Origin of the sequence: Pseudomonas sp. CCI4.2, from assembly GCF_034350045.1 — a bacterium.
Lineage (GTDB): Bacteria > Pseudomonadota > Gammaproteobacteria > Pseudomonadales > Pseudomonadaceae > Aquipseudomonas.
Genome location: NZ_CP133781.1, coordinates 5,394,756 through 5,510,098 on the forward strand (window position 1 = coordinate 5,394,756; position 115,343 = coordinate 5,510,098).

Annotated in this window: 102 protein-coding genes and 2 pseudogenes (1 of these 104 only partly in view); 41 read left to right on the top strand and 63 right to left on the bottom strand. The window is 56.9% G+C overall.

The genetic code is table 11. The annotated features are described in order from the left end of the window. Positions 1-26 precede the first annotated feature (26 nt). Together RHM65_RS24510 and tsaA are read left to right on the top strand one after the other, a co-directional pair. A complete protein-coding gene (locus RHM65_RS24510; protein WP_322168115.1) occupies positions 27-491 on the top strand; it encodes a DUF1456 family protein in 465 nt (154 codons plus the stop codon). 26 nt (positions 492-517) lie between these two features. After that, positions 518-1,219, top strand: coding sequence for a tRNA (N6-threonylcarbamoyladenosine(37)-N6)-methyltransferase TrmO (gene tsaA / locus RHM65_RS24515; protein ID WP_322168114.1), 702 nt, complete (start codon positions 518-520; stop codon positions 1,217-1,219). Positions 1,220-1,314: 95 nt separating this feature from the next. On the opposite strand, the gene fpr is transcribed toward tsaA, so the two are convergent. After that, on the bottom strand, positions 1,315-2,094 hold the full coding sequence (gene fpr, locus RHM65_RS24520) for a ferredoxin-NADP reductase (protein WP_322168113.1): 780 nt from the start codon (positions 2,092-2,094) through the stop codon (positions 1,315-1,317). A 122-nt stretch (positions 2,095-2,216) separates the two neighbouring features. Here fpr and RHM65_RS24525 point away from each other — a divergent pair, with 122 nt between their 5' ends. Further along, positions 2,217-3,143: a LysR family transcriptional regulator gene (locus RHM65_RS24525; RefSeq protein ID WP_322168112.1), complete on the top strand. Its 927-nt coding sequence runs from the start codon at positions 2,217-2,219 to the stop codon at positions 3,141-3,143. A gap of 11 nt (positions 3,144-3,154) precedes the next feature. On the opposite strand, the gene RHM65_RS24530 is transcribed toward RHM65_RS24525, so the two are convergent. Continuing rightward, positions 3,155-3,520 (bottom strand): diacylglycerol kinase, encoded by a 366-nt coding sequence (locus RHM65_RS24530; RefSeq protein WP_322168111.1) that lies wholly within the window; start codon positions 3,518-3,520, stop codon positions 3,155-3,157. Positions 3,521-3,602: 82 nt separating this feature from the next. Next, entirely contained in the window at positions 3,603-4,250 is a 648-nt protein-coding gene (gene erdR, locus RHM65_RS24535) for a response regulator transcription factor ErdR (protein WP_322168110.1), read from the bottom strand. Between the two features lie 223 nt (positions 4,251-4,473). On the opposite strand from erdR, the gene RHM65_RS24540 reads away from it, so the two are divergent. Next, positions 4,474-5,397 (top strand): DMT family transporter, encoded by a 924-nt coding sequence (locus RHM65_RS24540; protein ID WP_322170798.1) that lies wholly within the window; start codon positions 4,474-4,476, stop codon positions 5,395-5,397. 82 nt (positions 5,398-5,479) lie between these two features. Here the strand turns inward: RHM65_RS24540 and RHM65_RS24545 are convergent, their stop codons facing one another. Continuing rightward, positions 5,480-6,190 carry a tRNA-uridine aminocarboxypropyltransferase gene (locus tag RHM65_RS24545; RefSeq protein WP_322168109.1) on the bottom strand — a complete coding sequence of 237 codons (711 nt, stop codon included), beginning with the start codon at positions 6,188-6,190 and terminating at the stop codon, positions 5,480-5,482. Between the two features lie 250 nt (positions 6,191-6,440). Here RHM65_RS24545 and RHM65_RS24550 point away from each other — a divergent pair, with 250 nt between their 5' ends. Together RHM65_RS24550 and RHM65_RS24555 are read left to right on the top strand one after the other, a co-directional pair. Beyond that, positions 6,441-6,851 (top strand): quorum-sensing-regulated virulence factor family protein, encoded by a 411-nt coding sequence (locus tag RHM65_RS24550; RefSeq protein ID WP_322168108.1) that lies wholly within the window; start codon positions 6,441-6,443, stop codon positions 6,849-6,851. A 204-nt stretch (positions 6,852-7,055) separates the two neighbouring features. After that, entirely contained in the window at positions 7,056-8,174 is a 1,119-nt protein-coding gene (locus tag RHM65_RS24555) for a TIGR00730 family Rossman fold protein (RefSeq protein WP_322168107.1), read from the top strand. A gap of 12 nt (positions 8,175-8,186) precedes the next feature. Here the strand turns inward: RHM65_RS24555 and recX are convergent, their stop codons facing one another. From recX to RHM65_RS24570, 3 genes are all read right to left on the bottom strand, one after another. Next, entirely contained in the window at positions 8,187-8,654 is a 468-nt protein-coding gene (gene recX, locus RHM65_RS24560; RefSeq protein WP_322168106.1) for a recombination regulator RecX, read from the bottom strand. 12 nt (positions 8,655-8,666) lie between these two features. Further along, on the bottom strand, positions 8,667-9,725 hold the full coding sequence (gene recA / locus RHM65_RS24565; protein WP_322168105.1) for a recombinase RecA: 1,059 nt from the start codon (positions 9,723-9,725) through the stop codon (positions 8,667-8,669). A 102-nt stretch (positions 9,726-9,827) separates the two neighbouring features. Beyond that, positions 9,828-10,334: a CinA family protein gene (locus RHM65_RS24570; RefSeq protein WP_322168104.1), complete on the bottom strand. Its 507-nt coding sequence runs from the start codon at positions 10,332-10,334 to the stop codon at positions 9,828-9,830. A 570-nt stretch (positions 10,335-10,904) separates the two neighbouring features. Between RHM65_RS24570 and RHM65_RS24575 the strand changes: the two genes are divergently transcribed. The 3 genes from RHM65_RS24575 to fdxA all read left to right on the top strand — a co-directional run bounded on the left by RHM65_RS24575 (position 10,905) and on the right by fdxA (position 14,784). Further along, positions 10,905-11,231 carry a YceK/YidQ family lipoprotein gene (locus RHM65_RS24575; RefSeq protein WP_322168103.1) on the top strand — a complete coding sequence of 109 codons (327 nt, stop codon included), beginning with the start codon at positions 10,905-10,907 and terminating at the stop codon, positions 11,229-11,231. Positions 11,232-11,655: 424 nt separating this feature from the next. Further along, a complete protein-coding gene (gene mutS / locus RHM65_RS24580) occupies positions 11,656-14,223 on the top strand; it encodes a DNA mismatch repair protein MutS (protein WP_322170794.1) in 2,568 nt (855 codons plus the stop codon). Between the two features lie 237 nt (positions 14,224-14,460). Continuing rightward, on the top strand, positions 14,461-14,784 hold the full coding sequence (fdxA, locus tag RHM65_RS24585) for a ferredoxin FdxA (RefSeq protein ID WP_322168102.1): 324 nt from the start codon (positions 14,461-14,463) through the stop codon (positions 14,782-14,784). 550 nt (positions 14,785-15,334) lie between these two features. On the opposite strand, the gene rpoS is transcribed toward fdxA, so the two are convergent. The 8 genes from rpoS to RHM65_RS24625 form a co-directional block, all read right to left on the bottom strand. Further along, positions 15,335-16,339, bottom strand: coding sequence for an RNA polymerase sigma factor RpoS (rpoS, locus tag RHM65_RS24590; protein ID WP_322168101.1), 1,005 nt, complete (start codon positions 16,337-16,339; stop codon positions 15,335-15,337). 106 nt (positions 16,340-16,445) lie between these two features. Next, on the bottom strand, positions 16,446-17,318 hold the full coding sequence (locus RHM65_RS24595) for a peptidoglycan DD-metalloendopeptidase family protein (RefSeq protein WP_322168100.1): 873 nt from the start codon (positions 17,316-17,318) through the stop codon (positions 16,446-16,448). A 187-nt stretch (positions 17,319-17,505) separates the two neighbouring features. Then, positions 17,506-18,141: a protein-L-isoaspartate(D-aspartate) O-methyltransferase gene (locus tag RHM65_RS24600; RefSeq protein WP_322170791.1), complete on the bottom strand. Its 636-nt coding sequence runs from the start codon at positions 18,139-18,141 to the stop codon at positions 17,506-17,508. Between the two features lie 41 nt (positions 18,142-18,182). Next, positions 18,183-18,932 (bottom strand): 5'/3'-nucleotidase SurE, encoded by a 750-nt coding sequence (surE, locus tag RHM65_RS24605; protein WP_322168099.1) that lies wholly within the window; start codon positions 18,930-18,932, stop codon positions 18,183-18,185. Continuing rightward, a complete protein-coding gene (gene truD, locus RHM65_RS24610; RefSeq protein ID WP_322168098.1) occupies positions 18,920-19,978 on the bottom strand; it encodes a tRNA pseudouridine(13) synthase TruD in 1,059 nt (352 codons plus the stop codon). Before truD ends, surE begins: the two co-directional genes overlap by 13 nt. Next, positions 19,975-20,448: a 2-C-methyl-D-erythritol 2,4-cyclodiphosphate synthase gene (gene ispF / locus RHM65_RS24615; RefSeq protein ID WP_322168097.1), complete on the bottom strand. Its 474-nt coding sequence runs from the start codon at positions 20,446-20,448 to the stop codon at positions 19,975-19,977. Before ispF ends, truD begins: the two co-directional genes overlap by 4 nt. A gap of 52 nt (positions 20,449-20,500) precedes the next feature. Then, positions 20,501-21,346: an S-formylglutathione hydrolase gene (gene fghA / locus RHM65_RS24620; RefSeq protein WP_322168096.1), complete on the bottom strand. Its 846-nt coding sequence runs from the start codon at positions 21,344-21,346 to the stop codon at positions 20,501-20,503. A 98-nt stretch (positions 21,347-21,444) separates the two neighbouring features. After that, positions 21,445-22,557, bottom strand: a complete 1,113-nt coding sequence (locus RHM65_RS24625) for an S-(hydroxymethyl)glutathione dehydrogenase/class III alcohol dehydrogenase (protein WP_322168095.1) — start codon at positions 22,555-22,557, stop codon at positions 21,445-21,447. A 105-nt stretch (positions 22,558-22,662) separates the two neighbouring features. Between RHM65_RS24625 and RHM65_RS24630 the strand changes: the two genes are divergently transcribed. Continuing rightward, positions 22,663-23,577 (top strand): LysR substrate-binding domain-containing protein, encoded by a 915-nt coding sequence (locus RHM65_RS24630; protein ID WP_322168094.1) that lies wholly within the window; start codon positions 22,663-22,665, stop codon positions 23,575-23,577. A gap of 1 nt (position 23,578) precedes the next feature. Here RHM65_RS24630 and ispD read toward each other — a convergent pair whose 3' ends face one another. The 23 genes from ispD to rpsB all read right to left on the bottom strand — a co-directional run bounded on the left by ispD (position 23,579) and on the right by rpsB (position 49,706). Then, complete coding sequence (gene ispD / locus RHM65_RS24635) at positions 23,579-24,280, bottom strand: 2-C-methyl-D-erythritol 4-phosphate cytidylyltransferase (RefSeq protein WP_322168093.1); 702 nt, start codon at positions 24,278-24,280, stop codon at positions 23,579-23,581. After that, positions 24,277-24,555, bottom strand: a complete 279-nt coding sequence (gene ftsB, locus RHM65_RS24640) for a cell division protein FtsB (protein ID WP_322168092.1) — start codon at positions 24,553-24,555, stop codon at positions 24,277-24,279. The genes ispD and ftsB overlap by 4 nt, the downstream gene beginning before the upstream one ends. A 159-nt stretch (positions 24,556-24,714) precedes the next feature. Continuing rightward, positions 24,715-26,004, bottom strand: coding sequence for a phosphopyruvate hydratase (gene eno / locus RHM65_RS24645; protein WP_322168091.1), 1,290 nt, complete (start codon positions 26,002-26,004; stop codon positions 24,715-24,717). 167 nt (positions 26,005-26,171) lie between these two features. Then, complete coding sequence (gene kdsA / locus RHM65_RS24650; RefSeq protein ID WP_322184130.1) at positions 26,172-27,017, bottom strand: 3-deoxy-8-phosphooctulonate synthase; 846 nt, start codon at positions 27,015-27,017, stop codon at positions 26,172-26,174. Between the two features lie 17 nt (positions 27,018-27,034). After that, positions 27,035-28,666 (bottom strand): CTP synthase, encoded by a 1,632-nt coding sequence (locus RHM65_RS24655; RefSeq protein WP_322168089.1) that lies wholly within the window; start codon positions 28,664-28,666, stop codon positions 27,035-27,037. A gap of 267 nt (positions 28,667-28,933) precedes the next feature. Continuing rightward, a complete protein-coding gene (gene tilS / locus RHM65_RS24660; RefSeq protein WP_416194760.1) occupies positions 28,934-30,292 on the bottom strand; it encodes a tRNA lysidine(34) synthetase TilS in 1,359 nt (452 codons plus the stop codon). Positions 30,293-30,369: 77 nt separating this feature from the next. After that, the gene (locus RHM65_RS24665) at positions 30,370-31,317 is read right to left on the bottom strand and encodes an acetyl-CoA carboxylase carboxyltransferase subunit alpha (protein ID WP_322168087.1); all 948 of its coding nucleotides are present in this window, start codon (positions 31,315-31,317) and stop codon (positions 30,370-30,372) included. A 136-nt stretch (positions 31,318-31,453) separates the two neighbouring features. Beyond that, positions 31,454-34,981, bottom strand: a complete 3,528-nt coding sequence (dnaE, locus tag RHM65_RS24670) for a DNA polymerase III subunit alpha (protein WP_322168086.1) — start codon at positions 34,979-34,981, stop codon at positions 31,454-31,456. A 66-nt stretch (positions 34,982-35,047) separates the two neighbouring features. Continuing rightward, the gene (gene rnhB / locus RHM65_RS24675) at positions 35,048-35,689 is read right to left on the bottom strand and encodes a ribonuclease HII (protein WP_322168085.1); all 642 of its coding nucleotides are present in this window, start codon (positions 35,687-35,689) and stop codon (positions 35,048-35,050) included. Positions 35,690-35,700: 11 nt separating this feature from the next. Beyond that, on the bottom strand, positions 35,701-36,840 hold the full coding sequence (gene lpxB, locus RHM65_RS24680; protein ID WP_322168084.1) for a lipid-A-disaccharide synthase: 1,140 nt from the start codon (positions 36,838-36,840) through the stop codon (positions 35,701-35,703). Between the two features lie 11 nt (positions 36,841-36,851). Then, positions 36,852-37,628 carry an acyl-ACP--UDP-N-acetylglucosamine O-acyltransferase gene (gene lpxA, locus RHM65_RS24685; protein ID WP_322168083.1) on the bottom strand — a complete coding sequence of 259 codons (777 nt, stop codon included), beginning with the start codon at positions 37,626-37,628 and terminating at the stop codon, positions 36,852-36,854. Beyond that, positions 37,625-38,065, bottom strand: coding sequence for a 3-hydroxyacyl-ACP dehydratase FabZ (gene fabZ, locus RHM65_RS24690; RefSeq protein WP_322168082.1), 441 nt, complete (start codon positions 38,063-38,065; stop codon positions 37,625-37,627). Before fabZ ends, lpxA begins: the two co-directional genes overlap by 4 nt. A gap of 112 nt (positions 38,066-38,177) precedes the next feature. After that, positions 38,178-39,233, bottom strand: a complete 1,056-nt coding sequence (gene lpxD, locus RHM65_RS24695; RefSeq protein WP_322168081.1) for a UDP-3-O-(3-hydroxymyristoyl)glucosamine N-acyltransferase — start codon at positions 39,231-39,233, stop codon at positions 38,178-38,180. 2 nt (positions 39,234-39,235) lie between these two features. Beyond that, positions 39,236-39,739 (bottom strand): OmpH family outer membrane protein, encoded by a 504-nt coding sequence (locus RHM65_RS24700; RefSeq protein WP_322168080.1) that lies wholly within the window; start codon positions 39,737-39,739, stop codon positions 39,236-39,238. 45 nt (positions 39,740-39,784) lie between these two features. Further along, positions 39,785-42,178 carry an outer membrane protein assembly factor BamA gene (gene bamA / locus RHM65_RS24705; protein ID WP_322168079.1) on the bottom strand — a complete coding sequence of 798 codons (2,394 nt, stop codon included), beginning with the start codon at positions 42,176-42,178 and terminating at the stop codon, positions 39,785-39,787. Between the two features lie 74 nt (positions 42,179-42,252). Beyond that, positions 42,253-43,605: a sigma E protease regulator RseP gene (gene rseP, locus RHM65_RS24710; RefSeq protein ID WP_322168078.1), complete on the bottom strand. Its 1,353-nt coding sequence runs from the start codon at positions 43,603-43,605 to the stop codon at positions 42,253-42,255. 35 nt (positions 43,606-43,640) lie between these two features. After that, a complete protein-coding gene (gene ispC, locus RHM65_RS24715; protein WP_322168077.1) occupies positions 43,641-44,831 on the bottom strand; it encodes a 1-deoxy-D-xylulose-5-phosphate reductoisomerase in 1,191 nt (396 codons plus the stop codon). Beyond that, entirely contained in the window at positions 44,828-45,643 is an 816-nt protein-coding gene (locus RHM65_RS24720) for a phosphatidate cytidylyltransferase (RefSeq protein ID WP_322168076.1), read from the bottom strand. Before RHM65_RS24720 ends, ispC begins: the two co-directional genes overlap by 4 nt. Continuing rightward, positions 45,643-46,398, bottom strand: a complete 756-nt coding sequence (gene uppS / locus RHM65_RS24725) for a polyprenyl diphosphate synthase (protein WP_322168075.1) — start codon at positions 46,396-46,398, stop codon at positions 45,643-45,645. The genes RHM65_RS24720 and uppS overlap by 1 nt, the downstream gene beginning before the upstream one ends. A 16-nt stretch (positions 46,399-46,414) precedes the next feature. Then, entirely contained in the window at positions 46,415-46,972 is a 558-nt protein-coding gene (gene frr, locus RHM65_RS24730; RefSeq protein ID WP_322168074.1) for a ribosome recycling factor, read from the bottom strand. Beyond that, positions 46,969-47,712, bottom strand: a complete 744-nt coding sequence (gene pyrH, locus RHM65_RS24735) for a UMP kinase (RefSeq protein ID WP_003440426.1) — start codon at positions 47,710-47,712, stop codon at positions 46,969-46,971. Before pyrH ends, frr begins: the two co-directional genes overlap by 4 nt. A gap of 205 nt (positions 47,713-47,917) precedes the next feature. Further along, positions 47,918-48,781: a translation elongation factor Ts gene (tsf, locus tag RHM65_RS24740; RefSeq protein ID WP_322168073.1), complete on the bottom strand. Its 864-nt coding sequence runs from the start codon at positions 48,779-48,781 to the stop codon at positions 47,918-47,920. 181 nt (positions 48,782-48,962) lie between these two features. Continuing rightward, on the bottom strand, positions 48,963-49,706 hold the full coding sequence (gene rpsB / locus RHM65_RS24745; protein WP_219061233.1) for a 30S ribosomal protein S2: 744 nt from the start codon (positions 49,704-49,706) through the stop codon (positions 48,963-48,965). 334 nt (positions 49,707-50,040) lie between these two features. Here rpsB and map point away from each other — a divergent pair, with 334 nt between their 5' ends. The 3 genes from map to dapC all read left to right on the top strand — a co-directional run bounded on the left by map (position 50,041) and on the right by dapC (position 54,847). Beyond that, a complete protein-coding gene (map, locus tag RHM65_RS24750; protein ID WP_322168072.1) occupies positions 50,041-50,829 on the top strand; it encodes a type I methionyl aminopeptidase in 789 nt (262 codons plus the stop codon). A 57-nt stretch (positions 50,830-50,886) separates the two neighbouring features. Continuing rightward, positions 50,887-53,586: a [protein-PII] uridylyltransferase gene (locus RHM65_RS24755; protein WP_322168071.1), complete on the top strand. Its 2,700-nt coding sequence runs from the start codon at positions 50,887-50,889 to the stop codon at positions 53,584-53,586. Positions 53,587-53,653: 67 nt separating this feature from the next. Then, positions 53,654-54,847, top strand: coding sequence for a succinyldiaminopimelate transaminase (gene dapC / locus RHM65_RS24760; protein WP_322168070.1), 1,194 nt, complete (start codon positions 53,654-53,656; stop codon positions 54,845-54,847). Between the two features lie 149 nt (positions 54,848-54,996). Here dapC and RHM65_RS24765 read toward each other — a convergent pair whose 3' ends face one another. Further along, a complete protein-coding gene (locus RHM65_RS24765) occupies positions 54,997-56,649 on the bottom strand; it encodes a Na+/H+ antiporter (protein WP_322168069.1) in 1,653 nt (550 codons plus the stop codon). A 607-nt stretch (positions 56,650-57,256) separates the two neighbouring features. On the opposite strand from RHM65_RS24765, the gene arnB reads away from it, so the two are divergent. From arnB to RHM65_RS24835, 14 genes and pseudogenes are all read left to right on the top strand, one after another. Then, complete coding sequence (arnB, locus tag RHM65_RS24770) at positions 57,257-58,405, top strand: UDP-4-amino-4-deoxy-L-arabinose aminotransferase (RefSeq protein WP_322168068.1); 1,149 nt, start codon at positions 57,257-57,259, stop codon at positions 58,403-58,405. Then, a complete protein-coding gene (gene arnC, locus RHM65_RS24775; protein ID WP_322168067.1) occupies positions 58,402-59,418 on the top strand; it encodes an undecaprenyl-phosphate 4-deoxy-4-formamido-L-arabinose transferase in 1,017 nt (338 codons plus the stop codon). The genes arnB and arnC overlap by 4 nt, the downstream gene beginning before the upstream one ends. Next, positions 59,415-61,406: a bifunctional UDP-4-amino-4-deoxy-L-arabinose formyltransferase/UDP-glucuronic acid oxidase ArnA gene (gene arnA, locus RHM65_RS24780; RefSeq protein WP_322168066.1), complete on the top strand. Its 1,992-nt coding sequence runs from the start codon at positions 59,415-59,417 to the stop codon at positions 61,404-61,406. Before arnC ends, arnA begins: the two co-directional genes overlap by 4 nt. After that, positions 61,406-62,289, top strand: a pseudogene (arnD, locus tag RHM65_RS24785) (4-deoxy-4-formamido-L-arabinose-phosphoundecaprenol deformylase). The gene arnA and the pseudogene arnD overlap by 1 nt, the downstream one beginning before the upstream one ends. Then, positions 62,286-63,932 (top strand): lipid IV(A) 4-amino-4-deoxy-L-arabinosyltransferase, encoded by a 1,647-nt coding sequence (gene arnT, locus RHM65_RS24790; protein WP_322168064.1) that lies wholly within the window; start codon positions 62,286-62,288, stop codon positions 63,930-63,932. Before arnD ends, arnT begins: the two are co-directional and overlap by 4 nt. Further along, a complete protein-coding gene (gene arnE, locus RHM65_RS24795; protein ID WP_322168063.1) occupies positions 63,929-64,273 on the top strand; it encodes a 4-amino-4-deoxy-L-arabinose-phosphoundecaprenol flippase subunit ArnE in 345 nt (114 codons plus the stop codon). Before arnT ends, arnE begins: the two co-directional genes overlap by 4 nt. Next, entirely contained in the window at positions 64,270-64,698 is a 429-nt protein-coding gene (gene arnF / locus RHM65_RS24800; RefSeq protein ID WP_322184132.1) for a 4-amino-4-deoxy-L-arabinose-phosphoundecaprenol flippase subunit ArnF, read from the top strand. The genes arnE and arnF overlap by 4 nt, the downstream gene beginning before the upstream one ends. Further along, positions 64,695-66,080, top strand: coding sequence for a UDP-glucose/GDP-mannose dehydrogenase family protein (locus RHM65_RS24805; RefSeq protein WP_322168061.1), 1,386 nt, complete (start codon positions 64,695-64,697; stop codon positions 66,078-66,080). The genes arnF and RHM65_RS24805 overlap by 4 nt, the downstream gene beginning before the upstream one ends. Positions 66,081-66,201: 121 nt before the next feature. After that, positions 66,202-67,821 (top strand): ArnT family glycosyltransferase, encoded by a 1,620-nt coding sequence (locus RHM65_RS24810; protein ID WP_322168060.1) that lies wholly within the window; start codon positions 66,202-66,204, stop codon positions 67,819-67,821. Positions 67,822-67,994: 173 nt separating this feature from the next. After that, positions 67,995-68,441 carry a hypothetical protein gene (locus tag RHM65_RS24815; protein ID WP_322168059.1) on the top strand — a complete coding sequence of 149 codons (447 nt, stop codon included), beginning with the start codon at positions 67,995-67,997 and terminating at the stop codon, positions 68,439-68,441. Positions 68,442-68,614: 173 nt separating this feature from the next. Continuing rightward, positions 68,615-68,986 carry an ArsC family reductase gene (locus RHM65_RS24820; protein WP_322168058.1) on the top strand — a complete coding sequence of 124 codons (372 nt, stop codon included), beginning with the start codon at positions 68,615-68,617 and terminating at the stop codon, positions 68,984-68,986. 47 nt (positions 68,987-69,033) lie between these two features. Next, on the top strand, positions 69,034-70,068 hold the full coding sequence (gene dapD / locus RHM65_RS24825; RefSeq protein WP_322168057.1) for a 2,3,4,5-tetrahydropyridine-2,6-dicarboxylate N-succinyltransferase: 1,035 nt from the start codon (positions 69,034-69,036) through the stop codon (positions 70,066-70,068). Positions 70,069-70,135: 67 nt separating this feature from the next. Then, on the top strand, positions 70,136-71,341 hold the full coding sequence (locus tag RHM65_RS24830; protein WP_322168056.1) for a cysteine desulfurase: 1,206 nt from the start codon (positions 70,136-70,138) through the stop codon (positions 71,339-71,341). Further along, positions 71,338-71,751 (top strand): SufE family protein, encoded by a 414-nt coding sequence (locus RHM65_RS24835; RefSeq protein WP_322168055.1) that lies wholly within the window; start codon positions 71,338-71,340, stop codon positions 71,749-71,751. Before RHM65_RS24830 ends, RHM65_RS24835 begins: the two co-directional genes overlap by 4 nt. Here the strand turns inward: RHM65_RS24835 and tcdA are convergent. After that, a complete protein-coding gene (gene tcdA / locus RHM65_RS24840) occupies positions 71,727-72,563 on the bottom strand; it encodes a tRNA cyclic N6-threonylcarbamoyladenosine(37) synthase TcdA (protein WP_322168054.1) in 837 nt (278 codons plus the stop codon). The two genes, RHM65_RS24835 and tcdA, sit on opposite strands and share 25 nt — an antisense overlap. A gap of 274 nt (positions 72,564-72,837) precedes the next feature. On the opposite strand from tcdA, the gene RHM65_RS24845 reads away from it, so the two are divergent. The 7 genes from RHM65_RS24845 (at position 72,838) to RHM65_RS24875 (ending at position 81,849) form a co-directional block, all read left to right on the top strand. Then, positions 72,838-75,426, top strand: a complete 2,589-nt coding sequence (locus RHM65_RS24845; protein ID WP_322168053.1) for a glycosyltransferase — start codon at positions 72,838-72,840, stop codon at positions 75,424-75,426. Between the two features lie 194 nt (positions 75,427-75,620). After that, a complete protein-coding gene (gene dapE / locus RHM65_RS24850) occupies positions 75,621-76,772 on the top strand; it encodes a succinyl-diaminopimelate desuccinylase (RefSeq protein WP_322168052.1) in 1,152 nt (383 codons plus the stop codon). Beyond that, entirely contained in the window at positions 76,772-77,608 is an 837-nt protein-coding gene (locus RHM65_RS24855; RefSeq protein ID WP_322170788.1) for a putative RNA methyltransferase, read from the top strand. The genes dapE and RHM65_RS24855 overlap by 1 nt, the downstream gene beginning before the upstream one ends. A gap of 51 nt (positions 77,609-77,659) precedes the next feature. Beyond that, complete coding sequence (locus RHM65_RS24860; protein ID WP_322168051.1) at positions 77,660-78,037, top strand: hypothetical protein; 378 nt, start codon at positions 77,660-77,662, stop codon at positions 78,035-78,037. Between the two features lie 101 nt (positions 78,038-78,138). Then, entirely contained in the window at positions 78,139-80,634 is a 2,496-nt protein-coding gene (plsB, locus tag RHM65_RS24865) for a glycerol-3-phosphate 1-O-acyltransferase PlsB (protein WP_322168050.1), read from the top strand. A gap of 62 nt (positions 80,635-80,696) precedes the next feature. Beyond that, positions 80,697-81,095 carry a YbaY family lipoprotein gene (locus RHM65_RS24870; protein ID WP_322168049.1) on the top strand — a complete coding sequence of 133 codons (399 nt, stop codon included), beginning with the start codon at positions 80,697-80,699 and terminating at the stop codon, positions 81,093-81,095. A gap of 64 nt (positions 81,096-81,159) precedes the next feature. Further along, positions 81,160-81,849, top strand: a complete 690-nt coding sequence (locus tag RHM65_RS24875) for a DUF4197 domain-containing protein (RefSeq protein WP_322168048.1) — start codon at positions 81,160-81,162, stop codon at positions 81,847-81,849. A 42-nt stretch (positions 81,850-81,891) separates the two neighbouring features. Here the strand turns inward: RHM65_RS24875 and RHM65_RS24880 are convergent. From RHM65_RS24880 to RHM65_RS24890, 3 genes and pseudogenes are all read right to left on the bottom strand, one after another. Further along, a pseudogene (locus tag RHM65_RS24880) lies at positions 81,892-82,449 on the bottom strand (Fic family protein); the annotation flags it as partial. Positions 82,450-82,484: 35 nt separating this feature from the next. Continuing rightward, positions 82,485-85,556, bottom strand: a complete 3,072-nt coding sequence (locus tag RHM65_RS24885; protein ID WP_322168047.1) for an efflux RND transporter permease subunit — start codon at positions 85,554-85,556, stop codon at positions 82,485-82,487. A 6-nt stretch (positions 85,557-85,562) separates the two neighbouring features. Continuing rightward, complete coding sequence (locus RHM65_RS24890) at positions 85,563-86,663, bottom strand: efflux RND transporter periplasmic adaptor subunit (protein WP_322168046.1); 1,101 nt, start codon at positions 86,661-86,663, stop codon at positions 85,563-85,565. A 92-nt stretch (positions 86,664-86,755) separates the two neighbouring features. Here RHM65_RS24890 and RHM65_RS24895 point away from each other — a divergent pair, with 92 nt between their 5' ends. Then, positions 86,756-87,391 (top strand): TetR/AcrR family transcriptional regulator, encoded by a 636-nt coding sequence (locus RHM65_RS24895; protein ID WP_322168045.1) that lies wholly within the window; start codon positions 86,756-86,758, stop codon positions 87,389-87,391. A gap of 148 nt (positions 87,392-87,539) precedes the next feature. On the opposite strand, the gene RHM65_RS24900 is transcribed toward RHM65_RS24895, so the two are convergent. Beyond that, positions 87,540-88,322, bottom strand: a complete 783-nt coding sequence (locus RHM65_RS24900; protein WP_322168044.1) for a class I SAM-dependent methyltransferase — start codon at positions 88,320-88,322, stop codon at positions 87,540-87,542. Positions 88,323-88,418: 96 nt separating this feature from the next. Here RHM65_RS24900 and RHM65_RS24905 point away from each other — a divergent pair, with 96 nt between their 5' ends. After that, the gene (locus RHM65_RS24905; protein WP_322168043.1) at positions 88,419-89,042 is read left to right on the top strand and encodes an energy transducer TonB; all 624 of its coding nucleotides are present in this window, start codon (positions 88,419-88,421) and stop codon (positions 89,040-89,042) included. A gap of 13 nt (positions 89,043-89,055) precedes the next feature. Here RHM65_RS24905 and RHM65_RS24910 read toward each other — a convergent pair whose 3' ends face one another. The 5 genes from RHM65_RS24910 to ppc all read right to left on the bottom strand — a co-directional run bounded on the left by RHM65_RS24910 (position 89,056) and on the right by ppc (position 94,779). Continuing rightward, positions 89,056-89,931: a DUF72 domain-containing protein gene (locus tag RHM65_RS24910; RefSeq protein ID WP_322168042.1), complete on the bottom strand. Its 876-nt coding sequence runs from the start codon at positions 89,929-89,931 to the stop codon at positions 89,056-89,058. Then, entirely contained in the window at positions 89,928-90,239 is a 312-nt protein-coding gene (locus tag RHM65_RS24915; RefSeq protein ID WP_322168041.1) for a hypothetical protein, read from the bottom strand. The genes RHM65_RS24910 and RHM65_RS24915 overlap by 4 nt, the downstream gene beginning before the upstream one ends. 203 nt (positions 90,240-90,442) lie before the next feature. Next, the gene (gene tsaB / locus RHM65_RS24920) at positions 90,443-91,117 is read right to left on the bottom strand and encodes a tRNA (adenosine(37)-N6)-threonylcarbamoyltransferase complex dimerization subunit type 1 TsaB (RefSeq protein WP_322168040.1); all 675 of its coding nucleotides are present in this window, start codon (positions 91,115-91,117) and stop codon (positions 90,443-90,445) included. 93 nt (positions 91,118-91,210) lie between these two features. Beyond that, positions 91,211-91,858 carry an adenylate kinase gene (adk, locus tag RHM65_RS24925; RefSeq protein WP_322168039.1) on the bottom strand — a complete coding sequence of 216 codons (648 nt, stop codon included), beginning with the start codon at positions 91,856-91,858 and terminating at the stop codon, positions 91,211-91,213. A gap of 284 nt (positions 91,859-92,142) precedes the next feature. Further along, positions 92,143-94,779, bottom strand: coding sequence for a phosphoenolpyruvate carboxylase (gene ppc / locus RHM65_RS24930; protein WP_322168038.1), 2,637 nt, complete (start codon positions 94,777-94,779; stop codon positions 92,143-92,145). A 229-nt stretch (positions 94,780-95,008) separates the two neighbouring features. Here ppc and RHM65_RS24935 point away from each other — a divergent pair, with 229 nt between their 5' ends. The 3 genes from RHM65_RS24935 (at position 95,009) to RHM65_RS24945 (ending at position 96,901) form a co-directional block, all read left to right on the top strand. Further along, positions 95,009-95,344: a pilin assembly protein gene (locus RHM65_RS24935; protein WP_322168037.1), complete on the top strand. Its 336-nt coding sequence runs from the start codon at positions 95,009-95,011 to the stop codon at positions 95,342-95,344. Positions 95,345-95,624: 280 nt separating this feature from the next. Next, entirely contained in the window at positions 95,625-96,038 is a 414-nt protein-coding gene (locus tag RHM65_RS24940) for a DUF4398 domain-containing protein (RefSeq protein WP_322168036.1), read from the top strand. 71 nt (positions 96,039-96,109) lie between these two features. Further along, a complete protein-coding gene (locus RHM65_RS24945) occupies positions 96,110-96,901 on the top strand; it encodes an OmpA family protein (protein ID WP_322168035.1) in 792 nt (263 codons plus the stop codon). Positions 96,902-96,959: 58 nt separating this feature from the next. Here RHM65_RS24945 and RHM65_RS24950 read toward each other — a convergent pair whose 3' ends face one another. The 14 genes from RHM65_RS24950 to RHM65_RS25015 form a co-directional block, all read right to left on the bottom strand. Then, entirely contained in the window at positions 96,960-97,289 is a 330-nt protein-coding gene (locus RHM65_RS24950) for a hypothetical protein (protein WP_322168034.1), read from the bottom strand. Next, a complete protein-coding gene (locus tag RHM65_RS24955) occupies positions 97,286-98,194 on the bottom strand; it encodes an alpha/beta hydrolase (RefSeq protein ID WP_322170785.1) in 909 nt (302 codons plus the stop codon). The genes RHM65_RS24950 and RHM65_RS24955 overlap by 4 nt, the downstream gene beginning before the upstream one ends. A 134-nt stretch (positions 98,195-98,328) precedes the next feature. Continuing rightward, entirely contained in the window at positions 98,329-99,606 is a 1,278-nt protein-coding gene (locus RHM65_RS24960; RefSeq protein WP_322168033.1) for a flavohemoglobin expression-modulating QEGLA motif protein, read from the bottom strand. Between the two features lie 44 nt (positions 99,607-99,650). After that, positions 99,651-100,205: a hypothetical protein gene (locus RHM65_RS24965; protein ID WP_322168032.1), complete on the bottom strand. Its 555-nt coding sequence runs from the start codon at positions 100,203-100,205 to the stop codon at positions 99,651-99,653. Positions 100,206-100,207: 2 nt separating this feature from the next. Continuing rightward, positions 100,208-100,927, bottom strand: a complete 720-nt coding sequence (locus RHM65_RS24970; protein WP_322170782.1) for a TetR/AcrR family transcriptional regulator — start codon at positions 100,925-100,927, stop codon at positions 100,208-100,210. 74 nt (positions 100,928-101,001) lie between these two features. Beyond that, positions 101,002-102,504: a lysine--tRNA ligase gene (gene lysS / locus RHM65_RS24975; RefSeq protein ID WP_297840828.1), complete on the bottom strand. Its 1,503-nt coding sequence runs from the start codon at positions 102,502-102,504 to the stop codon at positions 101,002-101,004. A gap of 117 nt (positions 102,505-102,621) precedes the next feature. Further along, positions 102,622-103,717, bottom strand: a protein-coding gene (gene prfB, locus RHM65_RS24980) for a peptide chain release factor 2 (protein ID WP_322168031.1) whose coding sequence is annotated in 2 segments (ribosomal slippage) — positions 102,622-103,644 and positions 103,646-103,717 — 1,095 coding nt in all. Because the reading frame shifts where the segments join, the coding sequence is not laid out codon by codon here. A gap of 369 nt (positions 103,718-104,086) precedes the next feature. Next, on the bottom strand, positions 104,087-105,094 hold the full coding sequence (locus RHM65_RS24985; protein ID WP_322168030.1) for a PleD family two-component system response regulator: 1,008 nt from the start codon (positions 105,092-105,094) through the stop codon (positions 104,087-104,089). A gap of 45 nt (positions 105,095-105,139) precedes the next feature. Further along, positions 105,140-106,150 (bottom strand): chemotaxis response regulator protein-glutamate methylesterase, encoded by a 1,011-nt coding sequence (locus RHM65_RS24990; RefSeq protein ID WP_322168029.1) that lies wholly within the window; start codon positions 106,148-106,150, stop codon positions 105,140-105,142. After that, positions 106,147-108,516: a hybrid sensor histidine kinase/response regulator gene (locus RHM65_RS24995; protein ID WP_322168028.1), complete on the bottom strand. Its 2,370-nt coding sequence runs from the start codon at positions 108,514-108,516 to the stop codon at positions 106,147-106,149. The genes RHM65_RS24990 and RHM65_RS24995 overlap by 4 nt, the downstream gene beginning before the upstream one ends. Next, positions 108,513-109,202, bottom strand: a complete 690-nt coding sequence (locus RHM65_RS25000) for a chemotaxis protein CheW (RefSeq protein ID WP_322168027.1) — start codon at positions 109,200-109,202, stop codon at positions 108,513-108,515. The genes RHM65_RS24995 and RHM65_RS25000 overlap by 4 nt, the downstream gene beginning before the upstream one ends. Continuing rightward, on the bottom strand, positions 109,199-110,476 hold the full coding sequence (locus tag RHM65_RS25005) for a CheR family methyltransferase (RefSeq protein ID WP_322168026.1): 1,278 nt from the start codon (positions 110,474-110,476) through the stop codon (positions 109,199-109,201). Before RHM65_RS25005 ends, RHM65_RS25000 begins: the two co-directional genes overlap by 4 nt. Continuing rightward, positions 110,473-111,006, bottom strand: a complete 534-nt coding sequence (locus RHM65_RS25010) for a chemotaxis protein CheW (protein ID WP_322168025.1) — start codon at positions 111,004-111,006, stop codon at positions 110,473-110,475. The genes RHM65_RS25005 and RHM65_RS25010 overlap by 4 nt, the downstream gene beginning before the upstream one ends. Positions 111,007-111,015: 9 nt before the next feature. Then, a complete protein-coding gene (locus RHM65_RS25015) occupies positions 111,016-112,638 on the bottom strand; it encodes a methyl-accepting chemotaxis protein (protein WP_322168024.1) in 1,623 nt (540 codons plus the stop codon). Between the two features lie 313 nt (positions 112,639-112,951). Between RHM65_RS25015 and RHM65_RS25020 the strand changes: the two genes are divergently transcribed. Both RHM65_RS25020 and RHM65_RS25025 read left to right on the top strand, forming a co-directional pair. Next, positions 112,952-113,866 carry a LysR family transcriptional regulator gene (locus RHM65_RS25020; RefSeq protein WP_322168023.1) on the top strand — a complete coding sequence of 305 codons (915 nt, stop codon included), beginning with the start codon at positions 112,952-112,954 and terminating at the stop codon, positions 113,864-113,866. 141 nt (positions 113,867-114,007) lie between these two features. Then, positions 114,008-115,343, top strand: partial view of a gamma-aminobutyraldehyde dehydrogenase gene (locus RHM65_RS25025; RefSeq protein WP_322168022.1) — the 5' portion only. Its footprint extends 122 nt past the window's final position; only the first 1,336 of its 1,458 coding nucleotides appear in the window; its start codon is at positions 114,008-114,010; its stop codon lies off the right edge, out of view.

Genomic DNA, 115,343 nt, shown 5'->3' on the forward strand with positions numbered 1-115,343 from the left:
CCCCCGTCTTATCAGGACCGAACACCATGATGAACAACGATGTACTGCGTAGCGTTCGCTATATGCTCGATATCAGCGATGGCAAAATCGTCGATATCGTCAAACTCGGCGGCTACGATGTCTCCAAAGCCGACGTGATCGCCTTCATGAAGAAGGACGAGGAAGAAGAAGGTTACCTGGATTGCAGCGATGAAATCATGGCGCACTTTCTGGATGGTCTGGTGGTTTTCAAGCGTGGCAAAGATGACAGCCGCCCACCGCAAAAAATCGAAGTGCCAGTGACCAACAACACAGTTTTGAAAAAGCTGCGAGTCGCGTTCGAGCTGAAAGAAGATGACATGCACGCGATCCTCAAAGCGTCCGAGTTCCCGGTCTCCAAGCCTGAGCTAAGCGCCCTGTTTCGCAAGTTCGGGCATAGCAACTACCGCACCTGTGGCGACCAGCTGCTGCGTAACTTCCTCAAGGGCCTGACCCTGCGCATTCGCGGCTAATCACTGCACAGAGGCCGATGGCGACCATGACTTACACCGTTTCGCCCATCGGCTTCATGCGCTCTTGCTTCAAAGAGAAGTTCGCCATCCCCCGCCAGCCTCAACTGGCACCGGCCGCACGCGGTGTACTGGAACTGATAGCGCCGTTCGATCATGCCGACGCCGTGCAAGGGCTCGAACAAGTCAGCCACGTCTGGCTGCTATTTTTGTTTCATCAAGTGCTGGAAGAAAAGCCTCGCCTGAAAGTCCGGCCGCCACGACTGGGTGGCAACCAATCCATGGGCGTCTTTGCCACGCGGGCAACCCATCGCCCCAACGGCATCGGCCAATCTGTGGTGAAGCTGGACAAGGTCGAGGCTGGAAGGCTGTGGGTCTCGGGCATCGACCTATTGGACGGCACACCGGTAATCGACATCAAACCCTACGTGCCTTACGCCGATGTGATCGACGGTGCATCAAACCGCATCGCCAGTGAAGCGCCCGTCTTGATTGCGGTGGATTGGGCAGACAACGCACTGCTGCAAGCGCAGGAGCACGCCTTACGCTTAAGCGAGCCGTTGATAGAACTGATTGAGCAGTGCCTGGCGCAAGACCCGCGCCCGGCGTATCAGATCCCTACACCCGAGCGTCGCTACGGCGCGCAACTGTGGGATGTGGATGTGCGCTGGCATTATCCGCAGGCGGGACTTATACGTGTGCTTGAAGTCGTACCCGCTGTAGCCCTGTAGGAGCCAACTTGTTGGCGAGGCGTCACCTGCGGCGAGTGAGGTAAACCGTCTCGCGAACAAGTTCGCGCCTACAGAAATGCGTCGTCGGCAGCGATTTATTTCTCGACGAAGGCGCGCTCGATCAAATAATCACCCGGCTCCCGCATCCGCGGAGAGACTTTTAGACCGAAGCCGTTTAGCACTTCACTGGTCTCATCAAGCATGCTCGGGCTGCCACACAACATCGCACGGTCGTCCTGAGGATTGATCGGCGGCAGACCGATATCGCGGAACAACTTGCCGCTGCGCATCAAGTCCGTCAGCCGGCCTTCGTTCTCGAACGGCTCGCGGGTGACGGTTGGGTAATAGATCAGTTTTTCACGCAGCGCTTCACCGAAGAACTCGTTCTGTGGCAAATGCTCGGTGATGAACTCGCGGTAGGCGACTTCATTCACATAGCGCACGCCATGGCAAAGGATGACTTTCTCGAAACGCTCGTAGGTTTCCGGGTCTTGAATCACGCTCATGAACGGCGCGAGGCCCGTGCCGGTGCTGAGCAAGTAAAGGTGCTTGCCCGGCTTGAGATCGTCAAGCACCAGCGTACCCGTAGGTTTTTTGCTGATAATGATCTCGTCGCCTTCCTTCAAGTGCTGCAACTGCGAGGTCAGTGGACCGTCCTGCACTTTGATGCTGAAGAATTCGAGATGCTCTTCCCAGTTCGGGCTGGCAATCGAGTAAGCACGCATGAGCGGGCGCCCGTTTGGCTGCTGCAGACCGATCATGACGAACTGACCGTTCTCGAAGCGCAGACCTGGATCACGGGTGCACTTGAAACTGAAGAGCGTATCGTTCCAGTGATGGACGCTGAGGACGCGCTCGTGGTTCATGTTGCTCATGTGAAGGTGGCTCCTGAAAGTTTCGCTTGCGCCAACGTTGAGCGCCATTGCGCGTCATTCTAGTAGCAAGCACAATATCTGTTAAACGAATTATTAAGATATAGGTTATCGGTTATATAGATATGCGATTTACTCTGCGTCAACTTCAGATTTTCGTCGCCGTCGCCCAGCAGGAAAGCGTCTCGCGGGCTGCCGGTCTTTTAGCGCTGTCGCAGTCCGCCGCCAGCACCTCGATCACTGAGCTGGAACGCCAATCCAGCTGCCAACTGTTCGACCGCGCCGGCAAACGCTTGAGCTTAAATGCTACCGGGCGCCAATTATTGCCCCAAGCGGTTGCGTTGCTTGATCAAGCGAAGGAAATAGAAGACTTGCTCAACGGCAAATCCGGCTTCGGCTCGCTTTCGGTGGGTGCCACGCTGACCATTGGCAACTACCTGGCCACTCTGCTGATTGGCAGCTTCATGCAGCGTCACCCGGAAAGCCAAGTCAAATTGCATGTGCAGAACACTGCGCACATTGTGCAGCAAGTGGCGCAATACGAAATTGATCTAGGTCTTATCGAGGGTGATTGCACACACCCAGACATCGAAGTGCAAAGCTGGGTCGAGGACGAACTGGTGGTGTTCTGCGCCCCGCAGCACCCGTTGGCGAAACGCGGTCACGCAACCCTGAAGGAACTCACTCAAGAGGCCTGGATTCTCCGTGAGCAGGGTTCAGGAACCCGGCTAACGTTCGATCAAGCCATGCGTCATCATCGCAATGCATTAAACGTACGACTGGAGCTGGAGCACACCGAAGCCATCAAACGCGCCGTGGAGTCCGGTTTGGGCATTGGATGCATCTCGCGCTTGGCCCTGCGCGACGCCTTCCGCAGGGGCAGCCTGGTGGCTGTGGAAACCCCTGAGTTGGACTTGACGCGACAGTTTTATTTCATCTGGCACAAACAGAAGTACCAGACCTCCGCCATACGCGAGTTTCTAGACCTGTGCCGGGCGTTCACCGCAGGCGTGCAGCGCAGCGATGAAATCGTCCTACCGAGTATTGCTTAAACCTTCGGCCATCAACCGAGCAGAATCAGCGCCCAGACCAGGCCTATCATGCACAGCGCAATAAATTGCGCTGCGCTGCCCATGTCTTTGGCATTTTTCGACAACGGGTGTAAATCCAGCGAAATGCGGTCGATCGCCGCCTCAATGGCCGAGTTAAGCAACTCGACAATCAGTGCCAACAGACACACCGCGATCAACACCGCCCGCTCGACCCTACTGACGTGAAACACGAACGACAGGGGGATGAGAATGACATTGAGCAGGACTAACTGGCGAAAGGCAGCTTCGCCCTTAAAGGCTGCACGCAAACCATCGAATGAATAACCCGTGGCATTGAGGATGCGTTTCAGACCGGTTTGACCTTTGAAGGGCGACATAGGTAGTTAACTGCTTGAAAAAAGAAGCAAGAGGCTAATTCAACAGAGGTCAAAAAAGCGTGAATAACCAATCCCTTACGGATCAGGTATGCGGGATTGACTCCATTTGCTGCAACAGCAAGGCTGCCTGAGTACGGGTCCGCACATTAAGCTTGCGGAAAATCGCAGTGACATGCGCTTTGATCGTCGCTTCCGACACGCTGAGTTCGTAAGCGATCTGCTTGTTCAACAGACCTTCACACACCATGGTCAGCACGCGAAACTGTTGTGGCGTCAGACTCGCCAATCCGGCGCTGGCCGCTTTGGCTTCGGGGGAGACGCTGATCGCTTCGTTGACCTGAGGCGGCCACCAGACATCACCCGCGAGCACTGTACGCACAGCGTCTTGAATCGTTTCCAGGGAACTGGACTTGGGGATGAAACCACTGGCACCAAACTCACGAGAACGCACAACGATGGAGGCTTCTTCCTGCGCCGACACCATCACCACCGGAATTTGCGGGTATTGCCCACGCAACAGCACCAGCCCGGAAAATCCGTAGGCGCCCGGCATGTTCAAATCCAGCAGCACCAGATCCCAATCACGCTTATCCGCCAGATGGACTTCAAGCTCGGCAATGCTTTCGGCTTCGACCAACTTCACATCCGGGCCGAGACCCAGACTGACAGCCTGGCGCAGTGCGCTGCGAAACAACGGATGGTCATCGGCAATCAGGATTTCGTATGTCATTTATAAATGATCCTGTTTTTAGGTGAGTGCTGAAGAATTCAGCTCTCACGAAGGCATCCATGGATGCCAGCAAACTCACGGCGCCAACTTGGCACGGTTAACGCCAAGCCCAGATAATCGGCGTTCAAGCGGTATTGCGGCGACAAGGATGACGAGCGAAGTCGGGGTGGTCAAGTTCAACGATTTCCGGCAAAGTCTGCGACCCACCGACCTGAGCGCCATCATGCGAAAACAAGCCCTGCGTGCCGACCTTTTAATGCTCCTTACGGCAATGATCTGGGGCTCGGGTTTTGTCGCTCAGAGCGCAGGCATGGAGCATATCGGCCCCTACCTTTTTACTGGTTTGCGCTTTACCCTTGGGTCATTGTGCTTATTGCCGCTCATTTTGCGTGGTCCACGCGCTGCGAAGGCAGCCAAACCAGAACCTTTTATGACGCGTAGCTTATTACTCGGCGGACTGGTCATGGGTCTTGCACTGGCTGCGGGGATTAATCTTCAGCAAGTCGGCCTGCTGTTCACTAGCGTGACCAACGCGGGATTCATTACCGGTCTTTACGTCATTGTAGTTCCGCTTCTGGGATTGCTGATGGGGCATAAGACTGGAATGGGAACGTGGTTGGGTGCAGGCATGGCCGTGGTGGGAATGTTCTTGCTCAGTGTTGGGGACAACTTCAAGGTCGCGGCCGGTGATTGGTTGCAACTGATCGGGGCATTTGTCTGGGGCGGGCATGTGATTTTGGTCAGCGTGTTCGCCAGCCGCCACGACCCTATTCGCCTGGCGTTCCTGCAATTCGTCACCTGCTCCGTCGTCAGCTTGATCCTCGCGCTGATCTTTGAAGACATCCATTTGCAGTCCATCATCGCGGCCGGCCCAGCGTTGCTGTACGGCGGAGTGGTCGCCGTGGGGATCGGCTACACCTTGCAAGTGATTGCGCAAAAAAACGCTATCGCGTCACACGCTGCGATCATTCTTTCCCTGGAAGCGGTTTTTGCCGCGATAGCCGGCGCACTGATGCTCAACGAGTCGTTGCAGTTGAAAGGTTATCTCGGTTGCGCATTGATGCTTACGGGAATGTTAGTGGCTCAGTTGTGGCCAAAAAAACCTGAGTTGTCCGTGAAAATACCGAACCCCAGCCACGGTTCGTGAGTAAAAATATTCTGTAGGAGCGAACTTCGCGAGGCGGCTTAACCGGCATATCCCATAATGCCTCTCGCCAACAAGTTGGCTCCTACAGGAAGTCTTTCAGGTAAGTATGCGCCCCATCTTCCAGATCAATCGGGAGTAGATGCTTTGCCCCCATGTAATGCGCGCTAAAGACATCGAGGTAGGCATCCAATACACCGCCAGCCGCTTGATCCCCAGCCAACTCCAGACATAGCGCCGCTACTTCAGCAGTGCAGAAGTGATCGTCACGGCGGGAACGACGCAGCCGATAGCGAGAAATCTGTTCCGGCTCCAGGCTAAGCACCGGCAGATGGTCCAGATACGGGCTTTTGCGAAACATTTTTCGTGCCTCACTCCAGGTCGCATCGAGCAGGACGAACAGCGGACGCTTGCCCTGTTCAAGCTTCACCTGGGTCACCACCCTTTCCGGTGCAACGAACTCGCCAGGAAATACGATATAAGGCTGCCATTGCGGATCGTTGAGCAGCGCCGGCAATTGGGCATCGACCTCCGTCCGCGACCAGCCAAATGCATGGGTTTCTTCGATGATATCGGCAATCAACCAGCCGGTATTGGTCGGTTTTAATGGCTCAACGTCGTACATCAATAAACACATGGCCGATGTTGCTGCCACTGTCGGGCGCCAGGCACACAGGCAATAACTCGGGATCACCCGACATCCAGGACAACGCGGCGCTCTTGAGCCCCTGGCTATAAAAGGTTTAAGCGCGCGGGCCAGGCGCTGGGCGCGAAGGCGGGAGACGGCATGACTCATAGGGGATTACATCGCCAAATAGAAAACATCGACACCACAGAAACTCGCTGAATAAAAGTTGGCACAGTTTATCAGAGCTGCGTGACGCGCTTTGTCGCCAAGGGAAACTTTGTTTCCGCAGCCATTCATTTATACTGCCGCGCGGCTACCGGCCCGCCCGGCACCTTATTGGTTTATAAGGATCAGACGCCCGGTGAACGCACATTCAAGTCAATGGTCCAAGGACAAGTCACTGAATCAGGAGAGTTTCATGCTTCGCTTTATCGTCCCCACCCTCACACTTTTGCTAATCGTACCCTTTGGCGCCCAAGCGGCATCAAAGCAGGATTACGAACTGAGCAAGATGCTGGAAAAAGTAGCGGCGCAAAGCAGCGTCGGTACGCCTCGGGCGATCAACGAAAACATCCTTGATCAAGGTTACACCGTCGAAGGAAGAGAGCTCATCGACCACTTGAGCGTACTCGAAAGCCATGCCGTAGAGATGCGCGCCAATCCCGACGCCGTTCGCAATCAACTGGGTTCCAGTGTTTGCAACAATGACGGCTTTCGCCAACTCATGGCAAAAGGCGCACTGCTCAAATATGAATTCACTGAATACAAAACCAACCGTGCAGTGGCTACGCATGTATTTAAAGCATCCGACTGCAAAATGAAAAAATAGCCGCGTTTAATCTTCAATCGCAACCCTACATCGGGGCAGGCGCAGCGATACTTATCATCAATGCGCCCTCAGTGATCCGCACTCCTCCCTCACAACACGCATAGGCTTATTGCCGTAATCACTCGTTGCCAGTGTTGTCGATATAAGCACAAGATCAATCAGCATGTGGTCGACAGCTAATGGTTCCGCAAAGGAGAACCTTGAATGCCCTATGAACCTAATGATCTTTTATCGCGACATTTTCAGAGCGATGGCCTTGACCTCGCAAGCAAGGTTGAAGATCAAATCCGTTTGGTCGCTCCCACCAGCCCAAATCTTCCGCTCTACCGCGACATGATATTGACCGTCCTGCGCATGGCTCAGGACGATCGCAACCGTTGGAATGCCAAAATCACGCTGCAAACCATACGCGAATTGGAAAATGCCTTCCGTGTGTTAGAGCAGTTCAAGGGACGTCGCAAGGTCACAGTATTCGGATCAGCTCGGACGCCTGTTGAACATCCACTCTACGCACTGGCGCGAGAACTCGGCGCGCTGTTGGCCCGCTCGGAGCTGATGGTCATCACCGGCGCTGGCGGCGGCATCATGGCAGCAGCCCACGAAGGTGCCGGTCTCGAATACAGCTTGGGATTCAACATCACCCTGCCTTTCGAGCAACACGCCAACCCCACCGTGGAAGGCACTGAAAACCTGCTGCCGTTCCACTTTTTCTTCACCCGCAAACTGTTTTTCGTCAAGGAAGCCGACGCGCTGGTGCTTTGCCCAGGCGGCTTTGGCACACTGGATGAGGCGCTGGAAGTATTGACGTTGATTCAGACGGGCAAGAGCCCTCTGGTGCCCATCGTGCTACTCGATACGCCGGGTGGTAGTTTTTGGCAGGAGGCGCTTAACTTCATCAAAAACCAGCTGGAAGCCAACCGTTATATTTTGCCTAACGACATGAAGTTATTGCGACTGGTGTACAGCGCTGAAGAAGCAGTAGAAGAGATCAATAGCTTCTACACCAACTTTCATTCCACCCGCTGGTTGAAAAACAAGTTCGTCATTCGTATGCATCACCCGCTCAACGAGCAAGCCATTGATCACATACAAGCAACGTATGCGGACTTGTGCCTGAGTGAGAATTTCCACCAGCATACGTATCTTGGGGAAGAGCACGACGAAGCACAGTTCAGTCACCTTGCTCGCCTGGCGTTTTCCTTCACCGGACGAAACAACGGACACCTGCGAGAGCTTGTCGATTACATCAATCTGCCTGAAAGCTGGGCACTCGCCCCCTCGCAAAAGCAAACCCATGCACGCAAGCCTTTGAAGGTCACGTAGCCTGCCCATCGCTTAATCATCTTCATGCCGGCCGCTCAACAAGCGGCCGATCAAATCCAGCGGATAACCTCGGTAGCTTAGAAAGCGGCCTTGCTGTGCACGCTCACGCATGTCCCTTGGCATTTGTCCGGAAAACTTGCGCTCCCAGGTTTCTTGCAGTTTTTCTTTCCAGTCAAAACCACATTCTTTCAACGCTTGTTCGATGTCCGTGCGCTGCAAGCCGCGCTGACTCAGTTCTTCGCGTATACGCAAAGGACCATAACCTGAGCGGGCACGGTAGGAGACGAAGCTTTCCAGATAACGAGATTCGCACAGCAGCCCTTCTTCCGTAAGACGGTCAAGGGCTGGGTCGATTAATTCAGGAGGGGCGCCGCGCTGACGCAACTTGCGCGTCAACTCGACCCGACCATGCTCGCGACGTGCGAGCAGGTCCATTGCAGTACGCCGAATGGCGAGAGGCGTATCAAGTACCGCAGCCATGGACGTTATCTATCAGATATCGACGTCAGCTTCAGCTAAATCGTCAGCAGGCACTCGGGAGCTTACTGCCTTGGTGTCAACGCCCGGAGTCAGCAGTTTGTCACGGATCAGTTTCTCCAGTGTTGCGCCTACTTCCGGGTTGTCTGCCAGGAACTTGGCCGAGTTGGCCTTGCCCTGACCGATCTTGCTGCCTTGATAGCTGTACCATGCACCGGATTTCTCGACGAAACCGTGAAGCACAGCCAGGTCAATGATTTCGCCGTTAAGGTAAATACCCTTACCGTAGAGAATCTGGAACTCTGCCTGACGGAACGGCGGAGCCACTTTGTTTTTCACGACCTTGACGCGGGTTTCACTGCCGACGACTTCATCGCCTTCTTTTACCGCGCCAGTGCGGCGGATATCCAGACGGACAGAAGCGTAGAACTTCAGTGCGTTACCGCCGGTAGTCGTTTCCGGGCTGCCGAACATGACGCCAATTTTCATCCGAATCTGGTTGATGAAAATAACCAGGCAGTTTGCATTTTTGATGTTGCCGGTGATTTTCCGCAATGCCTGAGACATCAAACGTGCCTGCAGACCGACGTGCATGTCACCCATTTCGCCTTCGATTTCGGCTTTAGGCACCAGTGCGGCCACGGAGTCGATCACGATGACGTCAATGGCGTTGGAACGCACCAACATGTCGGTGATTTCCAGCGCTTGTTCACCAGTATCCGGCTGCGAAACCAGCAGATCGTCGACATTGACGCCCAGTTTGCCTGCGTACTCAGGGTCCAATGCGTGTTCGGCATCGACGAATGCGCAGGTAGCGCCCATTTTTTGAGCCTGAGCAATAACCGAAAGCGTCAGCGTGGTTTTGCCCGAAGATTCTGGACCGTAGATTTCAACGATCCGACCTTTGGGCAAGCCACCAATACCCAGCGCGATATCAAGACCCAGCGAACCGGTGGAGATAGCAGGAATCGCCTGGCGGTCATGGTCGCCCATGCGCATTACGGCACCTTTGCCGAATTGACGCTCGATCTGACCCAAGGCCGCAGCCAAGGCTTTCTTCTTGTTCTCGTCCATTGAAGTCCTCTCGTAATCAATAAGGCCTTGCGGCCACATAACTGTATAAGTAGCCAGTATTATTCCACAGGGTTGAGCGCTCGCCTACCCCCGTTTTGGTATTTAACTGGCAGTACGTCGGATCAGCCCTTCTAGCGCGGCCTTGACCGTTTGTCGGCGGACCTCGTCGCGGTCGCCGTCGAATTGGCGACGCTCAGAAATAACCTGGGCTCCCTCACCCCATGCCAGCCATACGGTGCCTACCGGTTTTTCGTCCGACCCACCATCAGGACCCGCCACGCCGCTGACTGCAACCGCAAAACGTGCCTGACTGTTAGCCTGCGCCCCGGAAACCATGGCTTCAACCACCTCGCGACTGACAGCGCCTACAGAGGAAAACAGTTCGGTCGGCACGTTCAATTGGCGCGTTTTCTGGCTATTGGAATAGGTGACATAACCCGCTTCAAACCAAGCCGAACTGCCCGGTATGCGCGTGATAGCCTCGGCGATACCCCCACCGGTACACGACTCGGCGGTGGTCACTTGAGCCTTGAGTACTTGCAGGCGCTTGCCGAGTTCTGCGGCAAGTCGAGTAATTTCATCCACGGCGTTCTCCCACAGGTCTTGCATCAGACAGCACGTCAGGGCGAATACCGTACACGAGCTTTTAGTAGGTGCAAGGGTCGCAACGCGGGTCTCGGACAAACGCTACGAACCTCGCAGGAAAATACTAGCCCGCCAGACATGTCTCTTTTTTGACTCGACGCTTAACCGTTTCGACCGTCGTCTCCTTCGGCCGTTTTTTCGCTTCGTCGATTGAAATGAAACGACCGCTGCCGGAATCCCGACCCCTTTTAGTTTGCATAGTGAACATCCTGTTCATTGTGTTTTGGAAAAATGAGGTACCGCACTGACAGCCTAGCGTGATTCGCCAAATCACCCAGCGTGAAGTCGTAACTGCGCTTTTCCCAGTTGACTCTAGGGAACGGGATACAACTTGGTAAGCATGCGCTCATTGCAAAAGCAGCTGGGCCCAATAGGCTAGTTACATTGATAAGTGTCCACATATGCGGACAAGCAACCTCTGTCACTACCTGTAACTAGTATTTACTTTTCCCGAAGTGGCGAAAAATTGCTTAATGGCGGACCGACTGAGCCAAGGTTAACAGTTCGCGCACAGACAGGAGTGGAGGCTATTTTATGAGGTCATGGATTGCAGGCTGTCTCGTTGCAGCAATCTCGGGTTGCGGCACCCTCAAAACGCTGCACGATGAGGAAGGCGCTGCCGACAACTTAGCGAAGTGGCAGTCAGAGTGCCACTCCATACCCCGTACCTATAGTGGCGCAGCCTATCAGTTCTGCAATTTGAACGGTCCTCCCAGATCCGGTTCGCACTGGGCTGCGTCGCCAATTGTTCTCGACATGGTGATCTCCAGTATCGCCGATACAATGCTTCTCCCCTACACCGGCTACCTGCAGTACCAGCATGGCAACATACGGATTCGCCGCACAAGTATTGGGTTTTGAGGGTTGTTGCCAACGCACGGTGGCACCTATGAAATACACATTCACATCCCTAACTCTCGCCTTGCGATAGTGTTCTACGTCGCGTAATGCAAGACGCCGCGAGTACCAACGGTAGCTGCGAAGACGGCGTCGCCATTTTTTTTCTGGAATCCCCCCTTTGTTGCACGGTGAACATCCTGTTCATAGTGTTTAAAGGAAATGCCGCACTGCCAGCGTAGCCTTATCCGCCTAACCGCCCACGGCAACGTCGTAACCGAGCTTTTCCCTGCCCAATTCTGCGGTAGTCGATGCTGCGTGGTAATCTTGCGCCCATCGCAGCAAGCAGCCGGGCCATAGGGCCTCATCACGCCGATGAGCGCTCGCACGTGCCTTTCCTTGCCTCACACTTTTTAACGAATTCGCCTAAAACCCGATGAATAAAGCCATTACCGACCTCTCCTCGCACACCCCGATGATGCAGCAATACTGGCGGCTGAAAAATCAGCACCCGGACCAGTTGATGTTCTATCGCATGGGGGATTTCTACGAAATCTTCTACGAGGACGCCAAGAAGGCCTCGAAACTGCTGGATATCACCCTGACGGCGCGAGGCCAGTCCGCAGGACAAGCGATTCCCATGTGTGGGATTCCCTATCACGCCGCAGAAGGGTATCTCGCCAAGCTGGTGAAGCTCGGCGAATCCGTGGTGATCTGTGAGCAGATCGGTGATCCCGCCACCAGCAAAGGCCCGGTGGACCGTCAAGTCGTGCGGATCATTACTCCCGGTACGGTCAGTGATGAAGCGTTGCTCGACGAGCGCCGCGACAACCTGATTGCCGCCGTGTTAGGCGATGAACGCCTGTTTGGCCTTGCCGTTTTGGACATCACCAGCGGCAATTTCAGCGTCCTTGAAATCAAGGGCTGGGAAAACCTGCTGGCTGAGTTAGAGCGGGTCAACCCGGTTGAACTGATGATCCCTGACGACTGGCCACAAGGTTTACCGGCAGAAAAGCGTCGCGGCACCCGGCGTCGTGCGCCGTGGGACTTCGAACGCGACTCCGCGTTAAAAGCCCTGTGCCAACAATTTTCTACACAAGACCTGAAAGGCTTCGGCTGCGAGAACCTGACGCTGGCCATCGGTGCCGCCGGTTGCCTGCTCGGTTACGCCAAAGAAACCCAACGCACGGCCCTTCCGCACTTGCGCAGCCTGCGCCATGAGCGTCTGGACGATACCGTGGTGCTTGATGGTGCCACACGACGCAACCTCGAACTGGATACCAACCTGGCGGGCGGCCGCGATAACACGCTGCAATCGGTCGTGGACCGCTGCCAGACCGCCATGGGCAGTCGCTTGCTCACACGTTGGCTGAATCGGCCGCTGCGGGATCTGGAAGTACTGAAGGCCCGACAAAGCTCGATTACCTGCTTGCTTGAACGTTATCGCTTCGAACACCTGCAACCGCAATTGAAAGAAATTGGCGACATCGAACGGATTCTCGCCCGCATCGGGCTGCGCAACGCACGTCCGCGTGATTTGGCACGTCTGCGGGACGCGCTTGCAGCGCTCCCCGAATTGCAGTTGGCGATGATGGAACTGGAAGCGCCGCATATCCAACAACTGGCGCATACCACCAGCACCTACCCTGAATTGGCGGATCTGCTACAACGCGCGGTGATCGATAATCCGCCCGCCGTGATCCGCGATGGCGGCGTGCTGAAAACCGGCTACGACGCTGAGCTAGACGATCTGCAATCGCTCAGCGAGAACGCCGGACAGTTTTTGATTGATCTGGAGACCCGCGAGAAGGCCCGCACCGGCTTGGCCAATTTGAAAGTCGGCTACAACCGGATTCATGGGTATTTCATCGAGCTGCCGAGCAAGCAAGCTGAACAGGCCCCCGCTGACTACATCCGCCGCCAGACCCTCAAGGGTGCTGAACGTTTCATTACCCCAGAGTTGAAGGCATTCGAAGACAAAGCGCTGTCAGCCAAGAGCCGTGCGCTGGCCCGAGAGAAGATGCTTTACGAAGCGCTTCTGGAAGACCTGATAGGCCATCTGGCGCCGTTACAGGACACCGCAGCGGCCTTGGCTGAGCTGGATGTACTCAACAACCTGGCCGAACGTGCGCTTCATCTGGACTTGAACTGCCCGCGCTTCGTTGACGAGCCGTGCATGCGCATCGAGCAGGGTCGGCACCCGGTGGTCGAGCAAGTCCTGACGACCCCCTTCGTCGCCAACGACCTTGCACTCGACGACAACACCCGAATGTTGGTGATCACCGGACCTAACATGGGTGGTAAGTCGACCTACATGCGCCAGACCGCGTTGATTGTGTTGTTGGCGCACATCGGCAGTTTCGTACCGGCCGCCCGTTGCGAGCTGTCCTTGGTCGATCGAATCTTTACTCGCATCGGTTCCAGCGATGATCTCGCTGGCGGACGCTCGACCTTCATGGTGGAGATGAGCGAAACTGCGAATATTCTGCATAACGCCACAGACCGCAGTTTGGTGCTAATGGACGAAGTCGGGCGCGGAACCAGCACTTTCGACGGTCTTTCGTTGGCGTGGGCTGCGGCAGAATGTCTCGCACAACTGCGTGCTTACACATTGTTCGCTACCCACTATTTTGAGCTGACAGTACTGCCGGAAAGCGAGCCGCTGGTTGCCAACGTGCACCTCAATGCAACCGAGCACAACGAACGCATTGTTTTCCTCCACCGGGTACTGCCAGGCCCCGCCAGTCAGAGCTACGGTTTGGCGGTGGCCCAGCTGGCGGGGGTTCCAGCCAAGGTTATCGTGCGTGCAAAGGAGCATTTGCTGCGATTGGAAACCACAAGTCTGCCCCATGAAACACCACGGGCGGCACCCGGAAAACCTGCGATCCCACAGCAAAGCGATATGTTCGCCAGCCTGCCGCACCCGGTTCTGGAAGAGTTGTCGAAAACCAAAATTGATGATTTGACACCCCGCCAGGCGCTAGAGTTGTTGTATTCCTTGCAAACTCGGATCTAACGGGATTCGTTACAAGCTGTTAGAATCCCGCGCGGTTTGGGATGCTGCTGGTTTTAGCCTGACTACGCAGATTGTCCAGGCCGCGTGAGTACGTTGCGAACCAAAGCAGGTCAAGACGCGGTAGTAAATGAACGTCCGCCTGCTGACTGCAAATATTCACACGGCCCGGGAGATTCCCCGACCTTGGCAACCCTGCTGAAAGGGCTCTGCTACCGCCGCCTGAGGAGAGAATTAGAAATGACCTTCGTCGTCACCGACAACTGCATCAAGTGCAAGTACACCGACTGCGTAGAAGTGTGTCCGGTGGACTGCTTCTACGAAGGCCCGAATTTCCTGGTGATCCACCCGGATGAGTGCATAGATTGCGCGCTCTGCGAGCCTGAATGCCCTGCCGTCGCCATTTTCTCGGAAGATGAAGTCCCCGAGGACATGAAGGTATTTATCCAGCTGAACGTAGAGTTAGCGGAAATCTGGCCCAATATCACTGAAAAGAAACAGGGCCTGCCAGGCGCCGAAGACTTTGACGGCGTTAAAGGTAAGCTCAAGGACTTGGAACGCTAAGTTCCGCTGATCGTCAAAAAAGGCCCATTGCGGGCCTTTTTTGTTTTAGCTTTATTGCAGACGAAAAAGGGGCGGTATGACCCGCCCACATTTTTTCCGTAGTCCCTTATATCCTTTTCATCATCCTGATGAATCGCATCCTGCGATGTCCATGACTGTCGTCCTTGACGGTCTGTGTCTGTCCCTCGACACAGTTCCAATAATAGTGATTTAACGGTGGAGAGCAACCCGCCAAATCTTTCAAAACGATACGCAGAAAATCAACCAACAACTAAAAATTTCATACAATCAAACACTTGCGGGTTTTATAGTGCGACAGACGGACAAAGGTACGGTTAAAAACCACGATAACTTACAAAACAAGTAAGCAAAGGCTTACAGCAAAAAGCACTGCTTGACATGAAAACCCACTGTATTAACCACGTCATCTAATAAATAATTAAGAACGATCAGCTAACGATTTTCACACACATACAAACACCCCGAGCCAGTCGAGGTATTTGTACGATTGCATCGGTTAAAGGTAAGCGCGGGAAAAGCGCGAGTTCTGCTATTGGAACAAAGACTCGCTGGACAGACCGTTCTTCTCAAGGATCTCGCGCAAGCGCTTAAGCCCTTCGACCTGAATCTGCCTGACCCTTTCACGCGTCAAACCGATTTCAAGGCCAACATCTTCCAGAGTGCTGCTTTCATGCCCTCGCAGACCGAAACGCCGTACTACAACTTCACGCTGCTTATCAGTCAGCTCGGAAAGCCACTGATCAATGCTCTGTGAAAGATCATCGTCTTGGAGCAGCTCACACGGATCGGTCGGACGGTCATCGGTCAGCGTATCGAGCAGGGTTTTGTCCGAATCGGGCCCTAGGGAAACGTCCACCGAGGAGACCCGTTCATTAAGTCCCAACATGCGCTTGACCTCGCAGACCGGCTTTTCGAGCAGGTTAGCGATTTCTTCAGGAGAGGGTTCGTGGTCGAGTTTCTGAGTCAGTTCGCGAGCGGCGCGCAGGTAAACGTTGAGCTCTTTGACCACATGAATCGGCAACCTGATGGTACGGGTCTGATTCATGATGGCGCGCTCAATGGTCTGACGAATCCACCAGGTCGCGTACGTTGAGAAGCGAAAACCGCGCTCTGGATCAAACTTCTCGACAGCCCGGATCAACCCCAGGTTGCCTTCTTCGATCAGATCGAGCAATGAAAGCCCGCGGTTGACATAACGCCTGGCGATTTTTACCACCAGCCGCAGATTGCTTTCAATCATGCGCTTGCGCCCCGCCGGATCACCGCTTTGCGACAAACGCGCAAAGTGGACTTCCTCCTCAGGCGACAGCAAGGGGGAGAAACCTATTTCATTGAGGTACAACTGAGTAGCGTCGAGTGCACGCGTGTAATCGATGTACTTGTGCTGCTTGAGCGTTGTGGAGTTCTTGGCCCGGGCGCGAACGGGAGGTGCAGCAGCTTCCTCGTTCGACGATGAGTCCAAAACGATGCCAGGCTCCATAAGGAGTACCTCATCATCGATGTCAAACTCCGGCGCTTCTTTATTGAGAGCCATTGTTATAGTCCTTTGGTGAGTTCGACCTCAAGCTCTAGCGACGCCTCATCTTCCTTGGCAACGCTTGAGCCTGTTCCCTCTACGCAAGAAACAGGCTGGTGACCGATCAACGGCGTGGCAGGAATTCCAGAGGATCTACAGGCTTACCTTGGCGGCGAATCTCAAAATGCAGTTTCACCCGGTCAGTCCCAGTTGACCCCATCTCGGCAATTGTCTGCCCGACCTTGACCTGCTCCCCCTCCCGAACCAACAGTCTACGGTTATGACCGTAAGCACTGACGTAGGTATCGTTGTGTTTGATGATCACTAATTCGCCGTAGCCCCGCAAGCCACTCCCGGCGTAAACAACCGAACCATCAGACGCAGCTAAAACAGGCTGTCCCAAATCTCCAGCGATATCAATTCCTTTATTCAAACTACCGTTTGAAGAAAATTTGCCAATCAAAATGCCATTAGTAGGCCACGCCCAACCCGCTGGCGAGCGTCCTACAGACTGAATCGGCGTCGTAGCAGGGGAACTTTCTTTGGCAGGCAAAATCACGGGGACGACGCCAACCGGGCGAGAAAGTACGGTTGTTTTAAATGAACCGGAAGCCGCAGAGCCCGTCGTAGACGTCACCATCTGGGGTGCATGCGCAACGCTGGCTACAACGGGCGCCGAGCTTGAACGGCCGTCAAAGCGTATGGTTTGACCCGGATGGATGGTGTAAGGCGCGGGTATTTGGTTGCGTTCAGCCAACGCTTTCCAATCCCAACCGTATCGAAATGCAATGGAAAACAACGTGTCACTACGCCGAACTACATATTGGCCAGTTGTTACCGCCTGTCGCTGAGGCGCGACTTTGTTTCGATCAAAGACCGGCGCATTGCCCGGCGATCTACTGGAACAGCCGACCAGCAAGAAACCAAGGACAAGGCCAATCACCAGACGCTGAATGCTAGTTGTAGATAGTCGCTGCTGAATGACTGTGAGACTCACCCGTCACTCCTTTACTGGTGACTGAATTAAAGCTGCCTATTGTGCCGTAACAACGGCTGGCAGCTAATACTTAACTGTTTGCAAAACCGTGCTTTACAGCACCAAATGAAGATACTGCATTAACCTGTACGTCGGGCTATAAGACCTGTACCGCGGGTCAGAATTCAGTGAGTGGCTAAACGAGATATCAAGCAAGCGGTCCATTGAGCAACGGCACGAACCTTACCGCGCCAAGTACATGCCGGGAAAAGCCATTTTCCTCACGGATAATCAGCATCAACTGCTGAACCTCTCCAGAGCCGACGGGGATGACCAATCGTCCACCGGGTGCGAGTTGATCAAGCAATGCCTGTGGAACATCGGTAGCGACTGCCGTCACGATAATGCCATTGTAGGGCGCCAACGCAGGCCAACCTTCCCAGCCGTCTCCCCAACGAAACACAACGTTGCGCAAGTTAAGCTCGACCAATCGCTCTTTCGCGCGGTCCTGCAAAACCTTGATGCGCTCCACTGAAAATACCCGTTCGACCAATTGCGACAACACCGCCGTCTGATAGCCTGAGCCGGTGCCAATCTCAAGCACTTTGTCCAACGGACCCGCAGCCAACAGCAGCTCGCTCATGCGCGCCACCATGTAGGGCTGGGAAATGGTCTGGTTATGTCCGATGGGCAACGCGGTGTCTTCATACGCACGGTGCGCCAGCGCTTCATCAACAAACAGATGCCGGGGAGTATTGCGGATCACTTCCAGCACTTGAGCGTTGGAAAGCCCCTCTTCATAGAGGCGTTGAATCAGACGCTCGCGAGTGCGCTGGGAGGTCATGCCGATCCCGCGTCTTAACAGGCTATCTTGCTCTCGCGACATCAGCGCAGTCCCTCTAGCCAGCCATTTAGGCTGGTGAAACCATCCTGATAAGTACGGTCCAGTTGTAATGGGGTAATCGATACATAACCTTGCATGACAGCGTGAAAATCAGTGCCCGGACCTCCGTCTTCGGCGTCCCCAGCCACGGCAATCCAATATCCGACTCGTCCCCGTGGATCGACTACTTTGACCGGTGCCGCAGCGCGGGCGCGATGGCCTAACCGGGTCAATTGAATCCCGCGAATGTGCTCAAGCGGAAGATTCGGAATATTAACGTTCAGTACCGTACGCGGTGGTAAATCGAGCTGTTCATGCGCTTCGACCAGCAGCCGCGCAAAATGCGCCGCGGTTGGCAGGTTATCCACCTGACGCGATAACAACGAAAACGCAAAAGAAGGACGTTCGAGAAAACGCCCTTCCAGGGCGGCCGCCACGGTGCCGGAATACAGCACATCATCACCCAGGTTGGCGCCGAGATTAATCCCGGAAACAACCATGTCCGGTTGATGCTCCAGCAGCCCATTGAGGCCAAGGTGCACACAATCGGTAGGTGTTCCATTTACGCTGATAAAGCCATTGGTCAACGTATGAGGATGCAGCGGACGGTCTAGCGTCAGCGAGCTGCTTGCACCGCTTTTGTCTTGGTCAGGGGCAATGACAACGCACTCGCTATAGTCCGCCAGCGCAGCATGGAGCGCAGCAAGACCGGGCGCACTTACCCCATCATCGTTAGAAATCAGAATACGCATGAGCTGTCCGTTAGCCCCACCGGAACCAGGTCGACGAGTTCGCGCACCAGTACGGTGGCAAAGCATCCGGCCGGCAGGACGAATTCCAGTTGCAGAATGTCAGGCTCAGGATAATGCCACGTCAACCCGCCAATGGGCAGTCGCAGGATACGACGCTCGTGTTCCATGCCCGCTTTGATCAGCCAATCGCGCAAGGCTGGCTCGTCCGCCGCGATTGATTGCTCAAGAGCGCCCGTGACACCGGTGGCTGGCGAATCGCCCTCACCCCACTGCGGCCCGGTCGGGTGCAGGTCGAGAATCGCCAGACGCGGATCGCTGCACTCTGCTTCGCCAGCAGGAAAAAAACTGCGGCTGTCGGTAAACGCCAGTAGATCGCCGACTTGTGCTCGCTGCCAACTGCCGTCAGCCACGCGGGCCGCCAGCACTTTATTAAACAGATAGCTGCGCGCCGTCGACAGCAATCGGGAACGAACCGCGCGCTGTTCCGGCAGTGCCTGGCGAGCCGCGTAGTCTCGCGCCTCACCCACATTGCCGCCATCCCAACCGAAACGCTGGGCGCCGAAGTAATTCGGAACGCCATGAAGGGCGATCAATTCAAGCCGCGCCTGCAACGCCGCCTGGTCGCCCTGCAGCTGGGTCAAACGCAGTGTAAAACCATTTGCGGCATGAGCACCGCGTTGTAACTTGCGCTTATGGCGGCTCATCTTCAGGATTTTCAGCGTATCGTCCTGGGCCGCCGAAAGGTCGGGGTCGGCCTTGCCGGGCAATTGCACGCTGAACCATTGCCGGGTCAACGCTTGGCGATCCTTCAAACCCGCATAGCTGACAGTCCGCAGCGGCACACCGGCAGCACGCGCCAGACGACGTGCCGCTTCTTCAGTATTCAGTCCGCGCTTTTCAACCCACAACCATAAGTGTTCGCCATCACCCGACAGGGGAATATCCAACACTTCGTCGACCTGAAAATCCTCGGCCGTGGCCTTAAGCACCGCAGTACCTAACGCGTCGCCATACGCACGGGGTCCGAGCAATTCGAATTCAGTCATACCGAAAGCAACAAGGCGACGGCGTGAACCGCAATACCTTCTTCACGGCCAACAAAGCCGAGCTTTTCGGTGGTGGTAGCTTTTACGTTCACTTGATCCAACTCAACCTGAAGATCCGCGGCAATCAGCGCACGCATCGATTCAATATGCGGGGCCATTTTCGGCGCCTGGGCCACAATGGTGGCGTCGACATTACCGACTTTCCAGCCCTTGTTTTTGACCAACGCCATCACATGACGCAACAACGCACGGCTGTCCGCGCCCTTGAATTGCGGGTCGGTGTCCGGGAAATGTTTGCCGATATCGCCTAATGCTGCAGCACCGAGCAACGCGTCGCTGAGCGCATGCAACAGCACATCGCCATCGGAATGAGCGAGCAACCCGAAACCGTGCGCGATCCGCACGCCGCCCAAGGTAATGAAATCGCCTTCGGTAAACCGGTGCACATCATAGCCGTGGCCAATACGCATAAAAAAACGCCCCGAAAAAGTCAGGGCGTGATTCTACCTACTTTGTCGGACATTAACCGCTTAGAGCGACCGCATGATGCCGCAGGTGGTCTTCGATGAAGCTCGCGATGAAGAAATAGCTGTGGTCGTAGCCCGGCTGCATGCGCACCGTTAGCGGATGATCTGCGGATTTCGCCGCTTGCACCAATGCTTCAGGCTTGAGCTGATGGGCGAGAAAGTCATCACGATCGCCCTGATCAACGAGGATCGGCAGCTTTTCAGTGGCCTCGGCGATCAACGCACAGGCATCCCATTCGCGCCAGCGGGACCGCTCTTCCCCCAGATAACGGGAAAACGCTTTTTGACCCCACGCGCAATCTATCGGGTTGGTAATCGGCGAAAACGCTGAGACTGACTTATAACGACCCGGATTGCGCAACGCACACACCAGCGCCCCATGCCCACCCATGGAGTGACCGCTAATCCCGCGCACGTCCGAGGCCGGAAAATGCGCCTCGACCAATGCAGGCAGCTCGTTAACCACATAGTCATGCATCCGGTAATGCTTGGCCCACGGCTGCTGGGTTGCGTTCAGGTAGAAGCCCGCACCGAGACCGAAATCCCACGCACCGTCTGGATCGCCAGGTACGTCGGCGCCGCGCGGACTGGTATCCGGCGCCACGATAATCAAACCCAACTCGGCTGCAATTCGTTGCGCGCCGGCCTTGTGCATGAAGTTTTCATCGGTGCAGGTCAGTCCTGACAACCAATAGACCACTGGCAACTTGCCGCCCTGCTCAGCTTGAGGTGGCAGGTAAACGGCAAACACCATGTCGCAACCGAGCACCTCTGAGTGATGCTTGTAGCGTTTATGCCAGCCGCCGAAGCTTTTCTGGCAGGAAAGATTTTCTAGGGACAAGGGGGATTCTCCCAGCGGTAAGCTTCAAGCGATAAGCGGCAAGAGATGATGCGCAGTGCTCTTACTTGAGGCTTATAGCGTGAAGCTTGAAGCTGCTATTAGAAATGTATGACTGTTCGAATGCTTTTACCTTCATGCATCAGGTCAAACGCCTTGTTGATGTCTTCAAGGCCCATGGTGTGGGTGATGAAGGTATCCAGCGGGATTTCGCCGCTCTGCGCCATTTCTACATAGCTTGGCAACTCGGTGCGACCGCGTACGCCGCCAAATGCCGAACCGCGCCACACGCGCCCGGTAACCAATTGGAAGGGACGCGTGGAGATTTCCTGACCGGCACCCGCCACACCGATGATCACCGACTCGCCCCACCCTTTGTGGCAGCACTCAAGCGCTGCGCGCATCAGTTGCACGTTACCGATACATTCGAAGGAGAAATCCACGCCGCCATCAGTGAGGTCAACAATCACTTCCTGGATAGGTCGATCGTAGTCTTTCGGGTTGATGCAGTCGGTGGCCCCCAGTTGTTTGGCAATGTCGAATTTGCCTGGGTTGATGTCGATGGCGATGATCCGGCCGGCCTTAGCTTTTACTGCACCAATGAGTGCCGACAAGCCAATGCCGCCCAAGCCAAAGATTGCCACGGTATCGCCGGGCTTGACCTTGGCGGTGTTGATGACAGCGCCGATCCCGGTGGTGACGCCGCAGCCGAGCAAGCAGACTTTTTCAAGAGGCGCATCTTTGGAGATCTTGGCCACCGATATCTCTGGAAGCACCGTGTATTCAGAGAAAGTCGAGGTGCCCATGTAATGGAAAATCGTCTGCCCTTCGTAGGAAAAGCGCGACGTACTGTCCGGCATCAAGCCTTTGCCCTGGGTGGCGCGAATGGCTTGGCAGAGGTTGGTCTTGCCCGACAAACAGTATTTGCATTGGCGGCATTCAGGGGTGTACAGCGGAATAACGTGATCGCCGACAGCGACCGAGGTCACGCCTTCGCCGACGGCTTCAACGATTGCGCCGCCTTCGTGGCCAAGAATCGATGGAAAGATGCCTTCCGGGTCTGCGCCGGACAGCGTGTAGGCGTCCGTATGGCAAACGCCGGAAGCGACGACCCGAAGCAGCACTTCACCAGCCTTTGGCATCGCGACATCGACTTCAACGATTTCGAGCGGTTTCTTGGCCTCAAAGGCAACGGCGGCACGTGACTTGATCATCAGTTTTTCTCCATCGAGTAAATACAAGCGTTGGAGTGTAATACAGTGCTGTTTGCGGAATAATCCGACCGAAAGCAAAACATTATTGCTGCACAGGGATAATCAATGATCGCCAACCGCTGGGAAGGGCTGGATGAATTCGTCGCCGTCGCCGAATGCGGACAGTTCACTGCCGCCGCTGAGCGTATGGGCGTTTCCTCATCGCACATCAGTCGTCAAATCGTTCGGCTTGAGGAACGGCTGCAAACACGCCTGCTCTACCGCAGTACCCGACGGGTGACCCTGACCGAAGCCGGACAAACTTTTTTACAACATTGCCAACGCTTGCAGGATGGCCGCGAGGAAGCACTGCGAGCGGTCGGCGATTTGGCGAGCGAACCCAAAGGCCTGCTGCGCATGACCTGTGCGGTGGCGTATGGAGAGCGGTTTGTCGCGCCGCTGGTGACTGAATTCATGGGACTCTACCCGCAACTCCGGGTCGACATAGAACTAAGTAATCGCACCCTAGATCTGGTTCACGAAGGACTCGATCTGGCCATTCGCCTAGGTCGACTGCAAGACTCGCGATTGGTTGCCACTCGTTTGGCGCCGCGCCGCATGTACCTGTGCGCATCGCCTTCCTACCTTGAGCGCTACGGGCGACCGCACAGTTTGTCCGAGTTAAGTCGCCACAATTGCCTGATCGGCAGCACCGACAGTTGGTTGCTGCAACAAAACGGGCGGGAGTTTTCGCAACGGGTACAGGGCAACTGGCGCTGCAATAGTGGCCAAGCCGTGCTGGATGCGGCATTACAAGGAATTGGGTTGTGTCAGTTGCCGGACTATTACGTGCTTGAACATTTAAACAGTGGCGCGCTGGTTCCCTTGCTGGATGCGCATCAGCCTCCGAACACGGCCGTCTGGGCGCTGTATCCGCAACAACGGCACCTGTCACCCAAGGTTAGAAAACTGGTAGAACACCTTAAAGCCGGCCTAGCCCTGAGAAAGGAATATTGCGAGCCCGCCAAACTCAGCGTTTAACTCAGAATTTACGGCGCTGGCGCAGCCATTCAAGGTCCTCAGGACGGGTGACCTTGATGTTGTCGGAGCGGCCTTCGATCAATCGGGGGGACTGACCAGACCATTCCATGGCAGACGCTTCATCGGTAATGCTGACCTCCGACACCAGGCTGTCGGCCAAGGCTCGATGCAGGGCGCCAAGGCGGAACATCTGCGGCGTGTAAGCCAGCCAGATAAAACTGCGATCTACCGTTTCTGTGACGCGACCACGGCTGTCGGCGCGTTTCAAGGTATCGCGGGCGGGAACGGCCAGCAGGCCGCCCACCGGATCATCAGCCAATTCGGACAGCAGCTTGTTCAAATCCCCACGCGAAAGGTTCGGGCGCGCAGCATCGTGAACCAACACCCAATCGTCGTCATGGGCACCGTTCGCGTGCAACAGCAGCAATGCATTGAGTACCGAATCTGCCCTTTCCTTTCCGCCCGCCGCGCGCTGAATTCGTGGGTCTGCCGCGCAGGCCAAGGTTGGCCAGTAAGGATCATCCACAGCCAAACTGATCACCAGGCCCAAGAGTTGGGGGTGATCGAGAAAACAAGCGAGGCTGTGTTCAAGAATAGTGAGGCCGCCCAGCTGCAAATACTGCTTGGGACGGTCTGCCGCCATGCGAGCGCCGATACCGGCAGCGGGAATAATTGCCCAGAAGGCAGGCAAAGCGGAAATCATTGGGCCAACTGATAGAGAGTTTCGCCGTCTTTAACCATGCCGAGTTCATGGCGAGCACGTTCTTCAACGGTCTCCATGCCTTTTTTCAGCTCCAACACTTCCGCGTCGAGAATACGGTTACGTTCGAGCAAAGCATCGTTTTCCGCATGCTGATCAGCAATTTGCTGAGACAGACTGGCCACTTGCGCCAAGCTTCCATTACCCACCCACAAGCGGTACTGCAGGCCAGCCAGCAGCAGGAGCAAGATCAGGAACAACCAGTTAGGACTGCGCATTGAATATCAGGTACTCAGTGGAAAAAGACAGCGGTGCCGACACATTAAAGCAGTGAGGGCATCGAACCCGATAGCCGGGTCCGATCACTCATATACGGACAGAATCGTCGGTTAATCGACTTTTCGTATTGTGCCCGTCGTCTTTTTACCATCTCCAGCTCAGCCGCGAAACTCGCTGCGACCGTTGTATACAGCTTTGGCGCCCAATTGCTCTTCGATACGCAGCAATTGGTTGTACTTGGCGATGCGATCGGAACGGCTCAGCGAGCCAGTTTTGATCTGACCCGCTGCAGTACCGACCGCCAGGTCAGCAATGGTCGAATCTTCAGTTTCGCCGGAACGGTGCGAGATGATCGCCGTATACCCTGCTGCTTTAGCCATCTGAATGGCTTCCAGCGTTTCGGTGAGGGTGCCGATCTGGTTGAACTTGATCAGGATCGAGTTGGCGATCTTTTTATCGATGCCTTCTTTCAGGATCTTGGTGTTGGTCACGAACAGGTCGTCGCCCACCAATTGAATTTTTTCGCCGATCTTGTCGGTAAGGACTTTCCAGCCAGCCCAGTCGGACTCGTCCAGACCGTCTTCAATGGAGATGATCGGGTAACGCTCGGTCAAGCCCTTGAGGTAGTCGGCAAAGCCTTCGGAGGTAAACACTTGGCTTTCGCCGGACAAGTTGTATTTGCCGTCTTCGTAGAATTCGCTGGCCGCGCAATCCAATGCGAGAGTCACGTCGGTGCCAAGATTGTAACCGGCGTTAGCCACAGCTTCCGAGATGACTTTCAACGCGTCTTCGTTAGACGCCAGGTTAGGCGCAAAACCGCCTTCATCACCCACCGCAGTGTTCAAGCCACGAGCCTTGAGCACAGCTTTGAGGTGGTGGAAAATTTCGGTGCCCATTCGCAACGCTTCCGAGAACGTCTTGGCGCCAACCGGCTGCACCATGAATTCCTGGATATCGATGTTGTTATCGGCATGCTCGCCACCGTTGATGATGTTCATCATTGGGACGGGCATGGAATAAACACCGGGGGTGCCGTTGAGGTTAGCGATGTGAGCGTACAGCGGCAAGTCCTGATCCTGAGCTGCGGCTTTGGCAGCGGCCAAGGACACAGCGAGGATCGCATTGGCACCCAGACTGCCTTTGTTTTCAGTGCCGTCCAGGGCAATCATGGCGCGATCAAGCGCCTGCTGGTCCACCGGGTCTTTGCCCATCAACAGGGCACGGATCGGACCATTGATATTGGCCACGGCCTTGAGAACACCTTTACCCAAGTAACGGCTCTTGTCGCCATCACGCAGCTCAAGCGCTTCACGCGAGCCAGTGGAAGCACCGGACGGCGCGCACGCACTGCCGATGATGCCGTTATCGAGGAGCACGTCCGCTTCCACGGTGGGATTACCACGGGAGTCGAGAACTTCACGACCTTTGATGTCGACGATTTTTGCCATTGTTGTAAACACTCCAGGATTGACGAAGACGACGCAGCTGAAAATATTGATGGCACCGTCAGTGCGTATGCAGCGGGCAGCTCTGACTGACGATAACCCTCTGACCATCGACCAGAGAAATAGTGTGCGGCACTTTACCGAACGGCACTCTACCGGAGAAGCCGCTGTTAAGCGGTTTCTACCGTCGGAAAACTTTTTACCAGGTCATCCAGTGCTTTCAACTGAGTCAGGAATGGCTCGAGTTTGTCCAGACGCAAAGCGCAGGGACCGTCGCACTTGGCGTTATCCGGATCCGGATGCGCCTCAAGGAATAACCCTGCCAAGCTCTGACTCAAGCCAGCCTTGGCCAGATCGAGCACCTGAGCCCGACGACCACCGGCAGAGTCCGAACGACCGCCCGGCATTTGCAGGGCGTGGGTCACGTCGAAAAACACCGGGTATTGAAACTGCTTCATGATGCCGAAGCCGAGCATGTCCACCACCAGGTTGTTGTACCCGAAGCTGGAGCCACGCTCGCACAGGATCAATTGGTCATTCCCGGCTTCTTCGCACTTGTTCAGGATGTGTTTCATTTCCTGAGGCGCGAGAAACTGGGCTTTCTTGATGTTGATCACCGCGCCGGTCTTGGCCATGGCAACCACAAGATCGGTCTGCCGCGACAAAAATGCAGGCAACTGAATGATGTCGCACATTTCAGCCACCACCGCCGCTTGCTCCGGCTCATGCACGTCGGTAATCAGCGGCACGCCGAAGGTCTTCTTAATTTCCTCGAAAATCCGCATACCCTGTTCCAGACCAGGGCCACGGTAAGAGGTCACGGACGAACGATTGGCCTTGTCGAAGCTTGCCTTGAAGACATACGGAATGCCCAGTTTTTCGGTCGCCCGGACATAGGCCTCACAGACCTGCATCGCCATGTCCCGGGATTCCAGCACGTTCATGCCGCCAAACAACACGAACGGCTTGTCGTTGGCGATCTCGATTGAGCCTACACGGATGATCTTCTGCGACATGCTGTTCATATTCCGGCTTAGGCCTTCTTCTGGTGTTGGGTCAGTGCCGCCTTCACGAAACCGCTGAACAACGGATGGCCGTCGCGCGGTGTCGATGTGAACTCAGGGTGGAACTGGCACGCCACAAACCATGGATGATCCGGCGCTTCGATCACTTCAACCAGCGCACCATCACCAGAACGACCGGAAATTTTCAGACCGGCTTCGATTAGGCTTGGCAGCAGGTTGTTGTTCACTTCGTAACGATGGCGATGACGCTCGACAATGACGTCTTTGGCATAGCAATCGTGGACCAGCGAACCGGGTGCAAGCTGGCAATCCTGTGCGCCCAGGCGCATGGTGCCGCCCAAGTCGGAGGTTTCAGTACGAACTTCAACAGCCCCGGTCGCGTCTTCCCACTCGGTGATCAGACCGACGACCGGGTAGCCGCTGGCGCGATCAAACTCAGTGGAGTTAGCGTCTTTCCAACCCAGCACGTTGCGAGCGAACTCAATAACGGCCACTTGCATGCCTAGGCAGATACCCAGGTACGGCACTTTATTTTCACGAGCGAACTGGACGGCAGTGATCTTGCCTTCAACGCCACGCAGACCGAAGCCGCCGGGCACGAGAATCGCGTCACACCCTTCAAGCAAGGCAGTGCCTTGGTTTTCGATGTCTTCGGAATCGATGTAGCGCAGATTGACCTTGGTGCGATTGGTGATGCCGGCGTGACTCATCGCTTCGATCAGCGATTTGTAAGCGTCGAGCAACTCCATGTATTTGCCAACCATGGCGATGGTGACTTCATGCTCAGGATGGAGCTTGGCATCGACCACTTTTTCCCACTCGGACAAATCGGCACCGCCACACTGCAAGCCGAAACGCTCAACGACGAAATCATCCAGACCCTGGGCGTGCAATACCGCCGGGATCTTGTAGATGGTGTCGACGTCTTCCAGGGAAATAACCGCGCGCTCTTCAACGTTGGTGAACAACGCAATTTTGCGACGTGAGGAAATATCGATAGGGTGATCGGAGCGGCAAATCAGCACATCAGGCTGCAAACCGATGGAACGCAGCTCTTTTACCGAATGCTGGGTAGGCTTGGTTTTGGTTTCACCGGCCGTGGCGATGTAAGGCACCAGCGTCAAGTGAATCAACATGGCGCGTTTGGCACCGACTTCAACGCGCAATTGGCGAATAGCTTCCAGGAACGGTTGCGATTCGATGTCGCCCACAGTCCCACCGATCTCGACCATGGCGACATCAGCATCGCCTGCGCCCTTGATGATCCGGCGCTTGATTTCGTCGGTGATGTGCGGAATCACCTGGATGGTTGCGCCCAGATAATCACCACGGCGCTCTTTGCGCAGGACGTGTTCGTACACACGGCCAGTCGTGAAGTTGTTGTTCTGGGTCATGGTAGTGCGGATAAACCGCTCGTAGTGGCCCAAGTCCAGGTCAGTTTCAGCGCCGTCATGGGTGACGAACACTTCACCGTGCTGGAATGGGCTCATGGTGCCCGGGTCCACGTTGATGTAGGGGTCCAGCTTCAGCATGGTGACCTTAAGTCCCCGCGCCTCCAGGATGGCCGCCAATGAAGCTGCGGCGATGCCTTTCCCCAATGAAGAAACAACACCGCCCGTGACGAAGATGTAGCGCGTCATGAAAAACCCTAGAAGTCTGCGTTAAAGCGGTCAGAGCCGCCGGGGAAAGCGAATGAAGGCCGAAGCCCGCAATTACCAAAAGATCTCACAGTGCACTCCTGAAAATTGCTGCGTTGGGACCGGCAGACTGAAAAAGCCTGCCTGTTGCTCGCTACATTTTTGAGAATCGCCCAGCAAAACAGCCTGGTAATTGGCAACTTCCGTCAATTCAGAAGAATCCACAGAAGCTCTATCAAGAAGGGAGCGTAGTCTACCGGAAACGGCCTTTCAGCTCAAACTTTGGTCGTTCGTCGGTGCGATCCAGTGCAATTGCCAGTCGCCACGGGCTGTGCCGTCCAATCCTGGCAGGTTGGCAACCGCCAATAATTGGTCTGCGTGATACAACAATGGCAAACGAGCTCGTGCAAAAACTGGCAGACCGCTCTCATTCAGCAGTCGTTTCAGATCACGATGCCCTCGATCCGGCAATTGCATGATTTCCCCGCCTTGGCGATAACGCACCTGAAACTCACCTGCTGGAACTTCGCCGCTGAATTCAAGCCAACCATTGCTCGCTAGCGCCAGCATTTGTTTAGAGTCACGCCAGGCTGTTGTCGCAGCCAGTGGCTGTAACCAAGCAGTAGGTAGCCACCAGATTCGGTGTTCGGCGCGATGCAGCTCACCGTCGGCCAACCGCCAAATGGGCTGCGAACCCTCGCGGGCGTCGCGCAAGCTGTCCCAGCCAACCCAATGATCGCTGTCCGGCAGGCGCGTCAGATCCGCGAGCCAGTGTCGTAAGGCGTTGCGCTGACGTGACAGGGAAAGATGCTTGAGCGGCGCCAGGGCCAACGATGGCAACCCGAGCCAAGGGAATGCCGTGGGCGTCTCAGCGCTGGAAAGATCCTGCACCGCCAATTCGTTGAGCAGTCCTTGAGCCTCGGCCAGACGACCGGCAGCCTTCGCCATATTCGCCGACGCTTGAGGCCAGCGATCCACGAGTAACGGCATAACCTGTCGGCGCAGATAATTTCGAGAGAACTCGCTGTCGGCATTGCTTGGGTCTTCCACCCAGCGCAACGAGTGCTCGGCGGCGTAGGCCTCCAGCGCAGACCGCGAGATATTCAGCAGCGGCCGCGACATCAGGCCCTTACCCAACGCGCGCTGTTCAGGCATCGCTGCCAAACCCCGCACCCCTGCTCCACGCAGTAGCCGAAATAACAACGTCTCTGCTTGATCGTCACGGTGCTGGGCAGTGAGCAACACCTCGTCTGATTCCAGCAACTGATTGAACGCCGCGTAACGCGCCTCACGGGCAGCACGCTCGATGCTGGCGCCGGGTTTCACTTCAACTCGAATCACCCGCAGTGGCAGGCCCAGCGCGCTGCATATCGCAGCACAATGTTCCGGCCACTCATCTGCCGCAGCCTGAAGGCCATGATGAATGTGAATTGCGGACAAAGGAGGCAATGTTTCGCGGGTCGCGAGATCAGCCAGGAGATGCAGAAGGACCGTGGAATCCAACCCTCCCGAGAACGCGATGCGCCATGCAGGTGCTCGGAACCATGGGGCTAACGCGCTGAGAAGATGGTCACGTAGATCTAGTTTCAAGGCAAGCAACCCTGAGCCAACTTGTTGGCGATGTAGCATGCCTGACACACCGCATCATGGCTCTCGCCAACAAGTTGCTCCTACAGATTGGATTGGTGAAGACGTTGAGGCTCCAATCAGAGACCGTAGCTCATCAGACGCTCGTAACGACGAGCCAACAGCGCGTCGGTATCAAACGTCTTGAGCATCGCCAACTGGCTGCTCAATTCCTTGCGGATCGAAGCGGCAGCAGTCGCCGGGTCACGATGGGCGCCACCCAAAGGTTCGCCAATGACTTTATCGACAATACCCAGACCTTTCAGACGGTCAGCCGTAATACCCATGGCTTCGGCCGCATCAGGTGCTTTGTCGGCGGTTTTCCACAGAATCGAGGCGCAACCTTCCGGCGAGATGACCGCGTACGTTGAATACTGCAGCATGTTCAATTGATCGCAGACACCAATGGCCAATGCACCGCCAGATCCACCTTCACCAATCACGGTAGCGATGATCGGCGTTTTAAGACGAGCCATCACCCGCAAGTTCCAGGCAATTGCTTCGCTCTGGTTACGCTCTTCGGCATCGATGCCCGGGTAAGCGCCCGGCGTATCGATGAACGTCAGGATCGGCATTTTGAAGCGCTCGGCCATTTCCATCAGACGGCAGGCTTTGCGGTAGCCTTCAGGCCGTGGCATGCCAAAGTTGCGACGAACTTTCTCACGCACTTCGCGGCCTTTCTGGTGGCCGATAATCATTACTGGCTGGTCATCAAGACGCGCAACACCACCGACAATGGCAGCGTCGTCGGAGAAGTGCCGATCACCGTGCAGCTCGTCGAACTCAGTAAAGATGTGCTCGATGTAGTCCAGGGTGTAAGGACGACGTGGATGACGCGCCATGCGCGCGATCTGCCAACTGGTCAAGTTGCCGAAAATGCTTTCGGTGAGCGTATTGCTCTTCTCCTGCAGACGGGAAATTTCGTCGCCGATGTTTAGCGAGTTGTCATTACCGACCAAGCGCAATTCTTCGATCTTGGCTTGAAGGTCAGCGATCGGCTGTTCGAAATCGAGAAAATTCGGGTTCATAGGCATCCGTCTTGGGTCGACGGCCAAGGGGCCGGCCGGTTGATCCGTGTGCGCCATACCTTACGGGAACAGGCGCATCCAGGTCGAGATTAAAAATTATGGTTGAGCGCAGGCCGGATTGACAGGCCCGCACTATTCAACGGTATTGCAGGAAGACGTTCTCACGTCCGAACTGGTCACGCAGCGCTTGAATCAAGCTGTCGGCCGGATCGATTCGCCAGGCCTCGCCAAACTGCAGCAACGCCTTCGCATCCATCCCGGTGTAGTCGAGGGTAATCGGACAGGCTCCACGATGACGCTTGCACAATTCTCCCAGCCATTTGAGCCGATCGCCCTTGAGCGCGTCCGCATGAATTTTCAGGCGCAAGCTTTCAGCAAGATTAGTCCGTGCATCTTCAAGACTCATCACCCGCTTGGCCCGCAAGCGCAGGCCGCCTGAAAAGTCGTCATTGCTGACCTCGCCTTCGACCACCACCATCGCATCGGTCTGCAATAACGATTGTGCGGAATGGAAAGCCTCGGCAAACAGCGACGCTTCAATTCGCCCCGAACGGTCATCAAGGGTAATGAAGCCCATTTTGTCGCCCTTTTTGTTCTTCATGACCCGCAATGCAATGATCAAACCGGCAACGGTTTGCGTGTCGCGGGCAGGCTTCAAATCAATGATGCGTTGACGAGCGAAACGGCGAATTTCGCCTTCGTACTCGTCTATGGGGTGCCCTGTCAGGTACAAGCCCAAGGTTTCTTTTTCACCGCGCAAACGGTCTTTGAGGCTCAACTCCTTGGCCTTGCGATGGTTCGCATAAACGTCGGCATCGGCTTCAACGAACAAACCGCCAAACAGATCCGAGTGCCCGCTGTCGTGACTGCGCGCGGTTTGTTCCGCGGCCTGGATGGCTTCTTCCAGCGCCGCCAATAGCACCGAGCGGTTGCGGTCAAGGTTGGCCTGATAGGTTTTGACGTCTACGTTGTCTTCAAAATACGGCCCCAAGCGATCCAGCGCACCACTGCGGATCAAGCCATCGAGGGTCCGCTTGTTGATACGCTTGAGGTCTACCCGCGCGCAAAAATCGAACAGATCCTTGAATGGCCCGGCTTGACGTGACTCGGTGATCGCTTCCACCGGGCCTTCGCCCACGCCCTTGATAGCGCCCAGCCCGTACAAAATTCGGCCATCATCGCTAACCGTGAATTTGTATTCCGAGGTATTTACGTCCGGGGATTCGAGGCGCAATTTCATGTTGCGCACTTCTTCGATCAAGGTCACAACCTTGTCGGTGTTGTGCATGTCGGCCGACAGCACGGCGGCCATGAACGGCGCCGGGTAGTGGGTTTTCAGCCATGCGGTCTGATACGACACCAGTCCGTACGCGGCCGAGTGAGACTTGTTGAAACCATAACCGGCGAACTTTTCCACCAGGTCGAAAATGTTACCGGCCAGGTCCGCGTCGATGTTGTTGTTCTTACAGCCCTCAATGAAACCACCACGTTGTTTGGCCATCTCTTCGGGCTTTTTCTTACCCATGGCCCGACGCAACATATCGGCGCCGCCAAGGGTATAGCCGGCCATAACCTGGGCGATCTGCATAACCTGTTCTTGATACAGGATGATGCCGTAAGTCGGCGCCAGCACCGGTTTGAGACCTTCGTACTGATAATCAACGTGGGGATACGACAGCTCTGCCCGACCGTGCTTACGGTTGATAAAGTCATCTACCATGCCTGATTGCAGTGGGCCGGGGCGGAACAGCGCTACCAGGGCGATCAAATCTTCCAGGCAGTCGGGCTTGAGCTTTTTGATCAGCTCCTTCATGCCGCGCGACTCAAGCTGGAACACCGCAGTAGTTTCAGCCTTTTGCAGCAATTGGTAAGTCGGCTTGTCGTCCAGCGGGATAAATGCAATATCCAGCGGCGGCTCGTCGACCTTGGCGCGCTCGCGGTTAATCGTTTTCAGCGCCCAATCGATGATGGTCAGAGTCCGCAGACCGAGGAAGTCGAACTTCACCAGCCCTGCAGCCTCGACGTCATCCTTGTCGAATTGGGTCACCAGGCCGTCGCCCAGCTCATCGCAATAGATCGGCGAGAAGTCAGTCAGTTTGGTCGGCGCAATCACCACCCCGCCAGCGTGCTTGCCGACGTTGCGCACGATGCCCTCAAGCTTGCGGGCCATCTCCCAGATTTCAGCGGCCTCTTCATCGATCTTGATGAAGTCGCGCAGGATCTCTTCCTGCTCGTAGGCTTTTTCCAGCGTCATGCCGACTTCGAACGGGATCATTTTCGACAGGCGATCCGCCAAGCCGTAGGACTTGCCCTGCACCCGCGCGACGTCGCGTATCACAGCCTTGGCGGCCATTGAACCGAAGGTAATGATCTGGCTGACCGCGTTGCGCCCGTACTTCTGCGCCACGTACTCAATAACCCGGTCGCGACCGTCCATGCAGAAATCGACGTCGAAGTCGGGCATGGATACCCGTTCCGGGTTCAAGAACCGTTCGAACAGCAGGTCGTATTCCAGCGGGTCGAGGTCTGTAATTTTCTGAACGTAAGCTACCAGCGAACCCGCACCCGACCCACGGCCTGGACCTACCGGGACGCCGTTGCTTTTGGCCCACTGTATGAAGTCCATTACGATCAGAAAGTAACCGGGAAAGCCCATCTGGATAATGATATCCAGCTCGAAGTTCAGCCGGTCAATGTAGACCTGACGCTTGGCGTCGTAATCCTCGGTGGTGTCCTTTGGCATTAATACCGAAAGACGGTCTTCAAGACCATCGAACGACACTTTGCGAAAGTACTCGTCGATGGTCAGGCCATCGGGAATCGGGAAGTTAGGCAGAAAGTGCTGGCCAAGCTTTACGTCGATATTGCAGCGCTTGGCGATTTCAACGGTGTTTGCCAGTGCCTCAGGCAAATCACTGAACAGCTCGCCCATTTCCGCTGCGGTCTTGAGGTATTGCTGATCGCTGTAGTTATGTGAACGACGCGGATCATCAAGCGCCCGGCCTTCGCCAATGCAAACTCGGGTTTCATGGGCCTCGAAGTCTTCCTGCTTGATGAAGCGCACATCGTTGGTGGCCACCAGCGGCGCACCCAGCCGATCAGCCAAGGAGACGGCTGCGTGCAAATGTTCTTCGTCATTGGGCCGGTTGGTGCGCTGCACTTCGACATAAAAACGGTCAGGGAATACCGCCATCCAATCACGCAGCAATTGCTCGGCTTCACCGGGGTTTCCGGCGAGCAAGGCCATGCCAATCTCGCCTTCTTTGGCTGCCGACAGCGCGATCAAGCCTTCACTGGCCTGCGCGACCCATTCACGCTCGATGATCACTTGACCGTTGCGCTGGCCATCGATAAAGCCACGGGAAATCAATTCGGTCAGGTTACGGTAACCCTTGGCATTCATCACCAACAGGCTGATCCGGCTCAGCCCGGCGTCTTCATCCTTGTTGGACAACCACAAATCCGCGCCGCAGATCGGCTTAATACCTGCGCCCATGGCCGCTTTGTAGAATTTGACCAGCGAACACATGTTGTTCTGATCGGTCACAGCCACGGCTGGCATATTCATGCTGCCCAAGGTCTTGACCAAGGGTTTGACCCGGACCAAACCATCGACCAGAGAATATTCAGTGTGCAGGCGTAGATGAACGAAAGAAGCCGGCATGTTGATCCTATAGCGCGAAATACAAAAAAACGAAGGCCGGGATTGTACTGGGCCTTGGTTAAAACATCAGCCCGGCGCGAAGATTGAAAGCGGACTTTGCAGCATCATGGCTTGAGCTTCGTATGCCGCCCGCACGGGAGCAAACGAACGACGATGGATCGGGGTCGGCCCCAAGCGCGCCAGTGCTTCAAGATGAACGGGGGTCGGATAACCTTTGTGAGCACCCATCCCATAGCCAGGATAAATCAGTTCGAATGCTGCCATTTCCCGGTCCCGGCTGACTTTGGCCAGGATCGAAGCTGCTGCGATGGCCGGTACCGATGCGTCGCCCTGAATAACCGAGGCACTGGGCACTGACAATTGTGGACAGCGATTGCCGTCGATCAACGCCAGCTTCGGAATAATAATCAGCCCTTCGACGGCGCGCTTCATCGCCAACATCGTGGCATGGAGAATGTTCAGCTCGTCGATTTCCTCTACTTCTGCCCGGGCGATAAACCAGCACAAGGCTTTTTCACAGATTTCGTCGTAGAGCTTTTCACGGCGAGCTTCGGTGAGTTTTTTCGAATCGTTGAGGCCCAGGATCGGTCTGCGCGGATCAAGAATCACGGCAGCCGTCACTACGGCACCACAGAGCGGACCGCGACCGACTTCGTCGACACCGGCAACCAGTTCTTCGACCAGATTAAAGTCCAAACCCATTTGCATTTATAACCTACTCACTGTGAAGGCGATTGGCCCAGCAACCCGAGCACCGCCTCGGCGGCCTGGTTGGAGGCATCGCGGCGTAAGGTCCGGTGAATTTCATCGAAGCCTGCCGTCTGCACTTCGCCACTTTCAAGCAGCGGCAACAAGGTTTGCGCGAGGGTCTCGGCTGTCGCAGCTTCCTGCAATAACTCCGGGACCAGCAAACGTTGGGCAAGCAAGTTCGGCAACGAGACGTAAGGGCTTTTCACCAAACGCTTGAGTATCCAAAAGGTAATCGGTGCCAGACGATAGGCAACGACCATTGGTCGTTTGTACAGCAGCGCTTCGAGTGTCGCGGTGCCTGAGGCGATCAACACCGCATCGCAGGCAGCGAGTGCAAGGTGCGACTGACCGTCAAGCAGCAGGACGGGAAGGTCGCGTCCTTGCAGCAACGTCTCGATCTGAGCGCGTCGTTGGGGGCTCGCGCAGGGCAGCACAAACCTGATACCAGGGCGCAGAACCATCAGCCGCTCGGCGGCATCGAAAAACAGGCCGCCCAGCTTACCGACTTCACCGCCCCGGCTGCCTGGCATCAGCGCGATCACTACGCCAGCGGGCAGGCCCAAAGTTGCTCGGGCCGCCGCGCGATCAGATTCCAGGGGGATGGTGTCAGCCAATGGATGACCGACAAACCGCACCGGCACGCCCTTCTCTTCGTAGAAACGCGCTTCGAACGGCAGCAGCGTCAGCATCAAATCGCAGCCTTCGCGAATTTTCAATACACGCTTTTGACGCCACGCCCACACTGACGGGCTGACGTAATGCACGGTCTTAATCCCGGCACGACGCAACTTTAGTTCGATGTCGAGGTTGAAGTCCGGGGCGTCGATGCCGATGAACACGTCGGGCTTTTCGCTGATGAGCGTTTGAATGAGCTGCTTACGCTTAGCCAGCAGCTCCCTGAGTCGGCCAAGCACCTCGACCAACCCCATCACCGACAACCGCTCCATCGGGAAGTAGGACACCAGCCCCTCGGCCTCCATCAGCGGACCACCGACGCCGACGAATTCTACATCGGGGTGACGCGCCTTGAGCGCACGCATCAAGCCCGAGCCAAGAATATCGCCGGACGCTTCGCCCGCAACCAGCGCAACACGCAGTGCCTTGGTCATCAACGAATTCATTAGCGGGTTATGCCACGGGTCGACGTTTGGATGGACTCAAGAAATATTGCAACTTCGGGAAACAGTGCAGCGGGCTCGGCCAACTCAGCAATAGCCTGGTCGACTGTCAGGCTTTGGCGATAGACGACCTTGTAGGCTCGGCGTAGCGCGTGAATAGCCTCTTCACTGAACCCACGACGGCGCATGCCTTCGAAGTTCATGCTCCGCGCCTGCGCAGGGTTGCCGAACACTGTAACGAACGCAGGAACATCCTTGCCAATTGCGGTGCCCATGCCGGAAAAGCTGTGGGCGCCAATATGGCAAAACTGATGCACCAGTGTGAAACCGGACAGGATCGCCCAATCGTCAACATGCACATGACCCGCCAATGCAGTGTTGTTGACCAGGATGCAGTGGTTACCAATAACGCTGTCGTGGCCAATGTGCGCGTAGGCCATGATCAGGTTGTGATCACCCAGCGTGGTCTCTGCGCGGTCTTGAATCGTTCCGCGATGGATCGTCACGCCTTCACGAATGACGTTGTGGTCACCAATGACCAGGCGCGTCTCTTCGCCTTTGTATTTAAGATCGGGCGTGTCCTCACCTATCGATGAAAACTGATAGATATGGTTGTGTTTGCCGATCTTCGTAGGGCCTTTGAGAATCACATGCGGCCCAACGATTGTACCCTCGCCAATTTCCACACCAGGTCCGACGATCGACCAAGGGCCGACCTCTACGTCGTCGGCCAGAATGGCCGTCGGATCGATGATTGCGCGAGAGTCAATCAAACTCATAGTTTACGTTCCGCGCAGATGATTTCTGCGGAGCAAACCGGCTTGCCGTCGACCGAAGCCTGGCATTGAAACTTCCAGATCTGACGCTTGCAACTGATGAACGTAGCTTCAAGGATCAACTGATCGCCCGGCAAGACTGGCTGACGGAATCGCAGTTTGTCAGAGCCGACGAAATAATAAAGCGTGCCGTCGGATGGCTTCACATCGAGCATTTTAAAACCGAGGATGCCGGCAGCTTGGGCCATCGCTTCGATGATCAATACGCCCGGCATGATTGGATGCTGGGGAAAGTGACCGTTGAAAAAAGGCTCGTTGATGCTGACATTCTTGTAGGCACGAATGCTTTTGGCCTCGACATTCAACTCGACTACCCGGTCCACCAACAGGAACGGGTAACGGTGAGGCAGGTATTCGCGAATCTCGTTGATGTCCATCATTTCGGGGGGAAGCCTGTAGTAAAGATGAGGAGTGCGCGACTAATGCGCGGCACTCCTCTTGCAAATCAAGGAGGCAGTTTTATCAGCTGTGCACGCTTGATATAAAAAGGTATCAGCCATCAGATGAAGCTTTACCGCCCGAGGTCACTGCCTCAACAACCTTTTCCATATGCTGCAAGCGTCGCGACATGTCATCAAGCTGACGAATGCGCGCCGCACTCTTACGCCATTCCGCAGCGGGCTGCATCGCAGTCCCCGAGGAATAGGCGCCGGGTTCGGTAATCGAACGGGTCACCATGGTCATACCGGTGACGAATACGCCGTCACAGACTTCGATATGCCCAACCATGCCAACACCGCCAGCAATGGTGCAATGCTTGCCAATTTTCGTGCTTCCCGAGATGCCGACGCACGCCGCCATGGCGGTGTGATCGCCAATCTGGACGTTATGCGCGATCTGAATCTGGTTATCCAGCTTCACGCCGTTGCCGATAACCGTATCGGCCAAGGCACCGCGATCAACTGCGGTATTGACGCCAATCTCCACGTCGTCACCGACCAATACACCGCCAACCTGCGCGATCTTCTGCCAAATACCCTTGTCGTTGGCGAAGCCGAAGCCTTCGCCACCGAGTACTGCGCCAGACTGAATCACGACTCGCTTGCCGATGCGTACATCGTGATAAAGCGTCACCCGTGGCGCCAACCAGCCGCCTTCGCCAATTTCGCTACGAACACCGATAAAACAGTGAGCCCCTACTGTGACGTTCGCGGCGATGCGCGCACCGCTTTCGATAACAGCGAATGCACCGATACTAGCGCTGACGTCAACCTGAGCATCAGCGGCAATCACTGCGCACGCATGAACCCCTGGCAACGCCTTGGGTTTGGGGTCGAATAAATGGGAGATCTTTGCGTAGGCCAGATAAGGATCTGGCACCAGCAACGCATCACCTGCAAACCCCTCGGCATCGGCCGGTTTAAGTAACACGGCGGCCGCGTGGCTAACGGCAAGGAATTTACGGTACTGGGGATTGGCCAGGAAACTTACCTGACCAGGGCCAGCCTCTTGCAAAGTGGCTAGCCCAGTGATGTCTTTATCCGCTGCACCACGTAGCGTGGCGCCGAGGAACTCGGCCAATTGGCCGAGTTTGATGGTTACGGTCATGGTTACTTCAGCTGATTCATGCGCTCGATGACTTGGCGAGTCACGTCGTACTGAGGTTTAACATCAATCACAGCACCGCGCTCGAACACCAAGTCAAAGGCACCTTTCTTGATAACTTCTTCTACCGCCTGATCCAGCTTAGGCTTCAATTGCTTGAGCATTTCACGGTCAGCAACTGCTTTAGCTTCGTTCAGTTCCTTGGATTGGAACTGGAAGTCGCGAGCCTTTTGCTTGAATTCGAGTTCAAGACGCTCGCGTTCAGGCTGGGCCATCTTGTCGCCGCCGCTTACCAAGCGATCCTGAATCCCCTTGGCACTGCTTTCAAGGGTCTTCAGCTTGGTCAATTGGGGGCCGAACTTCTTTTCAGCATCCACGGCATATTGCTTTGCAGCGTCTGACTCGAGCAGAGCCATTTGATAATTCAGCACAGCGATTTTCATTTCAGCGAATGCTGGCGTCGCCATCAGGGCTGTAGCCAAAAGAACCAATTGAGTCAACTTACGCACGATGCACTCCTACAAAATCTGTTGTCGTTATCATTGATCAGACGATTAAAAGGTCTGACCGAGGGAAAATTGGAAAATCTGGGTGTCTGCGTTGTCTGGCGTCTTGACCGGCACAGCCAAAGCGAAACTCAGGGGGCCTAGGGCGGTAACCCAGGTGACGCCTACACCGACAGAACTTGCCAAACCTGCAAGACCGATGTTGTCACATTTAGGCTTCACATCCGACGCCGCGATGGTGTTGCTGCCAGATGATCCGCAGTTAGTGTCGAATACGTTACCCACGTCCCAGAAGAGCGACGTCCGTAGCGACTTTTGATCTTTGATGAATGGCAGTGGGAACATGACCTCCACCCCTCCTTGAATCAAGACGTTACCGCCGAAAGGCAGTGCCTTGCCGTCTGGATCAACCAGGGTTCCGGCGTTGCCGGTCACAGATTCACCACGACTCGGGGTACTGCGAGGACCGAGACCGCTGTCCTTGAAGCCACGTACCGAGTTGAAGCCACCACCGTAGTAGTTCTCGTAAAACGGCAGACCTGAGGTCGAACCATAACCGTCGCCATAACCCAACTCGGTGTGCAGACGAAGGGTGTAGTTTTCAGTCAGCGGGTGGAAATACTGAGCGCGGTAATCAAGTTTGAAGAACGAAAGGTCGCTGCCCGGCGTGGTGGTTTCAAATACCAGACTTTGCGAATGACCGCGGGTAGCCAGAACACCTTTGTTCAAGGTTGACTCTGACCAGCCAGCAGAAGCCTTGAAGTTGAGGTATTTGTTACCTTCTTTGTTAACGAAGTCGAAAATCTCGTCAACGGTATAAACACCCGTCTTGATTTGATCCTGCTGTACCGTCAAGCCATACGTCAGACGCGACGTCTCGTTGATAGGATAGCCAAGGCTGACACCTGCACCCAAACTGTCTACCGCATAGCTGGCCACATCGACGCTGAGATTTTTATAGTCCGTGGTGCGATAGAAAGCGTTGTAGCCCAAGCTGACGCCATCTGGCGTGAAGTACGGGTTGACGTAACCAAAGTTGTAGCGCGTCTGGTATTGGCTTTTCGTCAGACCGATGCTGACCTTATTACCGGTGCCCAAGAAGTTGTTCTGGCTGATCGAACCACCCAGGATCAAACCTGCACTCTGTGCAAAACCGACGCTGGCGGTCACCGAACCGGACGCCTGTTCTTCAACCGTGTAGTTCACGTCAACTTGGTCATCGGTGCCCGGCACTGCCGGCGTTTCCACGTTCACTTCTTTGAAGAAACCGAGACGATTCAAACGGGTTTTCGATTGGTCGATAAGGTAAGTCGAAGCCCAACCGCCTTCCATCTGACGCATTTCACGGCGTAACACTTCGTCCGCAGACTTGGTGTTACCACGGAAGTTAATGCGGTCAACGTAGGCACGCTTGCCTGGATCGACAGCAAACAGAATGTCAACGGTGTGATCTTCGTTGTTCGGTGTCGGAACGCCGTTGACGTTGGCGAAGGTATAGCCTTCGTTACCCAGTCGACGGGTGATCAGCTCGGACGTCGTGGTCATGACCTTACGCGAAAAGACCTGACCCGGCTTGACCAGCAACAGCGCCTTGACTTGATCTTCAGGGACTTTCAGGTCGCCGCTCAGCTTGACCGACTTAACGGTGTATTTTTCGCCTTCGTTGACATTGACCGTGATGTACACGCTTTTCTTGTCAGGCGTAATGGACACCTGGGTCGATGCGATGTCCATGTTGATGTAGCCGCGGTCGAGGTAGTACGAACGCAGACGTTCCAGGTCGCCGGACAGTTTTTCCCGGGCGTACTTGTCGTCGTTCTTGAAGAAGGACAGCCAGTTGGTGGTCTTGAGTTCGAAGAGCCCGATCAGGTCTTCATCGGGGAAGACGCTGTTGCCCACCACGTTGATGTGCTGAATCGCAGCAACCGTACCTTCGTTAATGTTGATCTTCAGGCCAACACGGTTACGAGGCTGAGGCACGACTTCGGTAGAAACTTCTGCCGAGTAACGACCTTGAGCAACGTATTGACGTTGCAGCTCGTTACGTACGCCTTCAAGCGTCGCACGCTGAAAGATTTCACCTTCAGCCAGGCCCGACTGTTTGAGACCCTTCATCAGGTCTTCAGTGGTGATCGCCTTGTTGCCATCGATTTCGATACTCGAAACAGAAGGCCGCTCGACCACCGTGATGACTAGAACATTGCCATCACGGCCCAGTTGGATATCTTGAAAGAACCCGGTTTTGAACAACGCACGAGTGGCATCCACCAAGCGACGATCATCCGCAGTCTCGCCGACGTTCAGCGGCAAGGCACCAAAGACGCTTCCGGCGGAAACCCGCTGGAGGCCATTGACACGGATATCAGAGATAGTGAAGGACTCGGCGTGAACTTCGGCGATCATCAGTACGGCGAGAACCGCAGTTAGCAGCAGACGTTTCATGAAGTCCTTTCTTATTCCAACTGGCAATAAACAAACTGCCGCAAAATGCGGCAGATTCGCAACACAGCGAAGCTTTACAGTCGACCCAGATCGTTGACCAAGGCGAGTAGCATTACCCCGACCACAAAACTGATCCCGATCTGAACCCCCCAACCCTGCACCCGATCAGACAGCGGGCGACCCCGCGCCCACTCGACCAGGTAGAACAACAGATGCCCCCCATCCAATACTGGGATGGGCAACAAATTGAGAACCCCTAGGCTTATGCTCAGATAGGCGAGGAAATTTAGAAAATCCCCTATCCCCGACTGGGCCGAAGCGCCCGCCACTTTAGCAATGGTTATCGGTCCGCTCAAGTTTTTTACAGATAGCTCGCCGAACAACATTTTTCTCAGCGAATCAAGGGTCAACACACTCATGGTCCAAGTGCGTTTGGCGGCCTCGCCAACGGCGGCTAAAGGCCCGTAACTGACCTCGCGCAACATCTCCGGTGGCCAATCGACACCCTTGACCCCAGCCCCGAGATAGCCGGTTGTAGCCTTGCTGTCAGTCTTGGTCGCCAGCGTCAACGGCACGTCCAACTGCGCACCATCACGTTCAACGCGCAGGGAAATCTTTGCAGCGGGACGCAGACGAACCGCATCGACCACCTGCTGCCAATCGCTCAAGGGCTGCCCGTCAATTGCCAGCAGTCGGTCGCCGGTCTTCAGACCAGCGGCTTGCGCCGGGCCTTTCGGATCCAATTCAGCCAGCACGGGCGCCAACGCCGGACGCCACGGACGAATACCCAGCGAACGAATAGGGTCTGGCTCATCCGCGCCCTTTAGCCACTTATCCAATGTAAGCATACGGGGAGAATCAACAGTCGAACCCTGGTCGTGTACTTGCAGGGCTATGGTGCCGCTTTCGCCCAAACGCCGCACCAGTTGCAAATTCACTGCCGACCAACCCGATGTGGGCTCGCCATCGACGGCAACAATTTCCTGCCCAGCGCTCAAGCCCGCTTTATCCGCAAGACTGCCCGACTCGACCGCGCCGATGACTGGACGTACTTGTTGACTACCGAGCATGGCCAAAAACCAGAAAAACACGATAGCCAGCAGGAAGTTGGCAACCGGCCCGGCAATTACGATGGCGATACGCTGATAGACGGTTTTACGGTTGAACGACTGATGGACCTGATCCGCAGGCACTTCACCTTCGCGTTCATCGAGCATTTTTACGTAGCCGCCCAAGGGAATGGCGGCCAGCACATATTCAGTACCCTTGCGGTCATGCCACCGCAAAAGCGGCATGCCGAACCCTACCGAAAAACGCAAAACCTTGACGCCACAACGCCTAGCCACCCAAAAGTGGCCAAATTCGTGAAAGGTCACCAGCACACCCAATGCGACCAGGGTGCCAACAATCATATAGAGCGCGCTCATCAACTTCCTCCGTGGCGGCCTGTGCCTTGTAGCTGTTACCGCCCGCTGCGAGTGAGCCAGTGCTCAGCCAAAGCGCGGGCTTTCGAGTCAATCTCGAACACCGTATCCAATTCTGTTACTGCTATGACGGGCTCAAGATTCAAAACCTCGTCAATGATACTCGCGATCTCTGGGTAGCGGATGCGCCGGCCAAGAAATGCTGCAACTGCCACTTCATTGGCCGCATTCAGCACAGCCGGCGCGCTATTACCAGCCTCCGCCGCCTGTCTGGCTAACCGAAGGCACGGAAATCGCTGTTCGTCGGGCGCTTGAAAATCCAGACGCGCAATGCTGAAGAGATCGAGCGGCGCTACCCCTGAATCAATCCGCTGCGGCCAAGCCAATGCATGGGCAATCGGTGTGCGCATGTCAGGGTTACCCAACTGAGCCAACACTGAGCCATCCACGTAATCGACCATGGAATGGATGACGCTTTGCGGGTGAATCACCACTTCAACCTGATTTGGCCGAGCATCGAACAGCCAACAGGCCTCGATCAACTCAAGGCCTTTGTTCATCATGGTGGCAGAGTCTACAGAAATCTTGCGCCCCATCGACCAATTTGGGTGAGCGCACGCTTGCTCAGGCGAGACGCTCATCAGGTCGGCCAGCGGTGTTTCACGAAACGGACCACCGGATGCGGTCAGCAGAATGCGGCGTACGCCAACCGCGCCCAACCCACCAGAACAATTTGTAGGCAAGCACTGGAAAATCGCGTTGTGCTCACTGTCGATAGGCAACAGTACGGCTGCGCTGCGATGCACCGCCTGCATGAACAGCGCACCGGACATGACCAAAGCTTCTTTATTAGCCAGTAGTACCTTCTTGCCCGCCTCTACCGCCGCCAATGTCGGACGCAGCCCAGCTGCGCCAACAATCGCCGCCAGCACGGTATCGACTTGTGGGTGAGCCGCGACTTCACAAAGACCGCCCTCCCCCACCAGCACTCGCGTATCGAGACCGGCTGCAGCGAGGGCATCCTGTAATCCCCGCGCCAGATCCAACTGAGGAACCACCGCAAACCGTGGTGAATGGCGAACGCACAGCGCCAGCAGCTCTTTCAACCGACTGAAGCCCGTCAGCGCGAATACCTGATACCGATCCGGGTGCCGGGCAATGACGTCCAGCGTACTGAGGCCCACCGAACCGGTGGCGCCCAAAACGGTGATCTGTTGAAGTTTCTTCACATCACACCCCAGTTAGCGGCCCAGAGCAGCACCGCAAACACTGGAATGGCAGCCGTTAAACTGTCAATTCGGTCCAACACCCCGCCGTGGCCGGGGAGCAAGTTACTGCTGTCTTTAACGCCGGACTGGCGCTTGAACATGCTTTCTGTCAAATCCCCGACAACCGAGATCAGCACCACCACGGCGGCGCCAAGCAAACCGAGAACACACTGCGAACCGGACCAACCGCGAAAAATACCGACGACAGCGGTGATTACCAAACTAGCAATCAAACCGCCAAACAGGCCTTCCCAGCTCTTACCTGGGCTGACTTTTGCCGCCAGCTTGCGCTTGCCGAAGGCCTTGCCCGAAAAGTACGCACCGATGTCTGCGCCCCAAACTAGGACCATGACCGACAGGATCAACCAGTTACCCAACTCCCACTGCTTGATCAATACCAATCCCTGCCATGCCGGCAGCAGAATCACCAAACCGATCACCAGCTTGCAGACAGTGCCGGACCAACGACTACTGGTCTCAGGGTAAGTCAGCACGAGGAATGTCGCCAACAACCACCACACGACTGCGGCGCCCAAAACCCAGGGCGCCAAATCCGGCAGTACATACATCAGCAACAGCAGCGCAGCGATTACAACGGCGTAAATGACTCGAGCGACCTGCGCGGTAAACCCTGCCAAACGCGCCCATTCCCAAGCACCCAGTGTCACCACCACGCCAATGAACACGGCGAAGCTCGCACCTTCGAGGAGAAAGAAGCCACACAGGGCAATAGGCAGCAGGATCAGTGCCGTGATGATTCGTTGTTTCAGCATTAAGCCCGGGCTCCAGCTTCTATCTGCTCGCTCGTTTTACCGAAGCGACGTTGGCGAGAAGCAAAATCTGCCAGCGCAGTGCGCATGGCATCGTGTTTGAAGTCCGGCCAAAACAGGTCGGAGAAGTACAGCTCTGAGTAGGCCAGCTGCCACAGTAAAAAATTGCTGATGCGATGCTCGCCACCGGTACGAATGCACAAATCCGGCAACGGCAGGTCGCCGGTTGCCAAACAGGTTTGCAACAGTTCCGGCGTGATGTCTTCTGGCTGTAGATGTCCTGCCTGAACTTCACGCGCAAGACGTTGCGCCGCTTGAGCGATATCCCATTGCCCACCGTAATTGGCCGCAATTTGCAGCACAAAGCGATCGTTACCCGCAGTCCGCACTTCAGCTTCGCGCATAGCCGCCTGCAACTCGGGGTGGAACCGCGAACGGTCACCGATGATTCGCAAGCTGATGGAGTTATCGTTAAGGCGCCGAGTTTCACGACGCAGAGCGGTGAAAAACAGCTCCATCAACGCCCCGACTTCCTCGGCAGGACGCTGCCAGTTTTCACTGGAAAAAGCGAACAAGGTCAATACTTCAACCTTGGCTTCAGCGCAAACCTCAATGACTGCACGAACGGCATCTACGCCAGCTTTATGCCCGGCGATACCGGGTAAAAGACGTTTCTTTGCCCAACGATTATTACCATCCATGATAATCGCGACATGTCGCGGTACCGATGTCAGCACAGCCTGTTTGGTCTTATCCATAAAACGCACTGACCCTTTATACGGCCATCAGGTCCGCTTCTTTTTGTTTCACAGCGGTTTCGATTTCCGCCACGAACTTGTCGGTCAGTTTTTGGATGTCATCAGCGGCACGACGCTCTTCGTCTTCGCTGATTTCTTTCTCTTTAATAAGGTCTTTGAACTGGCTCAACGAATCGCGACGGATGTTGCGCACTGCCACCCGAGCATCTTCTGCGGCATCGCGTGCCTGCTTGCCGAAGCCCTTGCGGGTTTCTTCAGTCAGAGCCGGCATCGAGATGAGCAACAATTCGCCAAGGTTCGTTGGGTTGAAACCCAACCCAGAGCTTTGAATCGCTTTGTCCACGGCGCCCAGCATGTTGCGTTCAAATGCCACGACTTGCAGGGTGCGTGAGTCTTTGACCGTAACGTTTGCCACTTGATTCAATGGGGTATCAGCACCGTAGTAAGGCACCATCACACCACCAAGAATACTTGGGTGGGCCTGGCCGGTGCGGATACGACTGAACGCATGAGCCAGGGACTCAAGGCTCTTCTGCATACGGGCTTGGGCGTCTTTCTTGATTTCGTTGATCATTGTTGGCCTTCCTCGATCAGGGTTCCCTCAGCGCCGCCGTGCACAATATTCAGCAGGGCGCCGGGCTTGTTCATGTTAAATACGCGCAACGGCATCTTGTGGTCACGGCACAAACAAATAGCCGTCAAATCCATCACACCCAGCTTGCGATCCAGCACTTCATCGTAGGTCAGATGATCGAACTTCTCGGCATGCGGGTCTTTGAAAGGATCGGCAGTGTAAACACCATCGACCTTGGTCGCTTTGAGCACGACGTCGGCGTCGATTTCGATTGCTCGCAGACAGGCTGCCGAATCGGTAGTGAAAAAAGGGTTACCGGTACCGGCAGCAAAAATCACTACGTCTTTGGCATTGAGGTGGCGCATGGCTTTGCGGCGATCGTAATGATCTGTCACACCCACCATAGAAATCGCCGACATCACGATGGCTGAAATATTGGCACGTTCCAGCGCGTCGCGCATGGCCAAAGCGTTCATCACAGTGGCCAGCATGCCCATGTGATCGCCCGTGACCCGATCCATACCGGCAGCGCTCAATGCGGCGCCGCGAAACAGGTTACCGCCACCAATTACCAGCCCGACCTGCACGCCGATACCGACCAATTGGCCGACTTCAAGGGCCATGCGATCCAGGACTTTCGGGTCGATGCCGAACTCTTCCGAGCCCATCAGGGCCTCGCCGCTAAGCTTGAGTAGAATGCGTTTATAGCGAGCCTGATAACCACTGCCCTGCTGAGCCATTGCGAATCTCTCCTGCGGCGTTTAAAAAAATTCTGTGCGGGCTGTTTTCAGCCTGCGCTAACTCTAGTTGACGCTTTGACAGCGTCACAGGGATGCAGCCTTGTAAGCCACTTCCCTAAGGAAAACAAATTCGTTTTACCTATTTGAAGAAGAGGCTGCGCGCGTAAGCGGGCAGCCTCTTCTTAGCGACAGTTAAAAAACCGTCTTACTTCTTGCTTGCTGCAACCTGTGCGGCAACTTCTTCAGCGAAGTTGTCTACAGGCTTCTCGATGCCTTCACCCACTGCAAAGCGAGTGAAAGAAACGATCTCAGCGCCGCCCTTTGCGGCCAAGGCACCAACGGTCAGCTCAGGGTTCTTCACGAACGGCTGATTGACCAAGCTGGCTTCAGCGAGGAACTTGCTGATGCGGCCTGCAACCATTTTTTCAACGATTTCAGGTGGCTTGCCTTTGATCTTGTCTTCGTTGAGGGTCATGAACACGCCTTTCTCGCGTTCAATGGCTTCAGCAGACACTTCGGTAGGCAGCAGGAACTCAGGAGCGCTGGCAGCTACGTGCATGGCGATATCTTTAGCCAGCTCGACGCTACCGCCTTTGAGAGCAACCACAACACCAATCTTGTTGCCGTGCAGGTACGAACCCACGACGTCACCTTCAATACGCGCCAGACGGCGAATGTTGACGTTTTCGCCTACTTTACCAACCAGCACCAAACGATCAGGCTCTTGAGCCGCGATCAATGGAGCTACGTCAGTCAGCTTGTCAGCAAATGCTTTTTCTACGCTGGCAGCGACGAACGCTTTGAAGTCGTCCTGCAAAGCCAGGAAGTCGGTCTGCGAGTTAACTTCAACGATAACGGCAGCTTTGCCGTCGTCCTTGATGCTGATCGAGCCTTCAGCAGCGATGTTGCCTGCTTTTTTGGCTGCTTTGATCGCACCGGATGCGCGCATATCGTCGATTGCTTTTTCGATGTCGCCGTCAGCCTTGGTCAAGGCCTTTTTGCAATCCATCATGCCTTCGCCGGTGCGCTCACGCAGTTCTTTAACCAACGCTGCAGTAACTTCTGCCATTTCAAATTCCTCTTGGATAGGTCTTAAACCATTCCACCCGATCAAACGGGCGTTCAAATTCTTGAGAACCGTTGCTGGCTGCGGCTCATGACTGCAGGCGGCGCCAACATGGTTTTCGAGGTGGCAAAAAGGGGGCTAAGCCCCCTTTTTGCGTACTGAGTAAACGCTAGGCGTTTGCTACTCAGCCTTCTACTACTGCTGCTGCTGGAGCCTCTTCGACGAATACGTCGGTGCCGCCATTAGCATTGTTACGACCACGGATAACTGCGTCAGCCATCGAACCCATGTACAACTGAATGGCGCGAATGGCGTCATCGTTACCTGGGATGATGTAGTCAACGCCTTCAGGGCTGCTGTTGGTGTCAACTACGCCGATAACCGGGATACCCAGTTTGTTGGCTTCGGTGATCGCGATGCGCTCGTGATCAACGTCGATGACGAACAGTGCGTCAGGAAGACCGCCCATGTCCTTGATACCACCCAGGCTACGATCAAGCTTTTCCAGGTCGCGAGTACGCATCAGCGCCTCTTTCTTGGTCAGCTTGGTGAACGTGCCGTCTTCTGCCTGAATTTCAAGCTCACGCAGACGCTTGATCGAGGCACGGATGGTTTTGAAGTTGGTCAGCATGCCGCCCAACCAGCGGTGATCGACGTAAGGCGAGCCGCAACGTGCAGCTTCTTCAGCGACGATCTTGCCAGCGGAACGCTTGGTGCCAACGAACAGAATCTTGTTTTTGCCCGAAGCCAGTTTTTCAACGAAAGCCAACGCTTCGTTGAACATAGGCAGGGTTTTTTCAAGGTTGATGATGTGGATCTTGTTACGTGCGCCGAAAATGTATTTACCCATTTTCGGGTTCCAGTAACGGGTTTGGTGACCGAAGTGGACACCGGCCTTCAGCATATCGCGCATGTTGACTTGGGACATGATAGTTCCTTGATAAGTCGGGTTAGGCCTCCACGTATCCCAATGACCAACCAACAGCTTCAAGCTGAGGGCACCCAGGTCATCGTGTCGACACGTGTGTGGGTTTAAGCTCTCGGGGCATACCCCGGAAAGCGGCGCATTTTATATCATAAAAGACCGGATAACGAAACCCGAAATAAGCGCTACGGCAAACGTGCTTTGTAACGGCGCTTCAGGCCGTTGCGACGGCTTCTTTATAGGAGGAGAAAAATGCGAGGGTCACTTCGAGCCTGACGGTCTGTTAGAATCGCGTCTTTACCCGTTGAGCCGCGCTCCGTCGCGCCGAGAGAATCTTATGACTGTCACCATCAAAACCCATGAGGACATCGAAAAGATGCGCATCGCTGGCCGTCTGGCTGCCGACGTGCTGGAAATGATCGGTAACTATGTCAAACCTGGCGTGACCACCGACGAGCTGGACCGCATCTGCCATGACTTTATTGTCAACGAGCAAAAGGCGATCCCGGCCCCGCTGAACTACAAAGGTTTCCCCAAATCCATCTGCACCTCGATCAACCACGTCGTGTGCCATGGGATTCCGAACGAGAAGCCGCTCAAGGATGGGGATGTGTTGAACATCGATGTCACGGTAATCAAGGATGGCTACCACGGCGACACCAGCAAAATGTTCCACGTCGGTAAAGTGCCTGAGTGGGCTGAGCGTCTGTCCAAGATTACTCAGGAATGCATGTACAAAGGCATTGAGGTCGTGCGCCCCGGCGCTCGTCTTGGCGACATCGGCGAAGTGATCCAGAAACACGCGGAAAAGAACGGTTTTTCCGTGGTCCGCGAATACTGCGGTCACGGTATCGGAACGGTCTTCCATGAAGAGCCGCAAGTACTGCACTATGGCCGCGCTGGCACCGGGATGGAATTGAAGGAAGGGATGACCTTCACCATTGAACCAATGATCAACCAAGGCCGCGCCGAAACCCGACTGTTAGGCGATGGCTGGACCGCGATCACCAAGGACCGCAAGCTGTCCGCTCAGTGGGAACACACTATTTTGGTCACCGCCGAAGGCTATGAAATTTTTACCCTGCGCAGCGATGACACCATTGCTCGCACGTCAGCGTCGGCATAAATACATCCGCTAAAACTCGTCGATAAAAACTCCAGACAATAAAAGGAAAGCTGTTCGATGCCGCAGGTGGATCCAGAGTTATTCGACCGCGGCCAGTTCCAGGCAGAACTGGCGTTGAAAGCAAGCCCTATTGCCGCTTTCAAGAAAGCCATCCGCCAGGCCAGGGAGGTTCTGGACGACCGCTTTCGTTCGGGTCGCGATATACGGCGCCTGATCGAGGACCGCGCCTGGTTTGTCGACAACATCCTGCAACAGGCCTGGGACCATTTTGACTGGAGCGAAGAAGCCGACATCGCGCTGCTGGCAGTGGGCGGTTACGGGCGCGGGGAACTGCATCCGTATTCGGACATTGACCTGCTGATTCTGCTCGACAGCGCCGACCACGAAGTTTTCCGCGAATCCATCGAGCGTTTTCTGACGCTACTGTGGGACATCGGCCTGGAAGTTGGCCAAAGCGTTCGCTCGGTGGACGAGTGCGCTCAGGAAGCTTTGGCCGACCTGACCGTCATCACCAACCTCATGGAAAGCCGCACCATTGCCGGTCCTGAACACTTGCGTCGACGCATGCTTGAAGTCACCAGCCCCGAAAGAATGTGGCCGAGCAAAGAGTTCTTCCTGGCCAAACGCGCCGAGCAGAAAACGCGCCATCACAAATACAACGACACCGAATACAACCTCGAGCCGAACGTCAAAGGGTCTCCCGGCGGCTTACGTGATATCCAGACCATTCTTTGGGTAGCCCGCCGCCAGTACGGCACCTTGAATCTGCACGCGCTGGCAGACGAAGGCTTTTTGCTGGAAAGCGAAAACAACCTGCTCGCTTCGTCCCAGGAATTCCTGTGGAAAGTGCGCTACGCCTTGCACATGCTTGCCGGGCGCTCAGAGGATCGATTGCTGTTCGACCATCAAGGCAGCATCGCCGGCCTGCTGGGCTACGAAGACAGCGATGCTAAATTAGCCATCGAACGCTTCATGCAGAAGTATTACCGCGTGGTCATCAGCATCGCCCAACTCAGCGAACTGATCATTCAGCATTTTGACGAAGTCATTCTTTCGCCGGACGAAAGCGGTAACACCCAACCGATCAACTCAAGATTTCAGTTGCACGATGGCTTCATCGAGGCGACGCACCCGAACGTGTTCGCGCGCACGCCGTTTGCGATGATTGAAATCTTTGTGCTCTTGGCTCAACGCCCGGAAATAAAAGGGGTTCGCGCCGACACCATTCGTTTGTTGCGCGAAAACCGGTATTTGATCAACGATGAATTCCGCCACGACATTCGCATTACCAGCCTTTTCATTGAGCTGTTCAAGTGTGAGTTCGGCATCCACCGCAACCTTCGGCGGATGAACCGCTATGGCATTCTCGGTCTGTACCTGCCCGAGTTTGGCCATATCGTCGGCCAAATGCAGCACGACCTGTTCCACATCTACACGGTCGATGCCCACACGCTTAACCTGATCAAGCACCTGCGCAAGCTGCAGTACACACAGTCCTCGGACAAGTTTCAGCTCGCCAGCAAAATCATGGGCAAACTGCCCAAACCCGAGCTTATATACTTGGCCGGGCTTTATCACGACATTGGCAAAGGCCGTGGCGGCGATCACTCCGAGCTGGGCGCGATCGATGCCGAAGCCTTTGGTCAGCGTCATCACTTGCCGGTCTGGGACACGCGCCTGATCGTCTGGCTGGTACAGAACCACTTAGTGATGTCGACCACTGCCCAGCGCAAGGACCTGTCGGACCCGCAGGTCATTCATGACTTCGGGCTGCTGGTCAGTGATGAAGTCCACCTAGACTACCTGTATGTGCTGACTGTCGCCGACATCAACGCGACCAACCCGACGCTCTGGAATTCTTGGCGCGCCAGTTTATTGCGCCAGCTGTACACCGAGACCAAGCGGGCCTTGCGTCGCGGCTTGGAAAACCCAGTCGACCGAGAAGAGCAGATTCGGCGCACACAAAGTGCAGCGCTGGATATTCTGGTGCATAACGGTACTGACCCGGACGACGTCGAACAACTCTGGTCTCAGTTGGGCGATGACTACTTCCTGCGTCACACGGCTGGCGATGTGGCTTGGCACAGCGATGCCATTTTGCGACAGCCTGCTGACGGCGGCCCCCTGGTACTCATGAGGGAGACCACCCAGCGTGAGTTCGAAGGCGGCACGCAGATTTTCATCTACGCCCCCGACCAGCATGATTTCTTTGCGGTAACCGTGGCGGCCATGGATCAGCTCAACCTGAACATTCATGACGCCCGCGTTATTACGTCCAGCAGCCAGTTCACCCTCGACACTTACATCGTGCTCGACGCCGACGGCGGCTCGATCGGGGATAACCCGGAGCGCATCAAGAAAATCCGTGACGGCCTGACCGATGCCCTGCGCAACCCAGACGATTACCCGACCATCATCAAGCGCCGGGTGCCGCGTCAGCTCAAGCATTTTGCGTTTGCCCCTCAGGTCACGATTCTCACCGACGCCCAGCGCCCAGTGACGATTCTGGAATTGAGCGCTCCGGATCGACCGGGCTTGCTGGCACGGATCGGCAAGATCTTCCTGGATTTCGACCTGTCGTTGCAGAACGCGAAAATTGCCACGCTGGGTGAGCGGGTAGAAGACGTGTTCTTTATTACGGACGCGAACAATCAACCACTGTCCGACCCGGAACTGTGCATTCGATTACAAGATGCCATCGTCGAGCAGCTTAACGTCAGCTACGAACCTCACGGCGAGATGCGCCTCAGTATCTGACGCCCGCCTTCTATGATTCGACTCAACGGCGCCCACGGGGCGCCACGCTTATTGAGACCTTGCGCCCATGAATAACGCCCTGCAGCAGCTTCAGCCCTACCCGTTCGAAAAGCTCCGCGTCCTGCTAGGCAGCGTGACCCCCAATCCCGACAAGCGCCCGGTTGCGTTGTCCATTGGCGAACCCAAACACCGCTCACCGGCGTTCGTCGCTCAAGCACTGGCCGCTAATCTCGACCAAATGGCGGTGTACCCGACGACGCTCGGCATTGCGGCATTGCGCGAAGCGATTACGGCTTGGTGCGAACGGCGTTTTGGTGTCCCTGCTGGCTGGCTTGACCCGGCACGCAATGTGTTGCCGGTCAACGGCACCCGTGAAGCGCTGTTTGCATTCACTCAAACCGTGGTCAACCGCAGCGACGACGGCTTGGTGATCAGCCCAAACCCGTTTTACCAAATCTATGAAGGCGCGGCGTTCCTTGCCGGAGCGCAGCCGCATTACTTGCCGTGCCTGGCCGAGAACGGCTTTAACCCGGATTTCGACGCTGTTTCTGCGGATGTCTGGAAGCGCTGCCAGATTCTGTTTCTCTGCTCGCCTGGCAATCCAACGGGCGCATTGGTGCCGCTGGAAACACTGAAAAAGTTGATCGCACTGGCCGATGAGCACGATTTCGTGATTGCAGCGGACGAGTGCTACAGCGAATTGTATTTCGACGAAGCGACGCCGCCCGCCGGCCTGCTGAGTGCTTGCGTCGCATTGGGTCGCAAGGATTTCAAACGCTGCGTGGTGTTCCACAGTTTGTCTAAGCGTTCAAACCTGCCCGGTTTGCGTTCGGGCTTTGTGGCAGGTGATGCCGATATCCTTAAAGCATTTCTGCTGTATCGGACCTACCACGGCTGCGCGATGCCGGTGCAAACTCAATTGGCGAGCCTTGCTGCCTGGAATGACGAGGAGCACGTTCGCGCCAACCGGACGTTGTATCGGGAGAAGTTTGAGGCAGTACTGGCGATACTCGCCCCGGTGCTTGATGTGCAGCGCCCGGACGGTGGTTTCTACCTGTGGCCGAATGTCGGGACTGACGATGCCGAGTTTTGCCGCGATCTGTTTGTGGCCCAGCACGTGACTGTTGTGCCGGGCTCATACCTGTCCCGGGAAGTGAACGGCTTCAACCCAGGCGCCGGACGCATACGCATGGCACTGGTGGCTCCGCTGGCCGAGTGCGTCGAAGCAGCAGAACGGATTCGGGACTTTATCAACGGCTAATGGACGCAACTCCAGTACAGATTGCTTGCTGAATACCGGGCAAGCCATTCGCAGGCAAGCCTGCTCCCACGGTGGCTACACATTTGTGCCTAGCACAAATCCCGTGGGAGCAGGCTTGCCTGCGAAGGTGTCGCCAAGACCAACATCCATCAGTTAATAGCCCCCAGATTCGCCTCACTCAGGTCAAGTTCTCCAAGCACCTGGCGTAGCACGTCATCGCCGATTCGGTGATGCCGGCGCAGGCTATACAGCTCCAGACGCTGCGCACGCAGGGCATGCAAGCGAAGCCGGCGCTCTAGCTGGTCCATTTGCCACGCCAGTGCTTGCGCTTCGGAGGTGTCGTTGAACACGTCCAACTGATGACGATACTCCGTCATGATCCGCGCTTTGACTTCCATCGCCAATGCCGCTTGGGTCGCATCCAGTTTGCCGCCTTTGTCCGGGGGTTCTTCAACCTCCAAGGCGTGAATCGCCGCTTCAGCCGTGCGCTTCCAGGTTTCTCGCACCTCGCGCTTCATGGCGTGATCTGGACCTTTGACCACCCCGCGCAGCAATAGCGGTAGGGCAATGCAGGCCGAAATCAACGACAGCAAAATCACCCCCGCCGCGATAAAGATCAGCAAATCCCGCTCGGGGAATTCCACCCCGGCACTGATCAGCAACGGCACTGATAACACGCCCGCTAAGGTGACGGCACCGCGAATACCCCCCATCGTCAACAGCCACGCCGAACGGGCCGTCAGCTCGAGCCCTGAATGGCCGTGACCATGACCACGCCAGCGACGGATACCCGCCATCAGCCGCCAAACGCTCTGCACCCACACATAGCGCAGCACCAACAGCACCAGAAAAATCATCAACACGTCGAGACTGCGCCACAACAGCATCGGCCACAGTGAGACTTCGTGGCTGGCAACCGCCTTGATAATGTCCGGTAACTGCAAGCCCAGCAGCAGAAAGATCAAGCCGTTGAAGGCGAATTCCAGCAACGCCCATACGCTGCGGTTGAGCAAGCGCGTGCTGGTTTGGCGCGGCAACAGGTCCACCCAGCTTTGCATCATGCCCGCGGTCACTGCCGATAGAATCCCGGACGCGCCCAAGCGTTCAGCCAGCACATAGGCCGCGAACGGCAGCAACAACATGAACACCACATGGGTCGCGGGGTCGTCCCACCCCCGGGCGACCATCCAACTGCGCAGTCTGCCGACCAACCAACTCAGCGCCACGCCGATGGCCAGACCACCGCAGGCCACCAGAACAAACGTCAGGCTGGCATCGGCCAACGAAAAAACACCGGTTACAGCGGCGACCAAGGCGAACTTGAACGTCACCAGACCCGTGGCATCGTTCATCAGCGCCTCGCCCTGCAACATGTGCATGATCGGCCCCGGCAATCGATCTTGAGCAATGGCTGACACTGCCACGGCGTCCGTTGGCGACAACACAGCCGCCAGTGCAAAGGCCACCGGCAACGGGATTGTCGGCAGCAACCAGTGAATAAAAAACCCGGCCCCCAGCACGGTGAACAGCACTAACCCCACGGCCAAGGTAAAGATGGCCCCACGAAACCGCCATAACTCACGCTTGGGCATGCGCCAACCATCAGAAAACAGCAGCGGAGGCAAAAACAGGAATAAAAACAGTTCAGGGTCCAGCGCGACGTGCAACCCCAGGGTCGGCACGGCTAACGATGCGCCAGCAATAATCTGCAGCAACGGCAGCGGCACCGGGATCAATCGTGCGACCAGTCGGGAAACGCCGACCAGCATTAACAAAATCAGGACGGTGTAGGCGGTTTGCATTAATACGGCTTCCCGATTCGTTAACTAACTCCGATCACCTGCCCCAGCTAATCACACTCTTACGCAGGTCAGCCTATCGAAGGACCCGCAACAAGCGTCGCACGTACGGGGTAACACCTGCAAACCAGAATAAATAGCCTTAAGCCCCTACATAGCACGCTATTAAACCTGTTGTTTAAACAACCCAAGCGGCTATAGGACGTTACACGCTACACGCCAATGGACCTGTAGCCTTTCTGCCGACAGTTACTGTTCAGGTTCGAACTGTTAGTGTCTGCGGAGGCAATCCACGAACAAAACCTGTGCATCGCAGAAAATCTAAAATAGTTGACACCCGCGCCAATTATCTGATTTAGGCCTGTATAGCCCAATGAATACTGGGCTAACCCGCTGTTATCTGAACAGTGCACGAACGTACCGGAAGGTGCGGAATGTAAACGCAATTTTCACCAGCCCCGAACTATGCTTCACTACACCGATATTTCGAGGGTCGGTTAACGTTTCGGCTAATACAGCCTCGTTTTTCCAACAAATAGACAGTTGATCACTGGGCATTGCGCACGGCTTGTATGTACGGCCGCAATGTCTTCCTGCACCAGAGGGTCCCATGAGTCAAAGTTTCCTTCCGTTTTCCCGCCCAAGTATTGGCGACGAGGAAATAGCCGCCGTAGAGCAGGTACTTCGCTCCGGCTGGATTACCACCGGCCCGAAAAGTCAGGAACTTGAGCAGCAGTTCGCCGAACGCGTAGGCAGCCTTCATGCCGTGGCGCTTTCTTCGGCGACCGGCGCGATGCACGTCACCCTGTTGGCGCTGGGTATTGGCCCAGGCGATGAAGTCATCACGCCGTCGCAAACATGGGTATCTACCGCGAACATGATTTGCTTGCTGGGCGCGACGCCGGTGTTTGTCGATGTAGACCGCGATACGCTGATGAGTGACGTTTCTGCCATCGAAGCGGCCATCACGCCACGCACCAAAGCCATTATTCCAGTGCACTACGCCGGGGCTGCTTACGACCTCGATCCGTTGTACGCCCTTGCCGATCGTCACGGCATCACCGTGATTGAAGACGCTGCTCACGCGGCAGGCACGGTGTACCGTGGCCGCCCGGTCGGCGCCAAAGGCACGGCGATCTTTTCGTTCCACGCGATAAAGAACATGACCTGCGCCGAAGGCGCGATGTTCGTCAGTGACGACGAAAAGCTCGCCAATCGCGTACGGACGCTCAAATTCCACGGCCTGGGCGTCGATGCCTATGACCGCATGACCCATGGCCGCAAACCCCAGGCAATGGTTATCGAGCCTGGTTTCAAGTACAACCTGGCCGACATGAACGCAGCCATTGCGCTGGTGCAATTGCAGCGCTTGGACGACATCAACGCCAAGCGCGAAGTACTGGCCCAGGCTTACCTGAAACGCCTGTCGGGGTTACCAGTACAACCGCTGCACCTGCCGCAGTATCCGCAGCAACACGCCTGGCACTTATTCATCCTGCGCATCGACGCCGAGCAATGCGGCATTGACCGTGAGGCCTTTATGAAAGGCCTGCAGGAACAGAATATCGGCAGCGGCATTCACTTTGTCGCCACCCACATGCACACCTATTACCGTCAACGTTTCCCGGATGTTCATTTGCCCAACACCGAGTGGAACTCCGCACGTCTGTGCTCAATCCCGCTGTTCCCTGACATGAGCCTCGACGACGTCGAGCGGGTCGCCAGCGCCATTGAAACTACTCTTGGAAAGCGCCTGTGAGACCTTATCCGATTCAATTCGTGTCGATCGTTATCCCGGTCTACAACGAAGAGGAAAGCCTGCCTGAACTGCTGCGCCGCACCGAAGCCGCTTGCGCCCAACTTTCTTATGGGTTCGAGATTGTGTTGGTCGACGACGGCAGCCGAGACGAATCCGCGCAGATTCTGCAGGACGCCTCCGAGCAAGAAGGCAGCCATATCGTTGCCGTGATCCTCAATCGCAACTATGGTCAACACGCCGCGATCATGGCGGGCTTTGAACAATGCAAGGGCGATGTAATCATCACGCTTGACGCTGACCTGCAAAACCCGCCGGAAGAAATTCCGCGCTTGGTAGAACAGGCAGCTCTGGGTTACGACGTAGTCGGCACCGTGCGCAGCAACCGTCAAGATTCTGCCTGGCGCCGCTGGCCTTCGCGACTGATTAATCTGGCGGTTCAACGTTCCACGGGTGTCGCCATGAGTGACTACGGCTGCATGCTGCGGGCTTATCGCCGGTCCGTTGTAGACGCCATGCTCGCCTGCCGCGAGCGCAGCACCTTCATCCCGATTCTCGCCAACAGCTTCGCGCGCCACACCACTGAAGTGGTTGTGCAGCATGCCGAACGTGAACACGGCGACTCGAAATACAGCACCATGCGCCTGATCAATCTAATGTTCGATCTGATCACCTGCATGACCACCACCCCCCTTCGCTTGCTGAGCATTATCGGTTTCAGCATGGCGTTATTGGGCGGTCTCTTCGCCATTATGCTGATCATCTTGCGCTTGATGTTCGGCGCAGTCTGGGCCGGTGACGGCTCCTTCGTTTTGTTCGCGGTACTGTTCGTGTTTACCGGTGGCCAGTTCATTGGCATGGGGCTGCTGGGTGAATACCTCGGCCGCATGTACAGCGATGTTCGGGCCCGCCCGCGCTTTTTCATCGAGAAAGTGCTGCGCAGCCAACCGGTCACGTCTTCCGTTAGCGTTAGCGACTCAAAAGAATCTTCATCTTCTACTCAGGTCACGTTATGAATCCGAAAGTTGTCGTCTTTGCCTATCACGATATTGGCTGCACGGGCATTGAGTCCCTGCTGCACGCAGGTTATGAAATCGCCGCTGTGTTTACCCATGCTGATGACCCGAAGGAAAACACCTTCTACGGTTCAGTTGCACAGCTGTGTGCCCGCAAAGGCATTCCGGTTCACGCCCCTGAAGATGCCAACCACCCGTTGTGGATCGAGCGCATCGCCAAGCTCAAACCCGAGTTCATCTTTTCGTTCTACTACCGCAATCTGCTGAGCGACGAACTGCTGGCCTGTGCCGGCAAAGGTGCATTCAACCTGCACGGTTCGCTGCTGCCACGCTATCGTGGTCGCGCTCCGGCTAATTGGGTTCTGGTCAACGGCGAAACCGAAACCGGCGTCACCCTGCACCGCATGGTCAAGCGCGCTGACGCGGGCGGCATTCTGGCTCAGCAACGGGTTGCCATCGAGCGTTCCGACACTGCGTTGAGCTTGCACAGCAAACTGCGCGAATCGGCTGCCAACCTGCTCAACGAAGCATTGCCACAACTGGCTCAAGGCAAACTGAGCGAAACGCCTCAGGACGAATCCAAAGCGACCTACTTCGGTCGTCGCACCCCGGCCGATGGCAAGTTGGTCTGGCAACGCCCTGCTGAAGAACTGTTTAATCTGGTTCGCGCGGTCACCCAGCCTTACCCAGGCGCTTTCTGCGCAGCCGGCGAGCACAAGCTGATCGTTTGGAACGCGGACGTTATCAAGGGCAACGAAGGTCTGGCCCCAGGCCGCGTGATTAGCATCGATCCATTGCGCATCGCGTGTGGCGAAGACTCACTGGTCATCAAAGCCGGTCAGCGTAACGAAAACGGTCTGTATTTGAGCGGTCCGCAACTGGCTAACGAATTGGGCTTGGTAGACGGCTCCGTGCTGCGTGGTGCCGAGTCCGGCCGCGCCCCACGCCGTACCCGCGTGCTGATCCTCGGCGTTAACGGCTTTATCGGTAACCACTTGTCCGAGCGCCTGCTGCGTGACGACAAATATGACGTCTATGGCCTGGACATCGGTTCTGACGCGGTAGAGCGCCTGCGCAGCCACCCTAACTTCCACTTCGTCGAAGGCGATATCAGTATCCACTCCGAGTGGATCGAATATCACATCAAGAAGTGCGACGTGATCCTGCCGCTGGTGGCCATCGCCACGCCAATCGAATACACCCGCAACCCGTTGCGCGTTTTTGAACTGGACTTCGAAGAGAACCTGAAACTGGTTCGTTACTGCGTGAAGTACAACAAGCGCGTGATCTTCCCCTCGACGTCTGAAGTCTATGGCATGTGCCAGGACCAAAACTTCGACGAAGACACCTCGAACCTGGTGGTCGGCCCAATCAACAAGCAGCGCTGGATCTACTCGGTCTCCAAGCAATTGCTTGACCGCGTAATCTGGGCTTACGGCCAGAAAGGCTTGAACTTCACCCTGTTCCGTCCGTTCAACTGGATGGGCCCGCGTCTGGACCGTCTGGATTCCGCACGTATCGGCAGCTCACGCGCCATTACCCAACTGATCCTGAACCTGGTTGAAGGCACGCCCATCCGCCTGTTCGACGGTGGCGAACAAAAACGCTGCTTCACCGACATCGCTGACGGCATCGAAGCGCTGGCTCGCATCATCGACAACGAGAATGACGCGTGTAACGGTCAGATCATCAACATCGGCAACCCGGACAACGAAGCCAGCATTCGTCAGTTGGGCGAAGAACTGCTGCGTCAGTTCGAAGCTCACCCACTGCGCGCCAACTTCCCTCCGTTTGCCGGCTTCCGCGACGTGGAAAGCAAGGCGTTCTACGGCACTGGCTACCAAGACGTGTCCCATCGCAAACCAAGCATTCACAACGCCAAGCGCTTGCTGAACTGGGAACCGACGGTAGAAATGAGCGAAACCATCGGCAACACCCTGGACTTCTTCCTGCGTGAAGCCATGGCTGAAATCGCGGATAAACGCTGATGCAGGCAGGACTGCGAATCGACGTAGACACCTATCGAGGCACCCGAGAAGGGGTGCCGCGGTTGTTGGAAATGCTCGATGAAGCACAGGTCAAGGCGACGTTTTTTTCAGTGTCGGACCGGACAACATGGGGCGTCATTTATGGCGTCTCATCCGCCCTCAGTTTTTCTGGAAAATGCTTCGTTCAAAGGCGGCCAGCTTGTATGGCTGGGACATTCTTCTGGCGGGCACTGCCTGGCCAGGAAAGCCTATCGGCCGCGACCTGGGTCATCTGATGCGCCAAGCGGTCGAGGCCGGGCATGAGGTCGGTTTGCACGCGTGGGACCATCACGGTTGGCAAGCCAATGCAGGACGCTGGAGCGACGCGCAACTGATCGAGCAGATTCGTCGCGGCGTGGACTGTTTGAGTGATATCACCGGTCACCGGGTCGACTGTTCAGCAACGGCTGGCTGGCGCGCCGATGAACGTGTAGTTGAAGCCAAAGAGCAGTTTGGTTTTCGCTACAACAGCGATTGTCGCGGCCAAAGCCTGTTTCGCCCCACGCTTAAGGACGGCCGTTTAGGCACACCACAGATTCCGGTGGATCTTCCCACCTTCGATGAAGTGGTCGGTCCAGACGTTAGCGCCAAGGATTTCAACGCTTTTATTCTCGACCGCTTCGGCGCCGAGAAACTGAACATTTATACGATCCACGCAGAAGTAGAAGGGATTCTAATGGCCAATGATTTCCGCGAACTGCTGGCGCAAGCCAAGTTGCGCGACATCCAGTTCCAACCGCTCGGCAACCTGTTGCCCGCTCAGATCGATACCCTGCCAGCAGGACTATTGGTCCGTGGCACCCTGAGTGGTCGCGAAGGCTGGTTGGGAGTGCAGCGCACGTGACGGGACGCTGGGCGTTACTTTTTTTGCTGGTTGCGTTTTTTCTGGCTTTTCTTCTACCGCTGGGCAGTCATGGCCTGTGGATTCCAGATGAAAGCCGTTATGCGCAAGTCAGTCAGGAGATGCTGCTCAGCGGCAATTGGGTGTCGCCTCATTTCATGGGCCTGCGCTACTTTGAAAAACCCGTAGGCGGTTATTGGATGATCGCTGTGGGTCAGGCGATTTTCGGTGAAAACCTGTTTGGTGTGCGCATTGCTTCGGCGCTTAGCGTCGGCCTCAGTGCGCTGCTGATCTACGCCGTTGCCCGTCGGATGTGGAATGACCCGCGCAAGAGTTTTATGTGCGCCCTGATTTTTTTGAGCTTTGGCCTGATCGCCGCGCAAGCGGGTTACGCCAACCTCGATCCGCAATTCACCTTATGGGTCAATCTGAGTTTGGCCGGGGTGTGGTTTGCCGTTAACAGCGCTGGCCGCGAACGCATTGCCGCGTGGATGTTGGTGGGTTTCGCCTGTGGCATGGGCTTCATGACCAAAGGATTTCTCGCCTGGCTGCTGCCGGCGTTGATCGCCGTGCCATACATGGTCTGGCAAAAACGCTTTCGTGAACTGCTGAGATTCGGCCCACTGGCAGTGGTTGTAGCGCTGGTGGTATGCCTGCCTTGGGCATTGGCGGTGCAGCAACGCGAGCCGGACTTCTGGAACTTCTTCTTCTGGCATGAACACATTCGTCGCTTTGCCGGGGCCGATGCGCCGCACCCTCAGGCATGGTGGTTCTACCTGCCGGTGCTGGTGATGGCGAGTTTGCCGTGGGCCGCGATGCTACCGGCAACGTTCAAACAAGCCTGGCAGTCGCGAACCCACCCCAACACGGTCTTTGTGCTGCTGTGGTTACTGTTGCCGTTGGCGTTTCTCAGCCTGAGCCGAGGCAAACTGCCAACGTACGTAATGCCGTGCATGTTGCCGCTGGCATTGCTGATGGGACCGGCAGTGGTGGATCGACTCGCCAGTCCCCGTTTCCAAGCGTTGCGCCTCAATGGGCTGTTGAACATCGCCATCGGTGTGATTGTCCTGATTGCCTTGGCTTACATGCAGTACAGCAAGCCCATCTATGAAAACGAGCCGCTGCACCTGACACTGGCCTTGGTTGCGGTTGTGGGTTGGACCGTCGCCAATCTTTTTCAAGTGGTCAGACCGTTGACCTTGTGGCTCATGCCAGCGCTGGGTGCTTGGCTGTTTGTGGCATTGATACCCATGAGCCTGCCCAACAGCATGGTGTTCAACAAAACCCCCGACCGGTTTATCGCCCGGCATGCGACAGCGCTGAGCCAAAGCAAAAGCCTGTTGAGTAACGACCTGGGCGCCGCTTCCGCGCTGTCATGGCGCATACAGCGACCCGATGTCGCGTTGTACAACACCGTGGGCGAAGTCAAATATGGCCTGACGTACGCAGATTCTGTCGCCCGCAAAGTCGACGTTGCAAACGTGCAGCAGTGGATGAGCGTAGCGCGAAGCGAAGGCCAGGTCGGCGTGGTCATGCGGGTTAACAGTCAGGAAGACCGCGATGAGGTCAACCTGCTGCCCAAGGACGGCCAGCGTTATGAAGAAGGGAACATTGTGATCCTGATCTTCGCGCAATCCGCCTCATGACCCTGCTTTTGTTGCTGGCCGCCTGCTTGTTGAGCTGCCTGGGCCAAGTCGCGCAAAAATTCGCGGTCGAGGGCTGGCGCGGAAAAAACGTCGGCATCGGCCTCGCCCTGCGTTCGCGTTGGTTATGGCTAGCCTTGGCGAGCTTGGGTTTCGGATTGCTATTGTGGCTGCTAGTGCTGCAGCGCGTTGAAGTCGGTATTGCTTACCCGATGCTGAGCTTGAACTTCGTTCTGATCACACTGGTTGCACGCTTTTTGTTCAAAGAGTCCATCGACCGCCGCCACTGGATTGGCGTCGCGTTGGTGATCGGTGGCGTGATTTTGCTCGGACAACACGCATGAACCTGCGACGTGGCGTCACCTTCGCCCTGGGCAGCGTGTTGTTGGTCAGCGGCGCACAACTGGGGATGCGCTGGAGCATGACGCGCCTGCCCTCGCCGACCCAATGGCTGGACGCACTCGGTAACGGCAGCATCGATTTGCTGGCGATTAGCGTTGTCTGTGCCGCGATTTTGGCTTACGCCCTCTCGATGCTGTGCTGGTTAGTTGCATTGCGCGACGTGCCGCTGGGCCGTGCTTACTCATTACTCAGCATTAGTTACGCCTTGGTGTATTTGCTGGCAGCAGGTCTGCCGGTCTTCCATGAACAGTTCAGCGCTTCCAAAACATTAGGTGTGACTCTGGTTATCCTCGGCGTCATCACTATCAACTCACAACGTAGCTCCTCAAAACGTAGCTCCGCGACACGGTCCAGGAATTCGGCATGAAAATCACAGTATTAGGTAGTGGCTACGTCGGCCTTGTGCAAGCAACCGTGTTGGCTGAAGTTGGCCACGATGTGATCTGCATGGACATCGATGCAGAAAAAGTGAAGCAGTTGCAGCAAGGCCACGTAAGCATTTTTGAGCCCGGTCTGGCGACGCTGGTACGGGAAAATCTGGAAAGCGGACGCCTGCATTTCACCAACGACGAGAAGCTCGCCATCGAGCACGGCCAAGTGCTGTTCATCGCCGTCGGTACGCCGTCCAGCGATGACGGCTCAGCGGACCTGAAAGCGGTGTTCGCAGTGGGCGACATGGTTGCGCGTCATCGGGTCGAGCCGCTGATTCTGGTGGAAAAATCCACCGTACCGGTCGGCACTGGCGACGCCTTGCGCCTGCACACTGAAAAAGCCCTGGCCGGCCGGCCGTTGGAGTTCGATATCGTCTCCAACCCTGAATTCCTGAAAGAAGGCTCGGCAGTGACCGATTGCCGCCGCCCGGACCGGATCGTGGTCGGTTGCGAGCGCGAAGAGGTGCGCGACGTGATGCGCGACCTGTATGCACCGTTCAACCGCAACCATGACCGCATCATTTTCATGGACCTGCGCAGCGCCGAGCTGACCAAATACGCCGCCAACTGCATGCTGGCCACCAAGATCAGCTTCATCAACCAAATCGCTGAACTGGCCGAACACTTGGGCGCGGACATCGAGTCCGTGCGTCTGGGCATCGGTGCTGACTCACGCATCGGTTACCACTTTATCTATCCGGGCGCCGGCTACGGCGGTTCGTGCTTCCCTAAAGACATGCGCGCGTTGATCCACAGCGCTCAGGAAGCACATTGCTCCAGCGATTTGCTGCAAGCGGTGGAAGCCATCAACCAACGGCAGAAAACCAAACTGTTCGAACGCGTGAACGCGTTCTACAAGGGCGATTTGCGCGGAAAAATCTTTGCGGTGTGGGGCTTGGCGTTCAAGCCCAATACCGATGACATGCGCGATGCGCCGAGCCGGATTTTGATGGAAGCGCTATGGGCAGCCGGCGCAACGGTTCGGGCGTTCGACCCGGAAGCCATGCAAGAAACCCAGCGCATTTATGGCAACCACCCAGGCCTGAGCTTGATGGGTACGCCAGAATCCGTACTGGGCGGCGCCGATGCATTGATCGTCTGCACCGAATGGCAACAGTTCAAGGCGCCGGATTTCAATCTGATCCACGAACGCCTCAAAACGCCGGTGATTTTTGACGGTCGCAACCTGTATGACACCGAGCGCATGAAGAGGAAGGGCTTCACCTATTTCCCAATGGGCCGTGGCGACTCTCGCTCCCTGCCGATTCCGTTTCAGCAATGGAATGCGAACAGCGTTACCGACGCTAACGCACTGTAATCCGCCAGGGTCAGCGCCTGCAGCCACCTGTGGTTTGCGGGCTCTGGCCCTTTGTGCGTCCGGTGTTCGTGAGCGTTCACGTTGAAGCGCAGCGACGTTTTGTTTTTTTGGAGATACACGTTTGCCGTTCCTACCTCTGCCCCAGCCCTCAGCGGCCTCTTCGGCGACCCTACGCCGCCAGTCCATCGCCCTGGGAGTGTTGGCATTCCTGCTATTTGTCGTGGGTAACTATCAACAGGCGGCAATCGGTTTCGACTCGCGCTTTGTGATTTTCGCCCAGGAAATGTTGCGCCACGGTCCAAGCTTTTTCCCCACGACCTACGGCGAGCCTTACCCAGACTATTCCGCCACATCGACGTTCTTTATTTACCTGCTCTCGCTGCCGTTTGGGCAAGTGATCAGCCTCACCGCATGGTTGCCGACGGCCATTGCCTCGACGGTGTTGGTCACGCTTATTTATCGCTTGGTAGCGGCGCACTCGCGGACATGGGCATTGGTCAGCGTGGCCTTGCTGCTGCTGAGCAATACCTTCATCACTGAAACCCGCGCGATTTCCCTGGACCAAATGCTCGCGACCGTCTCGTTCGCCGTGTTTTACCTGGGCTACGCCGCAGACCACTTCGGCGCGCGTCGGCGCATGGGTCTGATCCTCGCGCTATTGGTGCTGGGCTTTGCCATTCGCGGCCCCATCGGCCTGGTGGTTCCCACCGGCATGCTGTGCAGTTATTACGTGCTGGGCGGCCAATGGCGCCGGATGTTTATTTTCGGTGTGCAAGCGGCGGTATTACTGGCGGTCTGCATCGGCGCGCTATTGCTGCTCGCCAGGCTCAGCGGCGGTCAAGAGTTCCTCAACGAAGTGGTGCGCATGCAATTCACTTCACGCATGGACGGCACCGAGGGCACGAGCAGTATTTTCTATTACTTCAGCAGTTCGCTGGGTAACTATGCGCTGGCTTACCCAGTAGCGATTCTGGTGCTCGCAGCCATTATCCTTCGCGGTCGGCAGCCCCTTACGCCCGCGCTGAGGCTGGTGATGTTCTGCGCTGCGGCCGGATTAATCGTCATGGTCGGCCTGTCGATTCCCCAGGCGAAAAAAGCCCGTTACATGCTGCCCATGATTCCCATGGCCGCGATCATTGCGGCTTATCCGTTTCAGATGGCTGAAGGGCGTTTGTTCACGTGCTTACGCGGTTTGCTCCAAGGAATTTGGTTACTGATGCCGAGCGCGTTGATCGCTGGGCTATTGGTGGCTCAGCATCGTTTCGCCGAGCACCTGACCTCGATTGGCGCAATTATCTCCGTATTAGCGGTGTTACAGGTCATCGCTTTAGCGGTCTTGTTCAAGGCCCGATGGCGTGCTGCGAGCTTGGCGGCGTGCGCAGTGCTGGCGGTGTGGACGAGTTTCATTTGGGTCTACGAACCCGTGGAGCGCGCGGCCTATGACACCCACAGCTTTAGCGTGGCGGTGCATGACCTGATCCAGCGTGACCCTGCGCCGCTGGCCTTGTATGGGATGCCCAAGGATGGCAAAGCCATCAAATTCGTGGTCAACATCCCCGAAGACCTCAAACCTATCTTCATCGCCTCGCCAGATGAATTGGCTGCGGTGAAGGGGCCTGTCTACGTGGTGATCGCCAAAACCGTTTATCAAGCGCTGCCGGACAACCGATTGACGGCCTTACAGCCGCTGCTCAGTAGCCAATTTGATAAAGATGACTACCTGCTGTTTCGCCTGCCGTGAACGGTAATATGTGCAACCCCAAAATCTGAACTGCACCCCAAAAGTTGGACACCCGTCTGACTTCTGGGTTGTTTGCTTGCGACGAAGTTCATCGTCTGGGCCACTAAAGTTTTACCTATCGTGGCCGATGTGTAGGAATCTTCTTTCGTTTCCGTTCAAAAGGAATCCACGCGATGAGCCTCACCAGTATTGGATCCGCCGTTCACATTGCCACCGTTGCCACCACCAAGGCGGCGACCACTGATACAACCGACACCACCGGCACTAAGTCGGCAGCGGCCGCATCGACCAAGACGTCGAGCACCGGCGCAGGTGGTGGTGCGCCAGCGGGCGGCGCGAGCGCCAGCTCGTCCACCACCACTACCGCTTCGGACACCGTGAAACAACTGCAAAAACAAATTCAGGCATTGCAGAAGCAGTTGCAGCAAGAAGAACAAGCGCTGCAAAAGGCCCAAAGCAGCACAAAAAACGCTGACGCCAAGGCCGCCGCCGTAGCCGCAGCGCAGACTCAGATCGCATCCACTAACGCTTCATTGCAAAGCGCTAACGGCGCCCTCCTAAAAGCACTGACCGACGCCGGCTCCAGCACCTCGGGCACCGCGGTTAACACCACGGCCTGAGTGTTTGCCTCAATGGGTAGATGATCGAAATACGCTAAAAAGCCCGGCTCAACCTGCCGGGCTTTTTTATGCGTGTCGTGCGAGCAGCCTCTACAGAGACAGCCCAGGCACTGATTGGAGCGACGTGGCATAATCACCCGCTGAATTTTTTGGGCACATGGGGAGTTTCGGGAATGGACAATTCCTCCAGTAACAATAAAGGCGTACACCTCTACGGTATCAAAGCCTGCGACACCATGAAAAAGGCCCGCACCTGGCTTGATGAAAATGCCGTGAGTTACGACTTCCATGACTACAAAACGGTCGGCATCGACCGTCAGCACCTGACTCAATGGTGTGATGAACATGGCTGGCAAGTGGTTTTAAACCGGGCAGGAACGACCTTTCGCAAACTCGACGACGGACAAAAAGCCGATCTCGATCAAGCCAAGGCAATCGAACTGATGCTCGCACAACCGTCAATGATCAAGCGCCCGGTGCTCGATATTGGCGGTAAAACCCTGGTTGGCTTTAAGCCCGATGTGTACGAGGCGGCCTTCAAGTAAGCCAAAGCGCTGCTTGAGCCCCTTTCTTAATAGTTAGAGGTATTCACATGTCTACTACCCCGTTCAGCCTGGCCTTTGGTATCGGTACTCAAAACCGTAAAGGCGCATGGCTTGAAGTGTTTTACGCTCAGCCGTTGCTTAAGCCGTCTGCCGAATTGGTCGCTGCTATCGCACCCGCACTGGGTTACACCGGTGGCAATCAGGCCATCGCTTTCAACACCACTCAGGCTTCACAACTGGCTGAGTTGCTGAAAACGATCGATCCGGGCCAAGCCGCCCTGCTGACCCGCCTGGCTGAAAGCCACAAGCCGCTGGTAGCCACCTTCTTGGCCGAAGACGCGGCATTGACCTCGACGCCTGAGGCTTACCTCAAGCTGCATTTGTTATCACACCGTTTGGTTAAGCCACACGGCCTGAACTTGGCGGGCGTTTTCCCGCTGCTGCCTAATGTTGCCTGGACCAGTCAAGGCGCTGTCGACTTGGCCGAACTGGCTGAGCGTCAACTGGAAGCACGCCTCAAGGGCGAAATGCTGGAAGTGTTCTCGGTGGATAAATTCCCGAAAATGACCGACTACGTGGTGCCGAGCGGCGTGCGTATCGCTGACAGCGCACGAGTACGTCTGGGCGCTTACATCGGCGAAGGCACCACCGTGATGCACGAAGGGTTCGTCAACTTCAACGGCGGCACCGAAGGCCCGGGCATGATCGAAGGTCGAGTCTCGGCCGGCGTCTTCGTCGGCAAGGGTTCCGACCTGGGTGGCGGTTGCTCGACCATGGGTACCTTGTCGGGTGGCGGCAACGTGGTGATCAAGGTCGGCGAAGGCTGCCTGATCGGCGCCAACTCGGGCATCGGCTTCCCGTTGGGCGATCGCAATACCGTTGAAGCAGGTCTGTACGTGACGGCCGGCACCAAGGTCGCGCTGCTTGATGACAAGAATCAGCTGGTGAAAGTGGTCAAGGCCCGTGAACTGTCGGGCCAGCCTGACCTGCTGTTCCGCCGCAACTCGCAAACCGGCGCGGTGGAATGCAAATCCCGCAAATCGGCCGTCGAGTTGAACGAATCGCTGCACGCTCACAACTGATCTGATGCCGTATCCAAGGCCCACGCTGCACCTGCAGCGTTGGCCCTGATCCATCGAGCTGAATACCATGCTTCTGCCCTCCCCTTGGCGCGCTGATTTTCCAGCCATCGCCGCACTGCAACGGCAAGGCCAGACCTATCTGGACAACGCCGCTACAACGCAAAAACCCCAAGCGCTGCTCGACGCGCTAAACAATTACTACGCCAACGGCGCGGCCAATGTGCATCGCGCACAGCACCTGCCGGGGGCAAACGCCACTCAATTGTTTGAAAACAGCCGGCGCAACGTCGCCCAATGGCTTAACGCGGGCGATGACGCACAGATCATTTTTACCCACGGCACCACCTCGGCATTGAACCTGCTGGCGTATGGGCTTGAGCATCAATTTGAAACCGGCGATGAGATCGTAATCTCGGCGCTGGAGCATCACGCCAACCTGCTGCCTTGGCAGCAACTGGCACAGCGTCGCGGTATCGAATTGATTGTTTTGCCCCTCGACGCCCACGGGCTGATTGATCTTCCTGTTGCTGCCACGCTGATCGGTCCACGTACCCGGGTATTGGCCGTCAGTCAGCTGTCCAACGTACTTGGCGCCTGGCAACCGCTGCCCGAGTTACTGAAGATGGCCAAGGCGCACGGCGCGCTGACGGTGGTCGATGGCGCACAAGGTGTAGTGCACGGCCGACAAGACCTGCAGGCCCTGAGCTGCGATTTTTATGTCTTTTCCAGCCACAAACTCTACGGCCCGGACGGCGTCGGCGTGCTGTACGGCCGCAATGAAGCTCTGGCGCAGTTACGTCATTGGCAGTTCGGCGGCGAAATGGTCCTGACCACTGACTACCACAGCGCAACGTTTCGCCCTGCGCCGCTGGGTTTTGAAGCGGGCACGCCACCGATAGCCGGGGTCATCGGCCTGGGCGCGACCCTCGACTATTTGAACAGCCTCGACCACGGCGCCGTGCTGGCCCATGAGGCCGCGCTGCACCGGTTATTGCGCGAGGGTTTGCGCAGCCGCGAGGGCGTGCGAGTGCTGGGAGATCCGCAATTGGCGTTGGTGAGCTTCGTGGTGGACGGGGTTCACAACGCCGATCTGGCTCACCTGTTGACCGAACAGGGCATTGCCGTGCGTGCCGGGCATCATTGCGCGATGCCGCTGATCAAGCACCTGGGGCTGACCGGTGCCTTACGCGCGTCTCTGGCGCTGTACAACGACTCCGACGACGTGCAGCGTTTTTTCCATGGGCTGGACCAAGCGCTGGAGTTGCTGCGATGAAGTTGCCGCCTGATGCCCAGCTGGCTTTGGATACTTTCAATCAGCCACAAAGCTGGGAGCAGCGTGCGCGGCTATTGATGCAATGGGGTGAACGCTTGCCCGCGTTGAGCGACGACGAAAAAACCGAAGCGCACCGGGTACACGGCTGTGAAAGCCAGGTCTGGCTGCTGGGCAATTTCGAGCAGGGGGCGTGGCAATTTCGTGCCGCCAGTGACGCGCGCTTGATTCGAGGCTTGGTGGCGCTGCTGTTGGCGCGGGTCAATGGCCTGTCAGCAGAGGATATGCAGCAGGTTGATCCAGCGGATTGGTTCAAGCAATTGGGACTTAGCCGTCACTTGTCACCGTCACGCAGCAACGGCTTGAACGCGGTATTACAGCGGATGCGTCAGTTGGCTTCCGGCACGACCTGAATCGGCTTTATCCGTTCAGACGGGCGTCTTACACCGGCAACAATCTTGTCCACTGCTTTGGTCGCCGCGACCATACCGAACGTCGCCGTAACCATCATCACCGCGCCGAACCCACCCGAGCAGTCGAGCTTCACGCCGTCGCCGACGAAGCTTTTTTGCAGGCAGATGCTGCCGTCGGGTTTCGGATAACGCAGCTGCTCGGTAGAGAACACGCACGGCACGCTGTAGTGGCGGGTCATGGTCCGCGAGAAACCGTAATCCCGGCGCAGGGTCGAGCGCACTTTGGATGCCAACGGATCGTTGAAGGTGCGGTTGAGGTCGCAGACCTGGATCAGCGTCGGGTCTATCTGCCCGCCCGCACCGCCCGTGGTAATGATCTGAATCTTGCGGCGTTTGCACCAAGCGATGAGCGCGGCCTTCGCGTTAACGCTGTCGATGCAATCGAGCACGCAATCGATGTTCGGCGTGATGTACTCGGCCATGGTCTCGCGGGTGACGAAATCACTGACGGCATGGACGACGCAATCCGGGTTGATTGCACGCAGGCGCTCGGCCATGACCTCAACCTTGTCCCGGCCGATCGTGCCTTCCAGTGCGTGCAACTGGCGGTTGCTGTTGCTCAGGCACACGTCGTCCATATCGAACAAAGAGATTTCGCCGACGCCGCAGCGGGCAATCGCTTCTGCCGCCCACGAACCGACCCCGCCGACACCAACGATTGCCACATGGGCAGCACGCAACCGGCTCAGGCCTTCAATGCCATACAGACGGGCGACGCCAGCAAACCGCGGATCTTCTGTGTTCATGACCATAACCCCAAAAACCGGCGCGCATTATAGGGCGGCTTACCGGTGAGAGCATCTTTATCCGGATAAACCGCAATCTCTAACCGCGCCGCACGCTGCACAAGCCAACTTGTTAGCTAGGCATCGTGCCTGACGCACCGCAGCGCTGCTTCTCGCCAACAAGTTGGGTCCTACCGATCCGTCCTCCAGCCGAAATTCGCGAAGACGCGCGCCCCCCTCCCCTGCTTTAATAGCGACAACACACCTAGTTACATAGCAATCTTTGGAATTAGACGTATTTATGTCATCGCGTAAATTTGGACTCAACTTGGTGGTTGTCGTGGCGATTGCCGCGCTGTTCACCGGTTTCTGGGCGCTAATCAACCGCCCGGTCAACGCCCCCGACTGGCCCGAGCAGATTTCAGGCTTTTCTTACTCTCCCTTCCGACCGGGGCAAAATCCGCAGGAAGGCATCTACCCGACCGACGACGAAATGCGTCAGGACCTGGAGTTGATCAGTAAGCAAACCGACAGTATCCGCACCTACTCGGTGGACGGTTCCCTGGGAGATATTCCGAAGCTGGCCGAAGAGTTTGGCCTGCGCGTGACCCTGGGCATCTGGATCAGCCCTGACCAAGAGCGCAACGAGCGTGAAATTACCCGGGCCATCGAACTGGCGAACACCACGCGCAGTGTCGTTCGAGTGGTAGTGGGCAACGAAGCGCTGTTCCGCCGTGAAATCACCGTCAAACAACTCAGTGTCCTGCTGGACCGGGTTCGTGCGGCGGTAAAAGTGCCGGTGACAACCTCCGAACAGTGGCACATCTGGGAGAAATACCCTGAGCTGGCCAAGCACGTTGACTTGATCGCTGCACACATTCTGCCGTATTGGGAATTTATCCCGGTGGACAAGGCCGGTCAGTTCGTCCTCGACCGCGCTCGCGAACTAAAAAAAATGTTCCCGAAAAAACCGCTGTTGCTTTCGGAGGTTGGCTGGCCGAGCAATGGCCGTATGCGCGGCGGTGCTGATGCGACCCAGTCGGATCAAGCCATTTACCTGCGTACGCTGGTCAACAAGCTGAACCGTCAGGGCTACAACTACTTCGTGATCGAAGCCTTTGATCAGCCGTGGAAAGCCAGTGACGAAGGTTCGGTGGGCGCGTATTGGGGCGTGTACAACGCCGACCGCCAGCAGAAATTCAATTTCACCGGGCCCATCGTCGCCATCCCGCAGTGGCGAGTCCTGGCCATCGGATCGGGGGTCTTGGCCCTGCTGTCGCTGGCGTTGCTGCTGATCGACGGCTCGGCGTTGCGCCAACGCGGCCGCACCTTCCTGACGTTCACCGCTTTCCTTTGCGGTTCGGTGCTGGTGTGGATCGGTTACGACTACAGCCAGCAATACAGCACCTGGTTCAGCCTGACGGTTGGGTTCTTGCTGGCCCTCGGCGCACTGGGCGTGTTCATCGTATTGATGGCCGAAGCGCATGAGCTGGCCGAAGCAGTCTGGACCCACAAGCGCCGCCGTGAATTCCTGCCCGTGGAGATCGACAACGCGTACCGACCAAAAGTCTCGGTGCATGTGCCTTGCTACAACGAGCCACCCGAGATGGTCAAGCAGACCCTCAACGCGCTGGCGGCCCTCGATTATCCGGATTTCGAAGTCCTGCTCATCGACAACAACACCAAAGACCCTGCGGTCTGGGAACCGGTCAAGGCGCATTGCGAACTGCTCGGCCCACGCTTCAAGTTCTTCCACGTCGCCCCGCTGGCAGGCTTCAAAGGCGGCGCGCTGAACTACTTGATTCCGCACACCGCGCCGGACGCTGAAGTCATTGCCGTGATCGACTCCGACTACTGCGTTGATCGCAACTGGCTCAAGCACATGGTGCCGCACTTCGCCGATCCGAAAATCGCCGTGGTGCAGTCGCCGCAGGACTACCGCGACCAGAACGAAAGTACCTTCAAGAAGCTTTGCTACTCGGAATACAAAGGCTTCTTCCATATCGGCATGATCACCCGTAACGACCGCGACGCGATCATCCAGCACGGCACTATGACCATGACCCGTCGCTCGGTGCTCGAGGAGCTTGGCTGGGCCGATTGGTGCATCTGTGAAGACGCCGAACTGGGTCTGCGGGTGTTCGAAAAGGGTCTTTCTGCGGCCTATGCCCATAACAGCTACGGCAAGGGCCTGATGCCGGACACGTTCATTGACTTCAAGAAACAACGTTTCCGTTGGGCCTATGGCGCGATTCAAATCATCAAGCGCCACACGTCGAGCCTGCTGCGCGGCAAAGACACGCAACTGACTCGCGGTCAGCGTTATCACTTCCTCGCGGGCTGGTTACCGTGGGTGGCTGATGGCATGAACATCTTCTTCACCTTCGGCGCCCTGCTCTGGTCGGGCGCGATGATCATCGTGCCGCAACGGGTCGATCCGCCGCTGCTGATCTTCGCGATTCCGCCATTGGCACTCTTCGTGTTCAAGGTCGGCAAGATCATCTTCCTGTACCGCCGCGCTGTGGGGGTCAACCTCAAGGATGCGTTTGCCGCTGCGTTGGCCGGGCTGGCGTTGTCCCACACCATCGCCAAAGCGGTCTTGTACGGATTTTTCACTACCAGCATTCCGTTCTTCCGTACACCGAAGAACGTCGACAGCCACGGCATGTGGGTCGCCATTTCCGAAGCTCGGGAAGAACTGTTCATCATGCTGCTGTTGTGGGGCGCTGCGTTGGGCATCTGCCTGGTGCAGGGTCTGCCAAGCGCTGATATGCGTTTTTGGGTGACCATGCTCTTGGTGCAATCGCTGCCGTATCTGGCCGCGTTGATCATGGCCTTCCTCTCCTCCCTGCCTAAACCGACGCATGTGGTAGAGCCGACCCCGGCCTGAGATTAATACAGACGGCATTAAACGGCGGCCTTCGGGTCGCCGTTTTGCTTTAAGCTATGCGCCTTTTCAGCACCTAAACAAACCTTGTAGGTGCCAACTCGTTGGCGAGAGGCTTGACGCGGTCAGCCCGGCACGACGCCTCGCCAACGAGTTCGCTCCTACAGGGTTATTGCGCTTCAATCGGAGTTTTGTACATGACGGCCCCAGCCGAACTTTCGCCCACCCTTCAACTCGCCTGCGACTTGATCCGTCGTCCTTCGGTGACCCCGATCGATGCGGACTGCCAGGCCGTGATGATGCAGCGCTTGGGCAATGCCGGCTTCGCGCTGGAACCAATGCGCATTGAGGATGTGGATAACTTTTGGGCCGTTCACGGCAGTCAGGACGGCCCGGTATTGTGTTTCGCCGGACACACCGACGTCGTCCCAACCGGCCCGGTAAAAGCCTGGCAAAACGATCCATTCAATGCCTTGATCGACGAAAACGGCATGCTCTGCGGCCGTGGCGCAGCCGACATGAAAGGCAGCCTGGCCTCCATGGTGGTGGCGGCGGAACGCTTTGTCGGCGAGCACCCGAACCATAAAGGCAAGGTCGCGTTCCTGATCACCAGTGACGAGGAAGGCCTAGCCCACCACGGCACCAAGGCAGTGGTCGAGCGGCTGGTGGCGCGCAAAGAGCGCATGGACTGGTGCATCGTTGGCGAACCGTCGAGTACCACGTTGGTCGGCGATGTGGTGAAAAACGGCCGTCGCGGTTCGTTGGGCGCCACGCTGACCGTCCGTGGGGTGCAGGGCCACGTTGCGTACCCGCATTTGGCGAAAAACCCGATTCATCTGGCGGCTCCGGCATTGGCCGAACTGGCAGCAGAGCACTGGGACAACGGCAATGCGTTCTTTCCGCCGACCAGTTTTCAAATCTCCAACCTGAACGCCGGCACCGGCGCGACCAACGTCATTCCTAGCGATCTGGTTGCAGTGTTCAACTTCCGCTTCTCCACCGAATCCACGGTTGAAGGTTTGCAGCAACGGGTTGCGGTCCTGCTCGACAAGCATGGCCTGGACTATCACGTGGAATGGGCGCTGTCCGGCCTTCCGTTTCTCACCGAACCGGGGGATCTGTTGGATGCGGTCTCGGCCAGCATCAAGGCCGTCACCGGTCGCGATACCAACGCCTCAACCAGCGGTGGCACCTCGGATGGACGCTTTATCGCGACCATGGGCACACAAGTAGTCGAACTGGGTCCGGTCAACGCCACGATTCATCAGGTCAATGAGCGCGTGTTGGCCGCCGACCTTGATGTGCTGACCGAGATCTACTTCCAGACGCTGGTCAAATTACTCGCATGATGCTCACCTGCCCGATTTGCTCCGCCGCGCTTAGTGACGTCGATAACGGTGTCGTTTGCCCCGCTAGCCACCGCTTCGACCGCGCGCGTCAGGGTTATCTGAACCTGCTGCCGGTGCAGCATAAAAACAGCCGTGACCCTGGCGATAACCAAGCCATGGTCGAAGCCCGCCGCGATTTTCTCAACGCCGGGCATTACGCACCGGTGGCCAGACGATTGGCCGAGCTGGCGGCGCAACAGTTGCCGGCGCGCTGGTTGGACATCGGTTGCGGCGAGGGTTATTACACCGCGCAAATCGCCACGGCATTGCCCGAGGCCGACGGTTACGCGCTGGATATTTCCCGCGAAGCGGTCAAACGCGCCTGTCGCCGCGATCCATCACTGACATGGTTGATCGCCAGCATGGCGCGGGTGCCATTGCCTGACGAGAGCTGCCAACTACTGATCAGCGTGTTCAGCCCATTGGACTGGAATGAAGCCAAGCGCCTGCTGACACCGGGCGGCGGGTTGTTGCGGGTTGGCCCAACCAGCGGACATTTGATGGAGCTGCGCGAGCGGCTGTACGACCAAGTGCGCGATTACGCCGATGACAAGCATTTGGCCTTGATCCCGCAAGGCATGCAGTTGCAACACAGCGAAACCCTGGAATTCAAGCTGACGCTGGTGGACGGCCAATCCCGCGCCAACCTGCTGGCAATGACCCCGCACGGCTGGCGAGCCAGTGCAGAACGTCGGGCCAATGTCATTGAGCAAGTGGCGCCGTTCGAAGTGACGGTCTCCATGCGCTACGATTATTTCGTGCTTGAGCCGTTAGCTCCCGTACACGCACCAAATTGATACGACACCCTGAATCCGCGAATGGATTTTCCAATTTCTGACGAGGCATCCATGCGCCAACCTGATATCGAAATTTACCTCAAAGACTACGACGTCGATTACAAAGCCGTCGCCGCTTGGCTAAGTGCTGCAATCGGCCCGTGCAGCGAGTGGGAAAAGAAAGGCCAAACCTACAAATGCGTCGCGGGCGATATCGCGGTGACTTGGCTACCTAAAGCCGTGGGCAAATGGAACAGCCTGCACCTGGACAGCGACAATACCCCTTGGGAAGACGACATCGCCTGCGCCCGCGCCGCCTTTGCCGCACTGAACGTCGAAGTCCGCTGCGCGCCAGGCACCTGGGTCGAAGAAGAAAGCGACGAAACCGCCGACCGCTGGATCCGCATCAGCACCGATGGCGAAGAAGAGATCGTTTGGCACACCGCTTGATCTCGTGATGTTCGCGACGTCATCAAACTCCTGTTTTTTGCCCATCTCGACCATATACGGCACACTGTCCGCCTCGTTTTTTTCTATGCAGCAGATGCCGTATGACCCGTTCCCCGTTCCGCCGTCTTGTGTTTGGCACCTTGCGCCGACTGTTGTACCTCTGGGTTCGCTCGGAAACCATTAATCAGTCGTCGTTCACCCTTAACCTGGACCGCAGCCGACCGGTGTTTTATGTGCTGCAATCGCCATCGCTGAGTGACCTTGCAGTAGTCGACACCGAGTGCCGCAAAGCCGGCCTGCCTCGGCCGATCCTGCCCGTCGCGGTGGGCAACTTGCTGGAACCTGCGGCATTTTTCTACCTGACACCCGAACCCGACTGGCTCGGCCGTCAAGACAAACGTGGCGCACCGCCGACCTTGGAGCGGTTGCTCAGCGCAATTACTCAGAACGCCAGCGAGGATGCGCAGATCATCCCGGTCAGTGTGTTTTGGGGTCAGTCGCCGGACAGCGAATCCAGTCCATGGAAGTTGTTATTCGCCGACAGCTGGGCGGTGACTGGGCGTCTGCGTCGCTTGGTCAGCATCCTGATTTTGGGTCGTAAAACCCGTGTTCAGTTCTCCGCACCGGTTCATCTGCGTGAGCTGATCGATGAAAACAAGGGCCATGAACGTACATTGCGCATGGCCCAGCGTATTTTCCGGGTGCACTTCCGCAATCTGAAAACCGCCGTAATCGGCCCCGACCTGTCCCACCGCCGGACGCTGGTACGTGGCCTGGTGGGCGAGCCTTTGGTAAAACAGGCGATTCTCGAAGAGGCCGAACGGTCAAACATCACGGAGGCTAAAGCTCAGGCTCAAGCATTGCGCTACGGCAATGAGATCGCTTCGGACTACAACTACTCCGTCATTCGCTTCATGGAAGTGGTGCTGAGTTGGTTTTGGAACAAAATCTACGACGGGATCAAAGTCAGCCACATCGAAGGCGTGCAAGCCGTCGCGCCGGGCCATGAAGTCATTTATGTCCCATGCCATCGCAGCCATATCGATTACCTTCTTCTTTCCTACCTGCTGTTTCGCAATGGTCTGACGCCGCCCCACGTCGCGGCGGGTATCAACTTGAACATGCCAGGCATCGGCGGTTTGTTGCGACGGGGCGGGGCGTTTTTTATGCGCCGTACCTTTAAGGGCAATCCGCTGTACAGCGCAGTGTTCAACGAATACCTGCACACGCTGTTCACCAAGGGGTTCCCGGTCGAGTATTTCGTTGAAGGTGGTCGCTCGCGAACCGGACGTATGTTGCAGCCGAAAACCGGCATGCTGGCCATCACACTGCGCAGCTTTCTGCGCAACTCGCGGATGCCGATTGTTTTTGTACCGGTGTACATCGGCTACGAGCGCGTCCTCGAAGGCCGTACCTATTTGGGCGAGTTACGCGGTGCTAGCAAAAAGAAAGAATCGATTTTCGACATTTTCAAAGTGATCGGGGCACTGAAAAAACAACGCTTCGGCCAGGTGTCGGTTAACTTTGGCGAGCCGATCAAGCTGGCGGAGTTCCTTGACCATGAACAACCGGATTGGCGTGAACAGGAGCTTGGCCCGCTCTACCGACCTGCCTGGTTGAACGAAACCACTCACCGCCTCGGCCAGCGCGTGGCACAGCACCTGAACGAAGCCGCCGCAATTAATCCGGTCAATCTGGTGGCGCTGGCGTTGTTGTCGACCAATAAGCTGGCGCTGGATGATCAGGCCATGGCCCGGGTGCTGGACCTGTACCTGACGCTGCTGCGCCGCGTGCCTTATTCGCCGCACACCACTTTGCCGCAAGGCGATGGCAAAGCGCTGATCAGCTACGTGAAGGGTATGAATCTGCTCTCGGAACAAGCCGACGCCCTAGGCAAAATCCTCTACTTGGATGAGCAAAACGCGGTCTTGATGACCTATTACCGCAACAACGTTCTGCACATCTTCGCCCTGCCTTCGCTGCTGGCGAGCTTTTTCCAAACCGCCTCGCGCATGAGCCGCGAACAAGTCCTGCGCTACACCCGCGCGCTGTATCCGTATCTGCAATCGGAGTTATTCATTCGTTGGCCGCTGAACGAACTGGATGCAGTCGTTGATCAATGGCTTGAGGCGTTGGTCGAGCAAGGTCTATTGCGCTTTGAAAATGAGGTGTACCTGCGCCCGGCACCGAGTTCGCGTCAGTTCGTGCAACTGACGTTGCTGTCTCGTGCCATCGCCCAGACCCTGCAACGTTTCTACATGGCGATCTCGCTGCTGCTCAACAGCGGACAAAACAGCCTCAGCGCCGAAGAACTGGAAGACCTGTGTACGGTCATGGCGCAACGGCTGTCCATTTTGCATGGACTCAACGCACCCGAGTTTTTTGACAAAAGTCTGTTCCGGGACTTTATTCAGAACTTGCTCAACCTGGGGGTGCTGCGCAAAGACACCGCTGGCAAGCTCAGTTATCACCCGTTACTCGGGGATTTGGCGGAGGGTGCGGCCAAGCGTGTACTGCCTGCCGAGATCCGTTTATCCATACGCCAGGTGGCGTTGCACCGCAGCGAAGATGTTTCCGAGGCTGACCCTGCCGGATAAATCCGTTAAATTCCTGCCGATGGCGTCAGGATTCTTCTGCCGCCACCCGTATGGAGATTACGATGAAAAAGCTTTTACTGATCCTTATGACCACCGTGCTCGGCGCCTGCGCCCAGCAGCAACCCACGAATCAAGCCAGCCTCAATGGCGAGGTGTTCTACCTGCAACGCGTCGCCTTGCCACCGGCTGCGACCATGACCGTGAGCCTGCAAGACATTTCCCGCGCCGATGCGCCGGTAGTGATTCTGGCCAGGCAAACGGCTCCGGTGAACGGCCAGGTGCCCCTGCCTTTCTCACTGACCTATGATCCAAAGCACGTTCAACCCGGCCATCGTTACTCGGTAAGCGCGCACATTGACCTCGACGGCAAGCTACTGTTTATCAGCACCGGGCAACATGGCGTGCAGTTGAATGGGCAAGATCCACAACCGTTGCGGATTCGTCTGGACTCGGTTCAATAACACCTAGGCGTTGGCCTAGCGGTCAGCGCCATTTTCTTAATTCGATTTTCAAAAGGATATGTCCATGCTCCGCCCTTCCGTTGTGTTTGCCGGCCTGTGTGCGGGTGTGCTGTTGTCCACCAACGTGTTTGCCTTGGCGCTGACCGACCTGTCCCAGTCGGATGCCACTGGCGGCCTCAAGGACGCACTGACCCAAGGCGCGCAGATCGCCGTCAAGGAACTGGGCGTTCCCGGCGGCTTCAGCAACAACAAAGAAGTGCGCATCGAGTTGCCGGGCAGTCTCGGCAAAGTGGCGAAGAAGATGAAACAGTTCGGCATGGGCGCACAGGTTGATCAACTGGAAGCTAGCATGAACCAGGCCGCTGAAGCCGCCGTGCCGCAAGCACAGGCGTTGTTGGTAGATGCCGTGAAGAAGATGAGTGTGTCCGACGCCAAGGGCATCCTTAGCGGTGGTAATGACTCAGCCACCCAGTACCTGAGCAAGACCAGCCGCGATCAGATCCGAGCCAAATTCCTGCCTATCGTCAAACAGGCCACCGACAAAGTCGGCGTGGCACAAAAATACAATTCCTTCGCCGGCCAAGCGGCTGCACTGGGCGTCGTCGACACCAAAGACGCGAACATCGAAGGCTACGTGACCGAACAAGCGCTCAATGGCCTGTTCAAAATGATTGGCGAGCAAGAAGCCAGCATCCGCAAAAACCCGGCCGCAGCGGCGACCAGTTTGGCGAAGAAGGTGTTTGGGGCGCTGTAACTCAACCTCTCGGCGTGCGCGTCTGGGGTTTATATCGTTAACCTACAGCCACGCCCGCTTGATCTCGGATTCGTCACGCAGGCTGAATACCCACTCCCGGCCTGCTTTGGCTTTGTTAAACACATTCAGCGCCACCAGACCGTTGAGTACCGCTGAAGCAGTGTTGTAGGAGCAACCGAAATTCTCCTTCACATTGACTGCCGTAAACGCTTTCGCCGAGCCCGTTAGCGCTACCTGAAAAACGGCTTTCTGTTTTTCACTGAACTGCTCATACAGCCCCGAACCCGCGAGCCAATGGTCGAAGCTAACCGCGTCGGCCGCCATTTTCTTGTAGGCCGTCAGAAAGTCATTCACCGCCCGGACAATCACCGAACACTGGTGATCAATAAAGTAGGTCAGGTCCATTCCATCGGTTTCGGTGTAGAGGTACGACCGGCCATATTTGACCGGGGCATTGCGCAGCAGCACGCTGATAGCAATGTAGCGGAACGCCGAAAACTCGCTCTTGAACATGAACCAATAAAACAATGCTCTCGCCACACGGCCATTACCGTCCCGAAAGGGGTGCTCGTAGCCCAAGGCGAAGTGCAATGCGATACCTTACTGCGCGACAGCGGGTTATGGCCTACAAAATATTATGCGGGCTCTGGCGTTTTTTTCACCCGAAACCATGCGGCATACAGCGCGGGCAGGAACAGCAGCGTGAGTGCAGTGGCGACGATCAGGCCGCCCATGATTGCCACGGCCATGGGACCGAAAAACACGCTGCGTGACAGCGGAATCATGGCCAACACCGCCGCCAGGGCGGTGAGGACGATGGGGCGGAAACGGCGGACGGTGGCTTCGATGATCGCTTGCCAAGGTTCAAGCCCAGCGGTGATGTCCTGTTCGATCTGGTCCACCAGAATCACCGAGTTACGCATGATCATCCCGGACAAGGCGATCGTGCCTAACATCGCCACAAAGCCGAAGGGTTGATGGAACACGATCAGGAACGAGGTGACGCCGATCAAACCCAGCGGTGCGGTCAGGAACACCATGGCCACCCGCGAGAAGCTGCGCAGTTGCAGCATCAGCAAGGTCAGGACCACGACGATGAACAACGGCACACCGGCGTTGACCGAGCGCTGGCCACGTCCGGACTCCTCCACAGTACCGCCGACCTCCAGCAGATAACCGTCGGGTAATTCAGCCCGCACGGTGTCTAGCGTTGGCAGGATTTGTTGAATCAGCGTGGCCGGTTGCTCCTTGCCGTAGATGTCCGCACGGACGGTCACGGTGGGCAGTCGGTTGCGATGCCAAATGATGCCTTCTTCAAAGCCATACTCCAGCGTCGCCACTTGCGACAGCGCAACGCTGGTGCCGTTGGCGGTGGGGATGGCGAGGCTGGACAGCGAAGTCAGGTCTTTGCGGGCATCGGCAGTGCCGCGCACCAGAATTTCGATCAGCTCATCGTCTTCCCGGTACTGGCTAACGCTGGAGCCGGTCAATGAACTTTGCAGAAAACGCGACAGGTCCGCCGTGGTCACCCCCAGTGCCCTCGCCCGGTCCTGATCGACGTTGAGGTGCACGACTTTACTCGGCTCTTCCCAATCCAGGTGGACGTTAGCCACGCTCGGGTTTTCCCGAACTTTGTCAGCCACCTTGCGCGCTAACGCACGGACCTCTTCGATGTGTTCACCCGAGACCCGAAATTGCACGGGATAGCCCACGGGCGGGCCATTTTCCAGGCGCGTCACTCGGGGTCGCAGGGTCGCAAACTGCTCGTTGAGCGTGCTGATCAACCACGTGCGAACCGCCTCGCGGTCTTCGATGGTCTTTGCCAACACCACGAACTGCGCAAAACTGGCCGCCGGCAGTTGTTGGTCCAGCGGCAGGTAAAAGCGCGGCGAGCCGGTGCCGATATAGGCCACGTAACTGTCGACGCCGGGGTGATCTTTTAGCATTTGTTCCAGCCGCGTGACTTGCCCGGCGGTATTGCTGAGGGAGGCGCCCTCAGCCAGTTTCAAATCGACCATCAGCTCAAGCCGCACGGATGCGGGGAAAAACTGCTGCGGCACGAAACGGAACATCACCACCGACAACACGAACAAGCAAAGGGTCAATACCAACACGGTTTTACGGCGTCTCACGCACCAGCCCACCAAACTTCGCACGCGCTGATAGAACGGGGTGCCGTAAGGGTCTGGTGCATGTGAACCATGTTTGTCTGCGTGAATTTTCGCCAAGTCCGGCAATAACCGGTCGCCCAAGTAAGGCACGAACACCACGGCAGCGATCCATGACGCCAACAGTGCGATGGTCACCACTTGGAAAATCGAGCGGGTGTATTCCCCGGTGGATGATTGCGCGGTGGCAATTGGCAAGAAGCCAGCGGCAGTGATTAATGTGCCGGTGAGCATCGGGAACGCAGTGCTGGTCCAGGCGAAACTAGCGGCTCTGAGCCGGTCGTAGCCCTGCTCCATTTTGATTGCCATCATCTCCACCGCAATGATCGCGTCATCCACCAGCAAGCCCAGCGCCAGTACCAGCGCGCCCAGGGAAATTTTGTTCAGACCTACGCCCAAGTAATACATGCAGGCGAAGGTCATCGCCAACACCAGCGGGATGGTCAGGGCAACCACTAACCCGGTACGCACCCCTAGGGAGAAGAAACTCACCAACAGCACGATGCCCAGCGCCTCAGCCAGCACATGGACGAACTCGCCGACCCCGGTTTTCACTGCTGCCGGTTGGTCCGACACCTTGCGCAGCTGCATACCGGCTGGGAGGTTTTGCTGGATGTGGGCAAACTCAGCTTCGAGCGCATGCCCGAGGGAAAGGATGTCCCCGCCGTCTTTCATCGCCACGGCCAGGCCAATGGCGTCTTCGCCCATAAAACGCATGCGCGGCGCGGGTGGGTCATTGAAGCCGCGATGAACCTCAGCCACATCGCTGATACGAAAGGTGCGGTTCGCCACGCGAATCGGAAAGTTTTTTATCTCGTCGACGGACTGAAAACGGCCGGTCACGCGCAATTGAATACGATCACTGGGCGTCTCGAAAAAACTGGCCGCCGACACCGCATTCTGAGCCTCAAGCGCCTGCTGAACGGCTTCCAACGACAAACCCAAGGTCGCGAGTTTCAGGTTCGACAGCTCAATCCAGATCTTCTCGTCCTGCAATCCCAATAGTTCAATCTTGCCAACGTCCTTGACCCGTTGCAGTTGGATTTGCACGCGGTCTGCGTAGTGTTTGAGTATCGCGTAATCAAAACCGTCGCCGGTCAACGCGTAGATATTGCCGAATGTAGTGCCGAATTCATCGTTGAAAAACGGGCCTTGAACGCTGGGCGGCAAGGTTTGCCGAATATCGCCGATCTTCTTGCGCACCTGATACCACAGCTCAGGCACTTGAGCGGCAGACATGGCGTCGCGGGCAAAGAACGTGACTTGCGACTCTCCTGGTCGCGAGAACGAGAGGATGCGCTCGTACTCGCCGGTTTCCATCAGCTTCTTCTCGATGCGATCGGTGACTTGCCGACCGACTTCCTCAGCGCTGGCACCCGGCCAAAGGGTGCGAATGACCATGGCCTTGAAGGTGAACGGCGGGTCTTCACTTTGCCCGAGCTTGGTGTAGGACAATGCGCCGACCACGGCCAATAGCAGCATCAAAAACAGGACGATCTGGCGGTTGCGCAGGGCCCATTCAGACAGGTTAAAACGCATCCGTGCTTACTCCTTGGCCGCCAGCTTCACTTCCCGATTGCTGCGATCCACCGGGCGTACCTTTTCGCCCTCGTGAAGCACATGCACGCCAGCCGCGACGATCCAATCCGTGGCACTAAGGCCTTCCAGAACCGGCACCGTGTCTTGACCGTAGGTGGCGACGCGAACCGGAGTGCGCTTGATTCTGTTGTCGGCATCGATACGCCAGACATAGGTGGCGCCGTTTTCAGCCGTCAGCGCCGACAATGGCACCGACAGCGCGGCGGTTTCTCCAGTCTGAAAAAACACCCGGGCGCTCTGCCCCAGCTCTGCCGGGACTTTGCCACCGGCGAAAGCGATTCGGGCGGCGAAGGTGCGTGAGCGCGGATCAGCCGCAGGCGACAGTTCCCGGATGCGACCGGTCAAGCGTTGATCGCGTTGGGTCCACAGTTCAACCGCCACGGTCTGCCCGATTTTGAAGCGGCTGAAGCTTTGCTCCGGCACGCTGATCAGCACTTCCCGCTCGCCATCGGCGGCCAGGGTAAACACCGTTTGCCCGGCGGCAACGACTTGCCCGACTTCCACCAACCGTCTTGAAATCACCCCATCCTGCGGGGCACGCAGCACGGCATAACCAGCTTGGTTATCGGCCACGGTAAATTCGGCTTTGATCTGTTTGAGCCGCGCCTCACCTGAAAGGAACAGGTTTTGGGCGTTGTCGAATTGCGAATGGCTGACCATCTGCCGGTCCATCAAGGTCTTGTAACGATCACGCTCAGTGCGGACCCATTGCAAGTTTGCTTCAGCAGCGGCCACTTGGGCACGGCTCGCTTCCAATTGCAGGCGCATGTCCTGGGGGTCAAGCTCGGCCAAGGGCTGATTGGCTTTGACACGTTCCCCTTCTTCCACCAAGCGCTTGATGACTTTGCCTGGAACCCGAAATGCCAGGTCAGGCTCGAATCGCGCACGTACTTCGCCGGGGTAGCTGTCCATCGACAGCGATGCTATTTGCGGCTGGACGACAATGGCCGGACGCACGGTGGTCGGAGCGGACTCTTCATGACCGCAACCCGTCAGTAGCAAAACCAGACTGATGGCCGGGGTAAAGGACAAGGCATCGCGAAACATGGTGATGGACCTTTGGCGTAGGATGCTTTAATTGTTGTACTGCCGCGTATATTAAGAAATACCAAACTCACCAGTCCACTATTAAAACGAAGATGCCTGATAATTTATTGATCGCTTCTGGCCCTGGTCGCCCCAAGGACCTGGCAAAACGCCAGGCCATCCTCGATGCCGCGAAAAACCTGTTCGTCAGCAATGGATATGCTGGCACCAGCATGGACGCCGTGGCCGCCGAAGCCGGGGTGTCAAAATTGACGGTTTACAACCATTTCACCGACAAGGAGACCTTGTTCTCGGCGGCGGTGGTGGCCCGTTGCGAAGAGCAACTGCCTGAGCTGTTTTTCGAGATGCCTGAGGGCACCCCGGTAGAAACGGTGTTGACCACTATCGGGCGGGGCTTTCATGCGCTGATCAACAGCCGGGACTCGATTGAGCTGCATCGGTTGATGGTGGCTCTGGGGGCTCAAGATCCGAAGTTGTCACAGATCTTTTTCGAGGCGGGCCCTGAGCGGATCCTGCAGGAGATGGAGCGGCTGCTGATTCAGATCGACAACAGCGGCAGCCTGAACATCGACAAACCGCGCCTCGCCGCCGAGCATTTTTTGTGTCTGCTCAAAGGCACCTGCAACTTCCGCCTGCTGATCGGTTGCAACGATGCACCCAACGAAGGGGCGGATGACGAGCACGTACGGGAAGTGGTGAGCGTGTTCATGCGTGCCTATCGCGCCTGAAACCACTCCAACGCTGTAGGAGCCAACTTGTTGGCGAGGTGTAAAACCTGACACACCGCATCAAGCTTCTCGCCAACAAGACGGTATCTACAGGTCGTATGGGTGGAAAATTTCGGCGCCGCCTTCGCGATGAAGGTTCGAAAGGGGTTCAGCCTTTGAGTGCTTTTTTGGGGTAGATGTCGTAGCGGCTGGATTTTCCATCCAGCGCATAACCAGGCTTTGGGCCATCGATACTGGGGGCTTTGCGGGGGCGTTTGACCACCACTCGGTGGGTGGCCAGCGCCAACGCTGCTTCGAGTAACGCTGGAGCGTCCATGTCGTCGCCCACCAAGGGCCGGAACAGGCGCATTTCTTTTTTGACCAACGCGGTTTTTTCCCGGTGCGGAAACATCGGGTCCAGATAGATCACCTGCGGCGGCTCACCTTCCCAAGCCCGAATCAGCTCGATTGAATTGCCGGTCAGCAAACGCATCTGCGCAATGATCGGCCCGATTTCGCGATCTCTCAGCCCGCGGGCCAGGCCGTCTGCGAGCAGCGCGGCAATGATCGGCTGACGTTCGATCAGGCTTATGTCACAACCCAGGCTGGCGAGCACGAACGCGTCTTTGCCCAATCCCGCTGTCGCATCCAGCACCCGAGGTCGCACGCCCGGTTGGATACCGACAGCCTTGGCGATCATCTGCCCGCTGCCGCCGCCGAATAACCGTCGATGCGCCGCCGAACCTTCGACGAAATCCACCCGCACCGGCCCCGAAGTGTCTGCGCCCAACTGCTGCAATTGCAAACCGTCGTCGGTCACTTGCAGGGCGAATTCGGCGTGGGTGTCTTCCAATGGCAGGCCGAGGCGCTGCGCCCAGTGCTCTGCTTGGGCCTGTCCGTTGCTGATCAGGGTCTCGACGCGAATGCGGCTGCCCGTTTGTTGCTCACTCATTTGCCCACGCGCTCAACTATTTTTAAATGATCGGCGAAAGTGGCCGATAACGAGAATATCCAGCATTTTGCCAGAGCCAGACGAACAAAGAGCGCTATGTCTGACATTGAATCCGCACCGATAGGCTATTTGTCGTACGCAGGCGACTACAGTCTTCGCAATACCAGAACCCTGAGCGGCGTTACCCAGCTCTGGTCGGATGCGTTCGCTCGTGCAATGGCAGACCAAACGGCGGATAAAACCAGCGACTCAGTGACGCCTACCGTCGCGGCGGCTGACCCAGTAACCGGCGAGCCACTGGGCGGTACGAATGCGCTAGGGCAAATCGTCGATCAGCGTGAGCTACCGGTAAATGATGTACAGCGTCGCCCATCCGTGCCGCTGCATTTGCCGATTGCTGAATTTGAACTGCACCTGCTGCCTACGCCTGCGGAGCCATTCAGCGTGGCGGACATGATCGAGCAGCAACGGCACCTGGATTTCGACAGCGGCTGGGTTCGGCCGCTGGTGCTCGATCCCCACCAAGCCGACGCAAATCCAGGCCCTGGTCCGCAAACGCGGCCACTGCATCTTCCTATCGCCGAGTTCGAATGGGACTTGGCTGATAAGCCTGCACTGCCGCTTGCCGCTGAAACCGTCGATGAGCAACAGCGCCATTTGAACTACGACAACGGCTGGGCACGGCCGATCATCCTGCAAAACCTGCGCATGGCCGCCTAAGCGCAGCCGATCCTTACAGCAAACCCAATTGCTGTTGCGCGTCAGGCGCCTCGCTCTCCAACACCACCAATGGCGACAACCCCGGCAACCGTGTCATCAATTGCTGATGGAAGCGTCGCGCCAAGTCAGGCGCCTGAAGGTTGTCGGGGGTGTGCAGAAAGACATAAGGCGTACGCCCCTCCTCTATCCAGCCGGCGACTTTCTCGACCCAAGGCGCCAAGAACGGATCATTGGCTTCCAACAGTGGATGACCGATAAAACGCACTTGGGGACATTGCGTCAGTGCTGCGGGGCGCGGCGGGACTTTGGGTTTTTTCGACTGCGCATGCAGCACCGCTGGGTCCGTTGACACACAACTGAACAGCGCTCGCGGATCAAGGCAGATGCGCTCTACACCCCGGTCCAGCAACAATCGATTGAGCATCCGTTCTTCATCGCCCTTGGCGAAAAACGCCGGGTGCCGAACCTCTACCGCCAGCGGACGCTCAAGGGCGTCGATAAAACTTACCAGCTCAGCCAATCGCAGCGGGCCGAAGCTCGCCGGTAATTGCAGCCACAACGGCGACACGCGCTGGCCCAGAGGCGCGAGGAGCGCAATGAAGTCGTCAGCTGCGTGCAGTTGTTGACGCAGGTCGCCACCGTGGCTGATGTCGCGATGGAATTTGGCGGTGATTCGAAAGTGTTCCGGCAGCGTTCGAGCCCAGCGTTCAACAATCACGGGCGAAGGCCGGGCATAAAACGTGGTATTGCCTTCGACCGCATTGAACACCTGCGCGTACAAGCCGAGGAATTCGTTAGGACGGGCGTTCTCCGGGTACAGAGAATCGCGCCAGGCGTTTTCACTCCAGGACGGGCAACCGAGGTAATAAGGGGGAAGAGAAGAATTCAAACGTGAAGGTCGAGGCCCAGCACTTCCATGTCCCAATCGACGTAACTGGCGGTGGTGAGGTAACTGGCCAGTGCATGGGCAACACGGTTGCTGACGGAGCGAGGGAAAATCATATCTTGTTGGCGTGCGGGAACGTTAGCCGTCGGACCTGCTTGTGTACTTTGCGGTCGAGAGGTCGGCGCGGGGAGTTGCGGGGAAATTTCGTTCTCGCTGTCGACTTCCTCAAACGCGTCATCAACCACCGCAGCGCCTTTGCGAGGCTTGCGCTTTATGGGGTATGAGCGTGATGAGGGTCCGTCTATGCGCATCAATGCGTACTCGGCGTCGTATAGTGGCAATCTAGCAGCACGGACATGGCTTCACAAATGTCCGAACGATAACTAGACCACAATTTTTGCAGAAGGTTTAAAAACACTGATGAAGTGTCGCATTTCCTTAAAAGCCGGGAATACACCGCTTCCCTGAAGGGATAAGGTCCGAAGGTCCTTCGCCAACAAGACGGTATCTACAGCTACTTAGCCTTGGGGGTCGCGACTTTATCGCGCAGGTAAACCGGTTGCGCCTGGTCAGCGACAACGGCTTCGCCACGTGCCCAAGCGAAGGTCGCCAGAGTCAGCAAATCTTGTGCATGGGGCAGCAATTGCGCGTCATGCCCAGCCACCTTGATTGCGATCCGCTCGGCATAACCCCAGCCCGTGCCTGCGCCGAACCATTCACCCTGAGCATCATCCGGCAATGCAGCCAGTTCCGGGGGCAAGACCGCTTCGATCCCGGCTAAGCGCATTTCACCGGCTGTTTCGCGATAACAGCCCCAGTAGACCTCGTCCATCCGCGCATCGATCGCCGAGGCAACCTGACGGACACCGCGCTCACGGAACGCACGTTGCGCCAACACGGCCAAGTTCGACACCGGCAATACCGGGCGTTCCAGGGCAAATGCCAGGCCCTGCACGACGCCGATAGCGATACGCACTCCGGTAAATGCCCCCGGTCCGCGACCAAAAGCGATGGCGTCAACCGCAGACAAGGCAACCCCGGCTTCGGCCAGCAGGTCCTTGATCATCGGCAACAAGCGCTGTGCATGCAGACGCGGGATGACCTCGTAGTGGCTCAGCACTTTGCCGTCGTGGAGCAAAGCGACAGAGCAAGCTTCAGTGGCGGTATCCAGGGCCAGCAAGGTGGTCATCGGTGTTTCCATTTGAAAGGTGCGTAAAAAAGTGCCGCATTATAAACAACTACGGCCCGCAAGCGGGCCGTAGTTCATGACTGCAATCGGGTATCAGCTAAAAGCAGCCAGCACCTTGGCGGTGATGTCGTCGACAGAACCGATGCCTTCGATGTGGCTGAACTTCGGCTTGCCATTCTGAGTCGCCAGGTTCTGGTAGAACGAAACCAGCGGCTTGGTTTGAGCGTGGTAAACCTCAAGGCGGTGACGCACGGTGGCTTCGACGTCATCTTTGCGCTGAACCAGCGGCTCGCCGGTAACATCATCCAGACCCGCCACCTTTGGCGGATTGTAGATAAGGTGATAAACGCGACCAGAACCTTCATGCACCCTACGACCGGAGATGCGTTTGACGATTTCTTCGTCATCGACCGCGATTTCAACCACGTTGTCGATTTCCAATCCGGCGGTCAGCAACGCTTCAGCTTGGGGGATCGTACGTGGGAAGCCGTCGAACAGCACGCCATTGGCGCAATCTGGCTGGGACAAACGGTCTTTGATCAAGCCGATGATCAGGTCATCGGAGACCAGACCGCCGCTGTCCATGACGCTTTTGGCTTTCAGGCCAAGTTCTGTGCCGGCTTTAACGGCTGCGCGCAGCATGTCACCCGTGGAAATTTGCGGGATGCTGAATTTCTCGGTGATGAATTTTGCCTGAGTACCTTTACCGGCCCCGGGAGCTCCCAGCAGAATCACGCGCATCAATGTGCTCCTCAATTTTTATAGAGATATCAACAGACTCGCCTCTTTGGGCCAATCTCAAAAAATGTTCAGCCAATCGGCCAAAGGCTGATCAAGATACACAGCAGGCTATCCCCACACAAGCAGCCGAAAGTCGCAGCAACCGACGACGCTTCGGCACCCAAATTTGCTGCTACCAAAGTATGACTTGGCGCAACCTTATAAAAATGCGTCTTAAAGGGTCGATAAGTAACCCTTTTTTGATGAGCGCAGCTTCCTTTGGCAGCGCTGCACGCTAAAAGTCTTCAGCCCGTGTTACGCAACCCGGCGGCTATGCCTGCCACCGACACCAGCAATGCTTGTTCCAAAGGGCTGTCCAGCGCTGCCTCGCGTGTGCGTGAACGTGACAATAGTTCAGCCTGCAACAGGTGCAAGGGGTCGAGGTAAGTATTGCGCAAACTAATGAACTCAAGGGTCTCTGGACTATGTGCAAGTAGCTGCGATTGCCCTGTCAGCCCCAGTACCACTTGGCAGGCCTGCGACAATAGGTCGCGCAAGTGACTGCCTAAATGTTGCAGGTGTGGCTCGACCAGTCGTTCGTCATACAGTTGAGCGATGTCACTGTCGGCCTTGGCCAACACCATCTCCAGCATGTCGATACGCGTGCGGAAAAATGGCCACTGTTCACGCATGTGCGCCAACAGTTCACCTTCGCCGCGCTCCAGCGCTTTGCTCAACGCGGTTTCCCAACCGAGCCAGGCGGGCAGCATCAAACGGGTTTGGGTCCAGGCAAAAATCCACGGGATCGCACGCAAGCTTTCAACCCCACCTTCACGACGCTTGGCTGGCCGGCTGCCCAACGGTAGGCGCCCCAGTTCTTGCTCGGGGGTGGCCTGACGGAAGTATTCGACGAATTCAGGATTCTCGCGCACCACCGCCCGGTAGGCACTAACACCATCAGCGGCCAAGTGATCCATCATTTCGCGCCACGCCGGTTCAGGACGGGGTGGCGGTTGCAGCGTGGCTTCGAGCACTGCTGCCAGGTACAAATTGAGGTTCTGCTCGGCGATGTCCGGCAAACCGAACTTGAAACGAATCATCTCGCCCTGTTCCGTCGTGCGAAAGCGCCCTGCCACTGACCCCGGCGGCTGCGACAGAATTGCCGCGTGGGCGGGGCCACCACCACGGCCGACCGTGCCGCCGCGACCGTGAAACAGCAACAGTTCAACTTGCTGCTCGCGACAGATGTCGACCAATTGCTCCTGAGCCCGGTATTGGGCCCACGCCGCAGCGGTAGTCCCGGCGTCCTTGGCCGAGTCGGAATAGCCGATCATCACTTCTTGCGGGCCATGCAGACTCAAGCGATAGCCCGGCAGGCTGAGTAACTGTTCGATGGCAGGACCGGCGTTGTCCAGGTCCGACAAGGTTTCAAACAACGGCACCACGCGCATCGGCCGTTGCAGACCGGTTTCCTTAAGCAGCAGTTGCACCGCCAACACATCCGAAGCGGCCCCGGCCATGGAGATCACGTATGAACCCAGCGACGCAGCCGGCGCCGCCGACACTTCACGGCAGGTCGCGAGCACCTCGGCGGTATCGGCAGCAGGTTTGAAGTGGCTGGGCAATAACGGACGACGGTTTTTTAGCTCGCGCAGCAGGAAGGTAATCCGCGCGTCTTCGTTCCAGTCTTCGTAGCGGCCCAAGCCCAAATAGTCGGTAATTTCAGTCATCGCCGCCGTGTGGCGACTGGAATCTTGACGCACGTCCAGACGCACCAAAAACAACCCGAAGGTCACCGCACGCCGCAGGCAATCGAGCAACGGTCCATCGGCAATGACACCCATGCCACAGTCGTGCAAGGACTGGAAACACAGGTTCAACGGCTCAAACAGATCCCGGTTGTTGTGTAACACACTGTCGGGCGCTGGTTGCGTGACGGCCAATGAAGATTGAGCCCATTTGCGCGTGGCACGCAGGCGATCGCGCAACCGCTTGAGTACGGCGCGATACGGTTCGGCGCTATCACCAGCGGCGGCACGCAAGGCACCGCTGGCCTCTTGCATCGACAGTTCGGACGCCAATTGATCAACGTCACGCAGGTAAAGATCAGCCGCCATCCAGCGCGCCAGCAGCAAGACCTCTCGAGTGACCGCAGCGGTAACGTTGGGGTTGCCATCACGGTCGCCACCCATCCACGACGCAAAGCGTATGGGTGCGGCTTCCAGCGGCAGGTGCAACCCGGTGGCCACATGCAGGGCGTGATCGGCCTTGCGCAGGTAATTGGGTATCGCCTGCCACAGGGAGTGCTCGATCACGGCGAAGCCCCATTTTGCCTCGTCGATGGGCGTCGGGCGGGTGCGGCGGATTTCTTCGGTGTGCCAGGCTTCGGCAATCAGCCGTTGCAGGCGCACGGTAATGTTTTCGCGCTCAGCGGCGCTGAGGTCACGATGGTCGAGGGCCGCCAATTGCGCGGCGATCGCGTCGTATTTTTGAATCAGGGTTCGGCGCGCCACTTCGGTGGGGTGCGCCGTCAATACCAACTCGATTTCCAGCTTGCCCAACTGCCGCGCCAACGCCTCAGGCGAATGGCCGGTGTTTTTTAGCCGTTCCAGCAGCTCAGGCAGCACACGGGATTCAAATGGCTGTGGCAACGGGTCTTCGCGACGGTGGATAAGTTGATATTGCTCTGCAATGTTGGCCAGGTTCAAAAACTGATTGAACGCTCGCGTCATCGGCAGTAACTCATCCTCGCTCAGCTCATCAACGCTGGTACTCAACTGCTCAGTGCCCGCTGCCGAGCCGCGCCGTCCTGCTTTGGCGCCTTTGCGAATGCGCTCGATTTTTTCGAGAAACTCAGGCCCGCGTTGCTCACGGATGGTATTGCCCAACAGCTCACCCAGCAGGTGAACGTCTTCGCGTAAACGTGCGTCGATATCGGCCATGGCCCTAGTCTCCAGCGTTTCTTGACGGGTGCTGCTCAGTGATTAAAGGACAAGACTGAACAAGCGCGCAAAAATCTGATCCATAAGAGTGCACAGCGCGGTGGGTTCTGACAAGCACACCTCTGTCTAGCACCTGGATTGAAGGGGATGAGCTAATCTGTGGAGTGAGCCGTACCGCGACTTGCACCCCGATGTTCCCGCCACAAGCGGGCTTACCATGAGGTTCCATATGAAAATTCGTGAACTTGCCAAACACTGGGAACAGAATGCCAAGGGCCGCTTGAGCAAAACCGGCTATACGATTCATCTGGACGTCGAAGCCGCCGCGCGCTTGGCGGCCATTGCCGAGATGTACCCCAAACGTCTTCCCGAGGAACTGCTTGGGGAACTGATTGGCGCGGCGCTGGAAGAACTTGAGGCCAGCTTTCCGTACGTCAAAGGCAACCATGTGGTGGCCACGGATGAAGAAGGTGATCCGCTGTACGAAGACGTCGGTCCTACCCCGCGCTTTCTTGCCCTTTCGCGGCAACATCTGCATCAGCTTGACGAAAAATCTGACGCGTAAACCTATCGTTTCCACCCGCGCTCGTTAACCCTCCTCTCAGCGTCTGCCTGGCCGATTTATGCGGCCGGCATGCGCCTGCATGACTTTTGAGTCACGTTCTAGAGCCTTCTACCTCCCGTTTAGGTTTTTTCAGGCGGTGGAAAAACCTGACTGAACTATTCAAAAAATCCATGGGTCACAGCCATTAACCATCGCAGCAAACCTGATAGCAGTTGGCGTGAACCCTATGTCCGGCTTCAGGCATGACTGTCATGGAAAATCTGGTTCCAAGAGACCTCCAATGGAGTTGAACACCATGAAGATCAATACTGCCACCCCCTCGTTTAGCCGCGTTCGCGGGTTGAAACTGGCTGTTTTGGCACTCGGCAGCAGCGTTGTATTGGCCGGATGTGCGGGTAACCCACCGACGGCGCAGTACGCAGTCACTCAATCTGCCGTGAACAGCGCCGTCAGCGCAGGTGGCACCGAGTACGCGGCCGTGCAGATGAAGTCGGCTCAGGACAAGCTCAAAGCAGCGGAACTGGCGATGCACGACAAGAAATACGACGAAGCGAAAATGCTTGCCGAGCAGTCCGAATGGGACGCCCGTGTAGCTGAACGTACCGCTCAAGCGGCCAAAGCTCAAAAAGCTGTCCAGGATGCCCGTCAGGGTGCTGATGAACTGCGGCAGGACGGCATGAAGACCACGCAGTAAGCGCGGCCGGCCGCACCCTCCCGTTTATTCGTATTGCCTAGATCGACATTGAATTGAAGGACGAAAATATCATGCGTAAACAATTGATGGTTCCTGCTCTTCTCGCGCTGAGCATTGGCTTGGCCGCCTGTGCAACACCTCCGAATCCTAGCCTTGAACAAGCGCGGACCAACTTTGCCGCCCTGCAAGCCGACCCGCAATCGAGCCAGGTTGCCGCGCTGGAAACCAAGGACGCGAGTGACTGGCTGGATAAGGCCGACATGGCCTATCGCAATAAAGAGGACGCCAAAAAGGTCGATCAGCTGTCTTACCTGACCCTCCAACGAATTGAGGTGGCCAAGCAGACCGTTAACCTACGGACCGCTGAAGATCAGCTGAAAAACGCCGCCGCGATGCGAGCACAAGCGCGCTTGGCTGCCCGTGATGCGCAGATCAAACAGCTCCAGGACAGCTTGAACGCCAAGCAGACTGCTCGCGGTACCTTGGTGACCTTTGGCGATGTGTTGTTCGACGTAAACAAAGCGGAGCTGAAATCGTCCGGCATGATGGACGTCAACAAGCTTGCGCAGTTCTTGCAGCAAAACCCGGATCGCAAAGTGGTGGTCGAAGGCTACACCGACTCCAGCGGGTCTACGTCTTACAACCAGTCTTTGTCTGAACGCCGGGCCGATTCGGTACGCACAGCCTTGGTGAAGATGGGTGTCGATCCTACCCGCATCGTGGCTCAGGGTTACGGCAAGGAATACCCGGTTGCGGACAACAGCAGCAACTCGGGGCGCGCGCAAAATCGTCGCGTGGAAGTGACCATTTCCAACGACAATCAACCGGTAGCACCGCGCTCGTCGATGCAATCGACTAACTGAGGCACAGTAAAACGCCCCGCCGGTGTGAATCGGCGGGGCGTTTTGTTGTGGTTTTGCTTTACGGCTGCAACTGCTGCGGGGTTTCCTGGCCCATGCAATGCACGGCCTGTTTGCTGCCGTTGACTAACACGCCGCTCAGACCTTTCTGCGCGGTGTCGAACAAAACCAATACACCGTCGATGCACTGCGCGACTTCGGTAGCAGGGTCCACGGAGATTTTGTATTCCTCGCCTGGCACGGTCTTGAGCATGGTGAATTCGCTCAACAACAACGCATCTTCTGGCTTGGCAAAATGCAGATAGCCGTAATACCAGAGGCAACCGACAGTGCCGAGGATGCAGCCGATGCCGGTAAGGATCAGGGGAATTGCGTTACGTTCTTCGCTCATTGCGGACTCTCTGAATGTTCAATTTCTGAATGCTGAGTTGCGGGTTGCGCAACCGGGGTTTCGGGGTAATTCGGGACTTCGGCCAATCGACGCAGCCCATTGAAGTGCTGCGGGTCTTCCAGATAACGCAGCAACACCTGGCGCCAGGTCGGGTCAAAGAACGTCTGCACATGGCCACCCCGGGTCAATTGCAGGACCCTCGGCGGCGGCGCAGCTTGATACAGACTGATGCCATTGGAAAGAGGGACCAACGTATCGTCGATGCTCTGAAACATCATGATGGGCGTGCCCACCAGCTGCGGCATTCCTTTGATGGCGCTTTCTGAGTCCGGGATCAGCCATGACAGTGGCGTTTGCAGCGGCCAGGTCAGCCACGACGTGCTCAAGGTGTAGCGCGCAACATCCCGGTAGCTGGCCGGCGTGCCGTCTAACACCAAGGCTTTGAGCCGCGCCCTTTGCTGTGGATGCTCAGCCAAATAGTGCACGGCCAGCGAACCACCGATGCTTTGCCCAAGGACCACCAATGGTTTCCCCTGTACCTGCGGCGCGGTGTTCAGCCAATCAAACGCGGCGTCGATGTCTTGATAGATCGCCGGCAAACTGGGCTCGCCTTGAGACAAACCGTAGCCCCGGTAGTCCAGCAGCAACACTTGATAGCCCTCGGCTGGCAGCCAATAACTGCCGCCCAGGTGCCAAGCCAGATTGCCGCCATTGCCGTGCAGGTGCAAAACCGTGCCTTTGACCGGCACCCCGGCTTTTGCAGGCAGCCACCAGCCATGCAAGTGCGTGCCGTCAGCGGCGATCAATGTTACATCGCGAAATTGCACATGGGCTTTTTCAGGGGTAAAGGGCAAGCCGGGTTCGGGGTAAAACAACAGGGAGCTGCAACCTGCGAGGGTCAGCATCAAGGCTAATGCAGCGAAAATCTTCACCTGTGATCCCTTTTTTTCATATCTGTAGGAGCCAACGTGTTGGCGAAACGGCTGACGCGGTGTGCAGGCTTTTCGCCAACAAGTTGGCTCCTACAAATCAAACTGGTTTACAAAATATTGGAATAGTCCGCTTCGATCCGGTCCAGACTCAGGTGGTTGAGGAAGTTCGAAAAACACATCCAGGCAGACAACGCATTCATGTCGCGGAACTGCTCGGGCAGGTACTTGGGCGGCACCACCAAGCCTTCATCGACCAGTTGACGCAAGGTGCGCATGTCTTCCAGCGTGGTCTTGCCACAAAACAACAGCGGCACTTGCTCCAGTTTGCCTTTACGCACGGCCAACTGAATGTAGTTGTAAACCATGATGAAGCCCTTGAGGTAGGACAAGTCTTTGGTGAATGGCAGGCCGTTGGGCACCGATCCACGAAATACGCGACTGGCATTGCCATAGCTCTCGGCCATTTCAAAGCCTTGCTCGCGATAGAACTCGAACACCTGGAGGAAATCAGCACCTTCTTCGGCCATGTGAATGGCTCGCGTCCGGTTGGTCAGTTTGCGCAGGCGGCTTGGATACGAGGCAAAGGCGATGACTTCCATCAGGATCGCCAAGCCTTCCTGCGTCACCGTCGACGATGGCGGGCCTTTCGACAAGAAGGTACAGATCGGTTGGTTCTGGCCGTTGAGGGTCGTCCCGACGTGGACCAGCCCCTCGTGTACTTCCAGCGCCCGCACGTCGCGCTCGTTGAACATGGCGTCAGTACGAATCTTGATGTAATCAGCGCCCGCCGCAGCGTCAGCAACGATGCCGTCAGACTCGAACACGCGGATGGTTGATTCAGCTTCGCCGAACACTTTGTTCAGTCGCGATTGCAGCATCTCCACCGCGTCTTTCGCGGTGAGGGTTTTCGCCTCGTCTTTAAGGTCGCCGCGCCCGGCAATGTTGTTCAGGTAATCGGAGAGCATCATGCCCAGGTCGGCCAGGGTAGGGTCACCCGCGTGGAACGCGTCGGAAGCGGCGCCATACAGCTCTTGGGAAATCAGGCCGAAGTCCGGCGTACCCCGCGCTTCGAGCATGCGGATCACCATGCGGTATTCCTTGCACATGCGCCGCATAATCTGCCCGACCGGGTTAAATTGCCCCAGCTGCCGGGTAATGTCGCGTTCGATGTTCTGGAATTCCAGCTTCACCGCGTTGGAGTCAAACGCCAGCGGGCGGTTATCGTAATAGGCGCGATCCACAGCAGGCATTTTCTTGCCCTTCGCTTCGAGAAAACCCCTACGAACATTGTCGTCCCACTTCACTGCATCGAGCACACGGATCGGGGTCTGAGCCACGACGATACGGTCTGACAGCGCGCGAATAGTCTGCTGGTAATCGTCCACCCGATACTCCTTTTGAATGACGGCTCGCTGCGGACAGGGCACCGCTACTTAATTTGGCGCTGATAGCGCGCCATTTCGATGAATACATCCGAATTCGCCGGATCGTCCAGGTAACTGAACACCTGATCCAGAGGGCTGGTGACCAATACGCCGTCGCCCTTTTCGGTTTCCAGCGTGTCACCGGCCAGGATTTTCTGGTCGATTAACTGATTGATCCGATCAATATCGAGGGGGTAGACCACCAACTCGTGTGATTCGGTCAATTCAAACCCAGCGATGACGAAATTAGAGCCGTATTTTTCAGGCAAGCCAGCCGACAAGTACCAGCGACTGCCATGCCGCGACACGGTAAACGTGTACTCGTCGCGGTTTTTGCGATCGCCTTTGCGGTAGCTGACGGCTTTGTATTCGTGATTACCTAAACGGGTTATCTCCAGTTCCAGCGGCTCGCCCCACGCGTTTTGACTCGTCCATGTGCCGAGCAGCCCAGCAGGCGCTGCATCGTTGGCCGGGATCGGGTCCTTGAACGTCACCAGGCAGCCGCTCAATAACAAGAACGACAAGGCGATGACGACAGACGATGTCCTGAAAAATCGCATAGTTACTCGCTGGTCAGTGTCGGGGCACCCAGTACCAAATGCATGTAGCGGGTCAGTATTCCAAGCATTGCTTCGTCCGCATCAGGCTGCGGACCGTCTAGCAGGCCCTGATATTCCATCCGGCAGATAATCCCCGTCAACACTTGAGCATCCTGTTGCGGTTGCGACGAGCCCATTACCTGCAAAAACTGAAAGGTACCTTGCAGCAAAATCTGCTGATGGGCGCTCACCAATTGTGTCAGTCGAGGGTTGATTAACGCCTCATGGTGAAACGCATGTTCAGCGATCAGATGCTCGCGCCGGGCGGTCAGTTGAAAGCGCAGGTATTCCAGCGCCATCAACGCAATGTCGTCGGCCAATTGTGCTTGGCACTCAAGACTGCCATCGCTGCGCGCAAGCATGCCGTGCAGCACCACTTCGGTGTTACCCCAGAGTTTGGCCATGTACGCTGCGCTGCGTTCGACGTGCTGGGAAAAGGCATCGGTGAGCAAGTCGTCCATGTCTTTGAAATAGTAGGTGGTGGCCGAGAGTGGCACACCGGCTTCAGCGGCCACTGCCCGATGGCGTACAGCCCGGACGCCATCACGTACGACGATTCGCATCGCAGCGTCGAGAATGTCTTGCCGGCGCTGCTCACTGCCCTGCCGACTGGCTTTGCGCCCCTGATACTGAATACTTTGAGCCACGGCTGTTGCGATGCCCGCAGCCCCTTCTTGAGCGATCCCACGGTTCACGATGGGTCTCCTTTAATAGAGCATAAAAAAACCGCCTCATCGGGCGGCTTTTTCATTGGCTATTACGCTTGTGGGCGCATATGCGGGAACAGGATCACGTCGCGAATCGACGGTGCGTCGGTCAGTAGCATCACCAGTCGGTCGATGCCGATACCTTCACCGGCGGTGGGTGGCATGCCGTATTCCAAGGCGCGAACGAAGTCGGCATCGTAATGCATGGCTTCATCGTCACCAGAGTCCTTGTCACGAACCTGGGCCTGAAAGCGCTCGGCCTGGTCTTCCGCGTCGTTCAACTCGGAGTAGGCGTTGGCGATTTCACGGCCACCGATGAACAATTCAAAGCGGTCGGTGACGTTCGGGTTGGTGTTATTGCGACGTGCCAGCGGCGACACTTCGAACGGGTATTCGGTGATGAACGTCGGCTGCTCGAGTTGATGCTCGACCAACTCTTCAAAAATCATGGTTTGCAGCTTGCCCAGACCTTCAAAGCCTTTAACAGCAGCACCGGCTTTCTTGGCGATAGCGCGGGCCTTGTCGATGTCTTCGAGGTCAGCCGCAGTAATGTCCGGGTTGTACTTGAGGATCGATGCGAACACCGAGATACGCTGGAACGGCTCGCCGAAATGGAACACTTTGCCTTGATATGGCACGTCGGTGCTGTTCAACACCAGTTGCGCCAGCTCACGGAACAGTTCCTCGGTGAGGTCCATATTGTCTTCGTAGTCGGCGTAGGCCTGATAGAACTCAAGCATGGTGAATTCTGGATTATGCCGAGTCGAAACGCCTTCGTTGCGGAAGTTGCGGTTGATCTCGAATACGCGTTCGAAGCCGCCAACCACCAGGCGCTTGAGGAACAGTTCCGGGGCGATACGCAGGAACATGTCCAGGTCGAGGGCGTTGTGGTGAGTCTCGAACGGCTTGGCGGCAGCACCACCGGGGATGGTCTGCAGCATCGGTGTTTCGACTTCGAGGAAATCACGCTTCATAAAGAAGGCCCGAATATGCGCGATGACCTGCGAACGAATGCGGAAGGTGTCGCGGACTTCTTCGTTGACGATCAAGTCAACATAGCGCTGGCGATAACGGGTTTCGGTATCGGTCAGGCCGTGGTGCTTGTCCGGCAACGGGCGCAAGGATTTGGTCAGCAAGCGCACGTTGGTCATTTCAACGTACAAGTCGCCTTTGCCGGAACGGGCCAGAGTGCCTTCGGCGGCAATGATATCGCCCAAGTCCCAGGTCTTGACCGAGGCCAAGGTGTCTTCCGACAGGGTTTTGCGGTTGACGTAGACCTGAATGCGACCGGTCATGTCCTGAATCACCATGAACGAGCCACGGTTAAGCATGAGACGACCCGCAACCTTGACCGGAATCGCTGCAGCCAACAGCTCTTCCTTGGTCTTGTCGGCGTACTGCTTCTGCAAGTCATTGCAGTAGCTGTCGCGGCGGAAGTCGTTGGGGAAGGCTTGGCCTTTGGCGCGCTCGACGGCAAGTTTTTCCTTGCGCAGGGCGATCAGGCTGTTTTCTTCCTGTTGCAGGTCTTGCGGGTCGAGTTGTTGGTCGCTCATGTCTTGGATTTCCATCACAGGTTCGGTGCCCGCGCCTAGGACGAGGGACTTGAATCGGGGCTATTGATCAATGCTTGATCTGCGCCGCTTGCTCTTGAAACTAAGTGCTCTAACTGCTTACAGCCCTTGCTTGAGGCTGGCTTCAAGGTACTCGTCGATGTCACCATCGAGCACGTTGTTGCAGTCGCTGCGTTCGATGTTGGTGCGCAAATCCTTGATCCGCGACTGGTCGAGCACGTACGAACGAATCTGGTGACCCCAGCCGATGTCCGACTTGGTGTCTTCAAGGGCTTGCGATGCGGCGTTGCGCTTCTGCACTTCCTGCTCGTACAAACGCGCCCGCAACATCTTCATCGCGGTGTCTTTGTTGGAGTGTTGGGAGCGTTCGTTCTGGCAGCTGACCACGGTGTTGGTCGGTACGTGGGTAATCCGCACCGCCGAGTCAGTGGTGTTTACGTGCTGACCACCGGCACCGGACGAACGATAGGTATCTATTCGCAGGTCCGACGGGTTGATGTCAATTTCGATGTTGTCATCGATTTCCGGCGAGACGAACACAGCCGAGAACGACGTATGACGGCGGTTGCCGGAGTCGAACGGGCTCTTGCGCACCAAACGGTGGACGCCAATCTCGGTGCGCAACCAGCCAAACACGTATTCGCCCTTGATATGCAGGGTCGCGCCTTTGATCCCGGCGACTTCACCGGCGGACAATTCCATGATGGTCGCGTCGAAACCGCGTTTATCCGCCCAGCGCAGGTACATGCGCAGCAGGATGTTGGCCCAGTCTTGAGCCTCGGTCCCGCCGGATCCGGCCTGGATATCGAGGTACGCGTTGTTGGCGTCCATCTCACCGCTGAACATCCGGCGGAATTCAAGCTTCTCCAGCGACTCGCGCAGACGCTCGACTTCGGCGGCCACGTCATCCACGGCCGCCTGATCTTCTTCTTCAGCGGACATCAGCAACAGGTCTTTGGCGTCGTTCAGCCCGGAGGACATTTCGTCCAGGGTGTCGACGATCTGCGCCAGCAAGGAACGCTCGCGGCCCAGGTTCTGTGCGTATTCGGGGTTGTTCCAGACAGCCGGATCTTCAAGCTCGCGATTGACTTCGGTCAGACGCTCATGCTTTTGATCGTAGTCAAAGATACCCCCGAATAGTTTCGGAACGCTCGGACAGGTCCTTGATGCTGTTTAGGATCGGGTTGATTTCCATGGTAGGCAGCACTCGTAGGCGAACTTTTGAAAGCCGACGAGTATACCCCACACAAGACCGCTACGGCAGCCCGTAAAGCAGGGCTGGCGGGATAACAGGCATTTCGTCTTGATCGACGCCGGGCATACGCAATTTCTGGAGGAGATGCCGAAGGCTGCGATACATGTTCAGCGCCGACTATCTGGGTCTATTGAAGCACTGTGGCTTGCCAACGCAGCGTCAATCCAGACGACCCAGGTTTTCCGGCCCAATCAGCGGGGGAATGATGAGCCTCTTCGCAGGCAAGCCTGCTCCCACAGTATTGTGGTTGCAGGCGTTTGGCTGCGTCACATTCTGGTTTCACAGCCTTCGGCAGCTGATAAGAATGTCTTACCCACCCACCACCACTTGATTACGCCCATTGTTCTTTGCCGAGTACAGGCCTTGGTCGGCCTCTTGAATCAGTTGGCGGCTGTTAGAACCCGGCTGCGGGATCATGGTGGCCAAACCAATGCTAATGGACAAAGTGGAACCCGGCACCGGGGAGTTGTGAGGGATGGCCAGGGCGGTCACCGTGTGGCGCAGTTTTTCTGCCAGCAACCGCGCGCCACCCGGCGAAGTGTTGGGCAACACCAGCGCGAATTCTTCACCGCCATAACGGGCCGGGAGGTCGGAAGGACGTGCGCAGCTTCCACGGATCGCCTTGGCGACCGAGCGCAAGGCTTCGTCGCCTTCCAAATGACCAAAGCTGTCGTTGTAGGCTTTAAAGTAATCGACGTCGATCATCAGCAGCGACATCTGAGTTTGCTCACGCGCCGCCCGACGCCATTCCAACTCCAAGTATTCGTCAAAATGCCGGCGATTGGACAATCCGGTCAGGCCGTCGGAGTTCATCAGACGTTGCAACACCAGATTGGTGTCGAGCAACTGCTGTTGGCTGACGCGCAGGGCACGATAGGCTTCGTCGCGCTGAAGCAGGGTCATGTACGAGCGCGAGTGATAACGAATGCGCGCCACCAACTCAATGGTGTCTGGCAGCTTGACCAGGTAATCGTTCGCGCCAGCAGCAAACGCCGCGCTTTTGATCAGCGGGTCGTCTTTGGTCGAGAGCACAATGATCGGAATATCTTTAGTCTGTGGGTTGTTGCGGTATTCGCGAACCAGCGTCAGCCCGTCAAGGCCAGGCATCACCAGGTCCTGCAGAATAACCGTCGGCTTGATCAGAATCGCCTGACTGACCGCTTGATGAGGGTCGGCACAAAAATGGAAGTCGATGTTTTCTTCGTTGGCGAGGCCACGCCGCACCGCTTCCCCGATCATGGCCTGGTCGTCAACGAGCAGCACCATCGCCGAGTTTTCGTCGGTTCTCTTGAAGCCATCTACTTGTAAGTCATGCATGACGGGGCTCCCGTGGGTTGGCTGGAAATAAACTCATCTCAGTGATCATTGGGCGAACACCTCCACTAATCTGGATGCAATTTTTTCCAAGGGCCTTATTTCAACGGCCGCATCTATGGCTGCTGCGGCCTTGGGCATGCCGTATACCGCACTGCTCTGCTGATCCTGCGCAATGGTCAGAAATCCCTGTTGGCGCATCGATTTCAGCCCTTCGGCACCGTCGCGCCCCATACCTGTCAACAACACACCCACCGCATCTCCACTCCAGAAACGGGCCACACTGTCGAAGAACACATCGATAGAAGGCCGATAGATTTCGTTCACCGGCTCGGCGGTATACGCCAGGTTGCCGTTCTTCAATAAGCGAATATGGTGATTGGTTCCCGCCAGTAACACCGTACCGCTCTGCGGGGGTTCGCCATTGCAAGCCAATCGCACCGTTAAACCCGAAGCGCTGCTCAGCCATTCGGCCATGCCCGCCGCAAAAACCTGGTCAACGTGCTGCACCAGCACAATGGCCGCTGGGAATTTTTTCGGCAGGCCTTTGAGCAGTGTTTCCAATGCGGCGGGCCCCCCTGCGGAGGAACCAATGGCGACCAATCCCCGACGCTGGACGCTTTGACGCAACGGGGTCAAGACCGTGCGCACGCGGCTGTCGCGCTGGCCGATCAGCCAGCCAATGTTGAGGATTTTACGCAGTAAGGGCGCGGCGGCATCCTTGGGGTCACCCGCACCGAGCGCCGGGGTATCGACCACGTCCAGGGCGCCATAGCCCATGGCTTCGAATACCCGGTGGACATTCTGCTCGCGGTCGACTGTCACAATGACGATGGCGCACGGCGTCGCTGCCATGATCTGGCGGGTGGCCTCAACGCCATCCATGACCGGCATGATCAAGTCCATCAGGATCAAGTCAGGCGTCAATTGAGCGCAGCGTTCCACTGCTTCGGCGCCGTTGGTGGCAATCCAGACCAGTTGGTGTTGCGGCTCCAAAGCGATAGCCCGGCGCAGCGCTTCAACTGCCATGGGCATATCGTTAACGATTGCGATTTTCATCCTTGCGCACTCCCTATCAGCTCCGTCACGGCGTCCAACAGGGCGTCGTCATGGAAGCTGGCTTTGGCCAGGTAGTAATCCGCGCCAGCATCCAGGCCGCGTCGACGATCTTCTTCTCGGTCTTTGTAGGAAACCACCATCACCGGCAATGACTGCAAACGGCTGTCGCGGCGCAGCAAGGTCACCAGTTCGATGCCGTCCATGCGCGGCATGTCGATGTCGGTGATCAACAAATCAAAGTCCTCCGCCCGCAATGCATTCCACCCGTCCATACCGTCCACCGCCACCGCCACTTCATAGCCGCGATTGACCAGCAACTTGCGCTGTAACTCCCTCACCGTCAACGAATCATCCACCACCAGTACGCGCTTGCGCACCGCAGTGTCGATCAGTTGGCTGCGACGGTCGATGCGCTCGAGGCGCCCGGTATTCAGCAGCTTCTCCACCGAGCGCAGCATGTCTTCAACATCAATGATCAAGACGGCGGAACCATCGTCGAGCAACGCGCCAGCGGAAATGTCCTGAACCTTGCCCAAACGTGGATCAAGGGGCAACACCACCAGGGTTCGCTCGCCGATAAAGCGCTCCACAGCCACGCCATACACGGCGTCACGCTCACGGATCACCACCACTTTCAGAACGTCCGACACCGAGGTGCTCTGCGGGCGCTGAAGCAACTGGCTCGCAGCAACCAAACCAACATGCCGGCCTTCGTGCCAAAAATGCTGACGACCTTCAAGTTGCACGATCTCGTCGGCGTTCAAATCGCGCATGCGTTCGATATGGGCTAAGGGGAACGCGTAGGCTTCGCCGCCGACTTCCACCACCAAACTGCGAACCACCGACAGCGTCAGCGGCACTTCAATATGAAAACGGCTGCCCTCCCCCGCACCTTGCTCCAACTCGACCGAGCCGCGCAGTTGGCGAACCATATGCTGCACGGCGTCCAGACCTACGCCACGTCCGGACACTTCGGTGACTTTGTCGCGCAGGCTGAAACCGGGCAGGAACAGGAAGCTAAGCAGCTCCTCTTCACTTAATTGCGCGGCGGTCTCGGCGGGCGATAGCTGCCGTTCAATAATGCTCCGCCGCAGCCGGTCCAGATCAACACCGGCGCCGTCATCGCTGATTTCCAGCACCAACAGCCCGGCTTGGTGGGACGCTTTGAGGCGGATCAATCCCTCCGCAGGCTTGCCGGCCAGCAAGCGCTGCGCGGGCAACTCAACGCCGTGGTCCACCGCGTTGCGCAACAGGTGGGTCAACGGCGCTTCGAGTTTCTCCAGAACGTCGCGGTCGACCTGGGTTTTCTCACCCTCAATTTCCAGTCGCACCTGCTTACCCAGTTCTCGGCCCAGGTCACGCACCATTCGCGCCTGCCCGCCCAACACGTCGGCAAAGGGTCGCATCCGACACGCCAGTGCAGTGTCGTAGAGCTGCTGAGCACGCCGGCCGGCGTTCCAGCCGAATTCGTCCAGTTCGGCGGTTTGCTGGATCAACATCGCCTTGGCTTCGGATAACAGACGCCGTGCTTCGTCCAATACCTCATGGGTCTCGGCGCTGGCGCCCGCTTCATGGAGTTTGGCTTCAAGTCCTTCCAGCACGTGTTCGCTGTGGTTTTGCAGGCGGTTGATCCGCTGCATTGTCGCCAAATAAGGCTTGAGCCGCTGGGTCTCCACCAGCGCTTTGCTCGACAGATCGAGCAAGCTGTTCAAACGCTCAGCGGTGACACGCAAAACACGCTCGCCGCCTTCGGTGTCTTGGCGCCTGCGCCGTAACGGACGGGCAGGGACTGGGCTGACAACGGTTATCGGCTCTGCCGCCACGACGGGCGCGACTTCCATAGCCAGTGCGTCGAGCCGCAAGGCCTGCGCCACCAGATCTTCGGTCGACAGCTCCGAGGTGGACGTCGCCGACTTGGCGAGCAGCGACGCAAGTGACGGGGGGGGTGGCGGTGGCGGCGGCACAACCACCACCGCCGGCGCGAGCAAACGGTTCATTTGCACCACGTAGGCATTGATGTCTTCCGGCCTGACGCCCGAACTGCCTGGGGTGGCGATACGCAGCAGCAAGTCGGTGCCCAGCAGTAAGGCGTCGATATGTTCAGGCAGCAGGTACAAACGCGACTCCTGAGCGCTGACCAGGCAATCTTCCATGACATGCGCGACGCTGACGCCGGCATCCACACCCACGATCCGCGCCGCGCCTTTGAGCGAATGCGCCGCCCGCATGCACGCTTCCAGATGCGCCGCTTGGGTCGGATCACGCTCCAGCGCCAGCAACCCGGTACTCAGAACTTGGGTTTGCGCTTCGGCTTCCAACGCAAAAAGCTCGAACAACGAAGCATCGCGCAGTTGTTCTGGGGTCATGAGAAGCTCCGGTTCATTGCCGACAACAGCTGCTCTTCGTCAAGCAGGCGCAGGCTGCGCGCCTTCCACTGGATAACGCCCCGGGTGTATTTGGCGTTGCCGTTATGGCCTGAACTCGACGCAGAGTCCAGGGTGCGCTGGTCAATGGCGTAAATACCGTCCACTTCGTCCACCGGCACCACCGCCGGGCCACCTTCGGCCGTAATGATCAACATGCGAGGCATTATTCGAGCGGATGGATTGATCACCGGACCGGTTCCCAAGCCAAGCAATTCAACCAGCGACACACACGCCACCAACGCTCCTCGCACGTTAGCCACGCCTAACAAGGCCCGCGAACGCTGGTGTGGCAGCGAGTGGATGGTCTGCAATGGCGCGACTTCCACCAAGCAACGCGTCGGCAACCCCAGCCATTCTTCGCCCAGACGGAACACCAGAATCGAACGGGTTTTTATTTCGTGATAAGCCTCGCTGCTGTGGGTCGGTATTCGGTGTTCCTGAACCAGTGAATAGCGGTCCAGCAAGCGCGTGGCCGCAGCGGAATACACCGCGCAGTTACGGCAATGAATGTGTGCAGCGAGCAAAGGGCATGAACGGACACCGTGAATCCCGATGCGGTTCCAGCAATCGTCGATGGCCTGGGTGTCTTCCTGAATCAAGCTCTGGTCAATCCGCTCGGCACTCATGGTTTTTGCCCTTCTTTGCCCAAGCCACGAGCGGCCCGCTCATGCAACCGTCGTGCACCCATGAGATCACCTTGGGAGGCGAGCAACGCCGCCAGTTGCGCCAGCGCTTCGGGGTGCTGCGGTTGCAGATACAGCGCCTTGCGGTACAAGCCCAGTGCTTCGGCGCTCTGGCCGCCTAGATCACTTAACAACCCTAACCAATAAAACACCTGCGCCACCGGCTCATACAGCTGCAAATAGCGTTCGCAGGCCGCTCGGGCCTCGGCGCTATTACCTTGGTTGGCGAGGGTTGCAATAGTGCTTAACAGGTCGGCGGCGTCGGTGTTCACGACGACCCGCCCATCAGAGGCGCGTTGCGCCGCAGCGGCCTTCGACGGCATCGCCACCATCGGGCGCGGCGTGGGCGGCCACGGCACCGGCGTAAGCGGCCGGGAAAAAGCGGGCGCAACAAAACTGGCGACGGGCTCCGGCACGCTGTCGGCGTGGCGACTGAACGCAAATGATTGCGCCACGCCGATTGAGCGCATGCCCAAGCGCGACAACAAATTGCCCTCGGCGGGACCGATAAAGAGCACGCCGTCTACCCGGGTCCAATTCTTGAGCACGTTGAACACCCGCTGCTGGGTGGCCAGGTCAAAATAGATCAGCAGGTTGCGGCAGAACACAAAGTCGTAGGCTGGCTGCGTGGCAAACAAGCCGGGGTCAAGCACGTTTCCGGGCTGAAAATTGACCTGCGTCTGCACACGCTCGCTGATCAAAAAGCCGTCGGCGTCGGCGCTAAAATGCCGGTCGCGAAACTCGACCTGTTCGCCACGAAACGAGTTCTTTCCGTAAACGCCACGCTGGGCCCGCTCAATCGATAGCGGGCTGATGTCCACCGCATCAATCTGAAACTGCTGCGCTATCAATCCAGCATCAAACAAGGCCATGGCGATTGAATAAGGCTCTTCGCCGGTGGAACACGGGAGGCTGAGAATGCGCAACGGTCGCACACCCATGAGTTCAGCCAAACGCGCCTGTGCCAGCTTGCCCAGCGTCGCAAACGATTCCGGGTAGCGGAAAAACCAGGTCTCGGGAACGATTACAGCTTCGATCAGCGCTTGTTGTTCGGTCGCAGAGGTCAGTAACACCTGCCAATAGCCTTCGATGTCTTGGGACTTTGCCAAAACACTGCGCTGGCGAACCGCACGCTCAATGATGGCTTCGCCGACCGAGGCGACGTCCAGGCCGATCCGGTCCTTGAGGAAGGCAAAAAAGCGCTCATCGCGGCTCATGGCGCGCCCTCAAATAACTCGGCAGCCGTCGGTTGTGCCGGGTAAAGCAGTTCGCGCACCGGATCGCTGAGCAAATCTTGCACGCGCACCCATTGCAGCAAGCCCTGTTCGTCTTCACGCACCGGCCCCAGGTAAGCCGCCTGCTGGTTATCGAGCCCGTAGTGTTTGAACTCGCTGGGCGCGCACCGCAGGGTTTCGGTCGCCTGTTCGAGAATCAGGCCAAGCAGTTGGCTGGGGCGATCGGCGTCTGGCCGATAGTTCACTAACACCAGTCGGGTGCTGGTCCGGGCCTTTGCCGGATGGCCAAAGGTCAGCGCGCTGAGGTCGATGACCGGCACCATAGCGCCCCGATGCGCGAACACCCCCGCCACCCAATGTGGCGTCTGGGCGATGGGCTTGAGCTGTAGGCGGGGCAATACTTCAGCGATGTCCACCGCTTCAAGCGCGTAACGTTCTCGGCCGACGTGAAACAGCAGAAATAAAATGTTCTGTGGCGGTGCGACACCACGTTTGGCCGAATACTCAATCATCGCTCGTTCTCAGACCTTGAAACGCGAGACGCCGCTGCGCAGTCCGACCGCTACCTGACTCAACTCGTCGATGGCGAAGCTGGCCTGGCGCAACGAGTCGACGGTCTGGCTGCTAGCGTCACCCAATTGCACCAGCGCCTGATTGATCTGTTCGGCGCCTGTTGCCTGGGCTTGCATCCCTTCGTTGACCATCAACACCCGCGGCGCCAGCGCCTGCACTTGATGAATAATCTGCGAGAGCTGTTCGCCCACTTGGGTCACTTCAAACATGCCGCGCCGGACTTCTTCAGAGAACTTGTCCATGCCCATCACGCCCGCAGACACCGCCGACTGGATTTCACGAACCATCTGCTCAATGTCGTAGGTGGCCACGGCAGTCTGGTCGGCCAAGCGCCGAACTTCAGTCGCCACCACCGCAAAACCACGGCCGTACTCCCCGGCTTTTTCCGCTTCGATAGCGGCGTTGAGCGACAACAGGTTCGTCTGATCAGCCACTTTGACGATGGTCACGACCACTTGATTGATGTTGCCGGCTTTTTCATTAAGGATCGCCAGCTTGGCGTTCACCAGATCGGCCGCGCCCATGACCGAATGCATGGTTTCTTCCATGCGCGCCAAGCCTTGCTGGCCGGAGCCGGCGAGGATCGACGCCTGGTCCGCAGCGGACGTGACTTCCGTCATGGTGCGCACCAGATCACGGGAGGTCGCGGCGATTTCCCGCGATGTCGCACCAATTTCTGTGGTGGTCGCAGCGGTTTCGGTGGCGGTGGCTTGCTGTTGCTTAGAGGTGGCGGCAATTTCAGTGACTGAGGTGGTGACCTGCACCGATGAACGCTGAGCCTGTGAAACCAGGCCGGTCAGCTCGGTCATCATGTCGTTGAAGCCGGTTTCGACAGCGCCAAACTCGTCTTTGCGTCCCAGATTCAAGCGCTTACTGAGGTCACCGGAGCGCATGATATCGAGCACCCAGACGATCCGCCGCATCGGCGCCATGATTGCGCGCATCAACAACAGGCCGCAACTCAGAGCGGCAATAAGGGCGACCAACAAGGAGATAGCCATGCTGATTTTGGCGGAAAACACCGTTGAAGCGATTGAGGCCATCGACTGGTCTGCCGACTTTTTGTTCTGGACTATCAGCGACGTCAGCAACGCGCGGCCGCGATTCCACGCGGGCACCATCTGTGAAGTAAACTCTGTGCGCGCTTTAGCGAAATCGTTGGCTTGATAGAGGGCGAGCACCTCGTCGGTGATCTTTATATAGTCGGCATGCTGCTTTTCGAACTCATCGACGGAGGCCTGATCATCTGCATCGAAAACCGTCTTTCGGTAGTTATTCAGCTCGCTGACCAGCGTGGCTTCGTAGCCTTTGAAGTTGCTGATCTCGGCAGGCGTCAGGGGTCGGCCTTCGTCCTCGCCAAACAACTGCAAAATATTGAGGTAGCTGTTAACCCAAGCGCTGCGAACCATGGTGCTGTAATAGAGCCCGGGAAGGGCGTCGGTTTCGACTCTCTCTTCACTGGATTGAATCGATAACAGTCGGGTATACGACACGACAACCATCAACAACATGATGGCGATGATCACAGCGAAACTCGCCATTATCCGTTGGCGTAATGTCCAATTCTTCACGGTCCTGCCCTCAAGAGTTCAACTCGGCAGCAGTTTGCCGCGTTCAAGAAGTGGACCGATAGGCGATCCAAAGCTGGCTGAGTATAGCCCAGCCCCTTCGGCCTTAGATCCATGTTTCCTACATACTTTTCTGACTTTTCTGAGACTTATTCGAGAAAAGCCCCAATGCAGTGCAGTAACCATTAAACAGGGCAAAAAACAGGGCAAAGTTGCGCCCTTTATCCGCCTCAAAACCCGCGCTGACTGGCCTATCGATTAAAAAGATATACACTCGAAAAAATCAATAAATACGCTAGCCACCAGAGCCATTCCCATGATGACGCTGCGTCAGATTCGTCACTTTATTGCGGTCGCGGAAACCGGCTCGATATCGGCAGCCGCGCAAGCGGTGTTCATTTCTCAATCCACGCTGACCCTGGCCATTCAACAACTGGAGCAAGAAATCGGCGTATGCCTGTTCAACCGGCACGCCAAGGGCATGACCCTGACCCACCAAGGCCATCAATTTCTGCGTCAGGCACATTTGATTCTGGCAACAGTGGACAACGCCAAACGCAGCCTGCAACACAGCACCGATCAACTTGCAGGACAGTTGATCGTCGGCGTGACCAGCCTGGTGGCGGGCTATTATTTGGCAGACTTACTGACCCGCTTTCAGCGCGCCTACCCCAACGTCGAGCTGCGGGTAATGGAAGACGAGCGTCAGTACATCGAGCACCTATTGGTCAGCGGCGAGATTGATGTCGGCGTGTTGATCCTTTCCAATTTGGAGGATCGACATGCCCTGCAAACCGAAGTCTTGACCCATTCGCCCCACCGCGTTTGGCTCCCGGCCCAGCATCCGCTGCTGGAACACGACAGCATCAGCCTCGCGGACGTGGCCCGCGAGCCATTGATTCAGCTCAATGTCGATGAAATGGACGTGAATGCGCTGCGCATGTGGGTCCGCGCCGGACTGCAACCGCGCATTACCTTGCGCACCGCCTCCACCGAAGCGGTGCGCAGCCTGGTGGCCGCCGGCTTGGGCGTGTCGATCCAGCCGGACATGACTTACCGACCATGGTCACTGGAGGGCGACATCATCGAAGCCCGTCCACTGGCCGACCTCACTCAGACCTTGGACGTCGGCCTGGCATGGCGCCGAGGTACCGCAAGACCGCCCTTGGTCGACCCTTTTTTGACCGTCGCCCGCGAACAACCCCACGCCGGGCGCAGGCTATCTATTTAATCGAACGTTGCTTTCAGTATTTAGTATTTGTCACCCCCACGCCCGCGCACTAGTCTCTGTGGCATAGCGAAGGCCGGGCGCGCAATCAGCGTGTAACGAAGCATGCCCATGGACGTCCTGCCTAAAAAGAGAACAGCGAAAATGCCCGGTAATCCGACTCCATTATTCACTGCACTGCTGATCGACGGAGAACTGGTCGCTGGCCAGGGCTTTGCCGAGCCGATCATCAACCCGGCCACCGCAGAGGTGCTGACCCGTGTTGCGGAAGCCAGTACCGAGCAGGTGGAAGCCGCCATTCTCGCCGCGCATCGAGCCTTCGCCAGTTGGTCGCGAACCACGCCGCAGCAACGCTCTGTCATTCTGTTGTCGATTGCCGACGCCATTGAAAAACAGGCCGACCTGCTGGCGCACCTTGAGTCGCTGAACTGCGGCAAGCCGCTGCACTTGGCGCGTCAGGATGATCTGAGCGCGACCGTCGATGTGTTCCGTTTTTTCGCCGGGGCCGTGCGCTGCCAGATGGGGCAACTGTCTGGTGAATACCTGCCGGGCTACACCAGCATGGTTCGCCGCGACCCGATTGGCGTGGTGGCTTCCATCGCGCCTTGGAATTACCCGATCATGATGGCCGCCTGGAAAATCGCCCCAGCGCTGGCGGCGGGCAACACCTTGGTGTTCAAGCCCTCCGAACACACCCCCTTGTCGATATTGGCCTTGGCCCCTGCCTTGGCCGAGTTATTACCGCGCGGGGTAATCAACATCATTTGCGGCGGTGGCGAAGGCGTCGGCAACCATTTGGTCAGCCACCCGAAAGTGCGCATGGTCTCGCTGACTGGCGACATCGTTACCGGACAGAAAATTCTCCAGGCCGCCGCCAAGACCCTCAAGCGCACGCATCTGGAACTGGGCGGAAAAGCTCCGGTGATCGTCTGCAACGACGCCGACATTCAGGCCGTGGTCGAAGGCGTTCGCACCTACGGTTATTACAACGCGGGCCAGGATTGCACCGCCGCGTGCCGAATCTATGCTCAAACTGGCATTCACGACCGCTTGGTCGCCGAACTCGGCGCGGCGGTCAGCAGCCTGCGCTTTGCCGGAAGACGCGACGCCGACAATGAAATCGGTCCGCTGATCAGTACACGTCAGCGCGACCGGGTGGCCAGTTTTGTCGAACGTGCGCTGGGCCAGCCACACATTGAGCGCGTCACCGGCGCGGCAGTGCATTCCGGCCCTGGGTTCTTCTATCAACCGACGCTGCTGGCGGGCTGCAAGCAAAGCGATGAGATCGTCCAGCGTGAAGTGTTCGGCCCGGTGGTGACCGTGACCCGCTTCGATCAACTGGAACAGGCGGTGGACTGGGCCAACGATTCGGAGTACGGACTGGCGTCATCGATCTGGACCCAGAATCTGGACAAGGCCATGCAAGTCGCCGCGCGGTTGCAATACGGCTGCACCTGGATCAACAGCCATTTCATGTTGG

What these genes read in the sequence shown, in the direction of transcription:
- RHM65_RS24510 (WP_322168115.1), top strand. Translation starts at nt 27, where the DNA reads ATGATGAACAACGATGTACTGCGTAGCGTTCGCTATATGCTCGATATC.
- tsaA (WP_322168114.1), top strand. Translation starts at nt 518, where the DNA reads ATGACTTACACCGTTTCGCCCATCGGCTTCATGCGCTCTTGCTTCAAA.
- fpr (WP_322168113.1), bottom strand. Translation starts at nt 2,094, where the DNA reads ATGAGCAACATGAACCACGAGCGCGTCCTCAGCGTCCATCACTGGAAC.
- RHM65_RS24525 (WP_322168112.1), top strand. Translation starts at nt 2,217, where the DNA reads ATGCGATTTACTCTGCGTCAACTTCAGATTTTCGTCGCCGTCGCCCAG.
- RHM65_RS24530 (WP_322168111.1), bottom strand. Translation starts at nt 3,520, where the DNA reads ATGTCGCCCTTCAAAGGTCAAACCGGTCTGAAACGCATCCTCAATGCC.
- erdR (WP_322168110.1), bottom strand. Translation starts at nt 4,250, where the DNA reads ATGACATACGAAATCCTGATTGCCGATGACCATCCGTTGTTTCGCAGC.
- RHM65_RS24540 (WP_322170798.1), top strand. Translation starts at nt 4,474, where the DNA reads ATGCGAAAACAAGCCCTGCGTGCCGACCTTTTAATGCTCCTTACGGCA.
- RHM65_RS24545 (WP_322168109.1), bottom strand. Translation starts at nt 6,190, where the DNA reads ATGAGTCATGCCGTCTCCCGCCTTCGCGCCCAGCGCCTGGCCCGCGCG.
- RHM65_RS24550 (WP_322168108.1), top strand. Translation starts at nt 6,441, where the DNA reads ATGCTTCGCTTTATCGTCCCCACCCTCACACTTTTGCTAATCGTACCC.
- RHM65_RS24555 (WP_322168107.1), top strand. Translation starts at nt 7,056, where the DNA reads ATGCCCTATGAACCTAATGATCTTTTATCGCGACATTTTCAGAGCGAT.
- recX (WP_322168106.1), bottom strand. Translation starts at nt 8,654, where the DNA reads ATGGCTGCGGTACTTGATACGCCTCTCGCCATTCGGCGTACTGCAATG.
- recA (WP_322168105.1), bottom strand. Translation starts at nt 9,725, where the DNA reads ATGGACGAGAACAAGAAGAAAGCCTTGGCTGCGGCCTTGGGTCAGATC.
- RHM65_RS24570 (WP_322168104.1), bottom strand. Translation starts at nt 10,334, where the DNA reads ATGCAAGACCTGTGGGAGAACGCCGTGGATGAAATTACTCGACTTGCC.
- RHM65_RS24575 (WP_322168103.1), top strand. Translation starts at nt 10,905, where the DNA reads ATGAGGTCATGGATTGCAGGCTGTCTCGTTGCAGCAATCTCGGGTTGC.
- fdxA (WP_322168102.1), top strand. Translation starts at nt 14,461, where the DNA reads ATGACCTTCGTCGTCACCGACAACTGCATCAAGTGCAAGTACACCGAC.
- rpoS (WP_322168101.1), bottom strand. Translation starts at nt 16,339, where the DNA reads ATGGCTCTCAATAAAGAAGCGCCGGAGTTTGACATCGATGATGAGGTA.
- RHM65_RS24600 (WP_322170791.1), bottom strand. Translation starts at nt 18,141, where the DNA reads ATGACCTCCCAGCGCACTCGCGAGCGTCTGATTCAACGCCTCTATGAA.
- surE (WP_322168099.1), bottom strand. Translation starts at nt 18,932, where the DNA reads ATGCGTATTCTGATTTCTAACGATGATGGGGTAAGTGCGCCCGGTCTT.
- truD (WP_322168098.1), bottom strand. Translation starts at nt 19,978, where the DNA reads ATGACTGAATTCGAATTGCTCGGACCCCGTGCGTATGGCGACGCGTTA.
- ispF (WP_322168097.1), bottom strand. Translation starts at nt 20,448, where the DNA reads ATGCGTATTGGCCACGGCTATGATGTGCACCGGTTTACCGAAGGCGAT.
- RHM65_RS24625 (WP_322168095.1), bottom strand. Translation starts at nt 22,557, where the DNA reads ATGATCAAGTCACGTGCCGCCGTTGCCTTTGAGGCCAAGAAACCGCTC.
- RHM65_RS24630 (WP_322168094.1), top strand. Translation starts at nt 22,663, where the DNA reads ATGATCGCCAACCGCTGGGAAGGGCTGGATGAATTCGTCGCCGTCGCC.
- ispD (WP_322168093.1), bottom strand. Translation starts at nt 24,280, where the DNA reads ATGATTTCCGCTTTGCCTGCCTTCTGGGCAATTATTCCCGCTGCCGGT.
- ftsB (WP_322168092.1), bottom strand. Translation starts at nt 24,555, where the DNA reads ATGCGCAGTCCTAACTGGTTGTTCCTGATCTTGCTCCTGCTGCTGGCT.
- eno (WP_322168091.1), bottom strand. Translation starts at nt 26,004, where the DNA reads ATGGCAAAAATCGTCGACATCAAAGGTCGTGAAGTTCTCGACTCCCGT.
- kdsA (WP_322184130.1), bottom strand. Translation starts at nt 27,017, where the DNA reads ATGTCGCAGAAGATCATCCGTGTAGGCTCAATCGAGATCGCCAACGAC.
- RHM65_RS24655 (WP_322168089.1), bottom strand. Translation starts at nt 28,666, where the DNA reads ATGACGCGCTACATCTTCGTCACGGGCGGTGTTGTTTCTTCATTGGGG.
- tilS (WP_416194760.1), bottom strand. Translation starts at nt 30,292, where the DNA reads ATGCTACATCGCCAACAAGTTGGCTCAGGGTTGCTTGCCTTGAAACTA.
- RHM65_RS24665 (WP_322168087.1), bottom strand. Translation starts at nt 31,317, where the DNA reads ATGAACCCGAATTTTCTCGATTTCGAACAGCCGATCGCTGACCTTCAA.
- dnaE (WP_322168086.1), bottom strand. Translation starts at nt 34,981, where the DNA reads ATGCCGGCTTCTTTCGTTCATCTACGCCTGCACACTGAATATTCTCTG.
- rnhB (WP_322168085.1), bottom strand. Translation starts at nt 35,689, where the DNA reads ATGCAAATGGGTTTGGACTTTAATCTGGTCGAAGAACTGGTTGCCGGT.
- lpxB (WP_322168084.1), bottom strand. Translation starts at nt 36,840, where the DNA reads ATGACCAAGGCACTGCGTGTTGCGCTGGTTGCGGGCGAAGCGTCCGGC.
- lpxA (WP_322168083.1), bottom strand. Translation starts at nt 37,628, where the DNA reads ATGAGTTTGATTGACTCTCGCGCAATCATCGATCCGACGGCCATTCTG.
- fabZ (WP_322168082.1), bottom strand. Translation starts at nt 38,065, where the DNA reads ATGATGGACATCAACGAGATTCGCGAATACCTGCCTCACCGTTACCCG.
- lpxD (WP_322168081.1), bottom strand. Translation starts at nt 39,233, where the DNA reads ATGACCGTAACCATCAAACTCGGCCAATTGGCCGAGTTCCTCGGCGCC.
- bamA (WP_322168079.1), bottom strand. Translation starts at nt 42,178, where the DNA reads ATGAAACGTCTGCTGCTAACTGCGGTTCTCGCCGTACTGATGATCGCC.
- rseP (WP_322168078.1), bottom strand. Translation starts at nt 43,605, where the DNA reads ATGAGCGCGCTCTATATGATTGTTGGCACCCTGGTCGCATTGGGTGTG.
- RHM65_RS24720 (WP_322168076.1), bottom strand. Translation starts at nt 45,643, where the DNA reads ATGCTGAAACAACGAATCATCACGGCACTGATCCTGCTGCCTATTGCC.
- uppS (WP_322168075.1), bottom strand. Translation starts at nt 46,398, where the DNA reads ATGGATAAGACCAAACAGGCTGTGCTGACATCGGTACCGCGACATGTC.
- frr (WP_322168074.1), bottom strand. Translation starts at nt 46,972, where the DNA reads ATGATCAACGAAATCAAGAAAGACGCCCAAGCCCGTATGCAGAAGAGC.
- pyrH (WP_003440426.1), bottom strand. Translation starts at nt 47,712, where the DNA reads ATGGCTCAGCAGGGCAGTGGTTATCAGGCTCGCTATAAACGCATTCTA.
- tsf (WP_322168073.1), bottom strand. Translation starts at nt 48,781, where the DNA reads ATGGCAGAAGTTACTGCAGCGTTGGTTAAAGAACTGCGTGAGCGCACC.
- rpsB (WP_219061233.1), bottom strand. Translation starts at nt 49,706, where the DNA reads ATGTCCCAAGTCAACATGCGCGATATGCTGAAGGCCGGTGTCCACTTC.
- map (WP_322168072.1), top strand. Translation starts at nt 50,041, where the DNA reads ATGACTGTCACCATCAAAACCCATGAGGACATCGAAAAGATGCGCATC.
- RHM65_RS24755 (WP_322168071.1), top strand. Translation starts at nt 50,887, where the DNA reads ATGCCGCAGGTGGATCCAGAGTTATTCGACCGCGGCCAGTTCCAGGCA.
- dapC (WP_322168070.1), top strand. Translation starts at nt 53,654, where the DNA reads ATGAATAACGCCCTGCAGCAGCTTCAGCCCTACCCGTTCGAAAAGCTC.
- RHM65_RS24765 (WP_322168069.1), bottom strand. Translation starts at nt 56,649, where the DNA reads ATGCAAACCGCCTACACCGTCCTGATTTTGTTAATGCTGGTCGGCGTT.
- arnB (WP_322168068.1), top strand. Translation starts at nt 57,257, where the DNA reads ATGAGTCAAAGTTTCCTTCCGTTTTCCCGCCCAAGTATTGGCGACGAG.
- arnA (WP_322168066.1), top strand. Translation starts at nt 59,415, where the DNA reads ATGAATCCGAAAGTTGTCGTCTTTGCCTATCACGATATTGGCTGCACG.
- arnE (WP_322168063.1), top strand. Translation starts at nt 63,929, where the DNA reads ATGACCCTGCTTTTGTTGCTGGCCGCCTGCTTGTTGAGCTGCCTGGGC.
- arnF (WP_322184132.1), top strand. Translation starts at nt 64,270, where the DNA reads ATGAACCTGCGACGTGGCGTCACCTTCGCCCTGGGCAGCGTGTTGTTG.
- RHM65_RS24805 (WP_322168061.1), top strand. Translation starts at nt 64,695, where the DNA reads ATGAAAATCACAGTATTAGGTAGTGGCTACGTCGGCCTTGTGCAAGCA.
- RHM65_RS24815 (WP_322168059.1), top strand. Translation starts at nt 67,995, where the DNA reads ATGAGCCTCACCAGTATTGGATCCGCCGTTCACATTGCCACCGTTGCC.
- RHM65_RS24820 (WP_322168058.1), top strand. Translation starts at nt 68,615, where the DNA reads ATGGACAATTCCTCCAGTAACAATAAAGGCGTACACCTCTACGGTATC.
- dapD (WP_322168057.1), top strand. Translation starts at nt 69,034, where the DNA reads ATGTCTACTACCCCGTTCAGCCTGGCCTTTGGTATCGGTACTCAAAAC.
- RHM65_RS24830 (WP_322168056.1), top strand. Translation starts at nt 70,136, where the DNA reads ATGCTTCTGCCCTCCCCTTGGCGCGCTGATTTTCCAGCCATCGCCGCA.
- RHM65_RS24835 (WP_322168055.1), top strand. Translation starts at nt 71,338, where the DNA reads ATGAAGTTGCCGCCTGATGCCCAGCTGGCTTTGGATACTTTCAATCAG.
- tcdA (WP_322168054.1), bottom strand. Translation starts at nt 72,563, where the DNA reads ATGGTCATGAACACAGAAGATCCGCGGTTTGCTGGCGTCGCCCGTCTG.
- RHM65_RS24845 (WP_322168053.1), top strand. Translation starts at nt 72,838, where the DNA reads ATGTCATCGCGTAAATTTGGACTCAACTTGGTGGTTGTCGTGGCGATT.
- dapE (WP_322168052.1), top strand. Translation starts at nt 75,621, where the DNA reads ATGACGGCCCCAGCCGAACTTTCGCCCACCCTTCAACTCGCCTGCGAC.
- RHM65_RS24855 (WP_322170788.1), top strand. Translation starts at nt 76,772, where the DNA reads ATGCTCACCTGCCCGATTTGCTCCGCCGCGCTTAGTGACGTCGATAAC.
- RHM65_RS24860 (WP_322168051.1), top strand. Translation starts at nt 77,660, where the DNA reads ATGCGCCAACCTGATATCGAAATTTACCTCAAAGACTACGACGTCGAT.
- plsB (WP_322168050.1), top strand. Translation starts at nt 78,139, where the DNA reads ATGACCCGTTCCCCGTTCCGCCGTCTTGTGTTTGGCACCTTGCGCCGA.
- RHM65_RS24870 (WP_322168049.1), top strand. Translation starts at nt 80,697, where the DNA reads ATGAAAAAGCTTTTACTGATCCTTATGACCACCGTGCTCGGCGCCTGC.
- RHM65_RS24875 (WP_322168048.1), top strand. Translation starts at nt 81,160, where the DNA reads ATGCTCCGCCCTTCCGTTGTGTTTGCCGGCCTGTGTGCGGGTGTGCTG.
- RHM65_RS24885 (WP_322168047.1), bottom strand. Translation starts at nt 85,556, where the DNA reads ATGCGTTTTAACCTGTCTGAATGGGCCCTGCGCAACCGCCAGATCGTC.
- RHM65_RS24890 (WP_322168046.1), bottom strand. Translation starts at nt 86,663, where the DNA reads ATGTTTCGCGATGCCTTGTCCTTTACCCCGGCCATCAGTCTGGTTTTG.
- RHM65_RS24895 (WP_322168045.1), top strand. Translation starts at nt 86,756, where the DNA reads ATGCCTGATAATTTATTGATCGCTTCTGGCCCTGGTCGCCCCAAGGAC.
- RHM65_RS24900 (WP_322168044.1), bottom strand. Translation starts at nt 88,322, where the DNA reads ATGAGTGAGCAACAAACGGGCAGCCGCATTCGCGTCGAGACCCTGATC.
- RHM65_RS24905 (WP_322168043.1), top strand. Translation starts at nt 88,419, where the DNA reads ATGTCTGACATTGAATCCGCACCGATAGGCTATTTGTCGTACGCAGGC.
- RHM65_RS24915 (WP_322168041.1), bottom strand. Translation starts at nt 90,239, where the DNA reads ATGCGCATAGACGGACCCTCATCACGCTCATACCCCATAAAGCGCAAG.
- tsaB (WP_322168040.1), bottom strand. Translation starts at nt 91,117, where the DNA reads ATGACCACCTTGCTGGCCCTGGATACCGCCACTGAAGCTTGCTCTGTC.
- adk (WP_322168039.1), bottom strand. Translation starts at nt 91,858, where the DNA reads ATGCGCGTGATTCTGCTGGGAGCTCCCGGGGCCGGTAAAGGTACTCAG.
- ppc (WP_322168038.1), bottom strand. Translation starts at nt 94,779, where the DNA reads ATGGCCGATATCGACGCACGTTTACGCGAAGACGTTCACCTGCTGGGT.
- RHM65_RS24935 (WP_322168037.1), top strand. Translation starts at nt 95,009, where the DNA reads ATGAAAATTCGTGAACTTGCCAAACACTGGGAACAGAATGCCAAGGGC.
- RHM65_RS24940 (WP_322168036.1), top strand. Translation starts at nt 95,625, where the DNA reads ATGGAGTTGAACACCATGAAGATCAATACTGCCACCCCCTCGTTTAGC.
- RHM65_RS24945 (WP_322168035.1), top strand. Translation starts at nt 96,110, where the DNA reads ATGCGTAAACAATTGATGGTTCCTGCTCTTCTCGCGCTGAGCATTGGC.
- RHM65_RS24950 (WP_322168034.1), bottom strand. Translation starts at nt 97,289, where the DNA reads ATGAGCGAAGAACGTAACGCAATTCCCCTGATCCTTACCGGCATCGGC.
- RHM65_RS24955 (WP_322170785.1), bottom strand. Translation starts at nt 98,194, where the DNA reads ATGCTGACCCTCGCAGGTTGCAGCTCCCTGTTGTTTTACCCCGAACCC.
- RHM65_RS24965 (WP_322168032.1), bottom strand. Translation starts at nt 100,205, where the DNA reads ATGCGATTTTTCAGGACATCGTCTGTCGTCATCGCCTTGTCGTTCTTG.
- lysS (WP_297840828.1), bottom strand. Translation starts at nt 102,504, where the DNA reads ATGAGCGACCAACAACTCGACCCGCAAGACCTGCAACAGGAAGAAAAC.
- RHM65_RS24985 (WP_322168030.1), bottom strand. Translation starts at nt 105,094, where the DNA reads ATGCATGACTTACAAGTAGATGGCTTCAAGAGAACCGACGAAAACTCG.
- RHM65_RS24990 (WP_322168029.1), bottom strand. Translation starts at nt 106,150, where the DNA reads ATGAAAATCGCAATCGTTAACGATATGCCCATGGCAGTTGAAGCGCTG.
- RHM65_RS24995 (WP_322168028.1), bottom strand. Translation starts at nt 108,516, where the DNA reads ATGACCCCAGAACAACTGCGCGATGCTTCGTTGTTCGAGCTTTTTGCG.
- RHM65_RS25000 (WP_322168027.1), bottom strand. Translation starts at nt 109,202, where the DNA reads ATGAGTGCCGAGCGGATTGACCAGAGCTTGATTCAGGAAGACACCCAG.
- RHM65_RS25005 (WP_322168026.1), bottom strand. Translation starts at nt 110,476, where the DNA reads ATGAGCCGCGATGAGCGCTTTTTTGCCTTCCTCAAGGACCGGATCGGC.
- RHM65_RS25010 (WP_322168025.1), bottom strand. Translation starts at nt 111,006, where the DNA reads ATGATTGAGTATTCGGCCAAACGTGGTGTCGCACCGCCACAGAACATT.
- RHM65_RS25020 (WP_322168023.1), top strand. Translation starts at nt 112,952, where the DNA reads ATGATGACGCTGCGTCAGATTCGTCACTTTATTGCGGTCGCGGAAACC.